Below are 115,343 nucleotides of genomic sequence, written 5' to 3' on the forward strand. Positions count from 1 at the left end.
AGCAGGTCGTAGTAGATGTCGTCGTCGACAAAGTCCCCGGTTACCGTTTGCAACAGCACACTTTCCGGCAGGCGCATGCCTCGCTCATGCAGGAACTTGTTGGTGGGTGCGATTTTGCCGCGTGCAATGCCGGTCAGATCGCTGACGACGCACTCGACTTCGGTAATCTTGTGATCTTTCAGCCAAGTGAACAGCTGATCGAAAGGGACATTCATAAAGACCTCGTTATTGGTTTTATTAACGCCAGGAGAGGCCGGTTTCATCCGCCGGACACTTCCCCTGTAGCGCGTTGACGTCTATCTTGGGCGAGCCTTGCAGTTCCATCTATCCACTTTAAGCAGCACAAAGCGCACCAAAAGAGTGCGCAAGGTCTCTTATGTCAACGTGCAGTTCACTTCAGGTCCAAGCCTTCAATACCGCCGATGTCGCCGAGCAGATCCGCGCCACACCGGGCTGGGTCCAGCATTACCAACAGATGTCGCCGGGGCATTTCGCAGGTAGGGTGCGCTACCTGGATCTGCAGGGCGTGGAGATTTACGAAGAGCAGATGAACACCCGGGTCGAGCAGAATTTCAGCGCGCCCCAGGGGTCGCTGTCGTTCTGCTTTGATCGCGGTGACAACGCGCTGTACGTGTTGAATGGCGAAAGTCGCAACATCTGGATTACCCCGGAGAACTACCAGGAAATCGCCGTGGTATTCGGTCCGGAGTTTGTACAGCGTCATAGCCTCGACATCGCCCGGCTCGAAGGGCTGTTCATGGCACCGCTCAACTCTCAGCAGAACGCGCTGTTCTGCCGTTGGCTCAGCGGGACCTTGACGCGGCTGTCGCAGACCATCGACCCACCGAGCCGCGAAGCGCTGACCCAACAGTTGCTGGAAGACTGTCTGTTCATCCTCGACAACGCGTGTGTCGGCCTCGACCAGGGCGCATTGCAGCGCCGTGCGGGAGAACGGGCGATCATGAAGCGGGTAGGGGAATGGGCGGCGGACACCCCGGAAGAACACCTCAACCTGCTGGAACTGTCCCAGGTTGCCGGGGTTTCACTGCGCCAGTTGCAGCATGCGTTCAAGACCTACACCGGCATGGCGCCGACCCAATGGCTGCGTTTGCGCCGACTCAACAGCGCCCGCCGCGAATTGCTGAGCTGCTCACCCACGCAGACCACCGTGGCCGAAGTGGCCATGCATTGGTCGTTCTGGCACCTGGGGCGGTTTTCCAGCAGCTATCGTGCGCTGTTCAAGGAATTGCCGAGCGACACCCTCAAGCGTGGGCGTGTCGCGCAGCCAGTCGGGCGCGGCCGGCGTTAGAAAGTCGGTGGCGTAATCACCCAGATCACCACCGCGTCTACTTCGCCGGGATTACCGTAACGGTGAGGTTCCTGGCTGGAAAAACTGAAGCTGTCGCCTTCATTGAGCTGGAAATGACGCTCGCCAACCCACAGCTCAAAACTGCCGGACAGCAGGTAACCGGCTTCTTCACCTTCGTGGCTGTAGCTTTGCTGGCTGTAGGTGCCGGGGGGGAAACGCGAGTGGAGCATTTCCAACTGGCGGTTGGCTTGCGGCGTCAGCAACTGGTCGACGATGCCGTCTTCGTAATGCACGTTCAGGCGGCTGTTCTTGCGCACCACGACGCCGTCGTCTTCGGGGGCGGTGACCGCTTCACTGGCGAAGAACCACTGGATGGTGACACCGAGGCTGCGGGCAATGTTGAACAGCGCCGGAATCGACGGGTAGGCGAGATTGCGTTCCAGCTGGCTGATGTAGCCGGCGGTGAGTTCGCTCTGTTGCGCCAGTTCCGCCAGGGTCATGCCCCGGCGTTTGCGCAGGCCGCGAATGCGCGTGCCGAGAAAATGCGGTTCGGCGTTGCCGGGTGCGGGCTGTGTGGTGCTGTTGTTGCTCATGATCAAATCCGAACCGGAGGAATGGCGCAAATCCCTTGTAGGAGCGAGCTTGCTCGCGATGGTCGCCAACGATAACGCTGGAAGCCTGACACCCAGCGGTGTTCTCGGGTTCATCGCGAGCAGAGCTCGCTCCTACAGGGTTGGTGTTAGCCATTAAAGTCCCGGAGTATAAACAGCCTTAAAGCTCCCACGCGACTTTCAGGCCTTCATAAATCGCTTCTTCGGCGGTGCGCGGCGCCAGGCAGTCGCCGATACGGCGAAACTCCACCAGCCCTTGCAGCTCGGCACCCAGGGTATCCACCGGTTGGTGACCCTGGCACAGCACCAGCGTATCGATGTTTTCCATCAGCATCGGTTCGCCACTGGCGGTGTGTTGCAGGTAGACCGTGTTGTCATCGCAGCCATACAGCCGCGCGTACGGCGTGATCGGCACCCCCAGTTTATGCAGCTCGCCGGCCAGTTGATCGCGCACGTACAGCGGCAGGTTTTCCCCGCAATGGGTGCCGTTGACCGCCAGTTGCACCTGGTGCCCGGCGCGAACCAGGCGTTCGGCGATGCCGGGGCCGATCCAGTCGCAGCGCCAGTCGACCACCACCACCGAACGGCCGATCTGTACTTCATCGCGCAGCACTTGCCAGGCGTCTACCACCTGTAGCTCACCGCCGCGCTCAAAGGCTGGCCAGTACGGCTCGGCACCGGTAGCGACGATCACCATGTCCGGTTTTTCCTGTTCCACCAGTGCCCGGTTGACCCGTGTGTTGCGCACCACGCGCAAGCCGGCCAGCTCCATTTCCCGCTGCAGGTTGGTGCTGGCGCCGCCGAATTCACTGCGCCGTGGCAGCAGTTGTGCGAGCAATACCTGACCGCCCAGTTGTGAACCGGCTTCGTACAGGGTCACGTCATGTCCACGCTGGGCAGCGACGGCGGCAGCTTTCATGCCAGCCGGGCCACCGCCGGCAATCATGATGCGCTTGCGATTGATCGTCGGTCTGCGTTCGCCAAAAATCAGTTCGCGACCGGTTTCCGGGTGCTGGATGCAGGAAATCGGCAAGCCCTTGTGGAAATGCCCGATACACGCCTGATTGCAGGCGATACAGGCGCGCACGTCCTCGACGCGGCCGGTATCGGTCTTGTTGGGCATCTGCGGATCGCAAATCAGCGCCCGGGTCATGCCACACACATCGGCCTGGCCGCGAGCCAGAATCAGTTCGGCTTCCTGGGGCTGATTGATGCGCCCGGTGACGAACAATGGAATGTTCAGGCTGGCCTTGAACGTCCCGGCTTCTTTGGCCAGGTACGCCGCTTCGATTGCCATGGGCGGCACGATATGCACCGCGCCGCCAAGGGACGCCGAGGTGCCGGCGACGATATGCACATAATCGAGCTGTGCTTGCAGCGACTGCACGGCGGCCAGGGATTCATCTTCGGTCAGGCCTTCCGGATCGCGCTCGTCGGCAGAAATGCGCAGGCCCACGATGAACTGCTCATCGGTCGCCCCACGCACGGCTTTGATGACTTCGCGCAGAAAACGCAAACGCTGTTCCAGTTCGCCGTTGTAGCCATCGGTACGCCGGTTGACTCGCGGATTGATGAATTGCGCCGGCAGGTAACCATGGCTGGCGACCACTTCGACGCCATCGATCCCGGCCTGATGCAGGCGCCGGGCGGCAGCGGCATAACCGGCGACGATCTCGTCGATCATTGCCTGATCCAGCGCGCGGGGCATCACCCGGAAACGTTCGTTGGGCACCGACGAGGCGGAGTAGGCCACCGCCAGCAAGCCATCGCTGGACTCCATGATCTCCCGTCCTGGATGGAACACCTGGGACAGCACCACGGTGCCGTGGGCATGGCAGGTTTGCGCCAGTTTGCGGTAGCCCTCGATGCACGCATCGTCGGTGGCCATCAGCACGTGGGAGGTGTAGCGCGCACTGTCATGCACCCCGGCCACTTGCAGCACGATCAGCCCGGCACCACCTTCGGCCCGTGCCCGGTGATAGGCGATCAATTGCTCATTGACCAGGTTGTCGGTGGGCATCGACGTGTCGTGACCACTGGACATGATGCGGTTTTTCAGACGCTTGCCACGGATCTCCAGGGGTTCGAACAGGTGCGCGAAGGCGGGTGTCGAGGTCGGCATGGTGCGGGTACTCCAGGCAGGCTGACCTGTGTAGGAGCCAGCTTGCTGGCGATGGACTTGAGGGCGACGCGTTCATCCAGACACCACGCGCCTTCGTTAACGTCCATCGCGAGCAAGCTCGCTCCTACAGAGGCAGCAGGTTTTCGGCGTTGTTATTATTGGTCTATAGAAATTTACCTTCAGTAAAAAATCAACTTGTTTTTTTACTGCGCCTTGCAGTAATTTCGCTTCGAGCCTGCTCCTGGGGCTTACCTCACAACAATAAAAAGGGCCTGGGCGGCATTTGTCCGCAGGGCACCTGCCAGAGGAACCACTGATGAAATCGAATACGCTCAAGCACGGTTTTTATCCCTTGGTGTTGTCCGTGGCCATGGGCCTGGGCAGTGCCCAGGCAGCCTCGGACATGGTGGTCGTCGGTTACGGCGGAGCCGGACAAAAAGCCCAGGACGTGGCGTTCTTTCAACCGTTCGCCGCCGTGGATCAAAGCAAAGTGATCCAGAGCGAATACAACGGCGAGATGGCCAGGATCAAAGTGATGGTCGACACCGGCAACGTCGACTGGGACGTGGTGCAGATCGAAGGTCCGGACCTGATGCGCGGCTGCGAAGAGGGCATGTACGAGCGCCTGGACTGGACGCGCCTGGGGCACGCCGACCAGTTGATCCCCGAGGCGGCGCAGGAATGCGGTTCCGCCGCGCTGGTGTGGAGCGTGGCGATTGCCTACGACACCGACAAACTGGCCCAGGCCCCAACCTCGTGGGCCGACTTTTGGGACGTGAAGAAAATCCCCGGCAAACGCGGGCTGCGTAAACGCGCGGTGTACAACCTGGAGTTCGCCTTGCTGGCGGACGGCGTGAAAACCGAAGACGTCTACAAGGTACTCGGCACCCCGCAAGGCGTGGACCGGGCATTCGCCAAGCTCACCGAACTCAAGCCCTACATCCAGTGGTGGGAAGCCGGGGCGCAACCGCCACAGTGGCTGACCGCCGGCGATGTGGTGATGACCTCGACCTACAGCGGACGCATCGCCGACGCCGCGCAGAAAGGCAGCCACCTCGGCCTGGTCTGGCCCGGCAGCCTGTACGGCATGGACTACTGGGCGATCATCAAAGGGTCCAAACATGTGGATCAGGCCAAGCGTTTCATTGCGTTCGCCAATCAGCCGGACGCCCAGGTCAACTATGTGCAGCAGATCCCTTACGGCCCGACCAACATCCAGGCCGCCGCACGGCTGGACGACAAACTGGCGCAATGGGTGCCCACTGCGCCGCAGAACCTCAAAGGTGCACTGTCGATGAACGTCGGTTTCTGGGTCGATCATGGCGAAGAGCTCGAAGAGCGCTTCAACGCCTGGGCCAGCAAATAACCTGACTGTGTTAGCGCTGGATTTGTAGGAGCTGGCTTGCCAGCGAAGACGGCCTGATGGTCGACGCAAGACTCAAGGCCGCCTTCGCCAGCAAGCTGGCTCCTACAAGGGGAGTTGGGTGGGCGGCCATATCCGTGGCTGGACGTACACAAGCGTCCAGCCTTACTGTCTGCCCCAGCCGATCAGCCTGGAGAACCAGAACAATGAACAAAATCGCCAGCCACCTGGCCCCTGAGCGCAGCGCTACCGAGCAGCGCCTGCGTGAAGAATTGGCGGCCTGTTACCGCCTGATTGCGCACTTTCGCATGACCGACCTGATCTTCACCCATATCTCGGTGCGCATTCCGGGGCCGGAGCATCACTTTCTGATCAACCCTTACGGGCTGATGTTCGACGAGATCACCGCGTCCAACCTGGTCAAGATCGACCTCGATGGCCACGCCGTGGAGCCGTCGCCGTACCCGGTCAACCCGGCCGGCTTCGTGATCCACAGCGCTATTCACGGCGCCCGGGAAGATGCGCAATGCGTGCTGCATACCCACACCAAATCCGGTTGCGCAGTGGCGGCGTTGAAGTGCGGACTATTGCCGGTGAATCAGATTTCCATGGAGTTCTATGGCCGGGTGGCTTACCACGACTACGAAGGTGTCGCGCTGGACCTGAGCGAGCAACAGCGGTTGGTGCAGGATATCGGCGACAAGCCGGTGCTGATGTTGCGCAATCATGGACTGCTGACTGTCGGCGAGACGGTGAGCCAGGCGTTCCTGCGCATGTACTACCTGGAAAAGGCCTGTGAGATTCAGTTGGCCGCGCAGGCTGCCGGTGAGGTGGTATTGCCGTCCGACGAGGTCTGCGCGCATACCGAGCGGCAGTTCAATGATCCGGGGCGGCCGTTGGAGGAGGGTGAACTCGCTGATCCGGATGCCATGCAACTGGCCTGGGCGGCTTTGTTGCGAATGCTGGATCGGGTGGCGCCGGGGTATCGGGACTGATCCGGGTTCTGTGTTGTTTGAGCTGGCCTCTTCGCGAGCAAGCCCGCTTGTATGGTAGGACTTGAAGGGAGGAGGAGGGACAAAGCCCGATTCTGACTGTTGACGCAGTACAGATCCGTGGGAGATTTCGCCCCTCCTCCTTTCACCCAAGCGCCGATAAAGAATGCATCTGGCTAGACCGACGATAGGAACAAGCCTCGCGCCTCTGGGTGAGCCCTTCAAGTGCTCAAAACCATATCCCGGAGGAAATTTAATGGCAATGCCGGTTTCTGTCTCAAAGCCGATCGCGGGCGTGGATGTCGCCAGAATGAACGGTGATTTATCACGCCGAACTTGACCTGCTTGAAACGATTCCCAACAACAAGGCAGCCATCAAGCAGTGGCTGAAGGACTTGCCGAGGACAGTGGCCATCGCCATTGAGTCGACCAATATCTATCACCTGGAGTTCGCCGATCTGGCCTTACGAGGCCGGCTGCGTGATTTACATGGTGGGTGGCTACGAGCTGATTCCATTACCGCAAAGGGGTGAGTGTCCGCGCCAAAACCGACGCGCTGGATGCCAGGCTGCTCGCTCGCTACCTGAAGAACGAAGGTGACGATCTTCATCCCTGGACCCCGCCATCACCGCTGTACCGTCAGCTCTTGAGCCTTTTTCGCCGCCAGGCGCTCTGGTTCAGGCACGAGTGGGCCTGGTGCAAAGCTGCAGGCGAATGAACCGCTGTTGAAGACCGCTTTCGCCGAGCAAGTGAAATCCATGCAACAGCGAGGCGCTGGTCGAAAAGACGATTAAGGATTATCTGAAAGAAGCCGGTTTACTCGGTCAGTTGAAGCGCTGTCTGAAAGTTGAAGGCATCGGATTTTTGACCGGGCCCGCTTGATCGCAGCATTCCAGCGAGGCGATTTCAGAAACGCAGATGCCTTCATCGCCTTTCTGGGAATGGATTTGCGGTGGCGATCAGGACAAAAGACGGTCGCCGAAGCTTGACCAAACGAGGTGATCCGGAAGCTCGCCGACTTCTGCAAACGCAGCCATGTCGGCCAGTCGTACACCAGCCTGGAAAGATTTTTACGCGGCACAAAGAGCTCGAGGGTTCAGCACCACTCAGGCACTGGTGATACTGGCTCGCAAACTTGCTCGGGTCGTATTCGCCTTGCTCAAGGGGCAAAGCGAATACCAGCCAAAAGTCGGTTGAGGGCTTCCCCTCAACCATAGAATCTCCCACAGTTGATCCGGGTTGCCACAAATTCTATGTACGGCGTAAATCCCTTGTGGGAGCGGGCTTGCTCGCGAAGCCGGCGACGCGGTATCTGAGACTTGCACCCGACTGGAGAAATGACCCGCTCTTGCTGTACAGTCGTTCAGCCCGCCGCTTGACCGTGCGGGCTTGAACGATTGAACCTAAGGAGCGTGTCGCCCATGAATCAGGAAGCCCGTTTTTCCCGCATGGAACCGGAGTTGCGCAAAGCCAACCTGATCGAGGCGACGCTGGTGTGCCTCAAGCGTCACGGCTTCCAGGGCGCGTCGATCCGCAAGATTTCCGCCGAGGCCGGGGTCTCGGTGGGGCTGATCAGCCATCACTATTCCGGCAAGGATGAGCTGGTGGCCGAGGCCTACATGGCGATCACCGGGCGGGTCATGACTTTGTTGCGCGACGCCATGGAGCAAGCCGCACCGAATGCCCGGGAGCGCTTGTCGGCATTTTTCCGCGGTTCGTTTTCCGCCGAACTGCTTGATCCGCAATTGATCGATGCGTGGCTGGCGTTCTGGGGCGCGGTGAAAACCGCCGAGGCCATCAACCAGGCCCACGATCATTCCTATGGCGAGTATCGCGGCATCCTGCGCAAGGTGCTGGCGGAACTGGCCCAGGAGGAGGAGCTGGGAAAGCTTCGACGCCGACCTTGCCGCCATCAGCCTCAGCGCATTGCTCGACGGCTTGTGGCTGGAGTCCGGGCTGAACCCCGGCACCTTCACCCCGGAGCAGGGCATCCAGATTTGCGAGGCCTGGGTCGATGGTTTGCAGGCCGGTGGCCGCCAGCGCTTTTGCCTGCAGACGAGCGACTGTTGATCAGTCGTTCAGCAATGGATACTCTCTGGCGCCGATGCAGGAAAACACTCTAATAAGAAACTGGCCTTCGGGCCTGAGCCGGACACCAAGCGATGACTCCTCGGGTATTGATCGTCGATGACGATCCGCTGATTCGCGATCTGCTGCACGCCTACCTGTCTCAGGAAGGCTACGACGTCCATTGCGCCGCCACGGCGGAACTGGCGGAAACCTTCCTGGCCAGCCAGACCGTGGACCTGGTGATGCTCGACATCCGCCTGCCGGGCAAGGACGGCCTGACCCTGACCCGCGAACTGCGGGTGCGCTCGGAAGTCGGGATCATCCTGATCACCGGACGCAACGACGAAATCGACCGCATCGTCGGCCTCGAATGCGGCGCCGATGACTATGTGATCAAACCCCTCAATCCAAGGGAACTGGTGTCCCGGGCGAAAAACCTGATTCGCCGGGTACGTCATGCGCAAACGCCACAACCGCCCATTGCCGTGGCCAAACCGGTCAAGCAATTCGCCGACTGGTCGCTGGATACCGACCGCCGTCGGCTGATCGATTCGTCGGGCAGTGAAACGCTGTTGACCCACGGCGAGTACCAGTTGCTCAGCGTGTTCTTGCGCAACAGCGGTCACACCCTCAGCCGCGACCAGTTGATGGACCAGATCCGTAACCGCGAATGGGTACCCAACGACCGCTCCATCGACGTGCTGGTCGGGCGCCTGCGCCGCAAGTTGCACGACGATCCGGCCGAACCCCAGTTGATCATCACCATTCACGGTGCCGGTTACCTGTTCACCGCCGGTGTGGCGGCCTGAACCTGATGAGGCGTTGGCTTTGCCTGCTGGCGGTGTTGGTGGCTGGCCATGCCGTCGCGGCGGACAAGGTTCGCTATTGCGATTATCCGGTGTACCCGCCGATTTCCTGGAGCGACGGCAAGCAGGTGCGCGGACTGGCGCCCAGCGTGGTGAAGCACTTGTTCGGCCAGTTGGGGTATGAGGTCGAGATGGTCGTGCTGGGTAACTGGAAACGTTGCCTGCTGGACGCCGCCGAAGGCCGGGTCGATGTGGTGCTGGCCTACAGCACCGCGCAAAGGGAGCAGAGCATGTTGTTCTCGACGGTGCCGGTATTGCGTGAAGAGGTGGCGCTGTTCATCAACCGCCAGCACCCGGTGAAATTCGAGCAGCTGGACGACCTGGCCCATTACCGTGGCGGCCTGTTGTTCGGCGAGAGCTACGGCGTGGCGTTCGATCGCATGGTCGCGCGCAACAACAACATCGAATGGGTCTCCGACAGCCACCAGAACTTCGGCAAGCTGATTCGCGGGCGCATCGATTTCATCACCCAGGAGCGGCGCACCGGCCAGTTGTACGTGGAAAACCTGCCCGGCGGCCAGGACATCGTCGCCTTGCCCAAGGCGTTGAGCGTGGACTACCTGCGGGTCGCCGTGTCACGGCGCTCGCCGGTGGCCACTCGCATGCCCGAGATCAACGCGCAGTTGCAGCACATGGTCGATGCCGGTGACATCGAGCGTTGGCTCAACGAAAGCGAAGTGACCTACCGCGACATGATCAACCTGCCGGCGGATGCGCAATGATTCGCGCCCGTCCAGGTGGACTGCTGCGACGGCTGCTGCTGTTCATTCTGTTGTTCAGCCTGTGCTTCACTGTGCTGGCCAGCAGCGTGCAACTGTACATCGAGTATCGACGGGAAATGCGCGACATCGATTCACGCATGGAGCTGATCCGCGCCGGCTACCTGGCCAGCCTGGAACGCAGCCTCTGGGACTTGAACCAGGAACAGTTGAACGTGCAGTTGCGCGGACTGGTGGACTTCTCCGACGTCGCCCGGGTGCATTTGATCAGCGCCGATTTCGACCTGATACAGGGCAATCCAGACCCTGCGGGACCGCTGCGCATCGAGCGGTTCGCCCTGGACTATCAGCCGCCGTCCGGTCCGTTGCGCAACCTTGGCGAACTGGAAGTGAGCACGGATCTGGGGGCGGTGTACCAGCGTCTGTACGCCACCGGTTTGACCAGCCTGTTGTGGATGGCAGTGTTTCTCTGCGGCCTGGCCATTGCGCTGTCGGGATTGTTTTATCGACTGGTGACCCGGCACCTGAAAGTCATGGCCGAGTTCGCCCGGCGCATCGCCGCCGGTGAATGGCAGGAACCCTTGCACCTGGACAAGCGTCGCGGCAGTGACGAAATCGACACCGTGGCCCACGCCCTGGACGATATGCGCCGGTCGATCCTGCGGGATATCGAGCGCCGGGAAAGCGATCGCCTGGCCTTGCAGGACAACCGTGACGAACTGTTGAAAATGGTCGAGCGCCGTACCGCCAGCCTGATGCGGGCCAAGGATGAAGCGGAAGCGGCCAACCTCGCCAAATCACGATTTCTGGCGACCATGAGCCACGAACTGCGCACGCCCCTCAATGGCATCCTCGGCATGGCTGAACTGTTGCGTGGCGCTGGTCTGGATGTCCAGGACGGCAAGCGCCTGGACGCCTTGCACAAGGCTGGCGAAGGCTTGCTGACGATCCTCAACGAAGTGCTGTATTTCGCCAAACTGGAGGAGGGCGTCAGCCATCCCGAACCGGTGGATTTCTCGCTGCGCCAGTTGCTCGACGAGGTGCTGACACTGCTGGAACCGCGAGCGCTGAACAATGACACGATCCTGAGTTGCCAGGTCGACCGGCGGATTGCCGAGCATCACCACGGTGCCGAGCAGTTTCTGCGTCAAGTGTTGAGCAACCTGCTGGCCAACGCGATCAAGTTCACCGAAGGCGGGGAAGTCAGCGTCGAAGTGGCGCTGCTCGCCGAAACGGGCGAACAGACCGGGCAGCGCCTGCGGGTCAGTGTCACTGACGATGGTATCGGCATTGCCCCGGCGATGCAGGCGAAGATTTTCGAGCGCTTCACCCAGGCCAGCGAAGAAGTCGCGCAACGTTTTGGCGGGACCGGGTTGGGACTGGCGATCTGCAAACATCTGGTGGAGCAGATGGGCGGCCGCATCGGCGTGGACAGTGAAGTGGGGCGCGGCAGTTGCTTCTGGTTCGAGCTTTGCCTGCAGCCGGCCAACGCGGTGGTTGCAGTCGCGCCGGTGCGGACGGTGGGGCCGGTACTGAACATCCTGGTGGTCGAAGACGTGGCGCTCAACCGCGAAGTGGCCATGGGTCTGCTGCAACGGGACGGCCACCGAGTGTGGCTGGCCGAAGAGGCACAACAGGCGCTGGAACATTGTGCCGCGCAGGTTTTCGACCTGCTGTTGCTGGACGTGCATCTGCCGGGCATCAGCGGAGTCGAGTTATGCCGGCAGATCCGCCACGGCGACGGGCCGAACCGCCATACCCGCATCTTCGCCCTGACCGCCAGTGTGCAACCGGCGCTGGTACGCGGTTATCTTGAGGCCGGCATGGACGGCATCCTGGCCAAGCCCCTGAAACTGGAAAACCTGCGCCAGGTGCTGGAAGGGCACATGCCCGTCGCCGAGTCGCTGGTGCATGACGAGGCGATGGACTGGCCGCTGTTGCAGACCCATCGCAACCTGCTCGGCGAGCAAAAGGTCCAGGGTCTGCTGGCGGTGCTGCGCGACTCGATTCTTCAGCACCGCGATGCGTTGCATGAAGCCATTGCCGCCGACGACTGCACGGAGGTCGCGCAACTGGCTCACCGTCTGGCCGGTAGCTGTGATTCGCTGGGTTTTCGTGCCTTGGCGACGGCCTTAAGGGCACTGGAGTCCTTGGCGCTGGCAAACGATGAATCGGCGATCCGCCACATGACCCTCGCGCTGGATGAACAATTGCAGCACGCACTGACCACCCTGAAAGGCCTGTTGCAGAGCTGACGTACAAAATTGTTACGACTTTCTACAACTTCGATCTTTACGGTCAACGCGAACTTACATGGCTTTCCAATAATCGACGCAACCGCCGCAGCGCGGTCTTCGAAGCTTATTGGAGATAATAATAATGAATTGCCGTAAAGCTGATCCCACCCTGCGCCGTGACGTCCTGTCGCGCGCTGTACACCTCACTGACTGCTGAGGTGCCCACATGAACGAAAACACTGATCGCAGCACTGATCAAAAAGGCATCCAGCTGACCCGAGCCCTCAAGAGCCGGCACATTTTCATGCTGTCCCTGGGCGGCGTCATCGGCACCGGGCTGTTCATGGGCTCCGGCGTGACCATCAACCAGGGCGGCCCGGTGGGGGCGATCCTGGCTTACCTGGTCGCGGGTTTCCTGATGTACCTGGTGATGGTCTGCCTGGGCGAACTGTCGGTGCAGATGCCGGTGTCCGGTTCGTTCCAGACCCACGCCACCAAGTACATCGGCCCGGCCACCGGGTTCATGATCGGCTGGGTGTACTGGATGAGCTGGGCCACCACCGTCGGGCTGGAGTTCACCGCCGCCGGCATGCTGATGACCCGCTGGTTCCCCCATGTGCCGATCTGGTACTGGTCGGCGCTGTTCGTGGTGGTGCTGTTCGGCATCAACGCCCTGGCGACCCGCGCGTTCGGTGAGGCCGAATACTGGTTCTCGGGGATCAAGGTTGCGGCGATTCTCGGTTTCATCGTGGTCGGCGTGCTGGTGATCTTCGGTGTGATGCCGTTGAGCAGCGGTGCACCGGCGCCGATGGCGACCAACCTGATCGGCGACTCGCTGTTCCCCAACGGCCTGTCCGCCGTGTTCGCGGTGATGATGACCGTGGTCTACGCGTTCCAGGGTTGCGAGATCATGGGTGTGGCCGCCGGTGAAACCGACCAGCCGGAAAAGAGCATTCCCCGCGCCGTGCGCAACGTGGTGTTCCGCGTACTGATCTTCTACGTGCTGGCGATTGTCGTGTTGTCGGCCATCGTGCCATGGCAGCAGGCGGGTCTGATGGAGAGCCCGTTCGTGCAGGTGTTCGACATGGTCGGCATTCCCTACGCTGCCGACCTGATGAACTTCGTGATTCTCACGGCGATCCTGTCGGTGGGCAACTCCGGCCTGTATGCCTCGACGCGCATCCTGTGGGCGATGTCGAAAACCGGCATGGCGCCGAAAAGTCTGTCGCCATTGAGCAAGCGTGGTGTGCCGTTGCGTGCCTTGAGCATCACCTTGTGCTTCGCACTGGTGTCGCTGATGACCAGCTTCGTCGCCGCCGATACCTTGTTCATGGTGCTGATGGCGGTGAGTGGCATGTCCGGCACCGTGACCTGGATTGTCATCGCGCTGGCGCAGTACAAGTTCCGCAAGGCCTATCTGCGTGATGGCGGCAAACTCAGCGACCTGAAGTACCGCGCACCCTGGTTCCCGGTACTGCCGCTGATGTGCATCACGCTGTGCTGCTCGCTGTTCGTGTTCCTGGCCCTGGATGAAACCCAGCGTCCGTCACTGTATTGGGGCTTTGGCTTCATTGCGCTGTGCTATGGCGCGTACTTCCTGATTCATCGCAAGCGTCAGGGCGTGTTGGTGCCGAGCTTGCCCACTACCTGATCTCTCAAAATAGACACATCCCCCTGTAGGAGCGAGCCTGCTCGCGATAGCGGTTGATCAGCCAACAGAGATGTTGAATGTGATTCCCTCATCGCGAGCAGGCTCGCTCCTACAGTGTTTTGTGGCGTACACGGCATCTGCGAACACTGAAGTGCCCTGTAGGAGCGAGCTTGCTCGCGATGGACGTTAACGAAGACGTGCACTGTCTGATTGAACGCGGTGTGCTTGAAATTTTCGCGAGCAAGCTCGCTCCTACAGGTGTTTTGAGGCGGATGAGAGAACTGCGACATGTCCTGTGTCGCCAGTTGTTCGAAGTTGTAACAGTGCCAGTGGTTTATGCCCTCCATTCTTGAAATAACTCAATAAAAACAATGATTTAAATGTCTATTGTGCTTGTTACAGCCCATTTCCACGCCAATTGCCGCCTTACTGAACACTCGTTTAGTATGGCCTCAAGTCGCATCACCTCAGACCAATCACAATAACTCGAGGAATCCCATGACCACTCAATCGTCGCTGCTCAGTCAGGTCGAAGCAGGCGTTGCCTGGATCACCCTCAATCGCACTGCCCAGCGCAATGCGCTGGACATCCCGACGCTGAAGAGCCTGCATGCCTTGCTCGATGGCTTCAACGCTGACCCCGCGGTGCGCGTGGTGGTCTTGACCGGCAGCGGCCGCAGCTTCTGTGCCGGCGCCGACCTCGACGAGTGGGCCGATGCCGAAGCCCGGGGCGCACTGGAAACCTATGGCTGGACCGAAACCGCCCACGCCTTGATGACCCGCCTGCACAGCCTGGAAAAACCGACCATCGCCGCCATCAACGGCACTGCCGTCGGCGCCGGGATGGACCTGACCCTGTGCTGTGACCTGCGCATCGCCGGGCAATCGGCCCGCTTCAAGGCCGGCTACACCAGCATGGCGTATTCGCCGGATGCAGGCGCCAGTTGGCACCTGCCACGCCTGATTGGCAGCGAGCAGGCCAAGCGCCTGCTGTTTCTCGATGAATTGTGGGGCGCCGACCGTGCCCTGGCCGCCGGCCTGGTCGGCGAAGTCTGCGCCGACGAGCAACTGCTGACCGTCACCAGCGAGCTGGCCGCACGCCTGGCCGCCGGCCCGACCTTCGCTTTTGCCCAGACCAAAAAACTCATGCGTGAAGGCGCCGAACGCAGCCTGGCGGAACAACTGCAAGCCGAACTCGCCGCGGGCCTGCTCTGCGGTCGCAGTGAGGACGGCAACGAAGCCCTGCGCGCCGCCATGGAAAAACGCCCGGCACGCTTCATCGGCCGCTAATTGCCAACGCTTTGCACACCTCTATCAGCACACGAACAACAGGTAGCACCATGAATTTCCAACTGACCCAAGAACAAGAAATGTTGGTGGACTCGGTACGCAGCTTCGTCGAGAAGGAACTGCTGCCCCATGAAGCAAGTCGACCGCGCCGACGAGGTGTCCCAGGAACTGGCGGCGCAGATCCGCGGAAAGGCGATTGCCGCCGGTTTCTACGCCTTCAACATGCCGGAAGAAGTGGGCGGTGGTGGTCTGGATTACCTGTCCCAGGCGCTGATCGAGCGTGAACTGTCCAAGGTTTCCTGGGCGCTGCACGTGTTCGTCGCGCGTCCGTCGAAAATCCTCATGGCCTGCAAGGGCGAGCAGATCAACGACTACCTGCTGCCGTGCATCCAGGGCGAGAAAATCGACTGCTTTGCCCTGACCGAGCCGGGTGCCGGTTCCGATGCCAATGCGATCAAGACTCGCGCCGTGCGTGAGGGCGACGATTTCATTCTCAACGGCAGCAAGCATTTCATCAGCCACGCCGGCCATGCCGATTTCGCCATCGTTTTCGCCGTGACCGACACCTATGAGCACAACGGCAAGAAGCGCAACGCCGTGACCTCGTTCCTGGTCGACCGCAACACCCCGGGCATGACCATCCGCCGTGGGCCCAAGTGCGTGAGCAACCGTGGTTATCACACCTTCGAAATGTTCTTCGACGACTGCCGCGTGCCGGCCAGCAAAGTGCTGGGCGAAGTCGGCAAGGGTTGGGACGTGGCCAATGCCTGGCTGACCGCCGGGCGCGTGATGGTCGCGGCCAACTGCGTCGGTCAGGCCCAGCGTGCGCTGGACGTGTCCCTGCAATGGGCGGCGGACCGCAAGCAATTCGGCCAGCCGATCGGCACCTACCAGGGCGTGTCGTTCAAATTGGCCGACATGGCCACGCAAATCCGCGCCGCCGAACTGCTGACCCTGCACACCGCCTGGAAAATGGACCAGGGCACCATGACCGATGGCGAGGCCGGGATGGCCAAGCTGTTCGCCAGTGAAGTGCTCGGCCGTACTGCCGACGAAGCGGTGCAGATCTTCGGCGGCATGGGCCTGATGGACGAAGGCCCGGTGGAGCGCATCTGGCGTAACGCGCGGATCGAGCGGATCTGGGAAGGCACTTCGGAAATCCAGCGCCACATCATTTCCCGCGAGCTGCTGCGGCCGCTGCTGCGCTGATCGGACCGGAGAGTTCCCATGTCCCAAACCATTCGTGACAACCTCAAACGCATGCTCGCGCCACAACACGTGGCGTTTGTCGGCGGCCGCAGCATGGCGCGCGCCCTCAAGCGCTGTGCCGAGGGCGGCTATCAAGGGCAAATGTGGCTGGTCAACCCGCAACACGACAGCCTCGAAGGCGTACCCTGTGTGCGCAATATTGCCGATCTTCCTTGCGGCCCGGACGCGGTATTCATTGCGACCAACCGCGAACTGACCCTGACCTGCGTGGCCGAACTGGCCGCCATCGGCGCGGGCGGCGCGATCTGCTACGCCTCAGGCTTTGCCGAGACCGGCGCCGAAGGCCAGGCCCTGCAACAGCAACTGCTCAAGGCCGCTGGCGACATGGCCTTGCTCGGCCCCAACTGCTACGGCCTGCTCGACTACCTGCACAGCTCCGCGCTGTGGCCGGTGGCCCATGGCGGCAAAGCGGTGGAGAAGGGCGTGGCGGTGCTGACCCAGAGCGGCAACTTCGCCTACAACCTGTCCATGAGCGACCGCTCGCTGCCGGTGGCCTACATGGCCTCGGTGGGCAATCAGGCGCAACTGGGGGTCGCTGAACTGATGGACGTATTGCTCGACGAACCTCGGGTCACCGCCATCGGCCTGCACCTTGAAGGCCTGAAGAACGTGCCGGGTTTCGCCCGCGCCGCGCACAAGGCGCTGGAGAAGGGCATCCCGATCATTGCCCTGAAAACCGGCGTGTCGCAGATCGGCGCCGAGCTGGCCTTGAGTCATACCAGTTCGCTGTCCGGCTCCGATGCACTGTACGACGCGCTGTTCGATCGCCTCGGGGTCATCCGCGTCAGCGGCCCGGTGAGTTTTGTCGAAACCCTCAAGGCCGCTGCCTGCGGCAACCTGCCAGCGGGCAACAGCCTGATCGCGCTGGCCTGTTCCGGCGGTGACGCCGGGTTGATTGCCGACTACGCCGAACGCAACGACCTGGGCTTGCCCAGGCTCGACGACGGTCAGGTGGGTGAATTGGCCCAGGTGCTGCCGAGCTACGCCAACCTGGTCAACCCGCTGGATTTCACCACGGCAATCTGGGGCGACGGCGAAGCCTTGAACCGCATGCTCGACAGCGCACTGCGCACCGAAGCCGACGCGGCGATGCTGGTGCTCGACTATCCGTCGGAGTTCACCGGCGAGCGCAAGGAATGCGACCTGCTGTTGGAATTGTACTGCGCGGCACTGGCGCGTCACGGCAAAACCGGGTTCGTGACATCGGCCTTTCCCGAATTGCTGCCGGCCCATGCCCGTGAGCGTCTGCATGCCCAAGGCGTCGCGGCGTTGCAGGGCGTTGAAGACGGGCTGGCCGCGTGGGGCCGCATCGCCGGTTATCAACGCAACCGTCAGGCCTTGTTGGCGCTGGGCGAATCGGCGTTGGTTCCGCTGTGCCCGCAAGCACTGGACGGTGAGGGGCGCTTGCTCAATGAGTGGGATTCCAAGCAGGCCTTGCGAGCCTTTGGTCTGCCGACGCCAAACGGTGTATTGAGCACCCCGGACAAAGCCCTGAAGGATGCCGGGTCACTGGGCTATCCGCTGGTATTGAAAGCTGTCAGCGCTCAGCTGCCACACAAGACCGAGGCCGGTGCCGTGGCGCTGAACCTCAAGGATGATGCGGCATTGAGCACAGCACTGGAGAAGATGCGTAACAGTATTGCCGCCTACGCCCCGGGCGTACCCTTCGACCAACTGTTGCTGGAGCCGATGGCCCGACCGCCACTGGCCGAGCTGATCGTCGGTATCAAGCGCGAAAACGATTTCGGCCTCGCGCTGGTGATCGGTGCCGGCGGCATTCTGGTGGAGTTGCTCAAGGACAGTCGCAGCCTGTTGCTGCCGACCACCGACGGCGCGATCCACCATGCCTTGCTCAGCCTGCGCAGCGCACCGTTGCTGCAAGGTTTCCGTGGTCGCGAGTCGGCTGACCTGGACGCCCTGGTGACGGCGATTCGCGCAGTGGCCGACTACGCCTGCGAAAACGCCGCGCAACTGCTGGAGCTCGATGTGAACCCATTGTTGGTCGGTGCCCACGGCACGACCGCGGTCGATGCGTTGATTCGCCTCGGCCATGAGTGAGGACATGAACATGCAAAGCAAAACCTTGACCGGTGGCCAGGCGCTGGTTCGCCTGTTGGCCAACTACGGCGTCGATACCGTGTTCGGCATCCCCGGCGTCCACACCCTGGAGCTGTATCGCGGCTTGCCCGGCAGCGGCATTCGCCATGTGCTGACCCGGCATGAACAGGGCGCCAGTTTCATGGCCGACGGCTACGCCCGGGTCAGCGGCAAACCCGGCGTGTGCTTCGTCATCACCGGCCCCGGCGTGACCAACGCCGCCACCGGCATCGGCCAGGCCTACGCCGATTCGATTCCGATGCTGGTGATTTCCAGCGTCAACCACAGCGCCAGCCTCGGCAAGGGCTGGGGCAGCCTGCACGAGTGCCAGGATCAACGGGCAATGACCGCGCCGATCACTGCGTTCTCCGCCGTGGCACTGACTGCCGAGGACCTGCCGGAGCTGATCGCCCGAGCCTACGCAGTGTTCGACAGTGAGCGCCCGCGCCCTGTGCACATCTCGGTGCCGCTGGATGTGCTGTCGGCGCCGATCGCTCGTGACTGGAGCAACGACGTGGTGCGTCGTCCGGGGCGTGGTCCGGCATCCGCCACTGCAATCGATCAGGCCGTGGCCAAACTCAACGGCGCGAAACGACCGATGATCATCGCCGGTGGTGGTGCACTCAACGCCACTTCGCAGTTGCAAGAGATCAGCACCCGACTCGCTGCGCCGCTGTTCACCAGCGTCGCTGGCAGAAACTTGCTGCCGCCGGGTGCGCCACTCAACGCCGGTTCCTCGCTGTGTGTGGAACCGGGCTGGAAACTGATCGCCGAGGCCGACGTGGTGCTGGCGGTCGGCACCGAAAATAGCCGACACCGATTTCTGGCGTGAACGCCTGCCACTCAATGGCGAACTGTTGCGGGTGGACATCGACCCGCGCAAGTTCAACGACTTCTACCCATGCGCGGTGGCGTTGCATGGCGATGCGCAACAAACCCTCAGAGGTTTGCTCGAGCGCCTGCCGTCCGACGTGCGTGATGCCAGCGCTGCGATTGCCTCGGTTGCCGCCCTGCGTGACGCGGTCAAGGCCGGCCATGGTCCGTTGCAGTCCATCCATCAATCGATTCTCGACCGTATTGCTGCGGAGCTGCCGGACAACGCCTTCATCAGCACCGACATGACCCAGCTTGCGTATACGGGTAACTACGCCTTTGCCAGTGCCGCCACCCGCAGCTGGTTGCACCCGACCGGCTACGGCACTCTGGGTTACGGCCTGCCGGCCGGGATCGGCGCCAAGTTCGGTGCGCCGCAGCGACCGGGGCTGGTGCTGGTGGGCGACGGTGGGTTCCTCTACACCGCGCAGGAACTGGCGACCGCTGTCGAGGAGCTGGACAGCCCGCTGGTGGTGCTGCTGTGGAACAACGATGCGCTGGGGCAGATCCGCGACGACATGCTCGGCCTGAACATCGAGCCCATCGGCGTGTTGCCACGCAACCCGGATTTCGCCGCCCTGGCGCGTGCGTTCGGCTGCACCGTGACCCAGCCGCAAAGCCTCGCCGAGTTGCAGACCGACTTGCGCCACGGCTTCAAGCGCAACGGCGTGACCCTGATCGAGCTCAAGCATGCCTGCGCGCACTGAAATGTATTTTAAGGGGATGAAGCCATGCGCTTTTCCGATCTGACTCAACGTATCGCCGGCGACGGCGCCGCCGCGTGGGACATTCACTACCGCGCCCTGGCGCTGCGCGAACAAGGCGAAGACATTTTGCTGCTGTCCGTGGGCGATCCGGATTTCGACACGCCACAACCCATCGTGCAGGGCGCCATCGACAGCCTGCGCAGCGGCAACACGCACTATGCCGAGGTGCGCGGCAAGCGTGCCCTGCGTGAAGCCATCGCCAGACGGCATCAACAACGCAGCGGCCAATCCGTTTCGGCGGATCAGGTCACCGTGCTGGCCGGGGCGCAATGTGCGCTGTTCAGCGTGGCCCAATGTGTACTCAATCCGGGTGACGAAGTGATCGTCGCCGAACCGATGTACGTCACCTACGAAGCGGTGTTCGGTGCTTGCGGTGCCGTGGTGGTGCCGGTGCCGGTGCGCTCGGAAAACGGCTTTCGCGTACTGCCCGAAGATGTCGCCGCGCGCATCACGCCACGCACCCGGGCACTGGCACTGAACAGCCCGCATAACCCGTCTGGCGCCAGTCTGCCGCGCAGCACGTGGGCGGCCTTGGCGGAGTTGTGCATCGCCCACGACCTGTGGCTGATTTCCGACGAGGTCTACAGCGAATTGCTGTTCGAAGGCGAACACGTCAGCCCGGCGAGCCTGCCGGGTATGGCCGAACGCACCGCGACCCTCAACAGCCTGTCGAAATCCCACGCCATGACCGGGTGGCGGGTCGGCTGGGTGGTGGCGCCGCCATCTTTGGCAGCGCACCTGGAAAACCTCGCGCTGTGCATGCTCTACGGTTCGCCGGATTTCATTCAGGACGCCGCTGTAGTGGCCCTGGAAAGCAACCTGCCGGAGCTGGAGGCCATGCGCGACGCCTATCGCCAGCGTCGCGACCTGGTGTGCGACAGCCTGGCCGATTGCCCTGGCGTGCGGCCGTTGAAACCCGATGGCGGGATGTTCGTGATGCTCGATATTCGCGAAACCGGGCTCAGCGCCCAGGCGTTTGCCGACCGTCTGCTGGATCGCCACGGCGTGTCGGTATTGGCTGGGGAGGCCTTCGGTCCGAGCGCGGCGGGGCACATTCGACTCGGTCTGGTGGTCGGTGCCGAACCGCTGCGCGATGCCTGCCAGCGCATTGCCCGTTGTGCTCAAGAATTGATGGAGGCAAAGGTTCATGCTTAACCACAAGACACTGTTTATTGACGGCCGCTGGCAAAAACCGTCGGGGCAGGGCTTCGCCGAGGTGATCAACCCGGCGACCGAAGAAGTGGCCGGCAGCGTGCCGCTGGGCGATGAGCGCGACGTCGACAATGCCGTGTCGGCGGCCCGCGGGGCACTCGAATCATGGTCGCGTACGCCCTCCAGCGTGCGCGCCGGTTACATCCGTGCCCTGGCTGAGCAATTGCGCGCCCGCGCCGATGAGATGGCCTCGGTCATCACCACTGAACTGGGCATGCCGGTGCAATGGTGTCGCTCGGTACAGGTCGACGGGCCGATCCTCGGCCTTGAGCAGTACGTCGAGCTGGCCGGGCTGATGGACGAAGTGCGCGAAGTCGGCAACTCGCTGGTGATTCGCGAAGCGGTGGGCGTCTGCGCGTTCATCAATCCGTGGAATTACCCGCTGCACCAGTTGATCGGCAAACTGGCCCCGGCACTGGCCGCTGGCTGCACGGTGGTGGTCAAGCCGAGCCAGGAAACCCCGCTGCACGCCTTCCTGCTGGCGCAGATGATCGAGGACATCGGCTTGCCGGCCGGGGTGTTCAACCTGGTCAGCGGGCCGGGTTCGAAAGTCGGTGAAGCGCTGGCCAAACACCCGGACGTGGACATGGTGTCGTTCACCGGTTCCACCGGCGCCGGGGTGCGGGTCGCGCAAGCGGCAGCCCCTTCGGTCAAGCGCGTGTGCCTGGAACTGGGCGGCAAGTCGCCGCTGCTGATCGCCGAGGATGCGGATCTGGCAGCGGCCGTGCGCTACGGCGTGCAGGACGTGATGATCAATTCCGGCCAGACCTGCACCGCGCTGACCCGCATGCTGCTGCCGGCCAGCCGCTACGCCGAGGCCGTCGAACTGGCGCTGGCGGAAACCTTGAGCCTGCGCATGGGCGACCCTCTCGACCCGCAAAGCTTCCTCGGCCCGATGTGTTCGGCCGGGCAACGGCGCACCGTGCTCGATTACATCAAGGTCGGTCAACAGGAAGGTGCACGGTTGCTGTGTGGCGGTGACACACCGGCGGCGTTCGAGCGCGGCTTCTATGTCAGCCCGACGCTGTTCGCCGATGTCGACAACCGCATGCGCATCGCCCAGGAAGAAATCTTCGGCCCGGTGCTGTGCCTGATTCCCTACACCGATGAGGCGCAAGCGGTCCAGATCGCCAATGACTCGCCGTTCGGCCTGTCCAGTGGCGTCTGGGCCGGCAGTGCCGAGCGTGCCTTGCACCTGGGGCGGCAGCTGCGGGCCGGCCAGTGCTTCCTCAATGGCGCGGCGTTCAATTATCAGGCGCCGTTCGGTGGCTACAAACAATCGGGTAACGGTCGGGAGTGGGGGGAAGAGGGACTCAATGAGTTCGTCGAAGTGAAGGCGATCCAGGTGTGACGGCTGGCGATTCAAACGTTGTATGCACCGGGCCATGGCCCGGTGTCTTGCGTGGCTTTGAATTGGTATTCCATTAGCGTTTGATCAGGGGCAATGCAATGAGCGATAACAAAAACAAGATTACTCAAGCGAACCATGAATTCAGCTTCCCGCGTCGAGACTTCCTCAAGTACAGCGCGGCGGCTGCCGCGGTGGCCGGGGCGTTCTCCATGGGGCTGCCGTTTGGCGCCTTTGCCGGGGAGGCCACGCCAAAACCTGGCGGCGTACTGCGCCTGGGCCTGGCCGGTGGCAGCACCACCGACTCCAGGGACCCAGGCTCCTGGGCCGACACGTTCACCTTCGTAGGCTTCTCGGCGGTCTATAACACCCTGACCGAAATTGCCGTCGACGGCACGGCCATCCCCGAACTGGCCGAAAGCTGGAGCTCGACCCCCGACGCGCGTATCTGGACGTTCAAGATTCGCCAGGGCGTGACCTTCCACAACGGCAAGACCCTGACCGCCGACGACGTGGTCGCGTCGATCCAGCATCACCTCGGCGAGAAATCCACCTCGGCGGCCAAGACCGTGCTGGGCGACGTGGCCAAGGTCAGCGCCAATGGCAGCGACAGTGTGGTGTTCGAACTGCACTCGGGCAACGCCGACTTCTCCTACGTGGTCGCCGATTACCACCTGGCGATCATGCCGAGCAAGGATGGCGTGGCTGACTGGCAGGCGGGCGCCGGCACCGGCGGCTATCGCCTCAAGGACTTCGAACCGGGCGTGCGCATGACCCTGGAACGCAGCCCCGATTACTGGAAACCGGGTCGGGCACACTTCGCCAGTGCCGAGTTGATTGCCATTTCCGACGGTGCTGCGCGAGTCAATGCACTGGTTACCGGGCAAGTGGACGTGATCAACAAGGTCGACCTGAAAACCGTCGCGCTGCTCAAACGCAACCCGAACCTGGTCATCGAAGAAACCAAAGGCGCCCAGCACTACACCTTCCCGATGCTCACCGACAGCCAGGTGTTCCTGAACAACGACGTGCGCCTGGCGATGAAGCACGCGATCAACCGCGAAACCCTGCTGGCCTCGGTGCTGCATGGCTATGGTCTGGTGGGCAACGACCACCCGATCCAGCCCGGCAGCCGCTTCATCAATACCGCGCTGGAGCAACGCACCTATGATCCGGACAAGTCGCGCTTCTACCTGAAAAAAGCCGGCCTGGATTCGCTCAAGGTCCGTTTGCAAGCCTCCGATGCGGCCTACACCGGTGCCGTGGACGCCTCGGTGCTGTTCAAGGAGCAGGCCCGCGCCGCCGGGATCGACATCGACGTGGTGCGCGAGCCGGCGGACGGTTTCTTCTCCAACGTGTGGATGAAGCAACCGTTCACCACCTCGTTCTGGTACAGCAGCCTGACTGCCGACCGCATGTTCAGCATCGGCTATGCCAAGGGCGCGGCGTGGAACGAAACCCACTGGGACAACCCCAGGTTTAACAAGCTGCTCAACGCCGCTCGCGGCGAGATGAACGATCCGCTGCGCCGCGAGATGTACAACGAAATGCAGGCGCTGTGCCGGGACGAGGGCGGGGCCATCGTGCCGCTGTTCGCCAGTTCCGTGGCGGCGCGGTCCAACCGCGTGGTTCACGGCGGGCAGACCGCGCCCTATGGCGAGCTGGATGGCCTGCGGGTGATCGAGCGGTGGTGGCAGGCGTAGGCATTCGTCAATGATGAAGAACCACTGTAGGAGCGAGCTTGCTCGCGAAAAACGCCAAGTCAACGCGGGCACTCAGACAGCCCGCGTCATTGTTGACGTCCATCGCGAGCAAGCTCGCTCCTACAGTTGGAAACTGTGGTCTTCGTAAGGAATTGCGCGGTGAATAGTATTTTCAGGTTGCTGCTTCAGCGTTTGGCATTGGGGCTTTTATCGCTGTTCGCGGTATCAGTAATCATTTTCCTCGCCGTCGGCATGCTCCCCGGCGATATCGCCCAGGCCATGCTCGGCCAGTCGGCCACCCCGGAAACGGTGGCGGCGTATCGCGCGCAACTGGGTCTGGACCTGCCGCCGTTGACCCGTTTCGGCCACTGGATCTGGCACCTGCTGCAAGGTGATCTCGGCGTGTCGCTGGCCAACCAGCGCCCGATCGCTGAACTGGTGGGCGCGCGTTTGGGCAACACCTTCAGCCTCGCCTTGCTGGCGGCACTGGTGTCAGTGCCGCTGGCCTTGCTGCTGGGGATGCTCGCGGCGTTGTACCGCAACAGCTGGTTCGACCGGTTGCTCAACACCTCGGCCCTGAGCGCGGTGTCGTTCCCGGAGTTTTTCGTTGCCTACATCCTGATCCTGGTGTTCGCAGTGAAGCTCAACTGGTTCCCGAGCATTTCCAACCTGTCGCCGGACGCTTCATTGGGCACGGTACTGCAACGCTCGGTGTTGCCGGTGGCGACCCTGAGCCTGGTCGTCATCGCGCAGATGATGCGCATGACCCGCGCCTCGTTGATCAACCTGCTGGCCAGCCCCTACATCGAAATGGCCCGTCTCAAGGGCATCAGTCAATCGCGGATCATCTTCCGTCACGCCTTGCCCAACGCCCTGGCCCCCATCGTCAACGTGGTGGCGCTGAACCTCGCGTACCTGGTGGTCGGCGTGGTGGTGGTCGAGGTGGTGTTTGTCTATCCGGGGCTCGGCCAGTTGCTGGTGGACTCGGTGGCCAAGCGCGATATCCCGGTGGTGCAGGCGTGCAGCCTGATCTTCGCCGCGACCTACATCCTGCTCAACACCAGCGCCGATGTGCTGTCGATTGCCAGCAACCCACGCCTGATGCATCCGAAGGGGTAGACCATGAGCCTGTTGAAACAAGTGTGGCGGGCGCCGTTGAGCGCCAAGTTCGGGTTGTCGATGATCCTGCTTTACGTGCTGGTGGCCATCTTCGCGCCGGTATTGGCGCCGTTCGGCGAAACCCAGGTGGTGGGCGAGGGCTTCGCTCCCTGGGGCGGGCAGTTCCTGTTGGGCACCGATAACCTGGGGCGCGACATGTTCAGCCGCCTGGTCTATGGCGCGCGCAACACCCTGGGCATTGCCTTCCTCACCACCGTCCTGGCGTTTCTGTTCGGTGGCTTGAGCGGGCTGGTCGCGGCGATCAAGGGCGGTTGGGTCGATCAGGGATTGTCCCGGGTGGTGGACATCCTGATGGCCATTCCGCAACTGATCTTCGCCTTGCTGATCCTCAGCGTGATCGGCACCACGGCGACGTCGCTGGTGTTGGTGATTGCGCTGCTGGATGCGACGCGGGTGTTTCGCCTGTCTCGTGCCGTGGCGATGAACGTGGTGGTGCAGGACTTCGTCGAAGCCGCACGCCTGCGTGGTGAAGGCCTGTGGTGGCTGGTGACCCGCGAGGTGCTGCCGAACGCGGCGGCGCCGCTGATTGCCGAGTTCGGCCTGCGTTTCTGTTTCGTGTTCCTGTTCATCAGCGCGCTGTCGTTCCTCGGCCTGGGCATCCAGCCGCCGACCGCCGACTGGGGCAGCATGGTGCGCGACAACGCGGTGCTGATCACCTTCGGCGACATCAGTCCTCTGTTGCCCGCCCTGGCCGTGGCCTTGATCACGGTCAGCGTCAACTTCGTCGTCGACTGGATGCTGCACAAATCCAGCGGCCTCAAGGAATGCTGAACATGACGACTGCAAAACCTTTGCTGGAAATTCGCGACCTGCACATCGAAGGCCATTACGAAGACGCCTGGCATCCGCTGATCAAGGGCATCGACCTGACCCTGCAACGGGGCGAGGTGCTGGGATTGATCGGCGAGTCCGGCGCGGGCAAGTCGACCCTCGGCCTGTCGGCCATGGGCTATACCCGCGACGGTTGCCGGATCACCGGGGGCTCGGTGCACTTCGACGGCATCGACTTGCTCAACGCAAAACCTGAAGCCCTGCGCAAACTGCGGGGGCTGCGGATTGCCTATGTGGCGCAGAGCGCGGCGGCCTCGTTCAACCCGGCCCACCGACTGATCGACCAGCACGTCGAAACCGCTGTGAAAAACGGCGGCATGCGCCGCGACCAGGCCATGCGCGACGCAGTGGAATTGTATCGGGTGCTGCGCCTGCCCAACCCCGAGACCATCGGCCAGCGCTATCCGCATCAGGTGTCTGGCGGCCAGTTGCAGCGGGTGATGACCGCCATGGCCATGGCCTGCCACCCGGACCTGATCATCTTCGACGAACCGACCACCGCGCTGGACGTCACCACCCAGATCGAAGTCCTTGCCGCCATTCGCGACGCCGTCGCGACCTATGGCAGCGCGGCAATCTACATCAGCCACGACCTGGCGGTGGTGGCGCAGATGGCCGACCGCATCATGGTGCTGCGCCACGGCAAACTGGTGGAAGAGGCCGAGACCCGCCAGATGCTCGGCGATCCGCAGGAGGACTACACCAAGTCGCTGTGGGCGGTGCGCAGTTTCCGCACCGAGCCCAAGGCGTGCCCGCAACAGGAACAACCCTTGCTTGAACTGCGCAACAGCTGCGCCAGTTACGGCCAGCAACCGGTGCTGCACGACGTCTCCCTGAAGCTGTATCGCGGCCAGACCCTGGCGGTGATTGGCGAGTCCGGCAGTGGCAAAAGCTCCACCGCGCGGCTGATCACCGGTTTGCTGCCACCGACCTACGGCCAGGTGCTGTACGACGGTGAACCCTTGCCGGCGGACTTTCGCCAACGCAGCAAGGAACAACTGCGGCGCATCCAGATGATCTACCAGATCCCCGACACGGCGCTGAATCCGCGCCAGCGCATCGTCGACATCATCGGCCGGCCCTTGACCTTTTATCTGGGCCTCAAGGGCAAGGCCATGCGCGCCCGGGTTGCCGAACTGCTGGAGATGATCGAACTCGACCCGGCGACCTTCATGGATCGTCAGCCCCGGGAACTGTCCGGTGGCCAGAAACAACGCATCTGCATCGCAAGGGCCCTGGCGGCCGAACCGCAATTGATCATCTGCGACGAAGTGACCTCGGCCCTCGACCAGTTGGTGGCTGAAGGCGTACTGAAATTGCTCAACCGTATCCAGCAACAACTGGGTGTCGCCTACCTGTTCATCACCCACGATGTTGCTACTGTACGGGCGATTGCCGATGAGGTATTGGTGATGCAACGGGGCAGGGTGGTGGACCACGGCTCGCGCAGCCAGATTTTCACCCCGCCGCACCAGGACTACACCGGGCTGCTGTTTTCTTCCGAACCGCAAATGGACCCCGACTGGCTCGACCGGTTGCTGGCCACGCGCGCCTCCACACCTTCAACCGATACGCTGGAAAACGTCTAAGGAACCACCATGAAAGTACTGATCGTCCACGCTCACCCGGAGCCGCAATCCTTCACCGCCGCCCTTCGGGACCAGGCTGTCACCACCCTTGAAGCCCAGGGGCACGAAGTGCAGGTCAGCGACCTGTACAAAATGAACTGGAACCCGGTCGCCAGCGACGCGGACTTCTCGAACCGGGAAAACCCCGAGTACCTGGTCTATGCCCTGGAACAACGCCTGGGCGTGAAGAGCCAGTCGCTGGCGGCGGACATCCAGGCTGAGCTGGACAAACTGCTGTGGGCCGACCTGCTGATCCTCAACTTCCCGATCTTCTGGTTCTCCACCCCGGCCATGCTCAAGGGCTGGATCGACCGGGTGCTGGTGTCCGGCATCTGCTATGGCGGCAAGCGCTTCTACGATCAGGGTGGTCTGGCCGGCAAGAAAGCACTGGTGAGCGTGACCCTGGGCGGTCGTGAACACATGTTCGGCGAAGGCGCGATTCACGGCCCGCTGGAGGACATGCTGCGGCCGCTCCTGCGCGGTACGCTGGCTTACGTCGGCTTCGATGTGCTGGAACCCTTCGTGGCCTGGCATGTGCCGTACATCAGCGACGAAGCGCGCAAGGGCTTCCTGGAAGACTACAGCCGCCGCCTGCAACACCTGAGCGACGATCAGCCGCTGGCATTTCCGAAATTGTCGCAGTTCGATGACAAGCTCTATCCGCTGACCACCAATGCCTGACTGACATCGCAACCCCTGTGGGAGCAACTGTCTTCAGCATGCTATTTGTCAGTGCCAGGCCCGGATGCCGGGAACACCGAGTAACTCTGTGGGAGCGGGCTTGCTCGCGAAGAGGCCCTGTCAGTTAACACATGTGGTGACTGACACACCGCTTTCGCGAGCAAGCCCGCTCCCACAGGAGATCGGCGCCATCGCAGGCCAGTCGGATCGCCGCACCGCCACTCCCACAATGTCCTGCATTGTTCTGAATACGCAAACACTGAAGTCGCCGAGAATGGAATTGTTGGGGTAGTGGCGGGCTTGTAGCCTCCATTACGCCGAACACCACGATCGGCCAACGATCGGGTGGAGTCCAAGCCAGGGCTCATCAAGACGTCATACCTTGCTTTCGGCCATATGCCCCTTCGGGGGGTGGCGCCTAATAAAAATAAGGAAGGCAGGTATGAATATTCGTGCATGGGTTTGCGCAGCAACCCTGGTCGCGCCCGTACTGGGTGCCGATGTTTTTTTTCCCTCGATGGCGCGGGCGGCGGACGACCCCATGGGCTCGCTGGTGCGCAGCGTGTTCGGCGACAGCCTTGAACGTGAGCATGGCATCAAGGTCTATGGCTGGGGCCAGGTGGGTGTGATCTATAACAACAACGGCACGGATGACGTCAGCAAACAGAGCTTCTTCAATACCGACGAAGGTGTGAACCTCAACCAGTTTGCCCTGGCCGTGGAGAAGAAGCCCAAGAGCAATGTGATCGGTCGCGTCGGGCCGTTTCCCGGGGCCATGCCGCAAGAGGCTGACTGGGGCTTCAATGTCACGGCGCTGTACGGCAAGGACGCGCGCTTCTTCAAAACCTATGGCTGGGACGAGGACCTCGGCGTAAACCGCAATAACAAAGCCGAAGATCCGGCATTCACCATCGCCCAGGCGTACGCCGACTTCTACTTTCCGGTGCTCGGCGGTTCGGACCTGATGATCGGGATTTTCCACACGCCGCTGGAAAACGAAATCGGCTTCGCCTTGCCATCTCCGGCGCCGACTGACTTCTACTCGCACACTTACTCGTTCATGCACGGCCCGGCCAAACATGCCGGCGCGCTGTACTCGTTCAAACTGCCTTCGAAACCTGGCGAAAGCATGCTCGGCTTCGAGCTGGGCGTGGTCCAGGGCTGGAACAACCTGCAAGACCCCAATCACTCGCCGGACGTGATCGCCAACGTGCGCTGGCGCTCGGCGGATTTCGGTACCTGGATCGACTGGGAAAACATCTACGGCAATGGCGCCGGCGACAGCTTCGCCGAATGCAGTTGCGGCTCGCCGCTGCCGGCGGGCACCAAGGATGACGATCTCAAACGCCTGGCGTCTTACCTGACCCTCTCCCAGGTGCTGGACCCGAACAACCGCGTGGCGCTGGAACTGAACTATGGCAAGCAGGAGCAGGGCGCCTTCGCCGGGTTCGCCAACAAAAACGATGCCACCTGGTACGGCACCGACGTCAACTGGTACCACAAGCTGAGTGACAACCTGATGTGGAACAGTCGTGCCGAGTGGTTCTACACCGATGCACCGGTGCACGTGATGATGGCCAACATCGACCCGCACACCGGCATCCCCGACCCGACCTGGGGCAGCTTCTACGGCGTTACCACTAACCTGGCCTGGACGCCGACCCCCAACGTGCGCCTGCGCCCGGAACTGCGTTACGACATCCATTCCGGCCCCGGACGCGATGCCTACGCCGACGGGCAAAAGGACTCGCAACTGGTCGGGTCCTTCGACGTCAGCTTCTTCTTCTAGACCGGCTTCTTTCGTTTACCCCTGACCCTGCGTGCTGGCCCGGCCACACGTTGCGACCCTGTTCGTCCAGGCTTTTGGAGTACTTACATGACAGACAACAATGACAAGAACCTGTTTGGCCGCGATTTCTCGCGCCGTGATTTTCTGCGCAATACCGCGGTAGCCGCCGGCGGCGTGGCGCTGGCCAGCCTGCCGTTCAACTTCGCAATCGGCGGCGAGCGGGTGATCAGGCTCGGCTATGTCAGCCCGCAGACCGGGCCGCTGGCACCGTTTGCCGCCGCCGACAACTACATCATCGAATCGCTCAGGCAAGTGTTGAAAAACACGATCAATGTGGCGGGCAAGGCCTATCGCCTGGAAGTCATCGTCAAGGACAGCCAGTCCAACCCCAACCGCGCGGCGGAAGTGGCGAGCGAGCTGATTCTGTCGGACCAAGTGGACCTGATGCTGGTGTCATCGACGCCGGAAACCACCAACCCGGTCTCCGATCAATGTGAAATCAACGAGATTCCGTGCATTTCCACGGTGGCGCCGTGGCAGCCGTGGTTCTTTACCCGCGGCGGTAAACCGGATCAGGGCTTCGAGTGGACGTACCACTTTTTCTGGGGGCTGGAAGATGTGATCGGCGCTTACAGCGCGATGTGGGGCGCCATGCCGTCCAACAAGGTGGTCGGTGGTCTGTTCCCCAACGATGGCGACGGCAACGCCTGGGGCGATCCGAAACTGGGCTTTCCACCGGTGCTGGCGCAGAAGGGGTTCCAGTTGGTCGACCCTGGCCGCTTTCAAAGCCTGACCGACGATTTTTCCGCGCAGATTGCCGCGTTCAAAAAGGCTGACGTCGAGATTGTCACCGGCGTAGTGATCCCGCCGGACCTGAGTACCTTCTGGACCCAGGCCCGCCAGCAGGGATTCAAGCCCAAAGCGGTGTCGGTGGGCAAAGCGCTGCTGTTCCCGACGGCGGTCGAAGCGCTGGGCAAGGCCGGCAACAACCTGTCGACCGAAATCTGGTGGAGCCCGACGCATCCGTTCAGTTCGTCATTGACCGGCGCCAGCGCCGGCCAACTGGCCCAGGGTTTCACCCAGGCCACTGGCAAACAGTGGACACAACCGCTGGGCTTCGTGCACGCGTTGTTTGAACTGGCGGTGGACATCCTCCAGCGCACCGAAGAAGTCGGCAACGCCCATGCGGTTCGCGATGCCTTGCTCAAGACCAACCTCAACACCGTGGTCGGGCCGATCAACTGGAACGGCGGGCCGGTGAAGAACGTCGCCAAAACCCCGCTGGTCAGCGGCCAATGGCGCTTGGGCCAAGACAATAAATACGACCTGATCGTGACCGGCAATGCCACCGCGCCGGCGATTCCGCTGGGCGGCGAGATGCAGGCCATTACGTATTGATCGCGCAAAAAAGACACGGGTGCACCATGCAACAACCACTTCTGCAAATGAGCGATGTGCACAAAAGCTACGGCTCGGTGAAGGTCACGGATGCGATGAGCCTGACCCTGCAACCGGGAGAAGCCCTGGGCATCATCGGCCCTAACGGCGCGGGTAAAAGCACATTGTTCAACCTGATCGCCGGCGGCGTCGTGGCGGACCGGGGCACGATCCATTTCGAAGGTCGCGACGTCACCCGCGAACCGGTGTTCAAACGCTGCCGGCAAGGCATTGGGCGTTCCCATCAGATCCCGCATCCGTTCGTGAAAATGACCGTGTTCGAGAACTTGCTGGTGGGTGCGACATTCGGCGCGAGGTTGCGGGACAAGGAGGCCAGCCAATGGTGCGCGCAGACGCTGGAACTGACCGGCCTGATGCGCAAGGCCAACGTGCTGGCAGGCTCCCTGACATTGCTCGACCGCAAGCGCCTGGAAATGGCCCGCGCCCTGTCGACCCGTCCGCGCCTGTTGTTGCTGGACGAAATCGCTGGCGGCCTGACCGAGCCCGAATGCCTGGCGCTGGTGGAAACCATTCAGGGCATCCACAAGTCCGGCGTTGCCATTATCTGGATCGAACACATCGTGCATGCCTTGCTGGCGGTGGTCAGCCGTCTGACGGTGATCAACTTCGGCGCCAGACTGGCCGAAGGCGAGCCGCGCAGCGTCATGGCCGACCCTCGGGTCCAGGACATTTACATGGGCATCGGGAGCTGACGCATGAAAACCCCATCAAACCTGCTGTCCATCGACAGACTCTGTGCCGGCTACGGCGATTTTCAAGCGCTGTTCGATATCAGCCTGACCCTGGAACAGGGTGAAACCGTGGCGATCATCGGTTCCAACGGCGCGGGCAAATCAACGTTCCTGCGTTCATTGGCCGGGCTGATCGACAACCGGCCTGGCGCGATCACCTTCAAAGGCCAGGCCATCGGCGACATGGCCGCCAATCAGGTCCTGGAGCGTGGTATCGCCTTGGTGCCGGAGGGCAGAAAGCTGTTTGCGTCACTGACTGTGGAGGAAAACCTGCTGATCGGCGCCTACAGCAAACGCCCCGGGCCGTGGACCCTGGCGCGGATCTATCAGCTGTTTCCGGTACTGGAAAAACTGCGCATGCGCCCAGGTACCGCGCTGTCCGGTGGCCAGCAGCAAATGGTTGCGATTGGCCGGGGCCTGATGGCCAACCCGCACTTGTTGTTGTGCGACGAGATTAGCCTGGGCCTGGCGCCGACGACGATCAAGGACATCTACTCCGCGCTGCCCTCGATCAAGGCCGACGGCACCACGGTGATTCTCGTCGAGCAAGACATCAATCAGGCGCTGAGTGTCTGCGACCGTTTCTATTGCTTCCAGGAAGGGCGTGTGTCCCTGACCGGGCGCCCTGGGGATGCGGACAAAGCACAAATCAAAGCCGCGTATTTCGGGATCTAGTGATGGAATGGCTCAATACTTTGCTTCAAGGCGCGTTGCTCGGCGGCCTGTACGCGATGTTCGCGGTAGGGCTGTCGCTGATGTTCGGCATCATGCGCCTGGTCAACATCGCTCATGGCGACTTCATCGTGCTGGCGTCGTACCTGGCGCTGATGGTGGTCAGTCATCTGGGGCTCAGCCCGTTGGCAAGTTTGCTGATCGTGGTGCCGCTGATGTTCTGTTTCGGCTATCTGCTGCAACGGTTGTTGCTCAACCGCACGCTGGGCACGGACATCCTGCCGCCGTTGCTGGTGACGTTCGGCCTGTCGATCATCGTGCAGAACGTCTTGCTGGCGTTTTTCAGCGCCGATAGCCAGAAGCTGTCCCAAGGCGATCTCGAGGTTGCCAGTGTCGGCATCGGCAGCTTGAGTGTGGGAGTGATGCCGCTGATCGTGTTCGCCAGTGCGTTGCTGATCATCGGCGGCCTGCAACTGCTGTTCTACAAGACCTCGCTGGGCCGGGCGTTTCGTGCCACGTCCGATGACCAGCACACCGCACGGCTGATGGGCGTCAATAACGCGCACATCTTCGGTCTGGCCATGGCGCTGGCGATGGCGGTGGTGTCGATCGCCGGGATATTCCTGGCGATTCGCACCAGCTTCGACCCCACCGTGGGGCCGGCGCGCCTGCTGTACGGTTTCGAAGCGGTGATCATCGGTGGTCTGGGCAGTTTGTGGGGCACGCTGGCGGGCGGGGTGATTCTCGGTGTCGCGCAAGCCCTGGGCGCGAAGCTCGATCCCGGTTGGCAAATCCTCGCCGGTCACCTTGTGTTTCTGCTGATCCTGGTCGTGCGTCCGCGTGGCCTGTTTCCCCAGAGTGTCGATTGATGAATGCCTTGAACAATCCCGCGCTCATCTGGCGCGTACAACGCACCACCCTCAGCAGCACGATTGGCCTGTCCGTGCTCGGCCTCTGTGTACTGGTGTTGCTCAGCGCGCCGTTGTGGGCCGATCGGGCCAGTCTGCGACTGGTGGTGGAGTTCGCCTGTTACCTGGCCCTGGCACAGATGTGGAATCTGTTGGCGGGGTACGCCGGCATGGTCTCGGTGGGTCAGCAAGCCTTTGTCGGTCTGGGTGGCTATCTGCTGTTCATGCTGGCGAGCCGGTTTGGTGTGCCGCCATTGTTCGCGGTTCTGCTCTGCGGGGTAGGGGTGGCGTTGCTGGCGATTCCGACGGCGCTGATCGTCTTTCGCTTGCGTGGTGCTTATTTCGCCATTGGCACCTGGGTGGTGGCGGAGGTCTTCCGTCTGGGCCTGGCGCAGATGAGCAGCCTCGGCGGCGGGTCAGGGCAAAGCCTGCCGGCGGCGATTGTGCGGCAGATCGGCACTGACCGGGACGGGCGCGAGACGCTGATCTACTTCACCGCACTGGCCATCGCCATTGCCGCCGTGGCGGTGGTGTTCTTCCTGTTGCGCTCGCGGCAGGGGCTGGCCCTGGCCTCGATTCGTGATTCGGAACCGGCATCCGGCAGCCTCGGGGTCGACACGTTTCGCACAAAATTGATGGTCTATGTGCTGGCAGCCGGGTGCACGGGGGTGGTCGGGGCGTTGATCTTCCTGCAAAAGCTGCGGATTTCTCCGGACGCGGCGTTCAACCTGCAGGACTGGACGGCGGTGGTAATCTTCATCGTGATCATCGGCGGTATCGGCACCCTGGAAGGCCCATTGATCGGCACGCTGATTTACTTCGTGTTGCGCGGCTGCCTGGCACAATACGGCGCGGTGTACATGATCATCCTCGGCGTAGTGGCGGTGGTGATGATGCTCAAGGCTCCGCAAGGGGTGTGGGGGCTGATCAGCGAACGCCTGGGCTGGCAGGTTTTCCCCATGCAGCGACGGTTATCCGTTCAGCCCCGGCCATGACCTGTAGGAGCGAGCTCGCTCGCGATGGAGGCAAACGATGACGCGGGAAACCTGACTCCCCCGGTGCCCTCTGGTTTTTCGCGAGCAAGCTCGCTCCTACAGGCAGGTTTTCGCTCGGGATGTGGAGGGACAAGCTAACCTGCGCTGTTCATACAAGAACAAAAGCCTCCAGAGAACCTGCCCATGGATCGTTTACTCAGTGTCGAAGCCTTCGTGCGGGTGGCCGAAACCGGCAACTTCGCCAAGGCCGCCCAGCAACTGGGCGTGACCCGCTCGGTGATCACCCACCGCATCCAGCAACTGGAACAGTTCATCAACGCGCCGCTGTTTCATCGCAGCACCCGTCATGTACGGCTCTCCGAAGTGGGCGAGACGTACTACAAGGAGTGCGCGGACATGGTCGCAGGCTTTAACTCGCTGACCGAACACATGCGCGAACTACGGGCCAAACCCACCGGCAAACTGCGGGTGCAGATGCTACCGGGGTTCGCCATCGGTCACTTTGGCCGCATGCTGGCCGAGTTCACCCGGCTGTATCCGGACATCGAGGTCGACGTGATCGTCAACGACCGCGTGGTGGACCCCATCGAAGAAGGCTTCGATGTGGCGTTCCAGATGTTCCCGCCCATGGCCGAAACCCTGATCGAGCGCAAGCTGTTCAGCGTGCGCCGATTGTTCTGCATGTCGCCCGATTACGCTGACGAGTTCGGTGTGCCGACCCATCCCCAGGAGTTGCTGCAACACAAGATCGCCTTGTACGAAGGCTATCCGTCGCGCAATCGCTGGATCTTCACCCGCGAAGACGAGCAAGTGGAGCTGAGCCTGCCGGGCCAGGTGCGTTCGAACTCGGTGCATTTGCTGCGCGATTACGCGCAGACCGGTGTGTGCATTGTCTGCCTGCCGACCCTGGTGGCCAGCGATGACTTGCTCAGCGGCCGGCTGATACCGGTATTGCCGGAATATGCGCTGTCTTCGTTCAATTTCTCGGCGGTGTACCCCGCCACCCAGCGCCGGGCCTTGAAAGTCCGCACGTTGATCGACTTTCTGGTGGACAACTTCGGCGATGAGCCATGCTGGGACAAGCCCTTGCTGGAGCGTGGCTGGGTTCGCTGAAAGGCATGGCCTTGGCCAATACTGATCAATCAATACACCCACCCTGTGGGAGCGGGCTTGCTCGCGAACAGCGATCTGTCAGTTGACCCAGATGGCGACTGACACACCGCTTTCGCGAGCAAGCCCGCTCCCACAAGGATTAGGTTGGGTTCAGTGTTTGCGTTTCGCGAACACTGTTGTCGCCGGTCCTCTAATTGTTCCGGGATCAGCTGCGACGTACTGTTGGCTCACTGTTACTACAACAACAAAACGGTGAAAACCATGAGTAGCGCTGCAATCGAAACGGTCTTCGGCTCGCTGGACAACTACACCAAAGGGTCGGTTGAAATCATCAGCGGCCAGGCCAGCCACTACGCCTTTTCCAACATTTTCGAAGTGGCCGATCTTTCCGGCCCTTACGAAAAGGTCGTGGTCGGCTACAACCTCGGCTACGTCGTCGAAACCCTGCGCGCCGAAGGCCAGTCGCCCTGGTACACCGCAGCACACGACGAGTTCGCCATCGTCATGGACGGTGAAGTGCGCGTGGACTTCCTCAAGCTCGATGCGCCGTTGAAAGCGGGTGAGGGCACTCACCTGGCCGGTGAAATGCCGGCGGGCAAGCCGATGGGCTACGTCCTGCTCAAGCGCGGCCATCAATGCCTGTTGCCGGTCGGCAGCGCCTATCGCTTCGAAGCCAGCCGCCCGGGCGTGATCCTGCAGCAGACCATCAAAGGCCCGCTGTCGGTCGAGAAGTGGGCAGACATCTGCTTCAAGTGATCTGTCCAGCCCGACCGCCCAACCCACAACAACAAGAGGAATCCCGCCATGGCCATGCTTGAAACCGCAACCGATACCGCCCACTTTGCCGACGATGAAGTCCAGGCCAGCGCTCCCCACGCCATCACTGGCTACCGCTCATTCAAACTGGGCGCCTTCGAACTGTCGCGCGACGAGTATTTCGCCCGCATTACCTGGCCGGCCAAAGGCCAGACCCGCTCGCACCTGATCCCGGTCGACGCCTTCCTGCGCGCCATGATGCGCGATGTCGCCTGGGGCTTTTTCTATGGCTGGGTCAACTTTGACCACGTCATTGGTACCCGTAACTATTACGGCAAGGTCGACCTGTACGCCGGCACCTTCAACGGCACGCTCAAGGCGGCCGGGGTCAATTACACCGAAAACTTCGAAACGCCGCTGATCATGGCCACCTTCAAGGCCATCCTGCGGGACTGGACCAACGCCAGCTTCGACCCCTTTGCCGCACCGGAAGAAACCGGCAGCGCATTCGGCCGCAAGAACGGCGACAACATCGAAGCCATCGAGCGCTCCCGCATCGCCACCAAACGCATGCCGGGCCTGAAGGATGACTCGCCGCTGCGTGACGACCTGCCGGTCAACCGCCAGTTCATCGACGTGCCGCAGGACGAACCGGAAGTTCATGCCGCCGAAGGCTTCGAGGGCGAACTGCATGCCTTCAACCTGTTCAAGTACCTGTCGCGCTCCGACGTGACCTGGAACCCGTCGGTGACCTCCGTGTGCAAGGCCAGCCTGTTCTGCCCGACCACCGAGGAATTCATCCTGCCGGTGTTCCACGGCAACGACCGTATCGAGTGGTTCTTGCAAATGTCCGACGAAATCATCTGGGACGTCGGCGACAAGGACGACGGCAATCCCCGTGCGCGCATCACCATGCGTGCCGGCGACATCTGCGCCATGCCCGCGGACATCCGTCACCAGGGCTACTCGACCAAACGCTCGATGCTGATGGTCTGGGAAAACGCCACGCCGAACCTACCGCAACGCTACGAAAGCGGTGAACTCAAGCCGTATCCGATCGAGTTCTAGGACCTCGTGTCCGGCCCGGCCCCGCGCCGGGCAAAGCGCTCAGGAATCATTTCAGCAAACACTGCGCCAGGCGCGCGGTGCGAGGAAACCATTATGCAAAATCAGCTCTATATCGATGGCCGCTTCGTGGATGCCGTCGCCGGCGGCACCATTGACGTGGTGGCGCCCCACGACGGTACGTTGATCACCCGCATCGCTGCCGCCGAAGCCGCTGACATCGACCTGGCCGTTGCCGCCGCCAAGCGTGCCTTCCCGGCCTGGTCGGCCCTGGGGGCCGCCGAGCGCGGGCGCCTGTTGCTCAAACTGGCGGACAGGATCGAGGCGTGCGGCGAAGAACTGGCGCAGCTCGAATCCCTCAATACCGGACACCCGCTCCGTGACTCCCGTGGCCTCGACGTGCCGCGCACGGCGGCGTGCTTCCGTTATTTCGGCGGCATGGCCGACAAGATCGAAGGCTCGGTGATTCCGGTCGAAGCAGGGTTCCTCAACTATGTGCAACGCAAACCGATTGGCGTAGTGGGGCAGATCGTGCCGTGGAACTTTCCGCTGATGTTCACCAGCTGGAAAATGGGCCCGGCGCTGGCGGCGGGCAACACCATCGTGATCAAGCCGTCGGAAATCACCCCGTTGTCGACCTTGCGCATTGTCGAGCTGATGACAGAAGTCGGCTTCCCCAAAGGCGTGGTCAACGTGGTGCCGGGCTACGGCCATACCGCCGGGCAAGCACTGGCCGAACACCGCGATGTGGGCAAGATTGCCTTTACCGGTTCGACCGCCACCGGGCGCCGGATCGTCGAAGCCTCCCAAAGCAACCTCAAGCGCATCCAGCTGGAACTGGGCGGCAAGGGCGCCAATATCGTGTTCGAGGACGCCGACCTGGATGCGGCGATCAACGGCGCGGCCTGGGCGATCTTTCACAACCAGGGCCAGGCCTGCATCGCCGGCTCGCGACTGATTCTGCACAAAGACATCGCCGACCGGTTCCTGGAGCGTTTTATCGCCCTGGCCAAGTCCATCCGCCTGGGCGATCCGTTGGACCCGGCAACTGAAATGGGCCCGCTGACGTCGGCGCTGCACCGCGACCGGGTGCTGGCGTACATCGACATTGCCATCGAGCAGGGTGGCAAGGTCCTCGCTGGCGGCAAAGCACCGGACGACAAGGCGTTGGCCAATGGATTCTATGTCGAGCCGACGGTGGTCGAAGCCAAGCCCGGTGACCGCGTTTGCCAGGAGGAAGTCTTCGGCCCGTTCGTGACCGTGGTGCGCTTCAGTACCGACGAAGAAGCCCTGGCCATCGCCAACGATTCCGAATACGGACTGGGCAGCGGCCTGTGGACGCAGAACCTGAGCCGCGCGCACAAAATCGCCGACGCGATTCACGCCGGCATGTGCTGGATCAACTGCTACAAACGGGTCAACCCGGGCAGTCCGTTTGGCGGTGTCGGTCAATCCGGTTACGGACGGGAAATGGGTTTTGAAGCGATCCACGATTACACCGAAGCCCGTTCGGTCTGGGTCAATGTCGACGGCAAGATCCCGCCGTACTACAAACGCTGAGGCCAGCCATGAATCCATTCGTTTATCAAAGCCTGCCGACCCGCGTGGTGTTCGGCTGGGGCAAGCTCTCGGCGCTGGCGGAAGAAATCGAGCGCCTGGGTGCTCGGCGCGCGCTGATCCTCACGACGCCGGAACAATATCGGCTCGGCCAGCAGGTTGCCGCGTTGCTCGGTGATCGTGCGGCCGGGGTCTATCCCAAAGCCGTGATGCACGTTCCGCTGGAAGTGGCACAAGCGGCGCGCGTTGAGGCGGCGCGGCTGGATGCCGACTGCTGCGTGGCCATTGGCGGTGGCTCGACCATCGGCCTGGGCAAGGCGATCGCGATGGATTCCGGCCTGCCGATCGTGGCGGTGCCGACCACCTACGCCGGTTCCGAGATGACGCCGATCTACGGGCTGACCGAAAATCGTCTGAAAAAAACCGGGCGAGATCCCAAAGTCCTGCCCAGGACAGTGATCTACGACCCGCAATTGACCCTGACCCTGCCATCGCAGATATCCGCCTGCTCGGGCATGAACGCCATGGCCCACGCGGTCGAGGCCCTGTACGCCCAGGACGCTAACCCGATCATCGGTCTCATGGCTGAAGAGTCGATTCGCTCACTGGCGCAGGCCTTGCCAGGTGTGGTCAGCAATCCCGATGACCCCGAGGCGCGCAGCCAGGCGTTGTACGGTGCGTGGCTGGCGGGCATTTGCCTGGGCTCGGTCGGCATGGCCTTGCATCACAAGCTCTGCCACACCTTGGGCGGCACGTTCAATTTGCCCCATGCCCAGGCGCACGCCATCGTCTTGCCCCACGCCGCGCATTACAACCGCGAAGCGGCGGCGGGGCCCTTGCAACGGGCTGCACGCGCGTTGGGCGGCAGTGAGGCGAGTGAGGTCGGTGCCTTGTTGTACGCACTGAACCAGGAGCTGGGTATTCCACTGGCCCTGGCGGACATCGGCTTCCCGGCAAACGGCCCGGCGGAAGCTGCACAAATCGCCTGCGCCAGCCCTTACTACAACCCACGGCCGTTTGAACAAGGCCCGATCGAGGCGTTGTTGAACCGTGCCCTGACAGGTCAGGCCCCAGCCTGATCTGCCAGCCACTCCTATCCTCGTCGGAATAACAACAATGACCGATAAAGACACAGCCATAGAGTCACTGATCTCCCAACAGGCAGTGAACAGCTTCAACGACGCACCCAACGCGCGTTACAAACAGATCATGCAAAGCCTGGTGCGTCACCTGCATGCGTTTGTCAGCGAGGTCGAATTGACCGAACAGGAGTGGTTCGAAGGCATTGGTTTTCTGACCGACACCGGGCACAAATGCGATGGCCTGGTGCGCCAGGAATTCATTCTGCTGTCGGACACCCTGGGCATTTCGATGCTGGTCGATGCGATCAACCATCGGCACAGCGCAACGGCCACCGAAACGACGGTGTTCGGGCCGTTCTACATCGAAGGCATGCCCGAGCGCGAGTTTGGCGAAAACATGGCCTTCACGCCGGGCGAGCCAGCGCTGGTGCGCGGGCGTGTGGTGGATACCCGGGGCAATCCGTTGGCTGATGCGGTGCTCGATGTCTGGCAAACGGCCGAGAACGGCATGTACTCAGGGCAAGACGTCGAACAGCCGTTCGGTAACTTGCGTGGGCGTTATCGCACCGACGCCGACGGCTACTTTGCGATTCGCACGATTGTCCCGGTGGCCTACCCGATACCCACCGATGGCCCGGTGGGGCGCATGCTCGATGCCGCCAACCGTCATGCGTGGCGGCCCGCGCACCTGCATTTCATGATCGAGGTGCCAGGTTATCGCAAGCTGGTGACGCACCTGTTCAATCACGATGATCCGTACCTGGCGTCCGACGCGGTGTTTGGCGTCAAGCATTCGTTGCAGGTGATCTACGAGGACCGCCGCACCCATGACGCGTTATCCGCCCGCCTGGGTATGGACGTGCCGTTCAAGCGTGCGAGTTACGAATTCGTCATGGAGAAAGCGTGAGTCATGGGCCAGTTCTTTGCGGTATTCGCCACTGACCATCCGGACTCGCAGGCCTTGCGCCAGCGTTTGCGGCCCAGCCATCAGGCGCATTTGCGTACCACCGGGGACCATCGGGTGGTTGTGCGGCTCGGTGGCCCCATCCTTGATGATGCCGGCACGGCGATGAACGGCACGTTGCTGGTCGTCGAGGCGGGCAGCCTGCCGGAGGTGGAAGCGTTCATGCAGGACGATCCCTATGTGCAGGCGGGCCTGTTCGCCAGCATGCAGATTCGCCCCTGGCACTGGAGTCTGGGCAACCCGGAACGGCGCGGTTTTCCATGACCACCATTACCTTGTGCCAACTCGACGACATTGCCGACGGCGGGGCGTTGGGACTGCCGCAGCACCGGCAATTGCATCCCGCCGGGCTGGTGGCGGTGCGCCAGGGCGAACAGGTGTGGGTGTATGTCAACCGCTGCCCGCATTTTTCGGTGCCGCTGGACTTCAATCCCCAGCAATTCTGTACCTACCGAGGCAACCTCCTGATGTGCGCCCATCACAGTGCAATGTTTCGTTTTGCCGACGGACACTGCATCGACGGCCCGTGTAAAGGCGCGCAACTGGAGGCTGTGCCGGTGCGTCGGGTTGACCGCCGACTGGTGATGGAGACCGGCTCCACCGTCGGTCAGTAACCGGGTGGCTGACGGGAGCTGATCTAAACTCCTTGGGGGGTGAACCACGGTCATCCGGAGATCATCATGAAAAGGTTGTCACCTATCAGCTTGTGCCTTGCCTTGTCGGTATTCAGTGCCCCGGGATGGGCGCAAACGGTGGTGCCGCTGAAAGGGCAAAGCTCGCAACAAACCCAGGCCGACATCAACGAATGCAACAGCATCGCCGCCAGCCAGAGTGCCTCGACGACTTCCACGCCTTCCGGCGGGAGGGTCAAGGGCGCTGCTGTCGGGGCCGCTGCCGGCGCGACCGCGGCCCAGGTGCGCGGCAATCAGCACGACGAGGCGTATGACCGCGTCGATAGTGATGTGCAACAGCAATACCGCCAGAACCGCGCCAAGGAGACGGCGGCGGCCGGCGCCGTGGTCGGTGCTTCACGTCAGCGCCAGGAACGCCGGGAGCAATCGAAAACCACCCAGGCGAACACCGCGACGGCCTACACCAGTTGTTTGCAGGGCAAGGGTTATCAGGTCAACCCTTGAGTCAGGTACAGATCACACTGTAGGAGCGAGCTTGCTCGCGATGGTCGTCAACGATAACGCTGGTTGGCAGGTGCCCCGCGGTGCTCTCCGGTTTATCGCGAGCAAGCTCGCTCCTACAGGATCCTTGAGCTCGCTGTTTCAAGGAAACAGACGGATAAGGAAACTGCCTGTAGCTCAAATCTGACAACCGTTCATCGGTGAACTACGCTGCGGTACGTACCCTCGACCTGAATTATGTGAAGTAAGGATCCGACACATGCGGAGCAGGCTGCTCGCGGTAATGTTGAGTGTTTTCGGGATGTTCTGGTCGGTGCAATCGTGGGCCGAAGACCCACCGAAAGTGGTCGATGCTCCCGTCGAATTGAAAGTGGCCAACCGCAGCATCATGGTGTTTCGCGCGAGCATCCTCGGCGAAGCACCGGCCTCGCGGGTCAAACGGGCGAAAGCGGTCATCGGAGAGGCGCTGGATGAAGAGGACGACCTCAAGGTCACCCTCGACCCGATCTCGAAAAGCTACATGGTGCTGCTGGGTAGCCGGCGTGCCTTTATCGTTACGCCCAAGGACTTCGACGAGACCGAATACGATTCGGTCCAGCAGGCCGCCGAAGCCGCAGCTGGCAAGCTGCGCCAGGTCGTGGCTGAAACCCGGGAAGCTCGTAGCCTGCGATTGATCCTGCGTTCCACAGGCGCCGCGTTGCTGGCCACCGGCGTTTACATCGGCCTGCTGTTCGGCATGTCGCTGGTGCGGCGTAGAGTGCTGAAGAAACTGCCCGAACTGATGCATCGGCACACCCAGGCCCTGAAAGTCGGAAGGGTTCCGCTGGTCGACGCCAATTACCTGTATCCGTTGGTCAGCCGATTGCTGGAACTGGTGCGTTGGCTCGTCGTGTTGCTGCTTACCTATGAATGGCTGGGCTTTGTCCTGTCACGCTTTCCCTACACCCGTCCCTGGGGCGAAAGCCTGAATAATTATCTGTGGGAGCTCGGTGGCTATCTGCTGCAAGGGATCGTCGGTGCCATTCCCGGGCTGGGCGTGGCGCTGGCGATCTTCTTTATCGCCCGCGGCGCCACCGCGTTCATGCGGCGGATACTGCGGCGCATGGCGGCACCGGGAACCCTCAGCTGGCTGAACCATGAAACCCTGCAACCGACCCAACGCCTGACGTCGCTGGCGATCTGGCTGTTTGCCCTGGCCATGGCCTATCCGTACCTGCCGGGTGCCGGCACCGATGCTTTCAAAGGCTTGTCGGTGTTGATCGGCCTGATGATTTCCCTGGGCGCCACCAGTGTAGTGGGCCAGGCGGCAGCGGGGTTGATCCTGACCTACACCCGAACCCTGCGCCCCGGCGAATTCGTGCGCATTGGCGACTACGAAGGCACGGTGACCGAACTGGGCATGTTTACCACCAGCATTCGCACCGGTCTGGGCGAGGTGCTGACCCTGCCCAACTCGATGATCACCGGCACCGTCACCAAGAACTACTCGCGGGTCGTACAAGGCCCTGGTTACGTGGTCGACACCGTCGTGACCATCGGCTACGACACGCCGTGGCGGCAGGTGGAAGCGATGTTGCTGGAGGCCGCAAAACGTACGCCGGGGATTCTCGAAGTGCCGCCGGCCCAGGTGTTTCAGACGGCGTTGTCGGACTTCTATCCCGAATACCGCCTGGTGGCCCAGGCCATTCCCAGTCAGCCTCGGCCGCGAGCGGTGCTGCTGAGCATGCTGCACGCCAACATCCAGGATGTGTTCAACGAGTACGGCGTGCAGATCATGTCGCCGCACTACCTGGGCGATCCGCAACAGGAGAAATGGGTGCCCAGGGACAAGTGGTACCCGGCACCTGCGCAAGAGCCGAAGGAGACGTTGAAGTAATGGCAGGGGGCTGACAGGGCGGGGACGAGCGTTGCACAGAGTGCGTTGAGCGACCGGTGAAGGCCGCTCAGTTGCAGCGGTGTTAAAAAAGAATATAGGCGGATGCGGTCGTCTGATTCAGGTCGATCTCTCCGACCTCCAGAACTTCGTATTCAGCGCGCAGGCCGATGTTGCGAAAGACATCGACCTCAAGGCCCACACCGTAGGTCAGATCAACCCCGGTATCGTCGTCGGTGGCATTGCCGTCGGCGTCCCAGGCGTGAGCACCGACACTGCCGAACACCCGCAACCGATCACCTATTGGAAAACCGACATGGGCGGCAGCCTGGGCTGACTTGCCTTCGAAATCGATATTCTTGTCCTTGAATTGACCAAGATCGACGTAGGCACCTTCGAAGGCCAGGTAGCTATTGACGCGATACCCTGCATAAACCTTGTAGCTGGTGTCGTCGTCGTCCAGTCTGGATTCGTCGCTCTGGATGCTGCTTACGCCAGCTCCAAGATATAAACCTTTGTCATCAGCGAGCGCCTGGAAAGACAGCAGCGATAGCAAAGAAGCGAAGCCAAGGTTTCGAAGTAGCATCTGTAGTGGAGTCCTTGTACAGGTTTGGGTGTTAGGGTTCGGCGTGCATTTGAGGGGCCTCGAGGGGCTAATAGAAGTCATTGATTGTTATTTTCGAGTTGTAGGGCGGAATGTTTGCCGGGCATTGAAAGTAGCGTCTTGCCAACGCTTGAATCGGCAGCTCTTTGGAGAACAACCAGCCCTGTGCCAATAGAACGCCCTCCGAAACCAGGTGCGGCAGTTGCTCCTGAGTCTCGACACCCTCGGCGACCACCTTGAGTCTTAGCGACTTGGCCAACCGGGCAATGTGTCGCCACATGGCATCCCTGGCCGCGATCTTGTCGTCGGCGATGAATGAGCGATCTATTTTCAGAATATCGAAAGGCACTGAATCCAGGAGCGAGAGGTTGGAATAGCCGATACCGAAGTCGTCCACGGCAATGCGATGGCCGCACGCACGAAGCCGTCGCAATTGCATCGCGGCAGGCTTCTGGTCGAGCAAGGTACTTTCGATGATTTCAAACGTCATGGCGGACGCCGGCATGCGATAGGTTGCCAGCAGGCTGGCGACAAAGTCTGGAAAGGTCGGGTCCTGAATATCCTGGGCGGAAAGATTGACCGTAATGTAGAAGTCCTTGCACGCCCAAAGGTAAGTGCTGTAGTCCTCCGCCACTTGTCGAATCACTGAGCGCGTAAGTTGGCGGATCAGGTCGGACTTCTCCGCCACCGCAATGAAAACATCCGCAGGCACAGAGGTGCCGTTGGCGTTCCAGCGTGAAAGCGCTTCGGCGCCAACCAGGTAACCCGTGGTCAAATTGACGATAGGCTGATAGTGAACACCCAGCGTGTTGGCTTTTATGGCGTTGCGAAGCCGTACCGCAGTAGAGGTGTAATGCCGTCGGATACATCTTGCGAGGAAGAGCAGCGCTGCGAACAGGCACACAAGGCCAATGAATAATTTGAATTTGAGACTTGTCAGGTAGCTCAACGGAAGCGAAATCACGGCGATCAGTTCATTTCGATTGCCCGCAAAGGCGATGAAGACCTTGTCTGCCGAGGTAACGAGTTCTTCAAGGTGGAGCGGCTTCTGCGTCGTCAGGGCCCTGGGGCTTGTAGAGGCAATGGGCACTGCGCCGCCGGGCCCGATGAGGTCCAGTTGCAGGTCCTCGGGAAGCTTCAGATTGTCGAGCAGGAGCTTCTTGTTTGCCCAGACGTAGGTTGACTGTTCCGACACAATGATAAAGTCGGTGTCCGCAGAAACGGCGTGGCCGGAATCAACCCAATAGGTTCGCTTTCCAACGGAGAACTTGTGCTTCGCGTAATCGGTCAGTATCGACGGGAGCTCTTGTCCGTAGGAGGAGCAGATCTTGCCATTCGATAGCTGGATGGCCGCCTGATCAACAAATCGCAGGTTTTTAACCAGGTCGGCCAGTTGTGAATATTGCTCGTCGGAGCATTCCCGGCCCGAGCGATCAAAACCGCCGAGGGTTCCCAGTACCTTGTCGATCTGCGCATTAGGCTCGACTTGAGCGGCACGCAGATCGGCATAAACGTTATTCAATTTCCGTGCAATGAATGGCTCGGCCAGTAATCCGGCACAGAACCATGCGGCCCATCCCGCTGCAGCAATCAGACATACAGTGACTGCGTGCCTTCCAGGTAACGCTTTATATATGGCAACCATCGAAAACCCCGAGGTATCATTATTTCACTGTGCACCTTGTCGTCACGTATTAATCGTCTTCAGTACCAGTCAATTGCCCAGGCCAACAAGATGCCGCTGACGTAGGCGGTAATGCACAGGATGATCTTCTGCTTGAGCCGCAGTGTGTTGATTCGATGATGCATGCTTATCTCCTTGAGCGGGCAAATAAGCAATTGTGAGTACCTATGCCTGGTAAAACGTAATTATTAATCGTTATTTGCAGGGTTTTGATAAAGCCCCGCCAACGACCTGATTGTAAACGGAGGCGGTGGTGTTCCTGGGTTTGGTTGAACTGCGCCTGGCCGTTTCTGACGGTGTCTCTCCGTAAGCAATCTGATATGCCTTGGAAAACCGACCCAGGTGATGAAAGTTCCAGAACATCGCGGTTTCTGTCACGGTAGGCCAGGTTTTATTAATCAGATCGCGACGGGCACTGGCGAGTCTCAAGTGTCTGATATACGCGATTGGCGACATTCCGAACGTTTCAATAACGCCAAAATGCAGGGTGCGGGTTGTGGTTTCAAGTTGCCGTACGAGTGACTTTATGGTGAGCGTCTTTTTTGTATTTTCATGAATGTACTCTATGGCTTCTATTGCCACCTTTCTTCTTGTCGGGACTTTACGGCTGAAGCCGCCAGCGGGCGTCAACGCCTGCAATAGAGGAGCAAGTACCGCATCAGAATCATTGATGTCGACACAGGAAGCGCTGATGGCTTGAATGGCGGATCGTATGAATTGAAAGTTTTCAGCCTGGAAACTGTGTTCTGTTCTGTTTGCAAGTATATCGATGACCGAGTGACGTTGGCGGCACCGGTCATAATGCTCCAGTGTTGTGGTCAGGGTGAAAAGTGTTTCATTCGGTTCGCAGGTGTAATGCACCGATTCATTGCTGTGCAGTACGACGATTTCGTTGGGTCGTAGTCTGTGATTGTTTACGACAGGGCGACCAATCGGGGCCTGCGAGATGGCGAATGTTACGCATCCGGCAGGTACAGCGCTGACCAGAGTGACGGATGAGTCGAACTCAAGACGACTGCACTGGAGTTCGGGGCTGTGAAAGAGCTTATGTTGGCGAATGTGCGCCTCATGCTCAGTCGGGATAAGGCTCATTTCCCATTTGCCTATCGTTCTGTTCAGTTGGCTTGGCAAGGCAGAAGACAAATGAAAGATTTCATCGGGCGGTGCGATACTCATGAAGTTGAAAGCTCATCTGTTAAATGATTAGGGTCATGCAATGACTGTCCGCGCAGCGTTGTCAGAGCCCCCGGATCAGTTCCAGTTCCGCCGAAAATGCGTACTTGCTGTCCGATGGAGAGTCGTCCATGTGTTGGACGTTGCGCGGGTCAACCTTCGCACTGAAGATTTTCGATTGGGGTTTCATCGGGTTAATGGCTGCAGCCGAAAATGAATGAAAGTCGTCAATGCGATAACCCGTTTTTACCTGATAGCCAGTTTTCACAGCATTCAGGGCCTTCTTGTTGGTTTCGGCACAGGTCAATTTTGCACTGTAGATTCCCTTGTCGTCGGCCATGGCCTTGAGAGAAAGCAATAATCCAAACGACACGGTGACGAAATTTTTCAGCAGCATCGAGGTGATTTCCTTATTAGCAGTTGTTCAGGCAGAACGTAGTGTCAGCTGCAGCCCTGCCACGGATTGGTCTGCAAACAATCTCACCTGGATTGCACTTGCCAAAATCAAAAACTCATATTTGTCAGGTCGTCAGAAGGGGCCAGTCACCGCTTGCGTCGGCCTCATAGCAATATGCGCGAGTTGGCGTAACTGGTGCCGGTATCACCTTGTGGTGGGCCAGAGAAAGGGAAATCACTTTCCTGCTCGTCTGCGTGATACTCATTCTCGGTTTGAATTTTCAGATGCGACATTTTCTGGCTGGCATCGGGGCTTGTTTCAATTTCAAAATATTCGATTGTCGTGCTTTCGACGGCGTGCTCGTCGTGCGCTAGCGAATAAAGTGGCATGGCAGACAAAAACAGAATCGCCAGGAATCCGAAAGTCGGCGATTTACGGGTTCGCAGGAAGTGCATGGCTTTCACTTGATTCCCCTGTGTAGGGCATTGTCCCGGACGGGAATCAAGCAGGCTCGATTCCAGAGATTATCGGCGGGGGATTTTTTGCTGGGGCACCATCTGATTCAAATCAATAACTGTTATTTTTGCCTGGAAGATTCTTTGACATGAATCTGTGCGAGGCCGGTATGGAGTCAGTACGGGAGGCCGATTAATGGTTCATGCAGCGCAGGCGGCCAAGTTCATGCAGGTAAAAACACACGGCATTCTTGTTCTGCGTCGGAATCAATTCGTAGTTTAGTATCGCGCCTTCTTGCAAGACGTATTGGCGTCTGAAGAACAGGTCGGGGGTCTTTTCAATGGCAAAGAGTTCATTGTCCTGACTGAGTTTGACGTTCCTGACTTGAATCTGCACGTGTGTTTTGTTTTCTCCGATGATATTCGCCGAAATGGTCGCATTGCGGATTTGTCCATTCAGGCTTTCCAGCGTGGTTCCAGTCAGTCGACCATGCCCGATGGTGAGGTATTCTTCGGTGTTGAGCTGGTTGAGATCCTCCAGCCATTGCCGGGTTTTTGTTTGATAGCTGGTGTTTTCCATGTAGTGCGAAGGAGAATAAAAAAAGGAGAAAATGCACAGTGCATTGATCAGGGCAATAATCGGCCAGTGAACAACTTGCGGGATTTCAAACTTCATAAGGTGACTTCCAGGCATTGGCGAATCATCAAGGCGAGGTCTCTTTCACTGCTGTTCAATTGCAGGTTTGCGGTGCTTAGATCCGGGCGAATGCACGAAACGGAGTAGTTGGCTTTATACAGGTTGATCCAGACTTGACCTTTCAGGCTTGGCGGCAGCTGTTCAGATTGTTTGGCCGACAGTTCCATCAGCGCTCGTGCTTCGGCCAGATCATTGCCTACGGCGTGGATGACCAATCCATTCTTGTCGACGCTGGACACTTCAATTTTTGGCGCGTCGAAATCGAATTGAAAAACAGTAAAGGCAACGACTGCCAGCGTAACGATGTAAGCGATCAGTTGGGCCTTTGTAATGCCGATGGTTTTTCCGGTTTTACCTGAAGGTGTTGGCGGCTCATCACTACCAGGTAGCGGCAGTTGTCCAGCGTCGGGAACAGGCGGCTGCGCAATTTCCACCAAGGGAGTTGCTACATCTGCTGCTGCATCGACTATGCAGTTGCGGTTGAAACAATATCCTCGTCGAGGAACAGTCATCAAAATCTCGTGATCCCGACTGTCATTAAGAATATTGCGGAGTGAGAAAACGGTTTGATTCAAACTGCCGGAGGCAACCACGCGGTCATTCCAGGTGTAGTCGATGATTTCGTCGCGGCTTTTAGTGACACCTGGCTCCATGAGCAGCAGGTCCAACAGGCGTGACTCGGCTCTGCCTAGCGTGGAATTTTGTGCATCTCCATGGGGTGTTGTAATGGAAAGCACGGCGCTGTCTGGGTCAAATACTGCCACAGCGCCATTTTTCAACTTGAAGGTGTGGCTCATAGAAAACTTCCGTCAGGCGATACTGGCCTGAGTATAGGGGCCGGATTTGGCTCGGTACATTCTGGTCTTTAAGGTGAACGAAGATGAGGGCCAGGCGGAAGGGGCGCAGTGTGTCGCATTTACAGTGCTGCGATGGCTCGTTTCAGCGGCATGCAGTGTGGGCAACAGCCCTGGCTGCCAGTGGCATCGGTTGAATAAAACGAAGGAAAAGCATTGCTGGATGACCCATGGTTTTTGATTTTGACACCACGAATAATGCTTGGAGTGGACTGTTTGCGCTATCCGAAAACTGCAAGCTCGGGCAGGTGGATTTGCACGCAGGCAAGGTCTGAGTGAACCGCCTCCGCTGTCCAGACAAGGCATGAGTTGCTACTTGAACGGGTAGAGAGTTTTCCCAATACAAGTCAATGATTGTTTTTTGTGCGCCTGGTTGATTGTAAAGCATTTTTGATTCCAATTAGCTTTGAACCAGGCTCGATACAGCTTTAAATGGATCTCGAGGAGCGTTGATACATATCGCGTTCAGGGTCTGCCTGTCGCGACGTAAACGATCCTCACCTCTCGTTCAACGGCCTTTGCCCCGCGTCCTTTCATCAAGGACGCGGGGCTTTTTTTGGGCTGGTCAAATACCTGAACCGGAAAGTCGCTGGCTGGTGCTACAGGCATTCCTGTGCGGTGCGCTCGAAACTCGATGGCTTGAAGGTCGAGGCCAGCAATTGGCGCTCGTACAGATACACCTTGCCACCGTCCTGTGCCCTATGGGTTTCCAGCACGGTGTCTACGGCAACTTTGCTCGAAACGACAACCCGGTAGCTGCGTTCGTTCCCTGACACCAAAGGGCTCATCTCTTTGTCCTTTAACTTCGGTACGAGGCAGTCGACATACTGCTCGGGCGATTTGTCCGTTTGCAACGTTGAAGTCGGGGTGTTCGGGGAGGTGGCGCAACCGGCCAGGAGCCAGGAAGCAAACATCACGACAGGAACACATACAAGGCGCATGGGTGGAGCCCTCAGTTCAATTCGGTTTGATTCGTTGAGTCATGGACCGGAAGGTCGATAAAGGTTTCGGGTCATCTTTGCCGCCGATCAAGGCAAAACATCGTAGCCTCGTTGTTGCAGGCAACTGCTATAGACCGAGTTGCTGGCAGTGGTGCTTTGCTGGCTCGCATTGAGGTTCTGCCGGCGCTCCTGTCGCTGCCTGGAAGCCCCCACGACGGCGCCCGCAGCCGCGGCGCTGCGTGCCCGGTTCTGGCGATAGTCTTGCTTGGTGTCGTCGTCGATCTGGTCATAGACGTTTTCATGCTGGCGGCCCCGGACTTCTGCCGCGGCGGCCCCGGCTACCGCGGCGGTTGCGGCGCCCTTTACCCGGCCGCCGGAAGGCACGGTGCCTTGTACCGGATATTGCGCGTTGGCCTGGGATTGGCAGGCACTGGTGTCCTGCTGGATGGTCTGGGAAGTCTGACCTTTGAGGGGGATCACCGTCGCCGCCTGGGCGCCGGTGCTCAGTAACACCATAAGGGCCGCTAAGGTATGGGCCAGTATTTTCATCATTGAACCTCACGTCAGGCGTCGGCGCGGCTAACGGTTTGTCAGAGGGTAAACGCGGCTTGGCGCCACTTCGAAACCCCATGCCGGTCTGCTTGCCATGCCTTCCAATGCCGCTGGACGGCAGGCACTGCGACGTTTGCGATGGGGTTTGCTTGAGCGTCAATGCTTGAGGAGGAGGGCCTGCATATCGTCGGTCATGCCTTTGAGTGCAACCTTGAAGTCATTGGCGACAATCGGCTGCTCGGCGTTATCGAGTGTCCCACCGAACACCTTGCGAACGACCTTCGCGACCGGCAAACCGGTCTTGGAGTCGATCAGGTTGGCTTCGATGTACATCTCGGCGGTCTGGTCCCGATGCCCGGTGGCTGCTTGTGTTGCCCCGACAATGGCCCCGATTGGAACGGCCTCATACCAGTGCATGCCTTCGTTGTTGGCGCTGACGTGAGTGATCGCCGCCTGCAGGATCAGCGATCGCGAATTGGTTGGCGCCAGCTGCGGATAAGGGACGATTGTGTAACGACGGGCAAAGGCGGTCTTGACGCTGTTGCTGGCCATCAATTGCAAGTCTTGCAGTGTCTTCAGGCTGACGCGCGCGGTCGGCTTCGGCGCTGGATACAGCTCCATTTGCCTGAACACCACTGTGGAGTACGCGCGAGGATCGAACCCCGGCGATACCCAGCGCAATACCTTCTGCTCACTCGGTGTAGTTTGCTCCTCCAGGCCTTGGTAGTTGCCCAGGAAACCCGAGTATTGCTCTTGCTGCGCCACTTTCGAGACACAGCCGACCTGAAATACACAGCTCAAAGCAATACCCGCAATCCATTTATTCGACATGCCCATGTGTTTGGTTCTCAAGTGATGAAAATTGTCATTCGGGTTCCGATCTGGCGCCAGGTATTGGTCTGGGTGCCTTGCATTCGGGCACGGGTACTCGCCAGTCGGTTACGCAAAGCAGGTGCTTGCACGCCGTCAATGCGGGCCGAATGCTGCCTGCAGCAGCGGGATAATCCGAATCAATAACTCTCAAAAACTGTTAAACACAGGGGAGGTGAGTGGCCGTGCCGGGCTGGACGTGGAGGCGTTGTGTCGGCATTGGCGCATCCACCACCCTTGGCCTGACGACCTTGGGGTGAACACCGAATCGACCTACAATTGGCAATCGCGCGAATGGCCGGTACCGATCAGGTTGACGGTGTGGTTTCAGAGGAGACACTGCATGGACCGATTCACCGGTGGTTGTTTGTGCGGCAAGGTGCGCCTGGTCGCGTCAGGGCGCCCCTTCCGGGTTGGCGTCTGTCACTGTCTCGATTGCCGCAAGCATCATGGGGCGCTGTTTCACGCGTCCGCGATTTTTCATCAGGATGCCGTGACGATCGAAGGCGAAACACGCGACTACGCCGGGCGGCATTTCTGTCCGCACTGCGGTTCGTCCGTGTTCGCACGCAGCGCAGACGAAATCGAAGTGAACCTCGGATCCCTGGATGCCCCAGACCAGCTGACGCCAACCTACGAGAGCTGGGTCGTGCGTCGCGAGGCCTGGTTGCCGCCGTTTCCGCTCACACGACACTACGAACGCGACCGGGATTCCACGGGGCGATTTGAGGACTAGCGGGCACAAGTTGCTGTACGCCATGGTCTTCATCGGGAAGCCGCAACCCAATGCGGACATTCGGCTCGGCTCGGGATAGGAACAGGGCTGGAAGTATTCCCGTCGTCCATCCCATCCCTGCGGAGATCCGACGGTGACCACCACTTTTCCGATCTGCTGATTGGCTTCGAGGTAGCGGTGGGCTTCCTGGATGTCGTTACAACCCTACCAATTTCAGCTCGGTCAGTTTTGATGGAGATTTCACCGATCTCTTTAAAACCGAAATTCTCACCTTTCAAACACCACCATTTTGATACACCGTCGCACTCCAATATTGGCTGCCGTTACGTTTTTGGCGAGTCCATCCATCTGCCTCCAGTTGTCTGGCGATCATTCGGTTCATAAAGCCATGACCGAGCAGCAAAACCGGTCCTTCGCTGGCAAGGGACTGAAGTCGATGCGCTGCCGTGCGGGCGCGCACCCTCGCAGTGCCGACGGATTCGACACTGCGTGAATAACCGCACAGCCATAGGATTCGAAGGATAAATGCCCAGGTAAACGGCGATAGCCGTGGCAGTTTCCAGTGACCATAAGGCAGTGGCGCTTCACGGAAAAGCGCGTCGACGAGGGTGGGCTTCAGGCCAAGAGCCTGGACGGAAGTCAGCGCGCGAGGCGCGTTGCTCGAGACAATCACCGTGGCGGTTGCGGCGAGCTGCAGGCTGGCATCCGGGACGGGTTGGTTGGTAATTTCGGACCGGTTGTATTGTTCGATCCAGTCTTTCATATCGAGCGCTGACATTTTGTCGGTTGCGACCAGCTTTGGCTGGCCGTGACGCATCAGGATTATCTTTCTGCTCACTGTCTGCTTGCGTCCTTGTCCTAGTGTGTTTCAAACCAACCGTGATCACGGTACCACGCCACGGTGTCGGTGATTGTTTGCTCCAGCGCCCGGAAACTCAGGTCAAGCTCTCGTTCACTCTTGCCGTGATTGAAACAGGTGCGGTCCTTTTCTCGTACCAACAGGCGCAAGGTGGCCATGCTCAGCAGAATGGGTTTGCCGGTAATACGCGCATAGATTTCCTGCACAGCCGCCAAGGCATATAGAAAGGGCAGCGGTAGTTGTCGAACGGGTGTCTTGACGCCTGCGATACGCCCAAGAACGGGCACCAGCTCACGCATTGTCATAGGCCGGCCCGCCGCGAGATAGCGCTCACCTCGGCGCCCATGCCTGGCTGCGGTGATCTGCGCCAATGCCACATCGCGGGCATCGACAACGGAGAAGCTACCGGGGATCAGTCCGGGCAATTTGCCGCGTACGACATCGTTGACCAACTGTCCCGAGGAGGTCGGGCCAATGTCGGCAGGCCCCCACATCCAGCCAGGCAGGACCATACAGGCATGCATCTCGGGATGGACTTCCAGGAATGACAAGACGATACGGTCGGCGAGGATCTTGCTGCGGTAATAGTCATCCGCGTCGGCGTCGGCCCGCAGGCAGGTTTCATCGATTGAAGTGCCGGGAGCGCCGTCGAGCACGGCAATGGAAGATGTATGGACGAACCGTCGTATACCAGCGCGGTAGGCCTGACCAAGCAGGCTCCGTGTACCGGACACATTAATCTTTTCAAGTTCCTCCCAGTGGCTGCCGCCCTTGTAGTTGTCGCGAAAGAACGCGGCGGTGTGGAACACCGTATCGCAGCCTTGCAGCGACGCTGCGAACGCGTCGACATCGGCCATGTCACCCACCACCAGTTCCACACCCGGCAAATGCTTGAATTGTTGTTCACCTTTGGCTCTTGAACGGACCAGGGCTTTGACCACGCAGCCACGAGCGACCAATTCGCGTACCAGGTTGTTGCCCAACAAGCCGGTCGCGCCAGTGACGAATGTGTTATGCATGTGTCAACCCTCACGCTGATCGGCTAACGGCATCAACACCGCACTGTCAAAGAAGGCCTCTTCACGTATGGCCAGCCCGTCTCGGAAGGTGAAGTGTGCGGCGTAGTACGCGGCAATGTGGCGTCCATGGGGTGGAATCACCCGGTCCGACAGCACTAATGGTGCAGTGAAGGTGCCGGTCAGGAGGGCGGTCAGTGCCAAACGATCGTCAGTGACGATAAATGGGCTCAAGGTCACCCTGGCATCGGGGAACGCTTCGAGTAATGCGCGCTCTCGCTTGTGCATGGCCTCGCGACCGGTTTGTATCCCCATGCCATCGAAGTAGATGAAGTCTTCGGAAACCAGCGCAAGCATCGCCTCCAGGTCCCGGCGATTAAAGGCGCTGGCGGCGCGTTCCGCATAGTCGTTGGGGCCAGTGGTCATACAGTCCATTCCATTCTTTTCGAGGGGGTGTAGATATACCGTTGACGCCTCTGCCGAAAAACAGCGACTGCTGCATAATGGATTTGCAAATTTGCGGATCAGGGAAGATATGAAGCATGGCTTTGCAAGCAAACTGGGACGATCTTCGCCTGCTGTTGGCAGTCTCGCGACGTGGCAGCTTTCTTCAGGCCGGCCAATTGCTGGGGTCGCTGCGTCTACTGTGGCGCGACGGCTGACCCAACTTGAAGGCGCACTTGGCGAGCCACTCGTCGAGCGGGGAGTTGAAGGGTGCAGGTTGACCCCGCGAGGCCAATCCCTCGTGGACGTTGCCCTGGCTGCAGAAGCGGGCTTGAGGCGTCAAACCGTTACGGGCATGTCCGAACTGCACACAGAGCTGTCTGGCAGTGTCGTGGTCAGTGCAGGGGAGGGGTTCTCGTCTTGCGTGCTGGAGGCCGCGAGTCGCTTCACCACTCTGCATCCGCGATGCTCGGTGGAGTTGCTGATAACAGCCGACTTTCACAAGATCGTCCGCGGCGTCGCAGACATTGCTGTACGCACGACTCATCTGGGCGAACCGTCGCTGATTTATCGCTCCATAGGCAGGCTCGCTTACGGTGTCTTCGCCGATGCAGGTTATGTGAAGCGGTTTCCAGGGCTGACTCCGGCCACTGCGGTCAATATTGGCTTGCTGCCTCCGCTGGACATGTTGCCGCAAATGCGTTTGGCAAAGGCCGCGGGTCTGGACCGCACGCAGATCAGCGTGAGCTCGTTCGCGGTTCAGCTCGAATCGGTGAGGCGAGGTATGGGCGTGGCGGTGCTGCCCCGTATTCTGGCGAAGGATCTGATCGGGCTGTTCCCGGATCTCCAGCTTCCAGATATGGAAGTCTATCTGGTGACCCGGCCGCAGGCATTGAAACAGGCTCACATCAAATGTTTTTTTGTCATCCTGGAGCAGGTGTTGCTTGAAGCCCTTTCCATGGAAAGTGACGAAGGTTGCTTCTTGGTGGGTCGCCCCGAAATGGGCGTATAAGGCAGCTTGCAGGTTGTACGGTAATGGTGGAAAACAATCGGAACTGCGGTCGCAACCTTAGTCTGGCGAGAAAAGAGAAGGACCGCTTTCGGCCGACTGAAGCCTGCCGCGAAGGACCGCGTACAACTGTGGATTCAACCGGTGGACGCAACAGATTGACTAAATCGTTCAGCGGGCGTTTCGAGGGTTGAGCCAGCGCCTTCGAGCGACCCTGCGGTCGCTCGAAGGCGCTGCGGTTACTTCAGGTTGCCGCTGAGGAATTGCTGCAAGCGCTCGCTTTTGGGGTTGCCCAATACGTCCTCGGGCGCACCTTGCTCTTCGACCCGCCCCTGGTGCAGGAACAGCACCTGGTTCGACACTTTGCGCGCAAAGCTCATTTCGTGGGTCACCATGATCATGGTCCGGCCTTCTTCGGCCAGGCCCTGGATCACCTTGAGTACTTCGCCCACCAGTTCCGGGTCCAGGGCCGAGGTCGGTTCGTCGAACAGCATGATCTCCGGTTCCATGCTCAGGGCACGGGCAATGGCGACCCGTTGCTGTTGACCACCCGAGAGAAACGCCGGGTATTGATCTGCAACCCGTGCCGGCAAACCGACCTTGTCCAGGTAACGCCGGGCGCGATCCTCTGCGTCCTTCTTGCTGACGCCCAGCACTCGGCGCGGGGCCATGGTGATGTTTTCCAGCACGGTCATGTGGCTCCACAGGTTGAAGTGCTGGAACACCATCGCCAGGCGCGTGCGGATGCGTTGCAGTTCATTGGCGTCGGCCACACGCATGCCGTGGCGGTCATGGACCATTTTGATCGGCTGGTTGTCCAGGCTCATGGCGCCATCGTTGGGCGTCTCCAGGAAGTTGATGCAACGCAGAAAGGTGCTCTTGCCCGAACCACTGGCGCCAATCAGGCTGATCACATCGCCGGTCCTGGCGTTTAGCGAAACACCCTTGAGGACTTCATGGTTGCCGTAACTTTTGTGCAGGTTTTCAACGGTCAGTTTGTACATGAACAAGTATCCTGAATTAGTGAGCCGGGCCGAGGAAGGACAACCAACGGCGTTCAGCCAGGCGGAACAGACCGACCAGGGAGAAAGTGACTGCCAGGTAGATCAACGCGGCGATGCCGAACGACTGGAAGGTCAGGAAGGTCGCCGAGTTGGCGTCCCGCGCGACTTTCAGAATGTCCGGGATGGTCGCGGTGAAGGCCACGGTGGTGGAGTGCAGCATCAGGATCACTTCGTTGCTGTAGTAAGGCAGCGAGCGACGCAGGGCAGATGGCATGATCACGTAGGTGTACAGCTTCCAGCCGGTCAGCCCGTAGGCCTTGGCCGCTTCGACTTCACCGTGGTTCATGCTGCGAATCGCCCCGGCGAAGATCTCCGTGGTGTAGGCGCAGGTGTTCAGGGCGAAGGCCAGGATGGTGCAGTTCATCGCATCGCGAAAGAACGCATCCAGTACTGGCTGAGCACGCACCGCGGCCAGGCTGTAAATGCCGGTGTAACAGATCAGCAGCTGAATATAGAGTGGCGTACCCCGAAACAGATAGGTGTAGAACTGCACCGGCCAGCGCACCCAGACATTGGTCGAGACCCGGGCAATCGACAGCGGGATCGACATCACGAAGCCGAAGAAGATCGAGGCACTGAGCAGCCAGAGGGTCATGGCCAGCCCGGTGATGTGATTGCCGTCCTGGAACAGGAAAGGTTTCCAGTATTCCTGCAGTAGCTCGATCATCGCACGGCCTCCCGGGTGCCTGCGGCGTAGAAGATTTCCATCCGGCGCAAGACGTAGTTCGAAACGGTGGTGATCACCAGATAGATCAAGGCGGCCAGCATCAGGAAGAAGAACAGCTGATAGGAGCTCTTGCCCGCGTCCTGAGCCACCTTGACCAGATCGGCCAGGCCAATGATCGACACCAGCGCGGTGGCCTTGAGGATCACCATCCAGTTATTACCGATGCCCGGCAGGGCAAAACGCATCATTTGCGGGAACACCACCAGGCGAAAGCGCTGGGCGCGGGTCAGGCCGTAGGCGGTAGCCGCTTCCATCTGCCCGCGGGGTACGGCAAGGATGGCGCCACGGAAGGTTTCGGTGAAATAAGCCCCGTAGATGAAGCCCAGGGTAATGACCCCGGCGCTGAAGGGGTTGATTTCGATATAGTCCCAGCCCAGTGCTTCGGTCAGGCCGGTCAGCCAGGTTTGCAGGCTGTAGAAGATCAACAGCATCAGCACCAGGTCCGGCACCCCGCGGATCAGCGTGGTGTAGGCCTGCGCAGGGACGCGCAGCAGTGCCGATTTCGAAAGCTTGGCGCTGGCGCCGATCAGGCCCAGGCCAACACTCACCAGCAAGCACAGAAAGGATAATTTGACAGTCATCCAGGAGCCTTGCAGCAACAGCGGGCCAAAGCCCTTGAGGCTGAAGCCTGACAGCCCCAGGATCATCAACAGGTTTTCTAGCATTGGGCAGCCCTACGTCAATCCAGAAAGCGCCCATCCGGAAATGGGCGCAGGGTCATTATTTGCCGCTGTAGAGATTCAGATCGCCAAAATGCTTCTGCTGGACGGCGGCATAGGTGCCATTGTCGTGCAGTGCCTTGAGACCTTTGTTCAGCAAGGCCTGAAGCTCGGCGTTGCCCTTGGTGAGGCCCACGGCGGTTTTGGCTGGCAGCAGGGGGCTTTCGACCGGCTCGCTGACCTGGAAGTCGGCGCCTTGTGGCGACTTCAGGAAGCCCAGTTCGGCTTGCAGCATGTCCTGGATCGAGGCATCGAGGCGTCCGGTGATCAGGTCGGCGTACACCTGGTCCTGGTTGGCGTAGGCCTGGGTTTCTACCCCGGCCTTGTCCAGCACGGCCTTGGCGTAGGCTTCCTGGATGGTGCCTTGCTCGTAGCCGACTTTCTTGCCCTTGAGGGAGGCCGGATCGGTGCCGATGGCTGCGCCTTTCTTGAATACCAGCGCGGACGGGCCAGAGAACAGCTCGCTTGAGAAATCGATGACTTTCTCACGCGCCGGCGTGACGGTCATGGAGGAGATCACGCCATCGAACTTGTTGGCCTTGAGGCCGGGAATCATGCCGTCGAAGTCGCTTTCAACCCACTTGCACTTGACCTTCAGCTCAGCGCAGATCGCGTTGCCCAGATCGATATCGAAGCCCACCAGGCTGCCATCGGCGGCCTTGGATTCGAACGGTGCATAAGAGGGGTCGACGCCAAAGCGCAACTCCTTGTACTCCTTGGCCAGCACAGAACCGGCAGCCACACACAAAGCCAATGCAGAAAGGGTGAGAAATGCTTTTTTCATTATTTTATTCCCAAGGACCATCGGAAGCGCTTGTGCCGCAAGAGCGCGTGTACTGCGTGGCGAAATGTCCTATGCACACGCAAGTACTTGTACAGACAATCATATGCAATCACCCGGCCAATTCGCGGATTGGGCGATTGAGAAAACGCGCGCAGCGCTCTGGGATGGGCTTGGCAGGCAGGTGAGCGAAGGGGGGAGGCAGCCAGCGAGGTTGTTACCAATGCAGGTTTTTACACCCGGCTGGGGTATGCGGTAACAAAGTGTGAGATCAAGGGCGCCGACTTTCCTGGCTCAATCCTTGATGCGCCAGCAGCATCGATGATCGAACACGTATCGTAATGCTGTTCACTTTGGCGCATCTGCCCCATGAAAGCACTTACGGCCAACTTACAGGACTCGGTCAACGTCTCTGTAGGCGACTAGTAGCTCAAGCGTGCGCCCCGACTCAGGGCGGCCGGCGATTATGTTCCGGCCCGAACCCGGGAGTTCATCGCCTTTATTTCAGAGCACCTGCGCATTCAAGACCTGCAATGAGACAAGACGATCTGCACTGAACACAATACGTTCAGAAGCCATGAGCGTGGAATCAACGGCGACACTGTCTCCACTCCCAACGCACACCGCGCCGGGTTGCTGACTAGCGTTCCTCACCACACTATTGGAAGCCTTGATCATGAAAACCTTGAGTATCGAGAACTACAGAGCCAACAACGCACAAAACCATTCAACACTCGGGATCAAAACCATGGCGCTTGGCACCTACGGTGCTTACTTTGCGCTCGCCGTCATTTACTTCTGGTTCGGCGGGATGAAGTTCACGCACTATGAAGCCGTCGGACTGGTTCCGCTGGTGAGCAACAGCCCTTTCCTGGGTTGGGTTTATGAGATTTTCAGTGTCGATACCTTCTCCAGTCTGCTCGGCGTTCTGGAGGTCTCGATCGGTGTTCTGATTGCAGGTCGCTTGCTGTCACCCAAGCTTTCATTGATTGGTGGTGCGCTGTCTGCCGGACTGTTCTTCACGACCTTGAGCTTCATGTTCTCGACTCCCGGCGTGATTGAACCCGGCCTCGGTTTTCCAGCCATTACGGTGCGCCGGGCCAGTTTCTTCTTAAAGACATCGGGTTGCTTGCCGCTTCGATATTTGTGGCCGGCCATTCTCTGACTGAACTGGAAAGCCGTTAAACCGATGATCGACCTCCCGGGATGGCCTGAAGCAGTTCGATAGTTTCAGGCCATTGCCCCATCATCTTCTCCTGCCAGATCTTTCATCCAGTCCCGAGGGCTGTAACCCGTCTTGCGTCGAAACGCGCGTGCAAGTGCCGAAGGACTTTCATAGCCGACCTCGGCGGCGATCAGCGTAATCGACCGTCCTTCGCGCAGACGCTTCTGCGCCAGACTGATACGCCAACTCAACAGATAATCGGCAGGCGTCTGCCCGATAACAGTCCGGAAATGCACTGCGTAGGCCGCGCGAGACATGTTCGACTCGCTCGCAAGTTCCGCAATTGACCAGGCACGATGAGGTGCGTTGTGAATTTGCACCAGAGAGCGCGCCAGCCGCGAATCGGCCAGTCCGGCCATCATTCCGGTACGCAACTGTTGATGATCGAGCAGATGCCGAAACAACAGAATGATCAGCAGTTCAAACAAGCGATCCAGCGCTGCCTCCCTGCCACAATGCGCACCCGCCGCCTCGCCGAACATCCATTTCAGCGTATCGGCCAGCATTGGCAGCTCATCCAGGGACAGCACCAGACAATCGGGTAACGAAGTGGACAACGGATTATCGACCCCGCCCCCGAACTCCATTGACGCACACAACAGTTGAGCACCCTCGGACTCACCGGCCAACAGTTGATGCCTGCAGGGGCGTGGCATAAAAATCAGGCTGGGCCGGGTCAGTAGCAAACCCTTGCGATCGGGCCCCAGCAAAGTGACGCTACCGGCCTGCAGCAGGTGGATATAACCACGTCGTTCAGCGCCATCGTAGGACGCCAGGCCGCACAGCTTGCCGTTGTAAAACAGGTTTGCGCGCACGCCGAACTGCGACAACAACGTAGACAAGCGATCCATGGGCGATCTCTTGGCGAGATATAGACGCCTGGATCATATCATCGACAGCTTGCGGTCCGACGTGGCTCAAATGCTGTACTTGTTGACTGGCCACTATCGGTGCATCTGCGCCTGAAGCGACGGGCTGCTATGGGTTGATTTCTGCCCGTCACGGTAGGCAGAAACCGGCTATGTGAAGTCATTAGTAGTTGCCACGTAACCAACATAAAAAGGGACAGACCACGATTTCAGGTAAATGCCGAGCCGTCGTGATCTGTTCCCTGTTTCCGCGCGGCCGTGTTCTATGTCTGGCACAACTACCCTGACATCGGTGGGCCTATACTTTAACGATCGGCACACTCGATGTGGCATGCAGTCGTGTTTGATCTATGGGGGACGCGTCGAGCGATCGTTCACGCAGGCCACGGCCTGCCTTCGTCGTAGGGAGGAAAACATTCATGGCGCGTAAATACATCGACTGCCGCGAGTTTCCGAGTGATTCCCACTGCTCAATCGCACTGTCCGCAGACTCTGAAAACGAACTGCTCGAGGCCGCCGCGCAGCATGCGGTCAGTGTTCACAAGCACACCGACTCACCAGAACTGCGTGCTCAACTGAAGACGATGTTTCACGACGGAACCCCGCCTGTTGAAGCACCGCGTCCTGCTTAGCACCCAGGGGTTTCAGAGGAGTGATTGTCATCGATAAGCACCTACAAGGCTCATTTCGATGAGTTCCGCAGGCCTGAGGGTAGTTTTTTATGCCTGGCACAATCTGAATGACGAAGGAGATCCCCAAGGAACTGCCGATGGCTGCTCCTTGGGGCTACTTTGGAGAGCTTGTTTAATGTGGCTGCGTGTTCATTCAAGCCAAGCTCAAGCTGATTCAACAGACTGCTATCGGCCAGAAGCAATGGGATGGACCTGGCCGTACTGCAATTAAACAAATTGCGGTAGCTGATATTGCAGGCTATCCGTCAGTTAAATGTTCAACAGCACCTCGCAGCGACAGGACCTCATTCCAGCCCTTCGACCTTGAGTGCCTTTTGAACTGCTGGCCGCTGACGCACCCGAGCGTACCAGGCCTGGAGATGTTCAAGATCGTCGAAATAAATCCCGGCCTTGTAGTAAGACGTCAACCAATCCGCCTGCCCCCAGCCGGTCAGTGCAAAGAGGTATGCATCAGCAACAGTGAACGTGTCACCGAGCACAAACTGCCGGTCAGCAAGTTGCTTGTCTATCCACTCAAAGCGGGCCTCCAGCTTCGGCTTGGCAGTGTCCACATACCTGCCGGCCAACCCGGCGTAAAGCAGCGGAATGAAGCCCTTGTGGATTTCCGATGTCAAAAAGCCCAGCCATTCTTGCAGCCGATACCGTTCCAGCGTTCCGTTGGGTGGCGCCAACCCCATTTCGGGTTTTTGGTCAGCAAGATACTGCACAATCGCCGAGCCCTCACGAAGCCTGGTTCCTTCTGCCAATTCAAGAACTGGCACATAGCCGAGAGGATTTACGTCGTAATAGTCGGCGCCACCGTCCAGGGTGTGCTCCCGGTGATCGACCTTGAGCAGCGTGACATCAAGACCCAGTTCGTTTATCACAATATGAGGTGAAAGCGAGCAACTGCCTGGGATGTAGTAGAGCTTCACGAGCGATCTCCTAATTGGTCTGGTCATCACCTCCATCCAGGAAGTGATGAATGACCATCTTAGGAATATGGTATATAAATGGAAGAAGGCACTTTTTTATCATCTAGGTACATAATATATACCTGGAATATCCAACGGAGACTCCATGAAAAAGAACGTGACAGGCTGCTCAGTGGAGGAAGCCATGCGCCTGCTGGGTGGCCGGTGGCGCCTTCTGCTGGTGTCCTATCTGCTCGATGGGCCCAAGCGCTTTAATGAGTTGCGGCGGGATGTACCGGGTATCTCGCAGCGGATGCTCACGCTTGACCTGCGAGCACTTGAGGAAGTCGGTCTGGTGAAGCGCACCGTGTACCCGACGGTGCCCGTCAAAGTGGAGTACGAACTGACCGAGGACGGCAACAGGCTCAGGCCCGTCGTCAGCGTAATGAAAGACTTTGGTTTGTGGCTGAAGCAGAGTGGGAAAACGCTCTTGCCACTGGATGAACAGAATCAGGTTTAATCAGTGCCTGCGTGCAAGGAGCAATATCCGCAAAGGGTCGATTCTGTTGAAAAAGTCGGTTTTCTCAAATTGCCAGAAGACTGATCGGTGAAAGCGCCCTTCGAGACAGGAAAGCAACGACGTCAAACAGAGAACGGTCGGCGAGCGTTGTAGGGCCATGTTTTGTTATGGATGCTCGGATCGTCCCAAGGTAAGGTTAGCGTTACCACTCTTGCGTTGATTTTTTCACGCAAGGGAGTGGATGGAATGAACTTCACAAGGAATAGACAGTGTACCCAACCGCCTTCCCTCACGACCCGATCACCCCCATTTTCGAAAACGTTTATCTAGTACATGGCAGCATCAGGATCGGCCCCGGAATGCGCATGAACAGGAACATGGTCATCGTCAAAAATGGGGACGAGCTGACCCTCATCAATCCTGTGCGCCTGAACGATGAAGCACTCATTACGCTGGAACGCTTGGGCTCCATTAGCCATGTCATGCGCCTTGGTGATTTCCATGGTCTAGATGATCGATTTTACGTGGATCGATATCAGGCAGAATTCTGGTGCCAATCACCACCGGATACTTACAAGCTCCCCATAGCAAGTCATGTAATCAGCAGCGCAGCAATTCCACCGGTGCCAAATGCGCAGTTTTTTGTGTACGAGGCGGCGAGGTTCCCGGAAGCCTGCCTGCTTCTGGAGGATCTGAAATTACTGATCACCACTGACAGCATTCAATATTGGGCCGACTGGAGTTACACGACTTTCCTGACCCGATGCATTCTGCGGCTGATGGGTTTTGAGCTGACATTACTTATTGGTGGGCCATGGTTGAAACGGGTTACTCCGCAGGGTGGGAGCCTGGTCCCTGACTTCGAGAGATTGCTGGCGCTTGATTTTGAACATGTTGTCGGCGCTCATGGCCAGCTATTGCGTGAGGCAGCAAAACCTATGCTTAAGGTGGCAATCAGTAAGTCGTTTGCGCAGTGAGAAAATGAGTGACTACTTTTGGCCGATTCTGTTGAAAGCGTAGCTCCCCTGTCTGGCCTGCGGCAAAATCTCTGCATCGGCCAGCAGGGAAGCACGCAGCATGATGGGACAGTTATCGAGTGGGCAGGAACGGCTGTTTTACTCGTTCAATCTCGACGATCACATCCCCGCCAATCACCTACTGCGCAGCATTGATCAGTGTCTCGATCTGAGCGAGCTGCGCCATTACCTCGCCGATTTTTATAGCCCGATTGGACGTCCTTCGATTGATCCAGAACTGATGATCCGCATGCTGATCGTCGGCTACTGCTATGGCATCCGCTCTGAGCGGCGACTGTGCGAAGAGGCCCATTTGAACCTGGCGTATCGCTGGTTCTGCCGGTTAAGCCTTGAAGATGAAATCCCCAATCACTCGACCTTCTCCAAAAATCGACACGGCCGTTTTCGGGACAGCGAGCTGTTTCGCTGGCTGTTCAATCAAGTGCTGCGTCGCTGCATGGACGCAGGCTTGGTCAAGGGTGAAGGCTTTGCCGTGGACGCCAGCATCATCAAGGCGGACGCCAGCCGGCAGCGCGGTGTACCGGGCGATGAACAGGTCAACTGGAGCGATCCGGCCTTGAGCACTCGCGCCGTGCGTGAGTATCTTGAGGCGCTTGATGAAGAGGCTCTGGCCGAAACGCTGCCGAAACGTCTATCGCTGACGGATCCTCAAGCCCGCTGGACCGCTGCTTCAGGTGGCCCAGCGTTCTACGCTTACTCCACGAATTATCTGATCCATGCCGCTGCCGGTGGTGTGGGCAGCATGGCCGTGCAGATTGCCAAATACCTGGGCGCTGAAGTCTACGCAACGGCCTCTGCGCACAATCATGCCTACCTGAAGGACCTCGGGGCCGACTACACCATCGACTACAGGACCCAGGCATTCGACGAGCTGGTGGCCGGTGTCGATGTCGTACTGGATCTGGTAGGCGGCGAAACGCAAAACCGTTCGTTCAAGGTGCTGAAAAGAAACGGTGTGCTGGTATCGCCGGTGAGCCTGCCGAACATGTCGCTGGCCAACGACTATGGTGTGACCCCCGCGAACTTTGCCACCCGTTCCGATGGCCGACAGCTCTCGCTCATTGCCGAATTGTTCGACAAAGGCCACCTCAGGGTCGACGTCGAGGCATACCCGTTGAGCGAGGCCAAAGTGGCGATCGAGAAAAGCATGGGCCGTCATTTACGCGGCAGGCTTGTCCTCGATACAACCCGATAAGTCGTAGCCAGTCAGCCCCAACAGGATCAGGCAAGTTGTCAGAAGGATCTGACTAACTGGTTGTCCGCCGTTCTCCCTGATCTGATCTGGACTGGCAGCGAGACATTGCTCTCGCGTCACCAGGATCGAGTACGTTGATGACACCGGGTTGCCGGCATTGGGGGCGGTTACTGATACACCTGCGGTACATCTACCGCATTCATTTTCCGAATCACCAAACCGATGAACGCCGACACAGCGGGCGGAAGCTGTCGGCGGCTCGGATACAGCACGTTCAGGCCGTAGCCGTTGGGCTGGTATTGAGGTAACACCGGGACCAGTACGCCAGCATCCAATTCGAGCTTGGCCATCAGCGGCGGCAGCAGCGCGATGCCGAGGCCCGCCACAGCGGCCTTGCGCAGCGACTGAGCGGTATTGCCGCTGAAGCGCCCGGTCACTTGTATTTCTTCCTCACCCTTCGGGCCGATCAAATGCCATGTGGCGTGGCCGCCGGGATGCGCGGAAATCACGCAGTCGTGGCTCGCCAGGTCCTGCAGCGTGCGGGGTGAGCCACGCGCCGCGAGGTAGTCGGGGCTGGCGACCATCCCGACGCTGCGCGGGTCAAGGATCTGACGACCGACATAGCCTGAATCGCGCAAGGGGCCGCCGCGAAAGGCGACATCGATCTGCTCGGCGATCAGGTCGGCCTTCGCATCGCTGAGCACGAAGTCGAGTCGCACCCGTGGATACGCGGTCAGAAACTCGCTTACCCACGCCATCTCGAAGAAGTCGAAAAAGTCTGCCGGAGCCGCCACGCGCACCCGACCACTGGGCTCGCCACTGCCCGTGATCAAATCCTGTCCCGCTTCAAGCAGGTCATCGACGGCACCCACGCAACGCTCATGAAAGCCCTGGCCTGCACTGGTGAGCGTGAGCTTGCGAGTGGAGCGTTGCAGCAGCCGAGTGCCGAGCCGCGTTTCAAGCTGCTGGATGCGCCGACTCACGGTATTGGGTGGCATGCCCAGCCGTCGCGCGGCTTCTGCAAAGCTGCCGCAGTGTACTACCTGCACAAACATGGCGATGTCATTGAGGTCGAGCATGGCGGGGCATTCCTGATGCTGGTGGATGAGTGCAATCCAATTGTACCGCCTTATCAAGTAATCGGGCCGGGCCTATTGTCTGGAGCATCGGGCCGAAAGGCCGCCAACTTCGAGTATTCACGATGCCTTTCCAGCAACAACCGCATATCGATACACAAGACACCGTTACCCAGCGGGCCATCCGCTACCGCACCACCGGCAGTAGGCATGGCGCGATTGCCCGGTTGATGAGCCCTTCGGACCTCGGCCACCTGATCAAGCCTTTTGTGTTCCTTGACCTGTTTGAAGGCGAGAGCTCATTCATCAACGGCATGCAGCTTCATCCGCATTCGGGCATCGCCACTGTCACCGTCATTACCGAAGGCAATTTGCGTTTTGAGGATGCCGATTCGGGTACGGGGATGATTGATTATGGCGGTGTTGAATGGATGCGCGCGGGTGGTGGAGTCTGGCACGGCAAGGAAATGTCGGTCGGTACATCGAAGCGCATTCAAGGTTTTCAACTGTGGGTTGCACTACCGCCGGCGCTGGAAAACGCCAGTGTCGATAGCCAATATCTTGAGTCAAGCGTGATGCCGCAAACGGGACCGGCGCGTTTGGTCCTGGGGACGTACCAGGGTGTGCAAAGCCCGGTCCGCGCTCCCGCTGGCATGAATTACCTGCTGGTCACGCTGCCTGCTGGAGAATCCTGGAGCTATGTTCCACCCAAGGGGCATGAGTCGTTGTGGTTGAGTGTCAGTCGCGGATCCCTCAGCGCACCGGAGGTGATCATGGCGGGAGAAATGGTCGTCTTCGAGCCCGGTAGCGGCACCGTTACGCTCAAGGCCATGTACAACGATACGGTCTTCGTGATCGGCTCCGCGGAGCCTCATCCTTACGATCTTGCGTTGGGAAACTACTCGGTGCATACCAACCCGCAAGCCTTGCGTACCGGGGAGGCGAAAATTGCCGAGATGGGTGCCCGGCTGCGTGAATACCTGAATAAGCCGAACGGGTCAGCCAGCGTGCCCGTGTTCAAGTAACCAGAGCGTCAATGTGGAGCCTATTTCAAAAAAAAGCCCGGCAGTGTTGCACTACCGGGCTTTGTTCTGAGAACCGTACTCAGAATCGGTAGTTGGTGCTCAATTCCAGAGTCCGTGGTGCACCGGGTGTGATCAGATCCACGGAGCCATGCGCCGAGGCGTAATAGTCCTTGTCGAAAACATTACGCAAACGCAGGGCCAAGTCCCATTTCGGCAGGTTGTAGAGCAAGGCTGCGTCCACCGTGGTGTAGGCCGGCATGACCACCTGATTATCCAGGGAGGTGTAACGGTCATCGACATAGTTCGCCCCCATGCCTACACGCCATTCCTGTGTCAAAGAGCGTACCAGCCACAGATTGGCACTGTGGCGCGGGGTCAGGGTCGGGGTCTGACCTTCGTTGGCGACACCGTTGGTACGGCTGTTGGATTGGGTGATCTCGGCATCCAGATAGGCGTAACCGGCATAGACCTGCCATTTGTCGCTCAACTGTCCGCTGGCGGTCAGTTCGAGACCATCGGTACGCTGCTCACCCGCAAGTACCAGTTTGCTCGGGTTCGCCGGATCGGTGGTTTTCATATTGGTGCGTTCCAGACGGAACAGCGCCGCCGTCAACGCCAGGCGATTGTCGAGCAGGTCCCATTTGCCGCCGATCTCGACGTTGGTGGTCTCTTCTGGTTCCAGGTCCTGGTTCGTCGTACTCAGGGCGAACATTTCAGCAGAAGGCTGGTAGGAACGACTCACCGAGACGTAATAGGACTGAACCTGATCAGGCTGATAAATCAGGCCGACTCGCGGCTCCAGGTGGTATCGGTTCGGGACAGGGAACTGTGCGTCAGGTCGTCGGAATATTCCTGGTCGAACACGTCATAACGCACGCCCAGCAGCGCCTTCCACTTTGGCGCCAACTCGATAAGATCCTGGACGTAGAAACCGGCTGTGTCCTGGGTATTGGTGCCCTTGGCAGTTTGCCGGTTGGCCTGGAACGGCACGTCGACCAGTCCATCGCGGTACACCGGTACTTGCGCCACGTTGTTCTGGCTGAACACGGACTGATCCTTGACCTGGCGCCCAAGTTCCACGCCATAGAGCAGGCTGTGGTTCATTCCCGCGAGCCTGGCCTGTTGCTTCAGCTCGGTCTGGTTGAACCAGCCATCCTCCTTGCGCTGCACATTGCCACGATTGAGCTTGACCAACAGTTCGCCGTTGGCGGCGGTGACGAAGCGTGTCGGGCTGGAATCGGCGAGTGTATTGTTGCGATCCAGGTCGTAGTGGTAGTAGCGGCTGGTGTTGCTCAGGCTGAAGTCGTCGTTGATCCGGTAGTCGATACCGGCCGTGAACGAAAACACCTCGCTGCGGGTGTAGTCGTCATCCGGGTCGGCAGCACCGAAGCGTTTGTCGCGGTCCACATCGACCGGACGATCGCCTCGCGCCGGGATGCCGAAGTCGATCAGGCGCCTGTCATACAGATAGCTGGCACCCAGGTTCAGCTCCAGATCGTCGGAGAGCTTGAAATAGGCCGAAGGTGCAATGGCCTTGCGGTCGATATAGCCGTCATCGCGGAAGGTATCGCTGTTTTCCAGCGCACCGGTCACCCGGAATGCCTTGTCGGTCTGCTGTTGATCGGCCCAGCCAGCGTCGAACTGCGTGCGCTTTTTACCCTCGCTGTCGAAGCTGACACCCACTTCCTGTTTGGGGGCGAAGTTGGGCTTTTTGCTGATGCTGTTGATCAGGCCACCGGATGAGCCGCGGCCATAGAGCACCGCTGCGGGCCCCTTGATCACTTCCACACGCTCGACATTGGACAGATCGCGGAAGTACAGGGCGTCGTCACGGATACCGTCGATGTACATGTCGCCGATGGCACTGAAGCCGCGGATGGTGACCTGATCGCGCTGGCCATCGCCATTGGACAGACCGATCCCCGGGACATTCTTCAGCACGTCTTCCATCGACTGCGCGCCCTGGTCCTTGATCACGCTCTGGGGAATCACGTTCACCGTTTGCGGAATATCGCGTAGCGGGGCATCGATCTTCAGCGCACTCCTGCTCTCGGTCGGCATATAGCTCTGCTCGTTGTACTCACTGGTTACGGCGGTTGCCGGCAGGGTCAGAGCAGGCTCGGTATCTGCCTGTAGATCAGGTACGACGAGAACGCCCAGCAACGACAGAGAGGCTGGGTAAATGCGCGATAGAGCCACCATGGACACCTTGTGTGTGAATTAGCGCGCGAATAATAACGATTATCTTTTGTAAGTAAATACATATCATTTCGATACAGGCGGCTGGCTCAAATCAGAACAATCGTCTCAACTTTCTCTATCGGCTGTACTTTCAGAGGGAGGTAGGTGCTTCGCCGCACCAGGTTTTGTTGGGGTACAGGCACTGTCGGCACGAACAAGGCATCGCGCCGACAGTGCAAATCTCAGTTGATATGGCTGCCCACGACTTCAACAATTCGCTGAGCAATATGCTCGGCGTGGGTCTCCAGCGCGAAGTGGCCAGTATCCAGCAACTCGACCACCGTATTCGGGTTGTCACGCCTGTAGGCCTCGGCGCCTGGCGGAATGAAAAACGGATCGCCCTTGCCCCAGATCGCCAGCGTTGGCACTTGGGTATCCCGGAAGAATTGCTGGAACGCCGGATACAGTTTCAGGTTGTTCTGATAGTCATAAAACAGATCGAGCTGGATGTCCTTGTTACCGGGCCGCTCCAGCAAAAGCGCGTCCAGATAATAACCCTCGGGTGCAATGAGTTCAGGGTCGCTCACGCCTTCCACATACTGCCAGCGTGTGCCTTCCAGGTGCAGGATGGCATCGTTGATCACCTGGCGATTGGCTTGTGACGGCTCGGCCCAATACACACGGATCGGCGCCCAGGCATCTCCCAGGCCTTCGAGATAAGCATTGCCGTTCTGCGAAATAATCGCGCTGACCCGCTCCGGGTAGGCCAGCGCCAATCGCAGGCCGGTGGGGGCGCCGTAGTCGAAGAAATACATCGCGTAACGCTTGAGTTCCAGCACATCGACAAACTGCCGGATCGTCTCGCCGATGGCATCGAAGGTGTAGACGTAGTTGCGTTCGATGGGAACCTCGGTAAAACCGAAACCGGGCAGATCCGGGGCAATCAGGCGGTACTTGTCTGCGAGCAGCGGGATCAGTTCTCGGAACTGGTGCGACGAGCTGGGAAAGCCGTGCAGCAGCAAGAGCACGGGTGCATCGACAGCACCCGCTTCGCGGTAGAAAACCTTGACGCCGTCGGCTTCGGCGAATTTGCAGGCAACGTTGGTGTGCTGGGGCGTGGCCATGGCTCATCTCCATTGTAACTTGTTAAATTAGTAATACTGGTTACACGATTCCATTTTGCACGAGTTATGTAACTGGTCAAATAATTTTTGTGGGTTACAATCTGCGCATTGATTCCCGGGAGATTGCCATGTCTGACTCAGTCACCACTTTTGTCCTGCCCGCGCCGCTCGTACTGGCCGACCACCCGGCGCTGGATCTGCTAAACACCCGAATGATGGTCGAAGGCCAGCGGCGCGACCTGCTCAACAGCGATGCCGACGTGGCGCGCTGGCTGGAGCAGATCGGTTTCGGTTCGGCGACGGAAGTGGCGGTGGGTGACGGGCATTTGCTCGATCAATTGCGCAAGCTGCGCGACTGCATCGAGAGCGGGCTTGTCGCCCGTCGAGAGAACCGCGCGGCTGATCCGGCGCCGCTGAATGCCTTTCTGCTGCGAGTAGTGCCGCAACTGGTGTGGGAGGAGGCGGGCGCGCCGGTGCTGGACTGGTTCCAGCAGGGTGATGCTGGCCACCAGCGTCTGGCCAGGCTCGCTTACGCCGCCGCGGAGTTGCTGGCCGAAGGCGATTTCAGCCTTGTGCGCAAATGCGAAAGCCCCGAATGTTCATTGATGTTTTATGACCGCACCAAGTCGCACAAACGGCGCTGGTGCAGCATGGCGCTGTGCGGAAACCGGCATAAGGTCGCCGAGTTCCGCAAGCGACGTCAAAGCGCTGCAGACTGAGGCCCACAACGCTTCAAGGTCAGCGCAACGATTTCTGGTAATAGAGGCGGGTATGTCCTGGTGGATAATCTTCCAGGCGTCCAAATTCGGAGTAGCCAAGCTTTCGATAAAAACCGGGTGCCTGAAAACTGAAAGTCTCCAGCCAGATACCAATGCACTGCTTTTTCTGCGCGACTTCTTCGGCCATGCGCATTAGCCGTTCTCCGATACCCCGGCCACGCATCGATTCGGGAACGCTGACGAGGTCGATGAGCAGCCATCGATAAGAGACCTTGCCGTACAGTCCGCCGATGACTTCGTTGCTGTCTGGGTCTCGTAGCAACAGCGCAAATGTTTCATGGGCGTCGTCTCCACCGTTGGCCAGGTTATGGGCCAGCAACGGGGTCAAAATTCCCAGCCGTTCTGCTTCACTCACATTGTTCGAAAACTGTATTTTCACAGGCATGGTGCTCTCCCTGAGCGGTGAGTAACTGGGTCAACAAGGTATCCCGTCCCTGTCACCCCTTGGTGAATCAGTGATTACATCACGTCCTCCGTTTTTGGCCGAATTCTGCTGATCACAACGGGCTTCTATCGACCGATTCTGTTGAAAAAGTAGCTCCCCTGTCTGGCCTGCGGCAAAATCTCTGCATTGGCCAGCAGGGAAGCACGCAGCATGATGGGACAGTTATCGAGTGGGCAGGAGCGGCTGTTTTACTCGTTCAACCTTGAAGATCACATTCCCGCCAATCACCTTCTGCGCAGCATTGATCGGTGTCTTGATCTGAACGACCTGCGCCATTACCTCGCCGATTTCTATAGCCCGATTGGGCGTCCGTCGATTGATCCTGAACTGATGATCCGCATGCTGATCGTGGGCTATTGCTACGGCATTCGCTCCGAGCGGCGGTTGTGCGAAGAGGCCCATTTGAACTTGGCGTATCGCTGGTTCTGCCGGTTGAACCTTGACGATGAAGTCCCCAACCACTCGACCTTTTCCAAAAATCGACACGGCCGCTTTCGGGACAGTGAGCTGTTTCGCTGGTTGTTCAATGAAGTGCTGCGTCGCTGCATGGACGCAGGTCTGGTTAAAGGCGAAGGCTTTGCCGTGGACGCCAGCATCATCAAAGCGGATGCGAGTCGGCAGCGCGGCGTACCGGGTGATGAACCGATCAACTGGAGCGATCCGGCCCTGAGCACCCGCGCCGTGCGTGAGTACCTTGAAGGCCTCGATGAAGAGGCTTTGGCCGAAACGCTACCGAAGCGCCTGTCGCTGACGGATCCTCAGGCTCGCTGGACCGCGGCTCCAGGCGGCCCAGCGTTCTACGCTTACTCCACGAATTATCTGATCGATACCGAGCACGGCGTGATCATGGATGTGGAACCCACACCGGCTCATCGCACCGCAGAAGTCGAGAGCACCAAGACGATGATCGATCGGGTTGAAGCGCAGTTCGACATCAAACCGGAACGCCTCATCGGCGACACCGCTTACGGCACAGCGCCGATGCTGGCCTGGATGGTGGAGGACAAAGACATCGAACCGCATGTGCCAGTGTGGGACAAAACTGAGCGCAAGAACGACAGCTTTTCGAGTAACGATTTCCACTGGAATGAAGAGGCTGAGGAATACCGCTGCCCGGCCGGCAACGTATTGCGCAGCGAATGGCGAGCCTTCAAGAACGAGCGTTCGCACGTCACCAAAGCCAACACCATCATCTTCCGATCCCGGCAGACCGACTGCGTTGCCTGTCCGATGAAAGCCAAGTGCTGCCCGAACACTTCGATTCGCAAGATCGTCCGCAGCGTCCATGAAGCCGCGCGTGATGTGGCTCGACGCATCGCAGCGACGCCGGCGTATCAGCGCTCTCGCCACGAACGTAAGAAGGTCGAAATGTTGTTTGCCCACCTCAAGCGCATCCTGAAACTGGATCGCTTGCGCCTACGTGGTATGAGTGGCGCGTCCGATGAGTTCACGCTGGCCGCCGCGGTGCAGAACCTGCGACGGCTGGCCAAATTTACCTCTCAAGGGCCACCTGCTACGGGATAGGTGCGTCTGCACGAAGCAAAAAACCTCAAATTAACCCAATAACCGAGCAGTAAAGGTTAACGAAGGGCCGAAAAACCACGCAACGTGGTGAATAGGTTCTCCAGAGGTGGCCGAGCCTGAGTTCAGGCGAGCTGAAAATCCGACTTTTTCAACACAATCGGCCAGAAACAGGCATTCGGTAGCCTCCAGGAAATCAGCGACAATTCATTTGGCATTGCCGGGGACTTCTTGTAACAAGGGCGATGGTGATCCTGTCCATGCCAGGAAAACATCGCTGCGTTCCGTGCCACATGCTTACGCCCGAGTGGCCTTTTCAAGACTGGGCAGCAAGGGACTGCCCGTCACTGATGAAGGGGTATGGACAGCATCCACCTGTACAACTTCAGGCTTCTGTTCTTCTACCTCGCCATTGAGCGCCTTGTGCATTTTAACCGTGTCCAGCGCCCCGACCCATTTGGCAATCGCCATGGTGCCGACACCGTTGCCAATGGTATTGGTGATTGCACGGGCTTCCGACATGAAGCGGTCGACACCCAGCAGCAGGACCATGCCCGCCACCGGAATGGTGCCGAGGGATGACAGCGTGGCCGCCAGAATGATGAAGCCGGAACCGGTGACACCCGCCGAGCCCTTGGAGGTGAACATCAGCACCGCCAGCACGATCAATTGATCGGTCAGGGTCAGTGGCGTGTTGGTCGCCTGGGCAATGAAAATCGCGGCGATGGTGTAGTAGATCGCCTGTCCGTCCGGGTTGAAGGTCAAGCCGGAGGGAATGATCATCCCCGCGACGGGTTTGGACACGCCAGCCTTTTCCATCTTGGAAATCATCTGCGGCAGCACCGATTCCGAGGAGCTGGTGCCCAGCACGGTGAACAGTTCTTCCTTGATGAACTTGAGGAACTTCCACAGGCTGAAACCGCTGTAGCGACAGATCGGCCCGAGCACGAAGATCACGAATACGGCGCAGGTCAGGTACACACAAGCCATCAGCTTGCCAAGCGAGAACAGCGAGCCAAAACCGTATTTGCCGATGGTGAATGCGATGGCGCCGAATGCGCCGATCGGGGCCAGGCGCATGACCATGTTGACGATGCGGAACATGCCCTGCATCAGGCTGTCCAGGGTGTCGACAAATGCTTTGCCGCGCGGACCGACGTGGGCCAGGGCGATGCCCAGCAGTATGGAGAACAACAGGATTTGCAGGACATTGCCCTTGGCGAAGGCATCGACAATGGTATCGGGAATGATGTTCATGACAAAGTCCATGAACGAGGCATGTTTCACCGCGGAGGTGTAGGTAGCCAGGCTGGAAGTGTCGAGGGTGGCGACATCGATGTTCATGCCCGCGCCGGGTTTGAACACATCGACCACCACCAGTCCGACCACCAGCGCCAGCGTCGACACCACTTCGAAATACAGCAAGGCGCGAAAGCCGACCCGGCCCAGTTCCTTCATGTTTTCCATGCGGGCGATCCCTGTGACTACGGTCAGGAAGATCACCGGTGCGAGGAGCATTTTGATCAGTTTGATGAAGGCGTCGCCCAAGGGTTTGAGCGCAGCTCCGGTTTCAGGAACGAACACTCCGACAATGGCGCCGAGGATGACCGCGATGAGCACTTGTACGTAGAGTTTGCCGAATATTCTTTTCATGACAGGGCCCTGATTTTTTATTGTTGTCAGGAAATGCCAAGGAGTCGGATCCAGTGATCTGCCCCTTGGCGTTGTGCCGCAGTACTACTTTGAATCGCTGAAAAACATCAGCGGTTGATCAACGCGATGACCGCATCCGTGATCTGGCGGGTGGTAGCCGTACCGCCCAGATCAGGGGTATGCAGACCGCTTTCGGTCACGGCTTCGATGGCTGACATCAGCTGTTTGGCCGCAGCGGCTTCGCCCAGGTGTTCGAGCATCATTGCCGCCGTCCAGAAGGTTGCAATCGGGTTGGCTACACCTTTACCGGTGATGTCGAAAGCCGAGCCGTGGATCGGTTCGAACATCGAGGGGAATTTGCGCGACGGGTTCAGGTTGGCGGTCGGCGCGATGCCCAGACTGCCGGACAACGCAGCGGCCAGATCGGACAGAATGTCAGCGTGCAGGTTGGTGGCGACGATCACGTCCAGGGTCGAGGGTTTGAGCACCATGCGCGTGGTCACGGCGTCCACCAGCTCCTTGTCGATCTTCACGTCCGGGAAGTCCTTGGCCACTTCGTAGAAGATCTCGTCCCACAACACCATGCCGTGACGCTGGGCGTTGGACTTGGTGACCATCGTCAGGTGTTTGCGCGGGCGGCTTTGCGCCAGTTCGAAGGCAAACCGGTGAATGCGCTCAACCCCTGCACGGGTGAATACCGACACTTCAGTGGCAACCTCTTCCGGCAGGCCCCGGTGCACACGACCGCCGTTGCCGGAGTACTCGCCTTCGGAGTTTTCTCGCACCACCACCCAGTCGATCTGGTCACCGTTGAGCAGTGGGCTTTTCACCCCAGGCAGCACGCGCGCCGGACGCACGTTGGCGTATTGATCGAAGCCCTGGCAGATCGGCAGGCGCAGGCCCCACAGGGAAATGTGATCCGGTACGTTGAGGGCTCCCACGGCACCGAAGAAAATCGCGTCGAAGGTTTTCAGTTCTTCCAGACCCCCTTCAGGAATGTAGTAACCGTTTTTCAGGTAGTTATCCGAATTCCAGTCGAAGTGTTTGAAATCCAGTTCGAAGCCGGATTTCTTCGACAGGGCTTGCAGCACCTCGACGCCTGCGGCGATCACTTCAACACCGATGCCATCACCTGGAACCGCTGCAATCTTGTATGCGCTCATGGTCAACTCCACTCTCGTAACGTTCTTGTTTTGCCTGTCGAACGGGCTGTTCAATCAGGGTGTGAGCGGAGTATATGTAGTGAACAAATAGGTGTGAGTTACTCAGAATCACTACATAAATAACTTTGAGTTACGAATGAGCCAGACTCTGGATTTGTCATTTTTCTACCTCCTGGCCAATAAAGGCAGCCTCGCTGCCACGGCGCGGGAACTGGGCATCACACCGCCGGCGGTGAGCAAGCGTCTCTCCTCGCTGGAGGCTCGATTGGGCATCCGCCTGGTCAATCGCACCACACGTTCAATGAGCCTGACTTCAGAGGGCGAACTGCTTTTCTCCCATGCCGCTCGCATCCTGACGCAGATAGATGAGGTCGAGCAGTTGATCAGCAGCAGTCGGGCTACGCCTAAAGGCCTGATACGGGTCAACGCATCGCTGGGGTTTGGTCGCCGTTACATCGGCCCGGCGCTGGGCGCGTTTTTCGCACAGTACCCGGAGGTGGAAGTGCAGCTGGAAATCAGCGATCACCCCCTTGACCTGACGACGCACGGGTTTGATCTGGGCATTCGTTTCGGTACGCTGCCGGACGCTGCCTTCCATGCACGCAAGATCGCGTCCAATCGCCGATTGTTATGCGCCTCACCGCTGTACCTGGAAAAACACGGCGTGCCGCAACGCCTCACGGATTTACAGCAACACAACTGCATCTTTCTGCGGCAGAACGAAACGCCTTACGGGGTGTGGAGCTTTACTAACGGTGGGCGTACACAAAACATCAAAGTCCGTGGCGCATTGGGCTGCAATGACGGAGAAGTGGCCCTGAACTGGGCGTTGGAAGGCCACGGTATTCTTCTGCGGGCAGAATGGGATATCGCCCGCTATGTGCGCAGTGGCCGCTTGCGATTAGTGCTGGAGGACCAGACACCAACTCGCGCCGATGTTTTCGCGGTCTACCCGCAACAGTTACACCTGTCGGCGCGAGTGCGCAGCCTGATCGATTTTCTGGTTGAGCGCTTCAAGCACATTGATCACCTGGACGAAACAGAACCTGCGTACGACTGAGCAGGATCAGCGAGGAGACGCTTTGGCAGGTGTGCTGGATACTGTGGCAGATTCCTGAATGTGTCCTGGAGCTTGCATGAAAGTTGGCGTGATTTCCGATACCCACGGCTTGCTGCGTCCCGAAGCGTTTGCCGCCCTGCAGGGGTGCGAGCGAATCATTCATGCCGGCGACATCGGTGCCCCGGTAGTCCTTGACCGACTGGCCTCTATTGCGCCCCTGCACGTCGTGCGCGGGAACAATGATCAAGACCTGGCATGGGCAGAACATCTCCCTGATTTTCTGCGTTTCGACCTCAACGGTTGGCAGGCGTTGTTGGTGCATGACATTGCCGATGTCCCGGTCGAACTGGAGACAGGCGTACAGCTGGTGATCACTGGCCACTCCCACAAGCCACGCATCGAGTGGCGCGGGGAACGATTGTTTCTCAATCCCGGCAGCGCGGGGCGACGACGCTTCAAGCTCCCGGTGACGCTGGCGCTGCTTGAGGTATCGGCGACTTCAATTGAGCCCCGGTTGATTGACCTGTTGGAGTCAGCCCCGTAATGGGTTGAACCCTTCGTGATTTGAATCAGCGCAGCCAGCGTTTAAAAAACACAAATCAGATTACGTATGAAAAACCAGTGATCTGGCCTCCCGTTTGGCTAATCTCTCAAGGTTTATAGGTACGTCGTACTCTGGTGTCTAGGCTGCCCAGCGCAGCCCGGTGACGCTCAGCAGAATCAAGCCGACCCAGAACAACCGCCAAAGCGAAACCCCGTCACCGAGCCAATACATGCCGACGATGGCTGTACCGGCAGCGCCGATACCGGTCCAGACCGCATAGGCGGTGCCCACGGGCAGGACCCGCAATGCCATCGTCAACAAGTACAAACTGCTGGCCAATACCACTAAGGTGCCGGCCAGGATGCAGGGCCGATCCAGGCCATTTGCGGATTTCAATCCAACCGCAAAGGCGATTTCCAGGAAGCCGGCGACAATCAGCAGTAACCAGGATGTGGTGTAAGTCATTCGACAAGACCTGTGTTGGCAAAAAAAAGCGAGCCGGTCAAGGCTCGCCAAAGGGAGGTAAACGTCAGTTCGCCAACAGTTTGCCGCTGAACAGACTGGCCAGGGTTTTCACGGTCAACACAAACAGGGCCACAGTGAGGAACAGCAAGATCACTGCCGCGATGGCCGTCAGCAACGTGCTGTCCTGGGCATGGGCATACTTCAGCGCAGCATTGCTCAGGGCCGCGATGGGAAAGCTGATTGCCCACCACGAAGGGGCAAAAGGCACATCGCGACGGAACACTTTGAAGCTCAGTACCACGAACAGGAACAGGCCGAAGTAGAACAACATGCTGGCAAATCGGTCGATCTCGCCGAACACGTTGGTGTACGCCAGGAAACCGACTTCAAACGGTGCAATCAAGACCATCAGTGAAGGCACCATGCCTTTGGCCAGAGCGGCCTGATGCACCAACCGCGAAAAGATCCGGGTAAAGAAAACCAGTGCCAGCACCGCACCCACGGCAAGCGCAAACAGGTTGAACTCCGCAGCCCAGGCCATGGGCATGTGCGCACCGGTTACCGCGATATCGAGGGTGGCAACGCCCGGAATCAGCCAGGCGGGTACGGCATTGAGTTGATCGTGACTGCCCGACAACAGGCGCGAAACCACCAGGCCGGCAAGCAACACGGTCAATACGCTGCCCAGTATCCAGAGTGCCTGTCCAAGCAGTTGGCTGTGGGGCGCTGCCACTGCGGAAAGCAGCAGCAGGGCGATGGTGACGGTGCCGAAAAAATTGCTGGCGACCGGATGGTTGAATTCGGCCCGTACCGCTTCGGGATGCTTCACCCACTTGCTGAGGTAGCCCAGCGTCAGCAACACGAATACCAGACCGGCAAATGCGCCAATCGCTTCACCCAGCAGGCCTCCGACGCCGTAATGCTGAGCACTCAAGCGCCAGGCGAGGCCCAGGCCGGCCAGGCCCATGACTGAACCGAACAGATTGATGGGCAGGTTCTTGATGGACGTCTTGCTGGTCGATACTGATTGAGCTGCAGCGACGTTGGGGGTGTATGCAGTGTTCATGGGTGTCTCCCGTTTGACTGAATTTGCTGTTAGAGCTATTTTCAGCCAAACAGTCGCTGGCTGAAATAGTACGCTTCCGACGTATTCAGCCAATGATTCGACGAGGACAGACATCATGCGCATAACCCTCCTGGCATTCCCCCGCGTGCAGCTGCTGGATGTGGTCGGTCCGGCTGACGTCTTCGCCGAGGCGGCCAGACAACTTGGCAATCCACGCGCCTACCGGGTCGAAGTCATCGGGACCGACAAAGGGATGATCAAAGGCTCAAGCGGTCTGAAGCTCGGCATCGACGAGACCTTCGAAACCTATAAAGGCCGGATTGACACGTTGCTCGTGGCCGGCAGCCCGCACATCGACGAGATTGCCCTGAACCCCGCATTGCAGGAATGGCTGCGACAACAGGCGAAATCAGTGCGCCGTATCGGTTCGGTCTGCAGCGGTGCCTTCCTGTTGGCTGCTGCGGGCTTGCTCGACGGGCGCCGTGTTACCACTCACTGGAATTCCAGCGCGAAACTCGCAAGGGAACATCCCCAGGCCCACGTCGATCCCGATAGCATTTTCATCAAGGACGGCAACCTCTACACCTCGGCGGGCGTCACCGCCGGCATGGACCTGGCCCTGGCGCTTGTCGAAGAGGATCACGGTAGGGAGCTGGCGCTCAGCGTTGCCCGTGAAATGGTGATGTTCTTCAAGCGACCTGGCGGACAATCACAGTTCAGCGCGCAACTGGCAGCGCAAACCGCCGAGCGGAGTGTGATCAGGGATGTGCAGGAGTATGTCGTGCAGCACCTGAAGGCCGATTTGAGCGTACCCATCCTGGCCGCACGCGCCGGCATGAGCGAACGCAACTTTGCCCGTACGTTCAAGGCCGAAGCCGGTTCGACGCCGGCCGAGTTTGTCGAACTGGCCCGCATCGATGCGGCCAGACGGCTGATTGAGGAGTCGGACGTATCACTCAAGCGCTTGGCCGATACCGTCGGCTATGCAAACATTGATGGGTTCAGAAGGGCGTTCATGCGGCGTCTCGGGGTGGGGCCGAGTGATTATCGCAAGCGGTTTTCAACTGGGTGACGGGGAAGGGGGTCATCGTCAAAACGTCATCAGGCACTTCGGTGCCTGATGACCGCTCCTGGCCGATTCTGTTGAAAAAGTCGGCAATGGTTTGGGCATCAGAAAAGTACGCGTCCGAGATTGAAATCTTTACTTTTGGCAGAGGCTTCCGGACTCGGATTTCACGTAGCAGCGTGCAAAAAAGGCGTTTTCACCAGTCAATGATCAGGCAGTTTGGGCAGACCGACTTTTTCAACAGAATCGGCCGGGTGCAGTCACTCCGGCGCCATCAACACCGCGAGCGTCATCTGATGAACTCTTCATTGCGGTCAATTGCTTCCAGGGCGTCGCGCACGTTTTCGGCGACCTCAGCTGACCCGCGTTGCTCGACCCAGTCGGAGAGTTCAAGAATTGCAGCCTCAAGGGCAAGCTGGTTTTCGTTGATTTTGAAAAGCAGGGAAGGGAGTAGGTCAGAACTTGGCTTAGCAGTTCCTCGGGTATGAGGTCAGCGTAGCACCAGACAGAAAAAGCAAAGCCCCGTAGGTTCGCGGCCCCGGGGCTTCTATTTTCGCCTACATCCCTTAATGTCGAGCGAACGTGGCGGCGAGACTACCAGCGATTTTTTGATGGTTCACTACTGCGAAAGATGGATTGTGTTCGGTCGGCAGGACGCCGGAGGAAGGTAAATTTCAGTTGTCTTGGATTGAACGGACTTTCGAGGAAAGGAGGCCTGGCGGTTGCAGGAGCTGAGTGCAACACCGCTATTGAGCTGATTTGAACATGCATCTGCATAGTATTTGACCAATCACGTATCAGGATTAAAGTCTTATTGTCTGTGAGTAGCGACACAATAAAGGTCAGCCCCGTCAGTCTTTGATCCGCAGCGACTGTCGTCACTCAGGCTCCTCAACGGCAAGTGCAGAAACGGAGTATTTCTCATGGTCAAATACCTTCGAATGATGGCAATGATTTCAATTCTCGCAATCACTGCGGGCTGCCAAATGGATCAATCAACTTCCGCCTCTGGTACAAAGGCTGTGGACGCTGCGATGGACCAGGAAGCGAAAGCGGCGTTACAGAGTTTGTACACCAATACACCGAAATCGCGCGCCCTGGCGCAGCGAGCCAAGGGTATCCTCGTTTTCCCGGATGTGGTGAAAGCGGGGTTCATCGCCGGCGCACACCATGGCAAAGGCGAATTGATCGAGAACGGCAAAGTCACGGGGTACTACTCGACTACAGCAGCCTCATACGGCCTTCAGGCAGGCGTGCAGAGGTTTGGGTACGTGATGTTCTTCATGAGTGATTCTGCGCTGAAAGATCTGAAAACTGGCAGTGGGTTTGAGGTTGGCGTGGGCCCAAGCATCGTGGTCGAAGATGCAGGCGTGGCCAAGTCGCTGACTACGTCAACGATTCAGTCTGATATCTATGCGTTCATCTTTGATCAAAAGGGCTTAATGGCTGGGGTGGGATTGCAGGGTTCAAAGATTAGCAAGCTCAGTCGCTGAGACCGTCGGCTATGCACCGAGCTGATTTTTGGGAGGGTGTTGGTTCGGCTGAGCACCGGGGATGGCTGGGCCAATTCTTGGGCCAATCTTTCGGGGCGGGTCGGGGGTAGTTCGGGGAATTGCGAGGGTTTGACGGCATTCACAAGCTGGCTACAACCCCGTGTTTCCCCGTGATGCCGTAATAATTAAATGTCACATCCACCCTCGGCGAAGGGCTGTAATCGATCCCAAGTTGACGGTGACGGCAGCCAAAAGCCAATCCCAAACAGGTAATCCGGCTAACCGCTTTTGGCCGAAATGAAAAAGCCCGCATGGGCGGGCCTCGGGACTCACAACGAACGGCGCTGCTCCATTAGCTGGTGAAAAGTCTAGATGACGTCTGCAAAGGCGCAAATCGACTGTGGATTCAACCGGTCAACACCGGCAGCTATGGGATGAAAGCCACCTCTTACGACTCGACTGCGTCGGCCAAAACCAATTGCTTGCGGCACGGAACCTCTCATCTTTGGCATGACGCACACGTCCACATTTTAAATGTTTAGCTTCGAAGCAGGAAAGGCGTCACCTTCGCTGATCGACACGGCGAAACGTGTGAACTGCGGCAAGCGGCGTTCCAACAGGCCATTCGTCTCACCAGGGGCTGTTGACGTTTCGCTCCGAACCGCCGCGATCAGGGAAACATGACCGCCGCCGCGAGATACAGCAGCAACGCCAGCTGCAACACCACGGTGAAACCCAGGTGGATCGCCAGCAGGGTCGCCAGCACGGCCGCCACCACCGATACGCTGGCGTTGACGCCCCAGGCGATCGGCACCAGTGCTTCGGCGCACGCGGAGACGCGCCCGAGTCCGAGCGGAAACGGCATGCCCATGGCGAACGCCAGCGGCGCTACCAGCGCGGCGCAGATGCCGAACCTGGCGAGGGTCTGCACCGGCGCCAGCAACTGGAACAACGGGGGCAGGACGATCAGGTAGAGCAGGACGATCGCGCAGATCGCCAGGACCGGACGCGCCAGCGGATGACGGGGCCCCACACCCGTTCCACTGCCCGCCCGCCGCCGGCCGGAGTAATGGCTGCCGAGGCCAGCGAAGATCAGGAACGCGCTGAGCGTTACCGCCACCGAATACAACGGGTGGCTGAGGAACAGGGTGAACTTCTGGATGAAGGCGATTTCCACGAACATGAAGGCGAAGCCGATGGTTGCGAAGTAGGACACGACCCGAAGTTCGAACCTGGCCAAAGCCGCATTTCGAGACCGCCGCTGGCGCCGCCGCGCCACCCATAGCGGCGCCAGGATCAGCAGCACGGCGGCCACGCCGGACTGCAGCAGCGTGGCGATCAGCACCGGATAGCCCCACTCCAGCATTGACAGGCCGCCCTGCGCCTTCAGCGCCAGCAGTTCCGGCAGCGAGCGCCACTTGAAGAAGTGGAAGAAATACGGCCGATCATCCGTGGTCGGACGCACGTCGAACTTGTAGCGCGCCAGGAACTCCGCGCGCTCGCCGGACAGCAGGGCCTGCGCCGCGTCGAAGAACCAGGGCCGGTCGAGCAGGTTGTAGCGGTTCGCCTCGGTCACGGTCATCCCGGGGTAGTAGGCCAGGTCGAAGGAGCGCGCCCGGCAGAACTCCCGCAGCACGGCGATGCCGGCGTCGTCGAAATCCCTGTTGCTGACCAGCAGCGTCGCGGTCTTCCAGCCGCGGATCATGACGATGCGGCGCGCCGCGCTGGCCTGCCCGTCACGCTCGATGGCCACGGCCGCGGTGGCCAGCAGCCTGGGAATATCGCGCGGCGGCAGGGTGACCCAGCGGGTGATGGCCAGCAGGCCGCCCGGCGCGAGATGGCGCAGGTACTCGGTGATGGCCTCCACCGTGTACAGGTAGTTCTCGGACAACGCATGCAGGCCGCCCGAGGCGGTGCCGAAGGAGTCCAGCAGGGCGATCTGGATCAGGTCGTAAGGCTCGCTGCGCGAAGCCACCAGGCCGCGCGCCTCGCCGATCAGCACACGGACGTTGGGCCCGCTGTACGGCTTGCCGGAGAAGTCGGCGAAGCGGCGCTGGACCAGATCGATCACCTGCGGGTTCAGTTCGATGGCATCCACCGCGCTGGCGCCGTGGTAGATCGCCTGCAGCACATCGGCGCCGGCGCCGCTGCCCAGCACCAGTACACGGGGTTGCCGCAGCAGGTGATAGGGCAAAGCCGAGGTCAGGTAGTCCAGGTAGGCGAGCGGCTCGCGGCGCCCGTCATAGCGGTTCAGCACGGAAAGGCCGTCGCCGTCGGTGAAGATGGCCAGTTGCACGGGCGGTTCCTGAGTCGCGTTGAGGCTCAGGCCCGGCGCGTGGCGCAGGGGAATGGTCGGGCTGTCGACGACCGTGAGCAGGCCCAGCGGACTCCAGGTCTGGGCGATTGCGCGCGCATCCTTGATACGCAGCGTCTGGCTCAGTTCCTTGTACTCGGAGGGCGACAGGGCGATCCAGCGCCCGGGCACGCCGGCGGGCACTGCGACCGCCGCCGCCAGCAGCAACGGCACGAGCCAGTGCCTGCGCCCGGTACAAGCCATGCCGGCCAGCGCCCCGGCGGCGATGCCGGTGCCACCCAGCAGCCGCAGCGCATCAACGGGCGTCAGGGCGAACAGCGCGGCGACGATCGCCAGGCTGCCCACGCCGGCGCCGAGAATGTCGAAAGCGTAGATCCGGTGAATCTGTTCCTGAAAGCAGGTGAAGGTCAGGCAGATGCACACCGCCGCGCAGAAGAACGGCACGAACAGCAGCAGGTAGATCAGCAGCAGGCGCGCCGGCTGCCGCGCGTCCCAGAGGATCTCGAGGGGATTGAACGGAACCTGCTGGGCCAGGCTGAAGCAGGCGATGGCGCTCAGCCCGAACAGTACAGCGCCGCCGATGAACACGCCGTGGAAGCGCGGCGCCAGCACAGGCCGTGCCAGCGCCACGGCGGTGCCGGCAGCGCCGTAGCCGAGCAGCGCGACGCTGATCATCATGTAGGCAAAATGATGCCACTGGATGATCGAAAGCAGACGCAGCAGCAGCACCTCATAGCCGAGCACGGAGGCAGACAGCAGCGCCAGGGCGAGCAACGGCGGCGAATGCATGTTCAACCGCCTCCGACCAGCGGCACGAAGCTCACAGGCAGCACCTGCCGGGTGGACACACTGCCATCACCGGCCTTCTCGATCAGCAGCAGGTACTGGACCATGAACGGCGCGCCGACCGGGATTACCATCCGCCCGCCGGCCTTGAGTTGGGCGATCAGTGGCGGCGGCACATGGCTGGCGGCGGCGGTGACGAGAATGGCGTCGTAAGGCCCGTGCTCGGGCCAGCCGTGGTAGCCATCGCCCAGCCGGGCCTGCACCTTTGCATATCCCAGCCGGCCCAGGCGCTCCCCGGCCTGCACAGCCAGCGGCTCGATGATCTCCATCGTGTAGACCGCCTGCACCAGCTCGGCGAGGATCGCCGCCTGGTAGCCCGAGCCAGTGCCGATCTCGAGTACCACGTCGCCGGGCCCGACCTGCGCCAGGTCGGTCATCAGGGCGACAATGTAGGGCTGGGAGATGGTCTGTCCGTAGCCGATCGGCAGCGGCCGGTTCTCGTAGGCGTAGGGCACCTCGTCGGGCGGGACGAACCTGTGGCGTGGCACCCTGGCCATCGCGGCCATCACCGGCGCGGAAAACTCGGCCCTGCCGGTGTCGTCGCGGGTGACGGACGACAGGTTGGCGATCTCCCGCACCATGGCGTCGCGCAACGGCGCGAACGGGTCGTCGGCATGCAGGCCGGCAGATGCCAGCGCCAGAGCGATGGCAGGCGCCAGAGCGATGGCAGGCGCCAGGATGCGCGTCAGGAGCATCACCGGCTTCACAATGACTCCTCCGCCTGAGGAATAGTCGAATCGTATGGCCGGCGGGCTGACTCGGCAAGTCGGGGTTCCGGCGACCAAACCAGGCTGCGGCGACTGCCTGAGAAAATATCGCAACCCGTCACTGCACTGATAGCACCCAGCCAGTTCAAGCGGTGATAAAAAGGTGAATGCGATTGTCAGCTAGTGGCCGATTCTGTTGAAAAAGTCGGTCTGCCCAAATTGCCTGATCATTGACTAGTGAAAATGCCTTTTTTGCACGCTGCTACGTGAAATCCGAGTCCGGAAGCCTCTGCCAAAAGTAAGGATTTCAATCTCGGGCGCGTCCTTTTCTGATGCGCAAACCATGGCCGACTTTTTCAACAGAATCGGCCGGTAGTTGCCTGTTTAAAGGACAGCTACCGACTGTGAATGCACCGGTCGAGGCAACACTCGTTCCGTGTATGTAAGATGAGTGATGCAGGCGTGGCTTGGCACTAGCGACGATAGTAGCGGCGATCGTCCTCGTAGCGGTATCGCATGTCCCGATCCTGGTGTCGCTCCCAATAACGATCGCGCTCGGCTTCTCGGCGGGCCTGCTCTCTACGCCACTGATCTCTACGCCATTGATCTCTACGCCAGTCGTCTCGGCGCCAATCATCTCTGCGATAGTGCCAACGGCCGTCATGCCAGTATCGGTCGTCATGGGCCAGCAACGTTCCTGTCTGCTTGCCGGCCATGCTGGCCAAGGTCGGCCAAGGGTTGTCGGCCGCCTTGACCGGAGCCTGAACGGCTGCGACTTCAGGGGCGAGAACAGGGGTTGGGGTCTTCATTGGTGTTGCTGATGCCGAGCCCACTGCGGCGAGCGCGAACAGGCCGAAGAGCACCATCCGTGGGTCATGGAATTTCATGAACGAAGACAACCTCTGATTGACAATTGGACGTGTGGCCATCTGGCTGCGGGTTCGCGCTTGCCGGGTGGATGGGCCTATCCACATAGACCGATAAATAGGGAAAAGTTCTAGAGAGCCGCTGTTTAAATAGCCGATGGCCCCAGTGTTCGGCGCCTTTGAGGTATTGGCCGCGACGGCCTTTACAGCGGGAACTTCAGGGTACTGGCCAGGTCAATAGGGGCCCTGTACCGCAGAAGGCGAACAGTGCTGGTGGCCTGTTTTCGGGCAGTGCCGTCCGAGATCAGTCGAGTCCGTCCCCTGATGCCAACCAAGATTTTTCTACCGGGTGTCCTTTTGGCGTTCTGCGCAGTCGCGTCGCAGTGTTCCGTTGCTGCCGAGCGTAGCGCGCCCACGCAAAGTAACCGCGCGTCTACCACCCTGATCGAAACCGCCTCGCGGCAGTATGAAAATGGCCAGCTGGACCAGGCCGCTGCCACGCTGGAGCGTGCCCTGCATATTCAACCGAACAATCCCGCGACGCTGCATTACCTCGGCGTGTTGCGTCTTCAGCAGGGGCAGTACCAACAGGCTGAAACATTGGCGCTGCGCTCGAACGTGCAGGTTGGAAGCAACGTCGAGTTACGCAACCGCAACTTCCAATTGATCCAGGCGGCCCAGCAGGCCCGGGCTTCGAATACCCCACCCCAAGCCAGAGAGGGCCTGGTTGCCGTACAGAAGGGGCAGGATGAGCAGATCCAGGATGCACAGTTGGCGCCTGTTGAACAACCGGCAGCGGACACTGGGCAACAAGCTGGCATTTTTGATCGGGTAAAGGCTGCGTGGGCATCGATTTCGCCGACGGCTGACAGACCACAGCCTGAAGTAGCAGTGCAAATGGCTTCCGTCGCGCCAGCGCCCGCGTACGATGAGGTTGTGATTCCCCGTGGCCATTTGCCGCCGCCGGGGAAATGCCGGATCTGGTTTCCCGATCGCCCGCCCGGGCATCAGCCGGCACCCGGTCGCTGCAAGAAGCTGCGACATCGGGTTCCGCCGGGAGCCTTTCTGTTGCACGGTTGAGGCTGCGGGCGAGCCGCTATTCAAGCAACTGATCGATCAACACCGCGTTGGTATAGATCAGGCTGCCATCGCTCGCACGGTGCCCCACCAGGTGAAACTGACCGCGTTCGTGGTGCAGATAGACGCGCATTTTACAGTCGGACAGCGGGGCGTATCCCTCGGGTATTTTCAAATCCATCGTCTCCATGTCGACATCGACCATGGCTTCAGGCTCGTGAGTCTGCTGCAAGCGCTCTTCGGCCTCCTCCAGACGGACATGGAGAGGTCCGTCGACGTAGAAATGGACTTCCCCCATCGGGGTGGATTTTGGGGCGCCGCTGGGTTTGCACCAGCCTTCGATCGTCAGGGCACTCATGACGAAACCTCCCATGTGGGTTGCCGGAATCTATTAGCTATCGTCCCTGATCATTGCGATCACTCATGTTTGACGACTGCACAAGGGCAGGGTTCGCACTTTGGGGCCGCTTCTGGCCGATCGCTGCCGTCCGCTGTCAGAAACCAAGTATAGCTGGCAACCGGAACTGCCTTGCCAGCCTCGCGGTACAAGCCGATGGCTCTATACTCCTTACTGACTTTACCGCCCGGACGGGTGGTATTTGTCTGGCCTGCTTGGATGTCAGTGGCGATGCTTTTGCATAACCAATGAACATCAGGAATAGGATGAAGAGCAAATGGCAATAGCAATTATCCTGATACTAATCGTTATTGCATCAGTGCTATTCCACATACTCGCGCCCTGGCATGCGACACCGGCCGCGTCCAACTGGGGGTCCATAGACACCACCCTGTTCATCACCCTGATCATCAGCGGAATATTCTTCATTGCCATCGTCGTATTCATGGCAGTCGCGGTGATGCGGTTTCGTCACAAGGAAGGTGCCCGGGCGGCCTACCAGCCAGAAAACAAAAAGCTGGAATTATGGTTGATCATCGTGACCTCGATAGGCATTGCCGGGATGTTGGCGCCAGGCCTGGTTGTTTACGATGATTTCATCCGGGTGCCGAAAAATGCCTACGAACTTGAAGTAGTCGCCCAGCAGTGGCAGTGGGCCTTTCGTTTTGCCGGTCAGGACGCAAAGCTGGGCAGATCGGATATCAAGTTTGTTGATTCATCCAATCCCCTCGGCCTTGATCCCAAAGATCCTCTAGGGCAGGACGATGTGCTTGTAATGAATAATGAAGTTCACCTTCCGCTCGATCGGCCGGTGAAAGTCTTACTGCGCGCTAAAGACGTTCTGCACGATTTCTACGTTCCGCAAATTCGCAGCAAGATGGACATGGTGCCAGGGATGGTGTCGTACTTTTGGTTTACGCCGACTAAAACCGGAAAGTATGAAACCCTTTGCGCTGAATATTGCGGCGTAGGTCATTACAACATGCGCGGCCATATGATCGTGGAAGAACAGGGCGTCTTCGATCAATGGCTGAAAAGCCAACCGACTTTCGCGCAGACATTAACGACGGCCGCCAGGCCCGGTCGGGACGGCCTGGTGGAAAAAGGCCGCCTGCTGGTCGAAAAATACGGATGCAGTGCCTGCCATAGCCAGGATGGCAGTACCAGTCTCGGCCCAGGATGGAAGGCGCTGTACGGCCGCGCTGAACAGCTGGCCGATGGCTCCAGCGTGCAGGTCGACGAGGCCTACCTGAAAGAGTCGATTCTCGATCCGAAGGCCCGCCTGGTACAAGGCTACCCGCCGGTCATGGTGGCCTATACTCTCTCTGACGATGAACTGGGTGCGCTCGTCGCCCTGATCAAATCACTGGGTGCTGCGCGGCAGGGCGATGAAGCTTCTACTGGCCAAGTATCGGGCCCAGGTGAGGACCTGGTGGCGCAGGGGCAGCGGCTGGCCGGGTCGCTTGGCTGTCTGGCCTGCCACAGTGTCGATGGCAACAAGGGCGTCGGCCCCAGCTGGCAGGGCCTGTATGGCAAGACCGAAACCCTTGCCGACGATACGAGCGTCAAGGTCGATGAGGGTTATCTGAAAGAATCGGTTCTTGATCCCGCTGCCAAAATCGTCAAGGGCTACGCAGCCATCATGCCGGCCTTGAAACCGAGCGACAAGGAGTTGGACGCGCTGATCGCTTTTATCAAATCCAAAGCGAATGCCAACGCTGATGCAAGCAAGGCGGAGCCAGGGAAGTAGCCGCAAAGCAGCCAGCAATACACTGAAACTTCGACAGGAGGATGATGTGATGGCCTATGCGGAGCAAGCCGAAACAGAAGCACTGCACGAGCCCAAGAGCTTCCTGACCAAATATATCTGGAGTCAGGACCACAAGGTCATAGCCATTCAATATTCCTTGACGGCTCTGTTCGTGGGGCTTATCGCCGTGGTGTTGTCCGACTTGATGCGCATGCAGATAGGCTTCCCCGGCAGTTTGGCGTTCATGGATGCCAGTACTTACTATCAGGCGATGACCATGCACGGCATGATCATGGTCATTTACTTGCTGACGGCCTTGTTTCTGGGGGGCTTCGGTAATTATCTGATCCCGCTGATGGTGGGCGCCCGCGACATGGTCTTCCCCTATGTCAACATGCTCAGCTATTGGTTCTACCTGGTGGCGGTAGTGGTGTTGCTCTCCAGTTTCTTTGTCCCTGGCGGACCCACAGGTTCCGGCTGGACACTCTACCCGCCACAGTCCATTGCCCGGGGGACACCGGGGGTCGAGTGGGGCATCGTGCTGATGCTCGTCTCACTGGCGATTTTTATTGTCGCCGCCACCATGGGTGGCTTGAACTACGTCACCACGGTGTTGCAGGCGCGCACCCACGGCATGACCTTGTTTCGCATGCCGCTCTCGGTATGGGGAATCTTCATGGCCTCGATCATGGCCTTGCTGGCCTTCCCGGCGTTGTTCGTCAGCGCGGTCATGATGCTGTTCGACAAGCTATTGGGCACCAGCTTCTTCATGCCGGCGATGATTTCGCTGGGGCAGCAGCTCGATCACCAGGGTGGCAGCCCGATATTGTTCCAGCACCTGTTCTGGTTCTTCGGCCACCCGGAGGTGTACATCGTTGCGCTCCCGGCGTTTGGCCTGGTCTCGGACTTGATCAGCACCCATGCGCGTAAAAATATCTTCGGTTATCGAATGATGGTGTGGGCGATCATTGCGATTGGCGTACTCAGTTTTGTGGTCTGGGCACACCATATGTACGTCAGCGGAATGAACCCGTACTTCGGCTTTTTCTTCGCCGTCACCACCTTGATCATCGCGGTGCCGACCGCGCTGAAAGTCTACAACTGGGTACTGACCCTGTGGCGCGGCGATATCCATCTGACCGTGCCGATGCTGTTTGCCCTGGCCTTTATCGTCACCTTCCTGGTCGGCGGACTGACCGGCTTGTTTCTCGGCAATGTGATCGTCGATATACCGCTCTCGGACACCTATTTCGTCGTGGCTCATTTCCATATGGTCATGGGCGTCGCGCCGGTATTGGTGGTGTTCGGCGGCATCTACCACTGGTTTCCGAAAATAACCGGGCGCATGACCAACGACATCCTGGGCAAGCTGCATTTCTGGATTACCTTCCTGGGTACCTACGCCATCTTCTTCCCCATGCACTACCTGGGTTTCCAGGGCATGCCGCGCCGTTACTACGCCTATGAAAACTACGCGTTCATCCCGCAGTCGGCGCAAGAGTTGAATGCCTTCATTACCGTGGTCGCATTGACCGTCGGCGTTTCCCAATTGCTGTTTGTGTTCAACCTGGCCTGGAGCGTATTCAAAGGCAAACCCGCGGGCAGTAATCCCTGGGGCGCGGCCAGCCTGGAATGGCAAACGCCGGACACCCCACCGGTACACGGTAACTGGGGAGCGAAGCTGCCGGTGGTGCATCGCTGGGCCTATGACTACAGCGTGCCGGGGATAGAACAGGATTTCGTTCCGCAAACGGTCTCCGCCGAGGAACTGGAGCAAATGCGGCAACTCGGTGCCGGAACCAGAATAGCGGACGTTAAAACATGAACAGACTGCTATTGAGAAACGCCGACGGCGCTGACCCCGGCGGCAGTTGGAATCGCGATCCCGAGGGCATTCAGGCCGGCGAGGGTGCCGATGGAAGCCAGACCGCAAGGCTAGGCCTGCGCTTGTTTCTGGTAGTGGTGAGTTCGTTATTCTTTCTCTTTCTGCTCGCCTTTATCGCCCGCTCGCAAATGGTCGACTGGCTACCCCTGACAGAACCCATGGCGCCGCTGGCCAATCCATGGCAGCTGTGGGTCAATTCGGCTTTCCTGGTATTGAGCTGCATCGCACTGCAGTGGTCGCGCATGGCCGCCCGCCGGGCTCGAATGGACGCAACGGTCATTGGTTTTGTATTGGGGGGAGGATTTGCCATTGCCTTTCTGGCGGGGCAACTCTGGGTCTGGCAGCAGTTTGTCGCCTGGGGCTACTTTGTCACCAGCAATCCGGCCAACAGTTTCTTCTACCTGTTGACCGGTGTGCACGGCTTCCACCTGTTGGGTGGGTTGATTGCCTGGGCCAGGACCGTCGCTAAAATCCTGCGTCATGTGCCGTTGCCGCAACTCAGCGCCAGCGTAGAGCTCTGTGCCATCTATTGGCATTACTTGTTGGGTCTCTGGTTTGTGCTGTTCGCGCTGCTGACCAGCACGCCGCAAACCTATGAAGCCATCGCCAGATTCTGCGGCCTGAGGTGAAAAACCATGGCATCGCACCCGCAAGCCCACGCCCAAGCCGAGACCAGTTCAGCCAATCCACCAGGCTCGCCACCCGCACCGGGATGGGCGGGCATCGCCAGCGACTGGGCCTCGGATAAAGAGGCCTTCAAGCAGGTCCACTGGGGCAAGGCGATGATGTGGATATTCCTGCTCAGCGATACTTTCATCTTCACCTGTTTTCTGACCGGCTACATGTCGGTACGCATGACCATCACCACCGCCTGGCCGAACCCCAGTGAAGTGTTCGCCTTGACGATCGGCGGCAGGGAAATCCCGCTTATTCTGATCGCCATCATGACTTTTGTGCTGATCAGCAGCAGCGGCACCATGGCCATGGCCGTCAACTTCGCCTATCGCCGTGATCGCGCGAAAACCACGGCCCTGATGCTGGCGACCGCGGCCTTGGGTGTGACCTTCGTCAGCATGCAGGCATTTGAATGGAGCAAGCTCATCGCAGAAGGAGTGCGCCCCTGGGGGAACCCCATGGGGGCGGCGCAATTTGGCGCCAGCTTTTTCATGATCACCGGATTTCACGGACTGCACGTGTCAATCGGCGCCCTCTACCTCAGCATCGTGGCGCGGAAAGTTTTGCGCGGAGATTATGAGCGCTCCGGAAATTATCAGAACGTCGAGATAGCAGGGCTTTACTGGCACTTCGTGGATTTGGTGTGGGTGTTTATTTTTGCTTTCTTCTATTTGTGGTAGAGGAGCACGAGTGATGGCACATGCTCAGGGTCAGCAACATCCAATCAGTTTGTACCTCAAGATATGGGGACTGTTATTCGTCCTCAGCACGATGTCGTACCTTGTCGACTATTTCCACTTCCATGGCTACCTTCGGTGGTTCCTGATTATCACGTTCATGTTGTTGAAGGCGGGTTTGATTGTCTCCATCTTCATGCACATGGCCTGGGAGCGGTTGGCCATGGTCTACGCGATATTGGTGCCACCGTTGTGTTTACTGGTGCTCGTCGGACTGATGGCCACCGAAGCAGATTATGTTTTCCTCAGCCGGGTCATTTTCTTTGGTCAATAACCAGCTTTCGGATGGCCTTGAGTCTCCAGGAACTAACCCGATATCACTCGTTTGAACTGATGCCATTTGTGCTGCCAGGCTACAGTCCAGTGGGGGGCTGCCGCTCCCGTGCCGGCGATTTTCAGCATTGGATGATGTCCGATGACCTGGTCCAGGACCGGTTCCTGATTCGGTTCAACATCCACGAAGAAGATATGTTTGCCTTCTTTTACCGCCTGACTGAAATTGCGGAAGTGAGTGTTCGGCACCTGGAACCCGAAAAAACCGCCTTCCCAGATGCAGAAACCAAAAACAACAATGGCAAGGAAGATAAAGGGCATCCAGCCTACGGCGGATTCGGTCCAGCCCATCCAATAGGCGCCACCCAGGACCAGCGCTGCGAGTGGTACACCTATCACCGCACCAATCTCACCGGAATGAACAGCATCCTGTTCCATTAACGAGCTGATCTCGTGGAGGTGATGTTGTTCAACATCAGCAACTTTCTCACTGAGCACATGAATCTGTTCGGAATTGATGCCGCTGGCTTCCAATTCATTTTCAACGGTTTCAAGTTCGTTGAGATTGTCACTGATGTAATAGTGTCGATTCATGCCACACCTCCGATCTAGAGTTTGCTGTAGACCTCCTTTGTCCGGCAGCCGTTAACCAGGATTTTGCAGTTGGTATCTGTACCAAGGGGAACGTTGCACACTTCATGCAATCTGAGCGAAGTATAGCACTCGCCGGCAGGCGGACCGGCCGGCAACTTGCGACACCGCCAGTGTCGCGAGATCAACCGCAAGGGCACGCTAGTTGATCTGCACAATGACCGGACCTTCGGTTACGATCGGCGGGTTCGCCCGGATATTCGAGGTGTTTTTCTGAATCCACTCACGCGCGACTTTCGAGCTCGCATCACTGCCGGCCTTGTCCTTGCAAACAGTCACCGACGTACCACCATCTCCCGTATTCAATAGTGTGTAGCTGACCAGGCCAGGTACTGTCCGCAGGGTAGCGTCTATGTCGACATTGCGTTCTTCCAAAAGCTTGAAAAGCTCCTTTGCTCCAGCACCCAGGTAGGTTCGTATAACCGCATACATGGTCGTCTCCTTTGGGACTACCGATCTGTTGATGGTCGCAATCACTCAGGTTTCAGTTCGCCCTGATTTATTAAGCTTAGCCAAGCACCGGCGACAATCTGAATGCAACGACCACCGGCCACTTCTGGGCGTTTTCTGCCGATCGCTGAAGATTTCATGCGCCGTAAAAAGCGGCTATTGCAATGAGCGCAAGAAAACAGACCAGTTGAACGCAAAAGAAGGTAAACCGGACTGCGACGAATGCATTGGTCTGCACATGGGATACGTGAACCAGTGACTGGCACACGCGAGCGATCAGGACGAGTGTGGACAAGGAGTTCACTGCTGGACCGTTGATATCAAGGGCTGAAATCACGAACACGATGACGGCAAAGACAGGCAGGTTTTCCACACAGTTGGCGTGTGCCCTGGTCCCGCGCTGGTACCAGTCTGCGCCTTCGAGCTGATCGCTTCGGAAAGAGGCGATCGGAGCACTCGAGAACAGGATGGCGACCCAGCGATAAACGCCGACGGTTGCCATCAACAGCAGCAACGTCCAGGTCGCAAACCCAAGCAGCATCCACATCGGTATCGTCATGGCCGCCATCCTCGATAGATTGTTAACAGCACGTCTTCCCACAGCGCGCGGCCGACGAGCAGTCGGTCGCGCGCGGTCACTCAATTGCTCATGATCGGGGCCAGCGCGGCCTGAATCCTGGACATCTGTGCAGGCGTTGCCATCTGCGTCAGCAGCCGGCCAAAGTGAGGATGCTGCACGCCCGAGGCAATGTATTGCCAGCGGTACGCGCCCAGCACACTGGCCTTGATTTGCGCGGCCTCGTCGGCACTGAATGAACGTGAAACATTACCCATGAAGTAGTCGGCATCGGATGCCGACTGTGCCAACAGGATTGCGTCGACGGCCGATACCAACGCAATCAGGTCATTCACCGCCTGGTCGCGCTCGGCTGGCGAGAGCTTCGCGTGCTCCGCCTGCCACTCCAGTTCATCGAGTACGACGTGCCGGCTTTCATCCTTCCAGTGAAATTTGAAGACGTCCTTGAACAGCGGGCACAACTCCTCGCGCGGTGCGATGCTCTGTACGTAGTGCGACTGAACGAACAGCTCGATATGACAGGTCAGCGCCAGCACTGACCAGGTGCTGGCCGCCAGTACCGCGCGCGCCACATCGTTTGGATCGGCAACTTGACGATAGCCCGCAGGCAATTGCGAACCCATCATCGTCTCCATGCGTCGGAACAACGCCTGGTGCTTGATCTCGTCGTTGGAAAAACGCACCAGCGCTTCGAGTGCGAGTTGATTGTCAAATACATGGGCCCGACCTTGATCGAGCATTTTGGCACTGATAAAGCGCTCCACCAGGCCAAAGAGATACGCATAGGTCCGGCCCTGAATCTGACTGAGCAGGCGTGCCTCGGCCGGGGTGAGAAAGGTCAGGCGGTCGATCTGCGACAGTCCGTCGGGCAGGAATTTGCACGAGAAGTCGAAACTCCGGTCCCGCAGCAGATCGCGATCGATCTGCCATTCGGTTTTTTTCGATGACCTGACAATCCGGGCATAACGGGCGGCGTTGCCCGAGTCTGAGCCGGGTAGGGTAACGACGGTGTTCATAGGGTTCTCCTGTTGTGGAGTCGGGCAATTAGGGTTGACGCCGGAGCCAATGACCTTGGGTTAAGCCTCTGGGAACAGTCTCGATCTCTGAATCCGCGCTGGTGCTAATCTAGGTCTCGCGGTTCAGGCGGCAAATGACCGGCGCGCCTGATTACATGCTCCGGACTCCGGAAAGGAGGGCTGGCAATTGCTGGATGCGCTTTCTGATGTATTGCGGGTGATTCGGCTGTCTGGAGGGGTGTTCCTCGAGGCGGAACTCACTGCGCCCTGGTGTATCAACGGAAGGCTTTCGGCGGATGATTGCAAACCGTTCCTGGCGGTACCCCGGCATATCATTGCGTCGCATTTTGTCGCGGCGGGGCGCATGCAAATACGCATCGATGGTGACACCGCCATCGATGTGGGGGCGGGCGAACTCGTTCTGCTGCCTCGCAATGACGCTCACTCTTTTGGCAGCGACCTGAGCGTTGCGCCCATGCCTGCGAGAGAAGTGATTCAGCCACCGCAAGTTGGTGGAATTTCACGGATCAAGTACGGTGGGGGCGGCGAGGCCACGCAGTTGTTGTGTGGATTCCTTGGCTCTGAAACACCCTTCAGTCCGTTGCTTTCGTCGTTGCCGTCCTTGTTGAAACTGGACGTACGCGCGACGGCTTCAGGCGCCTGGATCGAAAGCTCGTTCCGTTTTGCTGTCAGTGAAATCGCGGCGGGCCGCGTCGGTTCGACAACGGTCATCGCCAAGCTATCCGAGCTGCTATTCGTCGAAGCCGTCAGCCAGTATGTCGCCAGCCTCCCCGCCGAGCGGCGCGGGTGGTTGGCGGGCTTGCGGGATCCGCATATCGGGCGTGCGCTGGCGCTACTCCATGCTCGTCCGACCGAAGGCTGGACGGCTGAAGCCCTGGCGCTTGAGGTGGGCATGTCGCGCTCGGTTTTCGCGGAGCGATTCACGGCGTTGGTCGGACAGCCACCGATGCAATACCTGACACTCTGGCGTATGCACGTGGCGGCTCAACACCTGCGCGAAGGTCGCGGCAATGTGGCGCAAGTCGGCTTTGCAGTTGGCTATGAATCCGAAGCCGCGTTCAGTCGCGCATTCAAACGCCAGTTCGGCACATCCCCCGGCACTTGGCGCAGACAGTCAGCATGAGAAGGTCCGGTGCCGGTGGACACCCTGAAAAAGCCAGGCAGCCAATGTATGGCCATCGACCCAAAGCCGACTGTGATCTCAGGCGGCTTTGGGTTGAAAGGGTCATGCAAGCGTTTTTTTGCGTTTGCTGACGACTAGATCAGCCGGTTGATAGACGACGCTAGCCCTTGCCTTTGCCTCCGCTACCGCTACCGCTGCTGCCACTGCCACTGCCACTGCCACTGCCACTGCCACTGCCGCTGTTATCTCCCGGGTTATTGTTGACCTTGACCTGTGGCCCGACACCATCTCCCGTACGGAATGTCGGTAACGCAACGGAGTCCACGAATTTCACGCCGTCCCAGCTGGGCAATGGCGTGGGCATCAACTGGAACTGGCCCGGGTGCTCGGAGTCCCAGCGCAACAGCATCGACGTGTCCTCGTGCTGGGTGTTGTGGCAGTGCTCCATATAGGTACCGGCAAACTCACGGATGTGTATGGCCATTTCGACACTGTCTCGGCTCTCAGGATGGCGGCCTATATTGTAGGTATCCTTGCGCGCGCCTTTTTCCCATTCAGGTGGTGGTCTGCCACCTCGAGTGAGAATGATCCCTTCCTCGAAGTGCACATGCACCGGGTGACTCCAGCCATTGCCGCCGTTCTGGATCTTCCAGATTTCCAGCGTACCTTCACCCTTGAACCCGGCCGGTGTCGGGCCAGTGGCCAGTTGTGGCGCGGCGGAAATCCGGCGCGGGTCCATGTTGAAGCCTCGGCCGCCATCGGTCTTGATCGTCCAGGGGGTAAAATCCGTGCCGTTGGAGCGGCCAAAGATAAAGGTGCGGTGCCGCGCCTGGGCAAGCCGGGCGATATCGGCAGGGTCATCACGGTGCAAGGGCAGGGGGATCATGAACTTGCCCTCGGGCTTGCCAGGCTTGGCGGGCTCGAAGTCGACCGGATTCATGCTGACATCCTGGCCGGTGTAAGGCTGGACGTTCAGTTGCAGGAACAGGCCCACGCCCGGGTCACCGTTGACCCACTGTGGCCCGTGGCTGGTTTGCCTGACCACGGGCAGGTACTTCTCGGAGAGTACATCCGCCAATCGAATGTCACGTTTTGGACGCTTGCCGTCTTCATGCTCCTCGATGTTGACGAAGAAAATCCTGTCGCCCGGCTTGATGCCGTTTGCCGCGAAGTCGATGACGATGTCAAAGCGCTCGCCAATGCCCTGTATCGGCAGAATGGCATTGTGGTTCTGTGTGTCGCCGTCGCCATCGAGGTCCAGGCTGCCATCGAACGGCACCGCGTGTTCCATGATATTGCCGTCGTTGGCAATCATGTGGAACGGCACCCGGTTATAGGAAACCCCGGAGTTATTCGGGCCAGGAAACTCGCCACCATTACCATTGACCTGACGCACCACCGCCAGCTTGAAGTAACGAGAAACCGATCCGTTGAGAATACGGAAACGGATGCGGCGGGCACGTACGTCCAGGAAGGGCTTGTATTCCCAGTTGGTCAGCACCTGGTCACCGAGAAAACCGTCGGTGTTGAACGGGTTGAACCACAACTGGCCGGTCTGGTCCCAGGCCTTGTCGGCGATCGTCAGGTTGATGTCATAGTCGCGGTTACCCCAGCCCAGCGCCGAACCGCTGGGCAAGCGCAGGTTGACCCCGTCGTCGACCGCCTCGTTGCCCCGGTCCACGGCGCTGTAGTAGTTCATCATCGTCGCGTTGCCCTTGTAGACATTCTGCGCGGTGAAATCGAGCATGTGGTCGTGGAACCAGTGGGTGCTCATGGTTTCGCGCCAGTCGCCACGGATCTTGATGGTGCCGTGGTCGCAGGTCTTGAAGCCGGGGGTGGCGTCGTTGACGAACAGGGTTTCACCGGGGTCGCAGGGGAACGCCGCCCGTGGGTCCTGCGCCGTGGTGTTGATGGTGTCGTAACCGGCCAACTGGATCGGCCAGCGATAGTCGTAGTACTGGCCCGGGAAGAAGAACGCGTTGGTAAAGCCGTCGCTTTCCGCGGGCGAGTGGCCGTTGTGTTCATGGGTGGTAAGGGTGTGCAGGCCAAAGCCCCGGTTGGCCGACGGGTCAATGGGCAAGGCATCGTAATGACGCATCAGCATCGCCTGGCCATAGCGTACCAGGAGCAGTTTGGGCGGAAAGGTGCCGTCGAAGGTCCACAACGCATTATGGTCCTGGACAGGAAAGTTTTCGTGAAACTGCACTTGAATGCCCTTGGTGGTGCCCTCGTTGGCCGGGGTGCCATTGGTGTTGTGATAGAGCCCGCCTGGCGCAAATTCCCCCACGGCGTAGTTATGCCGTTGCATGTGATCACGCAAGCCGCTGTTGACGTGCGCGCCGGCTTGCACAGTCTTGAAGTCGTCGCGCGGGAAAAACTCATTGAAACGCTGGTGCGACCAGCCTTTTCCCGGTGGCCGGCCTTCTGCGGGCGAATCGACCCGGCGATTGAGGAAGTCCTCGATCTGCGCCTTCCAGGGGTTGCGGTCCAGTACATTGGAGAACTCTGTCGGGAAGGGCGTCAATGCCGGCTGCCTGAGAAAGGCATCCAGCGCATCCGGCGACGGGCCACTACGCGCTACCCGCAATGGATCCTGCGCCGGTGCGGGGCCCACCGTCGGGACCGGAAACGGAACGGGGGAAGGCGGGTCGGTCGCATCCAGTTTGTTCGAGCCGAACTCCTCGAACAGTTCAAGCTTCTGTGTGAACGGTTGAACCCCGAACACCGGGCTGGCATTACCGTTAGTGGGGATATTGAAGCTGGGTTGCAGATCGGGTGGCAGCACATTGTCGACCAAGGGGGTTTGGCGGTTACCGACTACTCCATTGGGCAAGTCGAAGGCGCCGACGTTTGCCGGCGGCAGTTTGAGCAAATCCCGCGATGCGGCATTGGGGTCGGCAGGCGGATTGGTGAACGCCGATGGGTCGGTAGGAGGCGGTGGATCGGTGTTGTCGAGGGGTGCAGCCTGGGTGTGGGACAAGCCCAGCCCCAGCATGATCGCGGCAGCAGAGATACTCAACGCCAGCCTGGTTTTGAACAATGGACTAGGATTCAACCTTCCGGTTTCTAGTTTCATCGCAAACACCTCTGACGGGATCCCCGGAGCGCGTGGCAATACCTGGGTAACGAGCCACGGCTTCCAGGCCGACTGGCGAAACGTTTTATTTCGAGCCGGGCTGTTGACGACGCAATTTTTCTGCCAAAAGTGAAAGGAATTGATTAATGGCTCTGCGCCACATCTCTATTGCTTGCGGGCTTTGAGCGGGCGTATCAGGAGCTGGGGGAAGGGCCCCGATAATGGGGAATACCCCCCCAATAAAGGGTAATGGTGTTAAGTCAAGGGCTCTTCTGTAGGAGCGAGCTAGCTCGCGATGGACTCAAGAGCGCTGCGTTCAGTCAGGAAACACGCGGCATCGTTAACGACCATCGTCGGAACGCCGCCCGGAGCAAGCTCGCTCCTACAATGGATCATGCTCGCATTACCCAATACAGGTTGCGATTGTGCGGGGTATTCGGGATAAGAGATGTGGTCGTTTACTGCCTGTCCCATTGTGCCTGCCGTCATTATTGACTGGATCGAACGGCTCCTCCGTCGATCAACAGGTTCTGCCCCGTCAGGTAGCCGGTATGGCTGCTGCAAACGAAGGCGCAAAGCGCACCGAACTCCTCGGGTGAGCCAAAGCGTTTGGCAGGAATTTCGGCACGGCATTCGCCAAGGAATATCTCACTGTCTTGCCCCGACGCTTCGGCGGCAGCGACCAGGGTGTCACGCAGTCGATCGGTATCGAATGAGCCCGGTTGCAGGTTGTTGATCGTCACATTGCGACTGGCAATGTTTTCCTGTCGGGCAAGCCCTGCGATGAACCCCGTCAGGCCACTGCGCGCGCCATTGGACAGGCCGAGGCTTTCGATAGGGGACTTCACGGCACTCGACGTGATGTTGACGATTCGGCCAAATCCGCGTGCCGCCATACCGTCTACCGTTGCCTTGATCAATTCGATAGGGGTCAGCATGTTGGCATCCAGCGCCTTGAGCCAGGTGTCGCGATTCCATTCGCGGAAATCCCCGGGGGGAGGGCCTCCGGCGTTGTTGATCAAAATATCGAAATGCTCATGGGCCTCGAGCGCTGCCGCCCGACCCAAGGGCGTCGAAATGTCTCCGGCCACGGCGATGACAGTCACCTCAGGATTTATCGCTCTGAGCTCACGGGCTGTTTCATTGAGCGTGTGTTCGCCCCGTGCGGTGATCACCACGTTCACGCCTTCGCGCACGAGTGCCTGTGCGCAGGCTTTGCCCAGGCCTTTGCTGGCGGCGCAGACCAGCGCCCAGCGTCCTGCTATTCCAAGATTCATGGGTGTTTTCCTGAAAGAAGTAAGCTCAAAGAAAGTAGTCGCTTATTCATGCAGGGTCCATCGTTGCAGACAGGTTTGGCGATTGAGCACCGATCCCCATAAAGCGCCGCACTCGCTCTCCCTTGGCATCGCATCGTATGGTTTCAGGTGCGGCGTCGAGTTGAATATTGCCGTTCTCCATGAAAATCACCCGGTCAGAAATCGACATGGCAAAGTCCATCTCATGGGTCACGATCAGCATGGTCATGCCTTCCTTCGCCAGGTCGCGGATCACGTTGAGCACGTCGTTGACCAGTTCCGGATCGAGGGCCGAGGTCGGCTCGTCGAACAGCATGATCTGCGGCTCCATTGCCAGGGCCCGAGCGATCGCCACGCGCTGTTGCTGCCCGCCGGAGAGCTGGTGTGGGTACTTGTGGGCATGGGCCAGCAGACCGACCTTGTCCAGCAGCGCATACGCTCGATGTTCACTCAGCTCGCCCGGTTGGCCGTGGTAACGCGGTGCCAGCGTGACGTTGTCGAGAATGGTGCGGTGCGGGAACAGGTTGAAGTTCTGGAACACCATGCCGATGTGCCGCACGCCTTTGCGCAGGCGGGAGCTGTTGGGTTTGTCCGATGCTTCGATGAATTTTTCGCCGAACAACAGAATGTCGCCGGTATCGATGCTTTCCAGGCCGTTGACCGTGCGGATCAGCGAAGTCTTGCCGGAACCGGATGGCCCGATGATCGAGACCACCTGGCCGTAGTCGACATTCAGGTCGATACCCAGCAGCACCTTGTGCGTGCCATAGCTTTTCTGGATGTTCTTCAGTTGCAGGATAGGCGTCGCGTTGTTGCCGGCGGCTTTGCGCGCAGTGTCTGGCAACGCTTCGGCGCTGGCCTTCAACCTGGCAATGGTGGCTGCGTCGAGGGTGTGCGGCTTGCGGAAGTTCAGGTCCAGGTAGCGCTCCAGGCGCTGCAGGAAATAACCGAACACGGTGACGATCAACACGTAGTAGACGCCTACCGCCGCCAGGGTCTCCATGACCAGGAAGTTGGTGGCATAGAGGCGTTGGCCGACCGTGAGGATTTCGGTCAGGGAGATGACCGAGACCAGCGATGTCAGCTTGACCACAGTGATGTATTCATTGATCAGAGTGGGCAGCGAAATACGGAAAGCCTGGGGGATCACGATCAGGCGTTGCATGCCGAACAGGCCGACACCCAGCGCGCGCCCGGCTTCCTTTTGGCCCTTGGCCACGGAAATCAGACCGCCACGATGGATTTCCGCCATGTACGCCGCCTCGGTGACCACCAGGGCCAGCAAGCCGGAGTAGAAGGGGTTGGACAGGATCGGTCCGCTGCCGGGAAACAATTGCGGCAGGTTGTAGACGAACACCACCAGCACCAGCAACGGGATGCTGCGGAAAAACCAGATGTAGACAGCTGCCGGAATGCGCAGCAAGGGCGATTGGGACAGCTTGGCCGTGGCCAGGACAAAACCCAGCAGCATGCCGATGAACCAGGCCAGGGCACTGAGTTGGATCACCGTGACGCAGGCTTTCCAGAAATCTGGCAGGGAGAACAGGGAGAGAAAGTACGACCAATCGAATTGCATAGGGCACCTCGATCTGCCGCCCCGGTGCAAGGACAGCAGATGACCAGACTACAAGGACAGGTTTTTATTGGGCAGTCGGCTCTTCCAGGCCATATTTCTTAAGGATAGCGGCGTATTCACCGCTCTTTTTCGTCTCCTCGAAGGCCGTTTGCAAAGCCTGGAAGGTTTCGTCGTTGCCTTTCTTGACGAAGATGCCCAGGGTTTGCTGATAGATCGGGTGCTCGGTGGTGATCACGACCCGGCCATTGGTTTTTTCCGCGATCATTTTTGCGGCGCCGGCGATTTCAACCTGGGCCTGGATGTTTTTGGACAACAGGGCCTGGGTCACTTCGGGCGCCGAGGGGTACTCGCTGACGGTGATGGCGCCTTTGTTGTTCGGCACGCAGTAGTCGTCGGACAGCTTGCGGAATTCCTTGACCCAGGTAGTGCCTTGTTCCAGGCCCAGTTTCAAGCCGCACAAGTCCTCAGGCTTTTTCGCATTGATCTCGCTGCCTTGGGGCACCATGACCGCAGCACCGGTGTTGGCATAGGCGATGGTCTGGGCTTGAGTCTGGCGCTCCGGCGTGATGTACATGCCTGAAATGACTGCGTCGTACTTGCCGGAGTTCAAACCCAGGATCAGGCTCGGGAACTTGGTGTCGACGAACTCCACCTTGCCGTTCATGTGCTTGGCCAGTGCCGCCGCCAATTCGGGGTCCGAACCCACCACGTTCTTGTCCTTGTCATAGGACTCGAAAGGAGGGTAAGTGATTTCCATGCCGACCTTGAGTGTGTCTGCCGAGGCCATGCTCAGCGAGGCACCGAGCATGCCGGCTGCCAATACAGCGAGGCTCAACAGGTTTTTTTTATTGTTTTTCATCTTTTACTGACTCCGGCGTAGGTAAGGGTTTAACTGAAAACTTCAATCAGGACGGTTGAGCCTGATTTTTCAAATGTCCGAAACTGGCGGGCTTGCGTGCCTTGCCTGGCAGTTGAACTTCCCCATTGGCCACCCTCTGGCGCAGATACTGATAGGTCTGCAGCGCCTGGCCATACATGTGTTCGCCGATCGTGATTTCTTCGTAGTCGTTGCCGGCCTGGGCGAACCCGGGCAGCGGTTTGATCTGGGTGTGATAGTCGCAGGCATAAAACAGCGGGAAGGAATAACGCTCTTCCTTCACGCTGCGCACCCGGTGCGCAGTGGCAACGAATGCGCCTGCGCTCATCACCTCCAGCATGTCGCCGATGTTGACCACAAAGGCATCGGCAATCGGTGGTGCATCGATCCATTGGCCAAGGTTGTTCATCACCTCAAGGCCAGGTTTGTCGGCCAGGAGGATGGTGAAGCACTCGTAATCAGTATGGGCGCCAAGACCCGGTGCGTCATGGGCGGCACCGTCGTAGGGGTAGTGGATCAGGCGCAGCTTGGACGGCGGACGGGTGACCAGGCTGTCGAAATAGTTTTCTTCCAGGCCCAGGGTCAGGGCGAAGCCGCCGAACAGGCGCCGGCCCAAGGCGAAGATTGCTTGATAGTAGGCCTGCACCGATGCCTTGAAACCTGCCAGCTGCGGCCAGTCGTTGGGCCCCAGCAATGGGGTATTGGCCAGCACCAGCGGGTCATCGGCCGGCACTTCGAAGCCGACGTCGAAGGCTTCCTTGTGGTCCGGCTTGCCTTTGGAATAGACCTCTTCGCCTTCGGGTACAAAGCCCTTGTGGGTTTGCGAGGTACCGATGTAATGCCGCATCTTGGTGTCGAAGGGCTGGTCGAAAAAGTCCTTGGCCGCCTTGCGCAGGTTGGCGATCAGTTGCGGGTCGATGCCGTGATCGGTGATATAGAGGAACCCGACTTCGCTGGCGGCGCGCCCCAATTGTTCGGCCACGGCCAGGCGGTGTTCCAGTTCAACGCTGAACAGACCGGCGATGTTGACCACCGGGATGCTATTGAAGTTGGCTTTGTGTGTGTCAGTGCTGGCGCTGTTGTTTTTATTGTCAGGCATGACGCATCGGCTCCCTAAGGATGGCTTGAGTGGTGGAAACGCTCGAAGTGTTCGCGCTCGGCCTGGCCCATCCACACGTTCAATGACCACAGGTCGGCGACCGGGAGATTGGTGAAAGGCAAATGATGCAGGTAACCGTCGGCGCCGAATTCCGGGGTCAGGGTGCTGACCTGGTAACCGCGGGCTTGCTGCGAGCGCCAGATGCTTTCCCAGTGCTGCTGATGGAACGCCAGTTCTTTTGCATATTCAGGAGCCGCCGGGTGCGGAACTTGCGGGCCCTGGTCGTAACCGACCCGAGCCTGGATATGGTGAACCCGCTCGATGAAAGCGCTCAGGTCATCGGCCGGATCATTCAACAGACGTTCGCAGGTCACGACCCAATGGCTGATGTCACTGGTGAACAACAGATCGGGCAGTTGCCGGATCAACTCCAGGGTCACCCAGGGGTTGAACAGCGAACGTGAGCGGTGAGTTTCGAAACTGCAGACCTGGCCGTGCTTGCGCGCCAGATCCAGCGCCTGGCCAAAAAAGTCCACTTGTTGTGGCAAGGACCAGCGGTCATTGCCCGCCAGTACGTTGACGAAGCGTGGAGCGAGTTCGGCGGCCAAGGCGAGCTTGCGGTCCAGGTCATTGAGGTGGACGGCAGGTGTTGCCGACTGGTCGGGCAGCACGTCGTACGCGGTGAAGACAGTGCTGATATAGCCCAGGCGGTTGGCCTGGAGAAACGCGCCAAACTCGGCCCGTTCACCGGCGTCCAGTGGCAGGCGTGCTTCCATGCCATCAAAGCCCGCCCGCAGCAACTCATCGAGCGCCTGAGCCTTGCTGGCGGTGTAACCCCACAGCGTGCGAAAGATTTCCAGCTTCATCGGTGATCCTCAAAAATCCCAGGGCCTGGTGCAAAAGCACTTCGACGGCACCAGACGGCTTGGCGATCAATGGTCAGCGGCAGCAGGGGACTTTGGATCCGGGTCTCTGCGTCATCTGATCCCATTGAGCGATACCGGGACTGGTTCGCTGTGGAGTCGATGTTAGGCACAGGCCGCACGGCGAAAGAATCTGAAAACTCAAATGAATACTTCAGGTTTTCGTTAACAATTAGCTGGCTACTTATCGCGCTTGTCAGGAGGGATTTTTGCGGCGAATACGTGTCTACGCTGGCTATTAGCGAGGTGTGCCTGCATTACGGCATCATTTTGAAGAGTCCCAAGCGACACCGGGCAGCTTAGGGGGGCTCCTGGCCGATTTCTGCCTGTCGTGAAGGGTAGAAACCGACCCATAGCTGTCCGGCTGAATCCTCTCACCTGCATTCGCGACTAGAATTCCACTGCCGACACTTCTAAAGCCCTGCCAGATTTCAAACCTGCAGCGTCAGGTCTCGAGCGTTGTTTCGGTCTATGGGAAACCGGTATGACAAATCCGCAAGATAAAACCGAATCCGACGAGGATTTAGCTCAGATGGTAATAGGGCGAGGGCCCTGTACCTATCTATTGCTGCTCTTACTGGGATTGATCCTCCTGTTTCCCTTTCTTGAGGAAGGTATATTTGCTCGCACGTTGCTCGGCATTCTGTTTTCAATCGTGCTGCTCGTGGGCGCTTTCGCCACCAGGCAGACTCGGCAGGGGTTCATCTTCAAACTGGGCCTGGCGTTGCTTGGGGTTGGCCTTCAATGGGCGGCGTTGTGGACTGAGAGTATCGCCATTCTTGAGCTTGCCGGGATGTCTTATGCGGCGTCTCTTGCAGTCTCGTTTAGCGGAGTGCTTCGCTATATTCTCAAACGCGGGCCGATTACCGCCGACAAGCTGCATGGCGCGCTTGCGGGTTACATCATGCTGGCCTTCGTATGGTCCTTCGTCTTTGCCCTGGTCGAGATATCCAGCGCTGGTTCATTCGGCCCTGGCCACCTCGACTTCGGACAGCCCGGCACTTTCTTCAAACTGATCTATTTTAGCCTCACGACGCTCACAACCACCGGTTACGGTGATGTTATCCCGTTGACCAACCACGCCCGCTCACTGGTGATGGTCGAAGAATTTTCAGGCGTCTTTTATGTGGGTGTTGTGATTGCGCGGCTTGCCGGTCTGTATCCGTCGAATCAGGCTAAGTGACTCTCGACTTTCCTGAGCCGCCTCCGGGCATTATCGATTGAGTCGTCCCTGATTTAGTGGAGATCTCCGACCGACTGCTAATAGCCGATTCTGTTGAAAAAGTCGGATTTTCAGCTGGCCCGAACTCAGGCCCGATCACCACCGGAGAACCCACTCACCACATTGAGTGGGTTCTCCGCCCTTCGTTGACCTTTGCTGCTCGGTTATTGGGGTGGTTTGAGGTTTTTGCTTAGTGCAGACGCACCTATCCCGTGACCGGTGGCCCTTGAGAGGTAAATTTGGCCAACCGCCGCAGGTTCTGCACCGCAGCGGCCAGCGTGAATTCATCGGTCGCGCCACTCATGCCCCGTAGTCGCAAGCGATCCAGTTTCAGGATGCGCTTGAGGTGGGCAAACAACATTTCGACCTTTTTACGTTCGTGGCGAGAGCGCTGATATGCCGGCGTTGCTGCAATGCGCCGAGCCACATCACGCGCGGCTTCATGGACGCTGCGGACGATCTTGCGGAACGCAGTGTTCGGGCAGCACTTGGCTTTCATCGGACACGTAGCGCAGTCGGTCTGCCGGGATCGGAAGATGATGGTGTGGGCTTTGGTGACGTATGAACGCTCGTTTTTGAAGGCTCGCCATTCGCTACGTAATGCATTGTCGGCCGGACAGCGGTATTCCTCAGTCTCTTCATTCCAGTGAGAATCGTTGCTCGAAAAACTGTCGTTCTTGCGCTCGGTTTTGTCCCACACCGGCACGTGTGGTTCGATGTCTTTGTCCTCCACCATCCAGGCCAGCATCGGCGCTGTGCCGTAAGCGGTATCGCCAATCAGGCGTTCCGGCTTGATGTCGAACTGCGCCTCGACCCGGTCGATCATGATCTTGGTGCTCTCGACTTCGGCCGTGCGATGAGCCGGTGTGGGTTCCACATCCACGATGACACCGTGCTCGGTATCGATCAGATAATTCGTGGAGTAAGCGTAGAACGCTGGGCCACCTGAAGCAGCGCTCCAGCGGGCTTGAGGATCCGTCAGCGATAGACGTTTCGGCAGCGTTTCGGCCAGAGCCTCTTCATCAAGCGCCTCAAGATACTCACGCACGGCGCGAGTGCTCAAGGCCGGATCGCTCCAGTTAACCGGCTCGTCACCCGGTACACCGCGCTGCCGGCTGGCGTCCGCCTTGATGATGCTGGCGTCCACGGCAAAGCCTTCACCCTTGACCAAGCCTGCGTCCATGCAGCGACGCAACACTTGATTGAACAACCAGCGAAACAGCTCGCTGTCCCGAAAACGGCCGTGTCGATTTTTGGAAAAGGTCGAGTGATTGGGGATTTCATCTTCAAGGCTTAACCGGTAGAACCAGCGATACGCCAGGTTCAAATGGGCCTCTTCGCACAGTCGCCGCTCAGAGCGGATGCCATAGCAGTAGCCGACGATCAGCATGCGGATCATCAGTTCTGGATCAATCGAAGGACGTCCAATCGGGCTATAAAAATCGGCGAGGTAATGGCGCAGCTCGCTCAGATCGAGACACTGATCAATGCTGCGCAGTAGGTGATTGGCGGGGATGTGATCGTCGAGATTGAACGAGTAAAACAGCCGTTCCTGCCCACTCGATAACTGTCCCATCATGCTGCGTGCTTCCCTGCTGGCCGATGCGAAGATTTTGCCGAAGGCCAGCTAGGGGAGCTACTTCTTCAACAGAATCGGCCGTTCTCTGCCGGTCATTGCCACGAAGCATGCTGGTCAAATCCGATGCAATTGGTGGTCAGAACGAATGCAAACGGGTGGTCAAAAGGGAGTGCAATTTCGCAGGGTCACACCTTAAAAGGAACAGTGTTTGCACAAACTTTCGGCGTTTCTCTGACGAGTTTCGCCATCAACTCGCGCACGCTGTCGTGATCAATCAGAGGAGCGGACCTGCTGGCAGAGAAACGAAGTCATGTTGGCCTTGTCCCAGCTCTGCGTTTCCTGGCTTCCCCATCAACCGGACCTGGCCAGGATAGGGCGCAATTGGCCGACAGTTGCCCTTCGTGAGAGTCCGCTTCCGACTGTGGATTCAACCGGTCGACGCAACAGATCGGATAATTCGTTCAGGGCACTGTTTCACGAGCGGTAGATGATTGGTTCTTCCGTGAGTTTGCAACCGGTGGCTTGAGTTGCCTGCAACGCACCGTGGAGGGCCCCCATGACTATCTCATGTAACAGCTTGCGCCGTGCTCCCTTACTCGTCTGGGATTCTCCAATCCAGGCCGGCAGTTGGTTGAGCAGGGAAACGATGCTGCTCAAGGTATCACGCTGGGTGACGCTCAGCGGTGTACCCGTTAGCTGCTCTATCGTTCCCAACAGGTGTTCCTCATAGCGCTGACGTAAAGTCATGATCAAGGCTTGCTGTTCGCTGCTTAGACAATGGAGGTCATACTCCGCCAGGCGGAAATGCGCCCCCATACGCTCATGCAGCAAGAGGTGCGCCTCAAGCAGGCCATGCAGCCGTACGGCGGGTGCGGATTTGCGACGGTTCACCAGGCTGGCGCCATGAAGCAACTGTTCGTAGAGTTCCTCGATCAGTTCGAACAGCAGTGCCTCCTTGCTTTCGATGTGGTTGTAAATGGAGCCGACCTTGATGCCCAGATAAGCGGCCAGGTCGCGCATGCTTACTCGGCTGAAACCACATCTGGCGAATAGCTCGAGTGCCTTGTGGCGGGTTTCCAGGTAGCGCGAGTGGTGCACTTGTTCGATGGGCCCCGCTAAAAGTGCGTTCGGGCTGGCGCAACGGGGCGTGACTGGCTGGGGGGCAGTCATGGAATCAATACCTCCAGCGTTGCTCCTCCACCTCATACGCGAAATTGCCCCAATAGCCGATTGAGCTGGCCCGCCAGCTGGCCCAATTCCAGGCTGGCCTCGTTGGACCGGTCTGCTGCCAGGGCATTCTCGTGGGCCAGCGAGGCTGCGCGGGTGACATTCTGGCTAATGTCCTCGACCACGTGGGACTGTTCCAGGGTGGCACTGGCGATCGAGGCGTTCAGCTCAGTGATGTTACGCAGCGCAGTGATGACCTGGTGCAGGCTTTCACCGGTCTCGCGGGCCTGTTCCACGGTTTGTTGAGCGGCTTGACTGCTGGCTGTGATGACATTTACCGCCGCTTCCGAGTTGCCCTGCAGACGTTCGATCATGCCCTGGATTTGCGCGGTGGACTGCTGGGTGCGTTGCGCCAACAGGCGCACTTCGTCTGCCACCACGGCAAAGCCGCGACCCTGCTCGCCAGCGCGCGCCGCCTCGATTGCAGCGTTCAACGCCAGCAGGTTGGTCTGCTCGGCGATGGCGCGGATCACTTCCAGCACGCTGCCGATCTGGGTGCTTTCCTGGGCCAGGCTCTGGATCACTTCGACAGCCTGGCCAATGGTCACGGACAACTGGTCGATCTGGTGCAGGCTGCTGTCAATGTTGTGCTGACCCTGGCGTGCCTGCTCATCGGCCTGGCGTACTTCGTTGGCGGCGTGTTCGGCGTTCTTCGCCACTTCCTGCACAGCGTAGGAGACCTCCTGAATGGCGGCGGCCACCAGTTCCATCTGCTGTGACTGCTGCTGGCTGTGGCGCTGGCTGTCGCTGGCAATCTCACCGAGCGATTGCGAGGCCTTGTCCAGGCTGCCGGCGCTCTGCATGGACTGGCCGATCACCGCGCGCAGCTTGCTGGTGAACGCGTTGAAGTGGCCACTCAGGGCGGTCAGCTCATCGCGCCAGCGACTGTCCAGGTTGTGAGTCAGGTCGGCTTCGCCGCTGGCGATGTTCTCCATTGCATTGACCACCTGCGCCAGTGGCGAGGCTATGCTGCGGGCAATCAGCAAGATCAGCACGCTGAGCAGCAGGGCGATCGTCACCAGAATGACGAAGGTCTGTATCAGCTGGCGGCGGAACTCGACTTGCACGTCGTCGATGTAGATGCCCGAGCCCATAATCCAGCCCCAGGGCTTGAACAGTTCGACATAGGAAACCTTCTCCACCGGCGTGTCGGAGCCCGGCTTTGGCCAGCGGTAGTGCACCAGACCGGAGCCGTCGCGCATGGCCACGGTCACCATCTCGTCGAACAGTGCCTTGCCATCAGGGTCGCGGGTGCCGGCCATGCGCTTGCCTTCGAGCTTGGCATTGGGGTGCATGACCATGCGCGAGTCGAGGTCTTCGATCCAGAAGTAGTCTTCGCGGTCGTAGCGCAGGTCGCGTATGACCGCACGGGCTTGTTGTTGCGCCTGCTCACGATCGAGACCCTGGCCTTCCAGGTTTTGGAAGTGGCGCAGGATGCCGCTGGCGGTCTCGACCACATGACGGGTTTTCAGCGCCTTGGCCGCGTAGAGGTCGTCATGGTTTTGCTTGAGCATCAGGCCAGCGAGAATCAGCAGCATCAGGATGGACGTCAGCAGGATCAACCATAGACGGTGGCTGATGGGAATATTGCGCAGGCCGGGCATGGGCAACTCCAGAAGGGGGCGGAAGAAGGGGCAGCCGGACGCAGCGGGCGCGTCCGGCCAAACGCTCATAACGCGTAGTGGGCCAGCTCGCGGGCGATCAGCAGGCGCTGGACCTCGCTGGTACCTTCGTAGATCTGGGTGATGCGCGCATCGCGGTAATAGCGCTCTACCGGGTAGTCCTCCAGGTAGCCGTAGCCGCCATGGATCTGCATGGCGCTGGAGCACACGCGCTCGGCCATTTCCGAGGCGAACAGCTTGGCCTGCGAAGCTTGCGACAGACACGGTTGTCCGGCACTTTTCAGGCGTGCGGCATGCAGCACCAACAGGCGGGTAGCATTGAGCCGGGTGTGCATATCAGCGAGCAGGTTGGACACGCTCTGGTGCTCGATAATCGGCTTGCCGAACTGGACGCGTTCGCGAGCGTATCCCAGCGCGGCCTCGAAGGCGGCGCGGGCGATGCCCAAGGCCTGGGCGCCGATGCCGATGCGACCGCCTTCCAGGTTGGACAGGGCAATGGCCAGGCCCTTGCCGCGTTCGCGCAGCAGATTGGCCTCGGGGATGGTGCAGTTGTTCAGGGTCACCGCGCAGGTATCGGAAGCCTTGATGCCCATCTTGTGTTCGCTGCGATCGACCACGAATCCGGGATTGTCGGTCGGCACCAGGAAGGCCGACAGGCCCTTTTTGCCCAGCTCCGGATCGGTGACGGCGAAGACGATGGCCAGCTTGGCGCGCTTGCCGTTACTGACGAACTGCTTGGCACCGTTGAGTACCCACTGGCCGTCGCGCAGCTCGGCGCGGGTGCGCAGGTTGTGTGCTTCGGTGCCGGCCTGCGGCTCGGTCAAGCAGAAGCAGCCAATGGCCTGACCGCTGGCCAGAAGCGGTAACCAGCTGTCTTGCTGGGACGGGGTGCCATATTTCAGCAGGGGGCCACAGCCCACTGAATTGTGGATGCTCATCAATGCGCCGAGGGCACCGTCGCCGGCCGAGATTTCCTCCACGGCCAGGGCGTAGGCAACATAGTCGGTGTAGCTGCCGCCCCAAGTGTCCGGCACCACCATGCCCAGCAGGCCCAGCTCACCCATCTGCGCCACCACGGCGTCATCGATCCAGCCGGCCTTCTCCCAGGCTTGGGCGTGCGGGCCGACTTCGCTGCGGGCGAAGTCGCGTGCCATGTCGCGGATCATGCGTTGTTCTTCGGTCAATTCGATATCGTGCATTGCGTTGTCTCCTGCTGATCAGGCGATGCGAAGGGGAGGGTTGGCCGGAAGCCGCTGAAAAAGGCTTGCACCCGCGTTGGTGCCAGCTCCGCCAGGGTTGACGGATTCCAGCGGGGGCTTTTGTCCTTGTCGATGATCAGGGCGCGTATGCCTTCCATCAGGTCGCCCTTTTCGAACCACTGATAGTCCAGGTGCAACTCCAGGGCGAAGCAGTCGGCCAGGCTCAGGAATCGGCCGCGGCGCATTAGCTCCAGGGTCACGGCCATCGCCAGTGGTGAGCGGCTGTCGAGCAGTTTGACCGTCTGCTCGGCCCAGTCACGCAGTTCGGGACGTTGCTCGCGCTGCAGGGCGGTGCGAATGGCCGGTACATCAGGCAGGGCGAAATATTCATCGATTACCTGGCGATACGCCTTGAGTTCCGAACCCGCAATACGCTCGGTGGCGAGGCCGTCGAGCAAGTCTCGCAGGTCTTCTTCAGGTGCACGGGTCCAACTCACATCGTCCAGAGCGGCATCCAGTTCCGCCAACCGCTCGCTGGACAGGCAGTAGTCAGCCAGATCGGCATAAAGCGCATCGGCGGCACGGACCTGGCAGCCTGTAACGCCCAGATAAATACCCAGTTCACCCGGAAGGCGCGGCAGGAAATAGCTGCTGCCGACATCGGGGAAAAAGCCGATGCCGACTTCCGGCATTCC

The 115,343-nt window shown here is 59.4% G+C and carries 98 protein-coding genes and 11 pseudogenes (1 of these 109 running past the window's edge); 59 read left to right on the top strand and 50 right to left on the bottom strand.

All coding sequences use genetic code 11. The annotated features are described in order from the left end of the window. A pseudogene (locus RS887_RS27665) lies at positions 1-215 on the bottom strand (glutamine synthetase); the annotation flags it as partial. A gap of 161 nt (positions 216-376) precedes the next feature. Between RS887_RS27665 and RS887_RS27670 the strand changes: the two are divergent. Then, on the top strand, positions 377-1,309 hold the full coding sequence (locus tag RS887_RS27670; protein ID WP_322617878.1) for a helix-turn-helix domain-containing protein: 933 nt from the start codon (positions 377-379) through the stop codon (positions 1,307-1,309). On the opposite strand, the gene RS887_RS27675 is transcribed toward RS887_RS27670, so the two are convergent. Together RS887_RS27675 and RS887_RS27680 are read right to left on the bottom strand one after the other, a co-directional pair. Continuing rightward, on the bottom strand, positions 1,306-1,902 hold the full coding sequence (locus RS887_RS27675) for a cupin domain-containing protein (protein ID WP_322617879.1): 597 nt from the start codon (positions 1,900-1,902) through the stop codon (positions 1,306-1,308). The two genes, RS887_RS27670 and RS887_RS27675, sit on opposite strands and share 4 nt — an antisense overlap. A gap of 178 nt (positions 1,903-2,080) precedes the next feature. Then, on the bottom strand, positions 2,081-4,042 hold the full coding sequence (locus RS887_RS27680) for an FAD-dependent oxidoreductase (protein WP_322617880.1): 1,962 nt from the start codon (positions 4,040-4,042) through the stop codon (positions 2,081-2,083). Positions 4,043-4,358: 316 nt separating this feature from the next. On the opposite strand from RS887_RS27680, the gene RS887_RS27685 reads away from it, so the two are divergent. The 35 genes and pseudogenes from RS887_RS27685 to RS887_RS27855 all read left to right on the top strand — a co-directional run bounded on the left by RS887_RS27685 (position 4,359) and on the right by RS887_RS27855 (position 44,917). Continuing rightward, a complete protein-coding gene (locus RS887_RS27685; protein WP_322617881.1) occupies positions 4,359-5,408 on the top strand; it encodes an ABC transporter substrate-binding protein in 1,050 nt (349 codons plus the stop codon). Between the two features lie 203 nt (positions 5,409-5,611). Continuing rightward, the gene (locus RS887_RS27690) at positions 5,612-6,400 is read left to right on the top strand and encodes a class II aldolase/adducin family protein (RefSeq protein WP_322617882.1); all 789 of its coding nucleotides are present in this window, start codon (positions 5,612-5,614) and stop codon (positions 6,398-6,400) included. A 259-nt stretch (positions 6,401-6,659) separates the two neighbouring features. After that, positions 6,660-7,594: pseudogene (locus RS887_RS27695) on the top strand (IS110 family transposase). 224 nt (positions 7,595-7,818) lie between these two features. Then, a pseudogene (locus tag RS887_RS27700) lies at positions 7,819-8,467 on the top strand (TetR family transcriptional regulator C-terminal domain-containing protein). Between the two features lie 92 nt (positions 8,468-8,559). After that, positions 8,560-9,276, top strand: a complete 717-nt coding sequence (locus RS887_RS27705; RefSeq protein ID WP_322617883.1) for a response regulator — start codon at positions 8,560-8,562, stop codon at positions 9,274-9,276. Positions 9,277-9,281: 5 nt separating this feature from the next. Further along, positions 9,282-10,055 (top strand): substrate-binding periplasmic protein, encoded by a 774-nt coding sequence (locus RS887_RS27710; protein ID WP_322617884.1) that lies wholly within the window; start codon positions 9,282-9,284, stop codon positions 10,053-10,055. Then, positions 10,052-12,307 carry an ATP-binding protein gene (locus RS887_RS27715; protein WP_322617885.1) on the top strand — a complete coding sequence of 752 codons (2,256 nt, stop codon included), beginning with the start codon at positions 10,052-10,054 and terminating at the stop codon, positions 12,305-12,307. Before RS887_RS27710 ends, RS887_RS27715 begins: the two co-directional genes overlap by 4 nt. A 208-nt stretch (positions 12,308-12,515) precedes the next feature. Then, positions 12,516-13,940 (top strand): amino acid permease, encoded by a 1,425-nt coding sequence (locus tag RS887_RS27720; protein WP_322617886.1) that lies wholly within the window; start codon positions 12,516-12,518, stop codon positions 13,938-13,940. Between the two features lie 498 nt (positions 13,941-14,438). Beyond that, on the top strand, positions 14,439-15,230 hold the full coding sequence (locus RS887_RS27725; RefSeq protein ID WP_322617887.1) for an enoyl-CoA hydratase/isomerase family protein: 792 nt from the start codon (positions 14,439-14,441) through the stop codon (positions 15,228-15,230). A gap of 50 nt (positions 15,231-15,280) precedes the next feature. After that, positions 15,281-16,439 (top strand): annotated as a pseudogene (locus tag RS887_RS27730) (acyl-CoA dehydrogenase family protein). 18 nt (positions 16,440-16,457) lie between these two features. Then, positions 16,458-18,557: an acetate--CoA ligase family protein gene (locus tag RS887_RS27735; RefSeq protein WP_322617888.1), complete on the top strand. Its 2,100-nt coding sequence runs from the start codon at positions 16,458-16,460 to the stop codon at positions 18,555-18,557. A 10-nt stretch (positions 18,558-18,567) separates the two neighbouring features. Further along, positions 18,568-20,176 (top strand): annotated as a pseudogene (locus RS887_RS27740) (5-guanidino-2-oxopentanoate decarboxylase). A gap of 24 nt (positions 20,177-20,200) precedes the next feature. After that, positions 20,201-21,391, top strand: a complete 1,191-nt coding sequence (locus tag RS887_RS27745) for a pyridoxal phosphate-dependent aminotransferase (RefSeq protein ID WP_322617889.1) — start codon at positions 20,201-20,203, stop codon at positions 21,389-21,391. Next, a complete protein-coding gene (locus RS887_RS27750) occupies positions 21,384-22,799 on the top strand; it encodes an aldehyde dehydrogenase family protein (protein ID WP_322617890.1) in 1,416 nt (471 codons plus the stop codon). The genes RS887_RS27745 and RS887_RS27750 overlap by 8 nt, the downstream gene beginning before the upstream one ends. Positions 22,800-22,897: 98 nt before the next feature. Further along, the gene (locus RS887_RS27755; protein WP_322617891.1) at positions 22,898-24,499 is read left to right on the top strand and encodes an ABC transporter substrate-binding protein; all 1,602 of its coding nucleotides are present in this window, start codon (positions 22,898-22,900) and stop codon (positions 24,497-24,499) included. 159 nt (positions 24,500-24,658) lie between these two features. After that, positions 24,659-25,618, top strand: a complete 960-nt coding sequence (locus RS887_RS27760) for an ABC transporter permease (RefSeq protein WP_322617892.1) — start codon at positions 24,659-24,661, stop codon at positions 25,616-25,618. A 3-nt stretch (positions 25,619-25,621) separates the two neighbouring features. Further along, positions 25,622-26,449 (top strand): ABC transporter permease, encoded by an 828-nt coding sequence (locus RS887_RS27765; RefSeq protein ID WP_322617893.1) that lies wholly within the window; start codon positions 25,622-25,624, stop codon positions 26,447-26,449. Between the two features lie 2 nt (positions 26,450-26,451). Next, positions 26,452-28,098: an ABC transporter ATP-binding protein gene (locus RS887_RS27770; RefSeq protein ID WP_322617894.1), complete on the top strand. Its 1,647-nt coding sequence runs from the start codon at positions 26,452-26,454 to the stop codon at positions 28,096-28,098. Positions 28,099-28,107: 9 nt separating this feature from the next. Then, entirely contained in the window at positions 28,108-28,818 is a 711-nt protein-coding gene (locus RS887_RS27775) for an NAD(P)H-dependent oxidoreductase (RefSeq protein WP_322617895.1), read from the top strand. 442 nt (positions 28,819-29,260) lie between these two features. Further along, positions 29,261-30,607 carry an outer membrane beta-barrel protein gene (locus tag RS887_RS27780; RefSeq protein ID WP_322617896.1) on the top strand — a complete coding sequence of 449 codons (1,347 nt, stop codon included), beginning with the start codon at positions 29,261-29,263 and terminating at the stop codon, positions 30,605-30,607. Between the two features lie 87 nt (positions 30,608-30,694). Further along, positions 30,695-32,005: an ABC transporter substrate-binding protein gene (locus tag RS887_RS27785; protein ID WP_322617897.1), complete on the top strand. Its 1,311-nt coding sequence runs from the start codon at positions 30,695-30,697 to the stop codon at positions 32,003-32,005. 26 nt (positions 32,006-32,031) lie between these two features. Then, positions 32,032-32,757 (top strand): ABC transporter ATP-binding protein, encoded by a 726-nt coding sequence (locus RS887_RS27790; protein WP_322617898.1) that lies wholly within the window; start codon positions 32,032-32,034, stop codon positions 32,755-32,757. A gap of 21 nt (positions 32,758-32,778) precedes the next feature. Further along, positions 32,779-33,471, top strand: a complete 693-nt coding sequence (locus tag RS887_RS27795; RefSeq protein WP_322618094.1) for an ABC transporter ATP-binding protein — start codon at positions 32,779-32,781, stop codon at positions 33,469-33,471. Positions 33,472-33,473: 2 nt separating this feature from the next. After that, positions 33,474-34,337 (top strand): branched-chain amino acid ABC transporter permease, encoded by an 864-nt coding sequence (locus RS887_RS27800; RefSeq protein WP_322617899.1) that lies wholly within the window; start codon positions 33,474-33,476, stop codon positions 34,335-34,337. Continuing rightward, on the top strand, positions 34,337-35,371 hold the full coding sequence (locus tag RS887_RS27805; protein WP_322617900.1) for a branched-chain amino acid ABC transporter permease: 1,035 nt from the start codon (positions 34,337-34,339) through the stop codon (positions 35,369-35,371). Before RS887_RS27800 ends, RS887_RS27805 begins: the two co-directional genes overlap by 1 nt. Positions 35,372-35,554: 183 nt before the next feature. Continuing rightward, a complete protein-coding gene (locus RS887_RS27810; protein ID WP_322617901.1) occupies positions 35,555-36,484 on the top strand; it encodes a LysR family transcriptional regulator in 930 nt (309 codons plus the stop codon). A gap of 261 nt (positions 36,485-36,745) precedes the next feature. Beyond that, entirely contained in the window at positions 36,746-37,240 is a 495-nt protein-coding gene (locus tag RS887_RS27815) for a hypothetical protein (RefSeq protein ID WP_057397720.1), read from the top strand. Between the two features lie 48 nt (positions 37,241-37,288). After that, positions 37,289-38,308, top strand: coding sequence for a hydroxyquinol 1,2-dioxygenase (locus tag RS887_RS27820; RefSeq protein WP_322617902.1), 1,020 nt, complete (start codon positions 37,289-37,291; stop codon positions 38,306-38,308). A gap of 93 nt (positions 38,309-38,401) precedes the next feature. Then, on the top strand, positions 38,402-39,865 hold the full coding sequence (locus RS887_RS27825; RefSeq protein ID WP_322617903.1) for an aldehyde dehydrogenase family protein: 1,464 nt from the start codon (positions 38,402-38,404) through the stop codon (positions 39,863-39,865). A gap of 8 nt (positions 39,866-39,873) precedes the next feature. After that, positions 39,874-40,941, top strand: a complete 1,068-nt coding sequence (locus tag RS887_RS27830) for a maleylacetate reductase (protein WP_322617904.1) — start codon at positions 39,874-39,876, stop codon at positions 40,939-40,941. Between the two features lie 37 nt (positions 40,942-40,978). Next, positions 40,979-41,851, top strand: a complete 873-nt coding sequence (locus tag RS887_RS27835; protein ID WP_322617905.1) for a dioxygenase — start codon at positions 40,979-40,981, stop codon at positions 41,849-41,851. Between the two features lie 3 nt (positions 41,852-41,854). Beyond that, positions 41,855-42,172, top strand: coding sequence for a YciI family protein (locus RS887_RS27840; RefSeq protein WP_322617906.1), 318 nt, complete (start codon positions 41,855-41,857; stop codon positions 42,170-42,172). Continuing rightward, positions 42,169-42,522, top strand: a complete 354-nt coding sequence (locus RS887_RS27845) for a Rieske (2Fe-2S) protein (protein WP_322617907.1) — start codon at positions 42,169-42,171, stop codon at positions 42,520-42,522. Before RS887_RS27840 ends, RS887_RS27845 begins: the two co-directional genes overlap by 4 nt. Positions 42,523-42,588: 66 nt before the next feature. Further along, entirely contained in the window at positions 42,589-43,044 is a 456-nt protein-coding gene (locus tag RS887_RS27850) for a YMGG-like glycine zipper-containing protein (RefSeq protein ID WP_322617908.1), read from the top strand. 256 nt (positions 43,045-43,300) lie between these two features. Continuing rightward, positions 43,301-44,917, top strand: a complete 1,617-nt coding sequence (locus RS887_RS27855) for a mechanosensitive ion channel family protein (protein ID WP_322617909.1) — start codon at positions 43,301-43,303, stop codon at positions 44,915-44,917. An 82-nt stretch (positions 44,918-44,999) separates the two neighbouring features. Here RS887_RS27855 and RS887_RS27860 read toward each other — a convergent pair whose 3' ends face one another. The 10 genes from RS887_RS27860 to RS887_RS27905 all read right to left on the bottom strand — a co-directional run bounded on the left by RS887_RS27860 (position 45,000) and on the right by RS887_RS27905 (position 53,108). Then, positions 45,000-45,500, bottom strand: a complete 501-nt coding sequence (locus RS887_RS27860; RefSeq protein WP_322617910.1) for an outer membrane beta-barrel protein — start codon at positions 45,498-45,500, stop codon at positions 45,000-45,002. Positions 45,501-45,567: 67 nt separating this feature from the next. Next, complete coding sequence (locus RS887_RS27865; RefSeq protein ID WP_322617911.1) at positions 45,568-47,040, bottom strand: EAL domain-containing protein; 1,473 nt, start codon at positions 47,038-47,040, stop codon at positions 45,568-45,570. Between the two features lie 357 nt (positions 47,041-47,397). Next, complete coding sequence (locus tag RS887_RS27870) at positions 47,398-48,378, bottom strand: helix-turn-helix domain-containing protein (protein WP_322617912.1); 981 nt, start codon at positions 48,376-48,378, stop codon at positions 47,398-47,400. Positions 48,379-48,439: 61 nt separating this feature from the next. After that, positions 48,440-48,772, bottom strand: coding sequence for a hypothetical protein (locus RS887_RS27875; RefSeq protein ID WP_322617913.1), 333 nt, complete (start codon positions 48,770-48,772; stop codon positions 48,440-48,442). A 164-nt stretch (positions 48,773-48,936) separates the two neighbouring features. Further along, positions 48,937-49,227, bottom strand: a complete 291-nt coding sequence (locus tag RS887_RS27880) for a hypothetical protein (RefSeq protein WP_322618095.1) — start codon at positions 49,225-49,227, stop codon at positions 48,937-48,939. Positions 49,228-49,420: 193 nt separating this feature from the next. Further along, entirely contained in the window at positions 49,421-49,903 is a 483-nt protein-coding gene (locus tag RS887_RS27885) for a hypothetical protein (protein ID WP_111287407.1), read from the bottom strand. Further along, positions 49,900-50,721 (bottom strand): transcriptional regulator, encoded by an 822-nt coding sequence (locus RS887_RS27890; protein WP_322617914.1) that lies wholly within the window; start codon positions 50,719-50,721, stop codon positions 49,900-49,902. The genes RS887_RS27885 and RS887_RS27890 overlap by 4 nt, the downstream gene beginning before the upstream one ends. 656 nt (positions 50,722-51,377) lie before the next feature. Beyond that, positions 51,378-51,719, bottom strand: a complete 342-nt coding sequence (locus RS887_RS27895; RefSeq protein WP_322617915.1) for a hypothetical protein — start codon at positions 51,717-51,719, stop codon at positions 51,378-51,380. A gap of 87 nt (positions 51,720-51,806) precedes the next feature. After that, positions 51,807-52,268 carry a hypothetical protein gene (locus tag RS887_RS27900; protein ID WP_322618096.1) on the bottom strand — a complete coding sequence of 154 codons (462 nt, stop codon included), beginning with the start codon at positions 52,266-52,268 and terminating at the stop codon, positions 51,807-51,809. A 159-nt stretch (positions 52,269-52,427) separates the two neighbouring features. Next, entirely contained in the window at positions 52,428-53,108 is a 681-nt protein-coding gene (locus RS887_RS27905) for a DUF3313 domain-containing protein (RefSeq protein WP_111287413.1), read from the bottom strand. Positions 53,109-53,484: 376 nt separating this feature from the next. Between RS887_RS27905 and RS887_RS27910 the strand changes: the two genes are divergently transcribed. After that, the gene (locus RS887_RS27910; RefSeq protein WP_322617916.1) at positions 53,485-53,877 is read left to right on the top strand and encodes a GFA family protein; all 393 of its coding nucleotides are present in this window, start codon (positions 53,485-53,487) and stop codon (positions 53,875-53,877) included. A 274-nt stretch (positions 53,878-54,151) separates the two neighbouring features. Here the strand turns inward: RS887_RS27910 and RS887_RS27915 are convergent, their stop codons facing one another. Genes RS887_RS27915 through RS887_RS27925 form a run of 3 tightly spaced genes read right to left on the bottom strand, consistent with a single transcriptional unit; the run spans position 54,152 to position 56,178 of the window. Next, positions 54,152-54,694 (bottom strand): histidine phosphatase family protein, encoded by a 543-nt coding sequence (locus RS887_RS27915; protein WP_322617917.1) that lies wholly within the window; start codon positions 54,692-54,694, stop codon positions 54,152-54,154. Positions 54,695-54,735: 41 nt separating this feature from the next. Further along, the gene (locus RS887_RS27920) at positions 54,736-55,755 is read right to left on the bottom strand and encodes an SDR family oxidoreductase (protein WP_322617918.1); all 1,020 of its coding nucleotides are present in this window, start codon (positions 55,753-55,755) and stop codon (positions 54,736-54,738) included. 3 nt (positions 55,756-55,758) lie between these two features. After that, positions 55,759-56,178, bottom strand: a complete 420-nt coding sequence (locus tag RS887_RS27925; protein WP_322617919.1) for a nuclear transport factor 2 family protein — start codon at positions 56,176-56,178, stop codon at positions 55,759-55,761. A gap of 116 nt (positions 56,179-56,294) precedes the next feature. Between RS887_RS27925 and RS887_RS27930 the strand changes: the two are divergent. Beyond that, positions 56,295-57,208 (top strand): annotated as a pseudogene (locus RS887_RS27930) (LysR family transcriptional regulator). Between the two features lie 236 nt (positions 57,209-57,444). On the opposite strand, the gene RS887_RS27935 reads toward RS887_RS27930, so the two are convergent. The 4 genes from RS887_RS27935 to RS887_RS27950 are packed head-to-tail and all read right to left on the bottom strand — an operon-like array spanning position 57,445 to position 60,499. Further along, positions 57,445-58,209, bottom strand: a complete 765-nt coding sequence (locus RS887_RS27935; protein WP_322617920.1) for an ABC transporter ATP-binding protein — start codon at positions 58,207-58,209, stop codon at positions 57,445-57,447. Between the two features lie 16 nt (positions 58,210-58,225). Further along, entirely contained in the window at positions 58,226-58,936 is a 711-nt protein-coding gene (locus tag RS887_RS27940; protein WP_046031502.1) for an ABC transporter permease, read from the bottom strand. Next, positions 58,933-59,661, bottom strand: a complete 729-nt coding sequence (locus RS887_RS27945) for an ABC transporter permease (RefSeq protein ID WP_322617921.1) — start codon at positions 59,659-59,661, stop codon at positions 58,933-58,935. The genes RS887_RS27940 and RS887_RS27945 overlap by 4 nt, the downstream gene beginning before the upstream one ends. Before the next feature lie 55 nt (positions 59,662-59,716). Further along, positions 59,717-60,499, bottom strand: coding sequence for a transporter substrate-binding domain-containing protein (locus RS887_RS27950; RefSeq protein ID WP_322617922.1), 783 nt, complete (start codon positions 60,497-60,499; stop codon positions 59,717-59,719). A gap of 673 nt (positions 60,500-61,172) precedes the next feature. Between RS887_RS27950 and RS887_RS27955 the strand changes: the two are divergent. Then, a pseudogene (locus RS887_RS27955) lies at positions 61,173-61,681 on the top strand (YkgB family protein). 45 nt (positions 61,682-61,726) lie between these two features. Here the strand turns inward: RS887_RS27955 and RS887_RS27960 are convergent. Further along, a complete protein-coding gene (locus RS887_RS27960; RefSeq protein WP_322617923.1) occupies positions 61,727-62,572 on the bottom strand; it encodes an AraC family transcriptional regulator in 846 nt (281 codons plus the stop codon). A gap of 437 nt (positions 62,573-63,009) precedes the next feature. Between RS887_RS27960 and RS887_RS27965 the strand changes: the two genes are divergently transcribed. Next, a complete protein-coding gene (locus RS887_RS27965; RefSeq protein WP_008001113.1) occupies positions 63,010-63,222 on the top strand; it encodes a DUF1059 domain-containing protein in 213 nt (70 codons plus the stop codon). A gap of 344 nt (positions 63,223-63,566) precedes the next feature. On the opposite strand, the gene gstA is transcribed toward RS887_RS27965, so the two are convergent. Then, positions 63,567-64,196 (bottom strand): glutathione transferase GstA, encoded by a 630-nt coding sequence (gstA, locus tag RS887_RS27970; RefSeq protein WP_322617924.1) that lies wholly within the window; start codon positions 64,194-64,196, stop codon positions 63,567-63,569. Between the two features lie 145 nt (positions 64,197-64,341). Between gstA and RS887_RS27975 the strand changes: the two genes are divergently transcribed. The 4 genes and pseudogenes from RS887_RS27975 to RS887_RS27990 form a co-directional block, all read left to right on the top strand. Next, a complete protein-coding gene (locus RS887_RS27975; protein ID WP_322617925.1) occupies positions 64,342-64,695 on the top strand; it encodes a helix-turn-helix domain-containing protein in 354 nt (117 codons plus the stop codon). 377 nt (positions 64,696-65,072) lie between these two features. Further along, on the top strand, positions 65,073-65,672 hold the full coding sequence (locus RS887_RS27980) for a hypothetical protein (RefSeq protein ID WP_322617926.1): 600 nt from the start codon (positions 65,073-65,075) through the stop codon (positions 65,670-65,672). 100 nt (positions 65,673-65,772) lie between these two features. Then, positions 65,773-66,462: pseudogene (locus RS887_RS27985) on the top strand (transposase); the annotation flags it as partial. Between the two features lie 12 nt (positions 66,463-66,474). Then, positions 66,475-66,927, top strand: a pseudogene (locus tag RS887_RS27990) (zinc-binding dehydrogenase); the annotation flags it as partial. A gap of 167 nt (positions 66,928-67,094) precedes the next feature. Here the strand turns inward: RS887_RS27990 and RS887_RS27995 are convergent. Next, positions 67,095-68,006, bottom strand: coding sequence for a LysR family transcriptional regulator (locus tag RS887_RS27995; RefSeq protein WP_322617927.1), 912 nt, complete (start codon positions 68,004-68,006; stop codon positions 67,095-67,097). Between the two features lie 122 nt (positions 68,007-68,128). On the opposite strand from RS887_RS27995, the gene RS887_RS28000 reads away from it, so the two are divergent. Then, entirely contained in the window at positions 68,129-69,028 is a 900-nt protein-coding gene (locus RS887_RS28000; RefSeq protein WP_322617928.1) for a pirin family protein, read from the top strand. 79 nt (positions 69,029-69,107) lie between these two features. Here the strand turns inward: RS887_RS28000 and RS887_RS28005 are convergent. Continuing rightward, positions 69,108-71,230: pseudogene (locus tag RS887_RS28005) on the bottom strand (TonB-dependent receptor). A 221-nt stretch (positions 71,231-71,451) separates the two neighbouring features. Further along, positions 71,452-72,333: an alpha/beta hydrolase gene (locus RS887_RS28010; protein WP_322617929.1), complete on the bottom strand. Its 882-nt coding sequence runs from the start codon at positions 72,331-72,333 to the stop codon at positions 71,452-71,454. Positions 72,334-72,461: 128 nt separating this feature from the next. Here RS887_RS28010 and RS887_RS28015 point away from each other — a divergent pair, with 128 nt between their 5' ends. Further along, positions 72,462-73,052 (top strand): CGNR zinc finger domain-containing protein, encoded by a 591-nt coding sequence (locus tag RS887_RS28015; RefSeq protein WP_322617930.1) that lies wholly within the window; start codon positions 72,462-72,464, stop codon positions 73,050-73,052. A gap of 19 nt (positions 73,053-73,071) precedes the next feature. Here RS887_RS28015 and RS887_RS28020 read toward each other — a convergent pair whose 3' ends face one another. Then, positions 73,072-73,497 carry a GNAT family N-acetyltransferase gene (locus RS887_RS28020; RefSeq protein WP_322617931.1) on the bottom strand — a complete coding sequence of 142 codons (426 nt, stop codon included), beginning with the start codon at positions 73,495-73,497 and terminating at the stop codon, positions 73,072-73,074. A gap of 210 nt (positions 73,498-73,707) precedes the next feature. Here RS887_RS28020 and RS887_RS28025 point away from each other — a divergent pair, with 210 nt between their 5' ends. Next, positions 73,708-75,081: an IS1182 family transposase gene (locus RS887_RS28025; RefSeq protein WP_322616531.1), complete on the top strand. Its 1,374-nt coding sequence runs from the start codon at positions 73,708-73,710 to the stop codon at positions 75,079-75,081. 294 nt (positions 75,082-75,375) lie between these two features. Here RS887_RS28025 and RS887_RS28030 read toward each other — a convergent pair whose 3' ends face one another. After that, positions 75,376-76,731 carry a dicarboxylate/amino acid:cation symporter gene (locus RS887_RS28030; RefSeq protein WP_322617932.1) on the bottom strand — a complete coding sequence of 452 codons (1,356 nt, stop codon included), beginning with the start codon at positions 76,729-76,731 and terminating at the stop codon, positions 75,376-75,378. Positions 76,732-76,838: 107 nt separating this feature from the next. After that, on the bottom strand, positions 76,839-77,894 hold the full coding sequence (locus RS887_RS28035; protein WP_322617933.1) for a tartrate dehydrogenase: 1,056 nt from the start codon (positions 77,892-77,894) through the stop codon (positions 76,839-76,841). A gap of 136 nt (positions 77,895-78,030) precedes the next feature. On the opposite strand from RS887_RS28035, the gene RS887_RS28040 reads away from it, so the two are divergent. Then, positions 78,031-78,954: a LysR family transcriptional regulator gene (locus tag RS887_RS28040; protein WP_322617934.1), complete on the top strand. Its 924-nt coding sequence runs from the start codon at positions 78,031-78,033 to the stop codon at positions 78,952-78,954. Positions 78,955-79,030: 76 nt separating this feature from the next. Further along, on the top strand, positions 79,031-79,498 hold the full coding sequence (locus RS887_RS28045; RefSeq protein WP_322617935.1) for a metallophosphoesterase family protein: 468 nt from the start codon (positions 79,031-79,033) through the stop codon (positions 79,496-79,498). A 138-nt stretch (positions 79,499-79,636) separates the two neighbouring features. Here the strand turns inward: RS887_RS28045 and RS887_RS28050 are convergent, their stop codons facing one another. Both RS887_RS28050 and RS887_RS28055 read right to left on the bottom strand, forming a co-directional pair. After that, complete coding sequence (locus RS887_RS28050; RefSeq protein WP_322617936.1) at positions 79,637-79,963, bottom strand: multidrug efflux SMR transporter; 327 nt, start codon at positions 79,961-79,963, stop codon at positions 79,637-79,639. A 64-nt stretch (positions 79,964-80,027) separates the two neighbouring features. Further along, positions 80,028-81,029 (bottom strand): SLAC1 anion channel family protein, encoded by a 1,002-nt coding sequence (locus RS887_RS28055; protein WP_322617937.1) that lies wholly within the window; start codon positions 81,027-81,029, stop codon positions 80,028-80,030. A gap of 115 nt (positions 81,030-81,144) precedes the next feature. Here RS887_RS28055 and RS887_RS28060 point away from each other — a divergent pair, with 115 nt between their 5' ends. Further along, the gene (locus tag RS887_RS28060) at positions 81,145-82,101 is read left to right on the top strand and encodes a GlxA family transcriptional regulator (protein ID WP_322617938.1); all 957 of its coding nucleotides are present in this window, start codon (positions 81,145-81,147) and stop codon (positions 82,099-82,101) included. A 254-nt stretch (positions 82,102-82,355) separates the two neighbouring features. On the opposite strand, the pseudogene RS887_RS28065 reads toward RS887_RS28060, so the two are convergent. Next, a pseudogene (locus RS887_RS28065) lies at positions 82,356-82,537 on the bottom strand (hypothetical protein). 481 nt (positions 82,538-83,018) lie between these two features. On the opposite strand from RS887_RS28065, the gene RS887_RS28070 reads away from it, so the two are divergent. After that, positions 83,019-83,588 carry a lipid-binding SYLF domain-containing protein gene (locus RS887_RS28070; RefSeq protein WP_322617939.1) on the top strand — a complete coding sequence of 190 codons (570 nt, stop codon included), beginning with the start codon at positions 83,019-83,021 and terminating at the stop codon, positions 83,586-83,588. 670 nt (positions 83,589-84,258) lie between these two features. Here RS887_RS28070 and RS887_RS28075 read toward each other — a convergent pair. The 3 genes from RS887_RS28075 to RS887_RS28085 form a co-directional block, all read right to left on the bottom strand. After that, positions 84,259-86,691 carry an SAM-dependent methyltransferase gene (locus tag RS887_RS28075; protein ID WP_322617940.1) on the bottom strand — a complete coding sequence of 811 codons (2,433 nt, stop codon included), beginning with the start codon at positions 86,689-86,691 and terminating at the stop codon, positions 84,259-84,261. A 2-nt stretch (positions 86,692-86,693) separates the two neighbouring features. Next, positions 86,694-87,443, bottom strand: coding sequence for a protein-L-isoaspartate(D-aspartate) O-methyltransferase (locus RS887_RS28080; protein ID WP_416340017.1), 750 nt, complete (start codon positions 87,441-87,443; stop codon positions 86,694-86,696). A 485-nt stretch (positions 87,444-87,928) separates the two neighbouring features. Further along, positions 87,929-88,342 (bottom strand): hypothetical protein, encoded by a 414-nt coding sequence (locus RS887_RS28085; protein ID WP_322617942.1) that lies wholly within the window; start codon positions 88,340-88,342, stop codon positions 87,929-87,931. Positions 88,343-88,645: 303 nt separating this feature from the next. Between RS887_RS28085 and RS887_RS28090 the strand changes: the two genes are divergently transcribed. Then, complete coding sequence (locus RS887_RS28090; RefSeq protein ID WP_322617943.1) at positions 88,646-89,401, top strand: tetratricopeptide repeat protein; 756 nt, start codon at positions 88,646-88,648, stop codon at positions 89,399-89,401. A 16-nt stretch (positions 89,402-89,417) separates the two neighbouring features. Here RS887_RS28090 and RS887_RS28095 read toward each other — a convergent pair whose 3' ends face one another. After that, a complete protein-coding gene (locus tag RS887_RS28095) occupies positions 89,418-89,756 on the bottom strand; it encodes a hypothetical protein (RefSeq protein WP_322617944.1) in 339 nt (112 codons plus the stop codon). A gap of 316 nt (positions 89,757-90,072) precedes the next feature. On the opposite strand from RS887_RS28095, the gene RS887_RS28100 reads away from it, so the two are divergent. The 5 genes from RS887_RS28100 to RS887_RS28120 are packed head-to-tail and all read left to right on the top strand — an operon-like array spanning position 90,073 to position 95,116. Beyond that, the gene (locus RS887_RS28100; protein WP_322617945.1) at positions 90,073-91,545 is read left to right on the top strand and encodes a cytochrome c oxidase subunit II; all 1,473 of its coding nucleotides are present in this window, start codon (positions 90,073-90,075) and stop codon (positions 91,543-91,545) included. Positions 91,546-91,594: 49 nt separating this feature from the next. After that, the gene (ctaD, locus tag RS887_RS28105; RefSeq protein ID WP_322618098.1) at positions 91,595-93,370 is read left to right on the top strand and encodes a cytochrome c oxidase subunit I; all 1,776 of its coding nucleotides are present in this window, start codon (positions 91,595-91,597) and stop codon (positions 93,368-93,370) included. Beyond that, positions 93,367-94,059: a cytochrome c oxidase subunit 3 gene (locus tag RS887_RS28110; RefSeq protein ID WP_322617946.1), complete on the top strand. Its 693-nt coding sequence runs from the start codon at positions 93,367-93,369 to the stop codon at positions 94,057-94,059. The genes ctaD and RS887_RS28110 overlap by 4 nt, the downstream gene beginning before the upstream one ends. Positions 94,060-94,065: 6 nt before the next feature. Next, positions 94,066-94,785, top strand: coding sequence for a heme-copper oxidase subunit III family protein (locus tag RS887_RS28115; RefSeq protein ID WP_322617947.1), 720 nt, complete (start codon positions 94,066-94,068; stop codon positions 94,783-94,785). A 13-nt stretch (positions 94,786-94,798) separates the two neighbouring features. Continuing rightward, positions 94,799-95,116, top strand: coding sequence for a cytochrome C oxidase subunit IV family protein (locus RS887_RS28120; RefSeq protein WP_008017298.1), 318 nt, complete (start codon positions 94,799-94,801; stop codon positions 95,114-95,116). 32 nt (positions 95,117-95,148) lie between these two features. Here RS887_RS28120 and RS887_RS28125 read toward each other — a convergent pair whose 3' ends face one another. From RS887_RS28125 to RS887_RS28140, 4 genes are all read right to left on the bottom strand, one after another. Next, positions 95,149-95,709, bottom strand: coding sequence for a magnesium transporter (locus RS887_RS28125; RefSeq protein WP_322617948.1), 561 nt, complete (start codon positions 95,707-95,709; stop codon positions 95,149-95,151). Positions 95,710-95,907: 198 nt separating this feature from the next. Then, positions 95,908-96,198, bottom strand: coding sequence for a hypothetical protein (locus RS887_RS28130; RefSeq protein WP_008017301.1), 291 nt, complete (start codon positions 96,196-96,198; stop codon positions 95,908-95,910). 154 nt (positions 96,199-96,352) lie between these two features. After that, entirely contained in the window at positions 96,353-96,775 is a 423-nt protein-coding gene (locus RS887_RS28135; protein WP_322617949.1) for an MAPEG family protein, read from the bottom strand. An 80-nt stretch (positions 96,776-96,855) separates the two neighbouring features. After that, positions 96,856-97,809, bottom strand: coding sequence for a diiron oxygenase (locus tag RS887_RS28140; protein ID WP_322617950.1), 954 nt, complete (start codon positions 97,807-97,809; stop codon positions 96,856-96,858). Between the two features lie 187 nt (positions 97,810-97,996). Between RS887_RS28140 and RS887_RS28145 the strand changes: the two genes are divergently transcribed. Then, the gene (locus RS887_RS28145) at positions 97,997-98,953 is read left to right on the top strand and encodes an AraC family transcriptional regulator (RefSeq protein WP_322617951.1); all 957 of its coding nucleotides are present in this window, start codon (positions 97,997-97,999) and stop codon (positions 98,951-98,953) included. A 160-nt stretch (positions 98,954-99,113) separates the two neighbouring features. Here RS887_RS28145 and RS887_RS28150 read toward each other — a convergent pair whose 3' ends face one another. The 6 genes from RS887_RS28150 to RS887_RS28175 form a co-directional block, all read right to left on the bottom strand. Continuing rightward, positions 99,114-102,029, bottom strand: coding sequence for a multicopper oxidase domain-containing protein (locus tag RS887_RS28150; RefSeq protein WP_322617952.1), 2,916 nt, complete (start codon positions 102,027-102,029; stop codon positions 99,114-99,116). A gap of 488 nt (positions 102,030-102,517) precedes the next feature. Further along, complete coding sequence (locus tag RS887_RS28155; protein WP_322617953.1) at positions 102,518-103,306, bottom strand: SDR family oxidoreductase; 789 nt, start codon at positions 103,304-103,306, stop codon at positions 102,518-102,520. A gap of 46 nt (positions 103,307-103,352) precedes the next feature. Further along, positions 103,353-104,900 carry an amino acid ABC transporter permease/ATP-binding protein gene (locus tag RS887_RS28160; RefSeq protein WP_322617954.1) on the bottom strand — a complete coding sequence of 516 codons (1,548 nt, stop codon included), beginning with the start codon at positions 104,898-104,900 and terminating at the stop codon, positions 103,353-103,355. Between the two features lie 64 nt (positions 104,901-104,964). Continuing rightward, complete coding sequence (locus tag RS887_RS28165) at positions 104,965-105,759, bottom strand: ABC transporter substrate-binding protein (protein ID WP_322617955.1); 795 nt, start codon at positions 105,757-105,759, stop codon at positions 104,965-104,967. A 46-nt stretch (positions 105,760-105,805) separates the two neighbouring features. After that, positions 105,806-106,876 (bottom strand): isopenicillin N synthase family dioxygenase, encoded by a 1,071-nt coding sequence (locus tag RS887_RS28170; RefSeq protein ID WP_322617956.1) that lies wholly within the window; start codon positions 106,874-106,876, stop codon positions 105,806-105,808. Positions 106,877-106,890: 14 nt separating this feature from the next. After that, on the bottom strand, positions 106,891-107,742 hold the full coding sequence (locus tag RS887_RS28175; protein WP_322617957.1) for a sugar phosphate isomerase/epimerase family protein: 852 nt from the start codon (positions 107,740-107,742) through the stop codon (positions 106,891-106,893). Between the two features lie 541 nt (positions 107,743-108,283). Between RS887_RS28175 and RS887_RS28180 the strand changes: the two genes are divergently transcribed. Beyond that, complete coding sequence (locus RS887_RS28180) at positions 108,284-108,982, top strand: ion channel (RefSeq protein WP_322617958.1); 699 nt, start codon at positions 108,284-108,286, stop codon at positions 108,980-108,982. Between the two features lie 244 nt (positions 108,983-109,226). Here the strand turns inward: RS887_RS28180 and RS887_RS28185 are convergent, their stop codons facing one another. From RS887_RS28185 to RS887_RS28205, 5 genes are all read right to left on the bottom strand, one after another. Continuing rightward, positions 109,227-110,600 carry an IS1182 family transposase gene (locus tag RS887_RS28185; protein WP_322617959.1) on the bottom strand — a complete coding sequence of 458 codons (1,374 nt, stop codon included), beginning with the start codon at positions 110,598-110,600 and terminating at the stop codon, positions 109,227-109,229. Positions 110,601-111,074: 474 nt separating this feature from the next. Continuing rightward, positions 111,075-111,770 carry a TetR/AcrR family transcriptional regulator gene (locus tag RS887_RS28190; RefSeq protein WP_322617960.1) on the bottom strand — a complete coding sequence of 232 codons (696 nt, stop codon included), beginning with the start codon at positions 111,768-111,770 and terminating at the stop codon, positions 111,075-111,077. Between the two features lie 32 nt (positions 111,771-111,802). Then, a complete protein-coding gene (locus tag RS887_RS28195; protein ID WP_322617961.1) occupies positions 111,803-113,431 on the bottom strand; it encodes a methyl-accepting chemotaxis protein in 1,629 nt (542 codons plus the stop codon). A gap of 65 nt (positions 113,432-113,496) precedes the next feature. Further along, positions 113,497-114,648 carry an acyl-CoA dehydrogenase family protein gene (locus RS887_RS28200; protein WP_322617962.1) on the bottom strand — a complete coding sequence of 384 codons (1,152 nt, stop codon included), beginning with the start codon at positions 114,646-114,648 and terminating at the stop codon, positions 113,497-113,499. Beyond that, on the bottom strand, positions 114,630-115,343 hold the 3' portion of the coding sequence (locus RS887_RS28205; protein WP_322617963.1) for an enoyl-CoA hydratase/isomerase family protein. It continues 405 nt past the right edge of the window; only the last 714 of its 1,119 coding nucleotides appear in the window; its start codon lies off the right edge, out of view; it ends in the stop codon at positions 114,630-114,632. The genes RS887_RS28200 and RS887_RS28205 overlap by 19 nt, the downstream gene beginning before the upstream one ends.

Source organism: Pseudomonas sp. BIC9C, from assembly GCF_034541995.1.
In the GTDB taxonomy this organism is placed as follows: domain Bacteria; phylum Pseudomonadota; class Gammaproteobacteria; order Pseudomonadales; family Pseudomonadaceae; genus Aquipseudomonas; species Aquipseudomonas fluorescens_CC.

Coding starts and splice junctions, on each gene's coding strand:
- RS887_RS27670 (WP_322617878.1), top strand. CDS start 377: ATGTCAACGTGCAGTTCACTTCAGGTCCAAGCCTTCAATACCGCCGAT.
- RS887_RS27675 (WP_322617879.1), bottom strand. CDS start 1,902: ATGAGCAACAACAGCACCACACAGCCCGCACCCGGCAACGCCGAACCG.
- RS887_RS27680 (WP_322617880.1), bottom strand. CDS start 4,042: ATGCCGACCTCGACACCCGCCTTCGCGCACCTGTTCGAACCCCTGGAG.
- RS887_RS27685 (WP_322617881.1), top strand. CDS start 4,359: ATGAAATCGAATACGCTCAAGCACGGTTTTTATCCCTTGGTGTTGTCC.
- RS887_RS27690 (WP_322617882.1), top strand. CDS start 5,612: ATGAACAAAATCGCCAGCCACCTGGCCCCTGAGCGCAGCGCTACCGAG.
- RS887_RS27705 (WP_322617883.1), top strand. CDS start 8,560: ATGACTCCTCGGGTATTGATCGTCGATGACGATCCGCTGATTCGCGAT.
- RS887_RS27710 (WP_322617884.1), top strand. CDS start 9,282: ATGAGGCGTTGGCTTTGCCTGCTGGCGGTGTTGGTGGCTGGCCATGCC.
- RS887_RS27715 (WP_322617885.1), top strand. CDS start 10,052: ATGATTCGCGCCCGTCCAGGTGGACTGCTGCGACGGCTGCTGCTGTTC.
- RS887_RS27720 (WP_322617886.1), top strand. CDS start 12,516: ATGAACGAAAACACTGATCGCAGCACTGATCAAAAAGGCATCCAGCTG.
- RS887_RS27725 (WP_322617887.1), top strand. CDS start 14,439: ATGACCACTCAATCGTCGCTGCTCAGTCAGGTCGAAGCAGGCGTTGCC.
- RS887_RS27735 (WP_322617888.1), top strand. CDS start 16,458: ATGTCCCAAACCATTCGTGACAACCTCAAACGCATGCTCGCGCCACAA.
- RS887_RS27745 (WP_322617889.1), top strand. CDS start 20,201: ATGCGCTTTTCCGATCTGACTCAACGTATCGCCGGCGACGGCGCCGCC.
- RS887_RS27750 (WP_322617890.1), top strand. CDS start 21,384: ATGCTTAACCACAAGACACTGTTTATTGACGGCCGCTGGCAAAAACCG.
- RS887_RS27755 (WP_322617891.1), top strand. CDS start 22,898: ATGAGCGATAACAAAAACAAGATTACTCAAGCGAACCATGAATTCAGC.
- RS887_RS27765 (WP_322617893.1), top strand. CDS start 25,622: ATGAGCCTGTTGAAACAAGTGTGGCGGGCGCCGTTGAGCGCCAAGTTC.
- RS887_RS27770 (WP_322617894.1), top strand. CDS start 26,452: ATGACGACTGCAAAACCTTTGCTGGAAATTCGCGACCTGCACATCGAA.
- RS887_RS27775 (WP_322617895.1), top strand. CDS start 28,108: ATGAAAGTACTGATCGTCCACGCTCACCCGGAGCCGCAATCCTTCACC.
- RS887_RS27780 (WP_322617896.1), top strand. CDS start 29,261: ATGAATATTCGTGCATGGGTTTGCGCAGCAACCCTGGTCGCGCCCGTA.
- RS887_RS27785 (WP_322617897.1), top strand. CDS start 30,695: ATGACAGACAACAATGACAAGAACCTGTTTGGCCGCGATTTCTCGCGC.
- RS887_RS27790 (WP_322617898.1), top strand. CDS start 32,032: ATGCAACAACCACTTCTGCAAATGAGCGATGTGCACAAAAGCTACGGC.
- RS887_RS27800 (WP_322617899.1), top strand. CDS start 33,474: ATGGAATGGCTCAATACTTTGCTTCAAGGCGCGTTGCTCGGCGGCCTG.
- RS887_RS27805 (WP_322617900.1), top strand. CDS start 34,337: ATGAATGCCTTGAACAATCCCGCGCTCATCTGGCGCGTACAACGCACC.
- RS887_RS27810 (WP_322617901.1), top strand. CDS start 35,555: ATGGATCGTTTACTCAGTGTCGAAGCCTTCGTGCGGGTGGCCGAAACC.
- RS887_RS27815 (WP_057397720.1), top strand. CDS start 36,746: ATGAGTAGCGCTGCAATCGAAACGGTCTTCGGCTCGCTGGACAACTAC.
- RS887_RS27820 (WP_322617902.1), top strand. CDS start 37,289: ATGGCCATGCTTGAAACCGCAACCGATACCGCCCACTTTGCCGACGAT.
- RS887_RS27825 (WP_322617903.1), top strand. CDS start 38,402: ATGCAAAATCAGCTCTATATCGATGGCCGCTTCGTGGATGCCGTCGCC.
- RS887_RS27830 (WP_322617904.1), top strand. CDS start 39,874: ATGAATCCATTCGTTTATCAAAGCCTGCCGACCCGCGTGGTGTTCGGC.
- RS887_RS27835 (WP_322617905.1), top strand. CDS start 40,979: ATGACCGATAAAGACACAGCCATAGAGTCACTGATCTCCCAACAGGCA.
- RS887_RS27840 (WP_322617906.1), top strand. CDS start 41,855: ATGGGCCAGTTCTTTGCGGTATTCGCCACTGACCATCCGGACTCGCAG.
- RS887_RS27845 (WP_322617907.1), top strand. CDS start 42,169: ATGACCACCATTACCTTGTGCCAACTCGACGACATTGCCGACGGCGGG.
- RS887_RS27850 (WP_322617908.1), top strand. CDS start 42,589: ATGAAAAGGTTGTCACCTATCAGCTTGTGCCTTGCCTTGTCGGTATTC.
- RS887_RS27855 (WP_322617909.1), top strand. CDS start 43,301: ATGCGGAGCAGGCTGCTCGCGGTAATGTTGAGTGTTTTCGGGATGTTC.
- RS887_RS27860 (WP_322617910.1), bottom strand. CDS start 45,500: ATGCTACTTCGAAACCTTGGCTTCGCTTCTTTGCTATCGCTGCTGTCT.
- RS887_RS27870 (WP_322617912.1), bottom strand. CDS start 48,378: ATGAGTATCGCACCGCCCGATGAAATCTTTCATTTGTCTTCTGCCTTG.
- RS887_RS27875 (WP_322617913.1), bottom strand. CDS start 48,772: ATGCTGCTGAAAAATTTCGTCACCGTGTCGTTTGGATTATTGCTTTCT.
- RS887_RS27880 (WP_322618095.1), bottom strand. CDS start 49,227: ATGCACTTCCTGCGAACCCGTAAATCGCCGACTTTCGGATTCCTGGCG.
- RS887_RS27885 (WP_111287407.1), bottom strand. CDS start 49,903: ATGAAGTTTGAAATCCCGCAAGTTGTTCACTGGCCGATTATTGCCCTG.
- RS887_RS27890 (WP_322617914.1), bottom strand. CDS start 50,721: ATGAGCCACACCTTCAAGTTGAAAAATGGCGCTGTGGCAGTATTTGAC.
- RS887_RS27895 (WP_322617915.1), bottom strand. CDS start 51,719: ATGCGCCTTGTATGTGTTCCTGTCGTGATGTTTGCTTCCTGGCTCCTG.
- RS887_RS27900 (WP_322618096.1), bottom strand. CDS start 52,268: ATGAAAATACTGGCCCATACCTTAGCGGCCCTTATGGTGTTACTGAGC.
- RS887_RS27905 (WP_111287413.1), bottom strand. CDS start 53,108: ATGGGCATGTCGAATAAATGGATTGCGGGTATTGCTTTGAGCTGTGTA.
- RS887_RS27910 (WP_322617916.1), top strand. CDS start 53,485: ATGGACCGATTCACCGGTGGTTGTTTGTGCGGCAAGGTGCGCCTGGTC.
- RS887_RS27915 (WP_322617917.1), bottom strand. CDS start 54,694: ATGCGTCACGGCCAGCCAAAGCTGGTCGCAACCGACAAAATGTCAGCG.
- RS887_RS27920 (WP_322617918.1), bottom strand. CDS start 55,755: ATGCATAACACATTCGTCACTGGCGCGACCGGCTTGTTGGGCAACAAC.
- RS887_RS27925 (WP_322617919.1), bottom strand. CDS start 56,178: ATGACCACTGGCCCCAACGACTATGCGGAACGCGCCGCCAGCGCCTTT.
- RS887_RS27935 (WP_322617920.1), bottom strand. CDS start 58,209: ATGTACAAACTGACCGTTGAAAACCTGCACAAAAGTTACGGCAACCAT.
- RS887_RS27940 (WP_046031502.1), bottom strand. CDS start 58,936: ATGATCGAGCTACTGCAGGAATACTGGAAACCTTTCCTGTTCCAGGAC.
- RS887_RS27945 (WP_322617921.1), bottom strand. CDS start 59,661: ATGCTAGAAAACCTGTTGATGATCCTGGGGCTGTCAGGCTTCAGCCTC.
- RS887_RS27950 (WP_322617922.1), bottom strand. CDS start 60,499: ATGAAAAAAGCATTTCTCACCCTTTCTGCATTGGCTTTGTGTGTGGCT.
- RS887_RS27960 (WP_322617923.1), bottom strand. CDS start 62,572: ATGGATCGCTTGTCTACGTTGTTGTCGCAGTTCGGCGTGCGCGCAAAC.
- RS887_RS27965 (WP_008001113.1), top strand. CDS start 63,010: ATGGCGCGTAAATACATCGACTGCCGCGAGTTTCCGAGTGATTCCCAC.
- RS887_RS27975 (WP_322617925.1), top strand. CDS start 64,342: ATGAAAAAGAACGTGACAGGCTGCTCAGTGGAGGAAGCCATGCGCCTG.
- RS887_RS27980 (WP_322617926.1), top strand. CDS start 65,073: ATGGTCATCGTCAAAAATGGGGACGAGCTGACCCTCATCAATCCTGTG.
- RS887_RS27995 (WP_322617927.1), bottom strand. CDS start 68,006: ATGCTCGACCTCAATGACATCGCCATGTTTGTGCAGGTAGTACACTGC.
- RS887_RS28000 (WP_322617928.1), top strand. CDS start 68,129: ATGCCTTTCCAGCAACAACCGCATATCGATACACAAGACACCGTTACC.
- RS887_RS28010 (WP_322617929.1), bottom strand. CDS start 72,333: ATGGCCACGCCCCAGCACACCAACGTTGCCTGCAAATTCGCCGAAGCC.
- RS887_RS28015 (WP_322617930.1), top strand. CDS start 72,462: ATGTCTGACTCAGTCACCACTTTTGTCCTGCCCGCGCCGCTCGTACTG.
- RS887_RS28020 (WP_322617931.1), bottom strand. CDS start 73,497: ATGCCTGTGAAAATACAGTTTTCGAACAATGTGAGTGAAGCAGAACGG.
- RS887_RS28025 (WP_322616531.1), top strand. CDS start 73,708: ATGATGGGACAGTTATCGAGTGGGCAGGAGCGGCTGTTTTACTCGTTC.
- RS887_RS28030 (WP_322617932.1), bottom strand. CDS start 76,731: ATGAAAAGAATATTCGGCAAACTCTACGTACAAGTGCTCATCGCGGTC.
- RS887_RS28035 (WP_322617933.1), bottom strand. CDS start 77,894: ATGAGCGCATACAAGATTGCAGCGGTTCCAGGTGATGGCATCGGTGTT.
- RS887_RS28040 (WP_322617934.1), top strand. CDS start 78,031: ATGAGCCAGACTCTGGATTTGTCATTTTTCTACCTCCTGGCCAATAAA.
- RS887_RS28045 (WP_322617935.1), top strand. CDS start 79,031: ATGAAAGTTGGCGTGATTTCCGATACCCACGGCTTGCTGCGTCCCGAA.
- RS887_RS28050 (WP_322617936.1), bottom strand. CDS start 79,963: ATGACTTACACCACATCCTGGTTACTGCTGATTGTCGCCGGCTTCCTG.
- RS887_RS28055 (WP_322617937.1), bottom strand. CDS start 81,029: ATGAACACTGCATACACCCCCAACGTCGCTGCAGCTCAATCAGTATCG.
- RS887_RS28060 (WP_322617938.1), top strand. CDS start 81,145: ATGCGCATAACCCTCCTGGCATTCCCCCGCGTGCAGCTGCTGGATGTG.
- RS887_RS28070 (WP_322617939.1), top strand. CDS start 83,019: ATGGTCAAATACCTTCGAATGATGGCAATGATTTCAATTCTCGCAATC.
- RS887_RS28075 (WP_322617940.1), bottom strand. CDS start 86,691: ATGCATTCGCCGCCGTTGCTCGCCCTGGCGCTGCTGTCTGCCTCCGTG.
- RS887_RS28080 (WP_416340017.1), bottom strand. CDS start 87,443: ATGCTCCTGACGCGCATCCTGGCGCCTGCCATCGCTCTGGCGCCTGCC.
- RS887_RS28085 (WP_322617942.1), bottom strand. CDS start 88,342: ATGAAATTCCATGACCCACGGATGGTGCTCTTCGGCCTGTTCGCGCTC.
- RS887_RS28090 (WP_322617943.1), top strand. CDS start 88,646: ATGCCAACCAAGATTTTTCTACCGGGTGTCCTTTTGGCGTTCTGCGCA.
- RS887_RS28095 (WP_322617944.1), bottom strand. CDS start 89,756: ATGAGTGCCCTGACGATCGAAGGCTGGTGCAAACCCAGCGGCGCCCCA.
- RS887_RS28100 (WP_322617945.1), top strand. CDS start 90,073: ATGGCAATAGCAATTATCCTGATACTAATCGTTATTGCATCAGTGCTA.
- ctaD (WP_322618098.1), top strand. CDS start 91,595: ATGGCCTATGCGGAGCAAGCCGAAACAGAAGCACTGCACGAGCCCAAG.
- RS887_RS28110 (WP_322617946.1), top strand. CDS start 93,367: ATGAACAGACTGCTATTGAGAAACGCCGACGGCGCTGACCCCGGCGGC.
- RS887_RS28115 (WP_322617947.1), top strand. CDS start 94,066: ATGGCATCGCACCCGCAAGCCCACGCCCAAGCCGAGACCAGTTCAGCC.
- RS887_RS28120 (WP_008017298.1), top strand. CDS start 94,799: ATGGCACATGCTCAGGGTCAGCAACATCCAATCAGTTTGTACCTCAAG.
- RS887_RS28125 (WP_322617948.1), bottom strand. CDS start 95,709: ATGAATCGACACTATTACATCAGTGACAATCTCAACGAACTTGAAACC.
- RS887_RS28130 (WP_008017301.1), bottom strand. CDS start 96,198: ATGTATGCGGTTATACGAACCTACCTGGGTGCTGGAGCAAAGGAGCTT.
- RS887_RS28135 (WP_322617949.1), bottom strand. CDS start 96,775: ATGACGATACCGATGTGGATGCTGCTTGGGTTTGCGACCTGGACGTTG.
- RS887_RS28140 (WP_322617950.1), bottom strand. CDS start 97,809: ATGAACACCGTCGTTACCCTACCCGGCTCAGACTCGGGCAACGCCGCC.
- RS887_RS28150 (WP_322617952.1), bottom strand. CDS start 102,029: ATGAAACTAGAAACCGGAAGGTTGAATCCTAGTCCATTGTTCAAAACC.
- RS887_RS28155 (WP_322617953.1), bottom strand. CDS start 103,306: ATGAATCTTGGAATAGCAGGACGCTGGGCGCTGGTCTGCGCCGCCAGC.
- RS887_RS28160 (WP_322617954.1), bottom strand. CDS start 104,900: ATGCAATTCGATTGGTCGTACTTTCTCTCCCTGTTCTCCCTGCCAGAT.
- RS887_RS28165 (WP_322617955.1), bottom strand. CDS start 105,759: ATGAAAAACAATAAAAAAAACCTGTTGAGCCTCGCTGTATTGGCAGCC.
- RS887_RS28170 (WP_322617956.1), bottom strand. CDS start 106,876: ATGCCTGACAATAAAAACAACAGCGCCAGCACTGACACACACAAAGCC.
- RS887_RS28175 (WP_322617957.1), bottom strand. CDS start 107,742: ATGAAGCTGGAAATCTTTCGCACGCTGTGGGGTTACACCGCCAGCAAG.
- RS887_RS28180 (WP_322617958.1), top strand. CDS start 108,284: ATGACAAATCCGCAAGATAAAACCGAATCCGACGAGGATTTAGCTCAG.
- RS887_RS28185 (WP_322617959.1), bottom strand. CDS start 110,600: ATGATGGGACAGTTATCGAGTGGGCAGGAACGGCTGTTTTACTCGTTC.
- RS887_RS28190 (WP_322617960.1), bottom strand. CDS start 111,770: ATGACTGCCCCCCAGCCAGTCACGCCCCGTTGCGCCAGCCCGAACGCA.
- RS887_RS28195 (WP_322617961.1), bottom strand. CDS start 113,431: ATGCCCGGCCTGCGCAATATTCCCATCAGCCACCGTCTATGGTTGATC.
- RS887_RS28200 (WP_322617962.1), bottom strand. CDS start 114,648: ATGCACGATATCGAATTGACCGAAGAACAACGCATGATCCGCGACATG.